The sequence below is a fragment of the Sodalis sp. RH24 genome, from assembly GCF_047324145.1.
Taxonomy (GTDB): Bacteria; Pseudomonadota; Gammaproteobacteria; order Enterobacterales; family Enterobacteriaceae; genus Acerihabitans.
This window is the reverse complement of sequence record NZ_CP178729.1, coordinates 2,413,090-2,528,432: the sequence shown is the minus strand read 5'-3', so window position 1 is coordinate 2,528,432 and position 115,343 is coordinate 2,413,090. Positions and strand designations below refer to the sequence as shown.

The window sequence follows — 115,343 nt, the reverse complement described above, 5'->3', positions numbered from 1 at the left end:
GAGGGTAATATTGACCGCGCGGCCAAAACCCTGGTATTTCAGTACCGGCAGGCCCTGGTCGTGGTACATCGCCAGCACCGCGTCGGCATGTTGCAGGTATTTGGGCTGAAACAGCGTGTCGGCCGGCAACGGCCCGACCAGGTCATAGCCTTCCCCGCGCAGGGCGTCCAGCGTGGGGATGATGATATCGATCTCTTCCCGGCCCATATGCCCGCCTTCGCCCGCATGAGGGTTCAGGCCGCAGACGTAGATACGTGGACGGGGAATGCCGAACTGCGCGCGTAAATCACCATCGAGAATGGCGATCACTTCCCGCAGGGTTTGCGCCGTGATGGCCGCCGGCACCGCCGATAACGGCAGGTGGGTGGTCGCCAGCGCCACGCGCAGCGATTCGGTGGCCAACATCATGACCACCCGTTCGCGCCGGCTGCGCCCGGCGAAAAATTCGGTATGGCCGGTAAAGGCCAGACCGCCGTCGTTAATAATGCCCTTGTGCACCGGGCCGGTAAGCAGGGCGGCAAACTCGCCGTCCAGGCATCCGTCGCAGGCGCGCGCCAGGGTGTCCACAACATAGCCGCTGTTGGCGACATCCAGCGCGCCGGGCCTAACCGGGGCGGGGGCGGTAATGGCCAGTACGCTGACGCTGCCGGCAGGCCTCGGCGCCGCCGGCTGCTGCGGCTGATAAGGGTAAAGCCGCAGCGGCAGCCCGAGCCGGCGCGCGCGGGCGAGCAGGACATCCGGATCGGCGCAGACCACCAGTTCCACCGGCCAGGCCTGCTGCGCCAGCATGGCGATCAGATCGGGACCAATCCCGGCGGGTTCGCCGGGAGTGATCGCCAGCCGCGCTTTATTGCGCATCGCCATCCATAATTTTGACGTAGGCGCCGGCACGCTGTTCCTGCATCCAGGTCTGCGATTCTTCGGCGAATTTGCGGTTGAACAGCAGGCGATAGGCCTGATCTTTTTTGGTGGCGTCGGTACGGTCAACCTGGCGCGTGTCGAGCAACTGGATCAGATGCCAGCCGAAAGAAGAATGCACCGGCTGGCTGATTTCGCCTTTCTTCAGGCGCATAAGCGCGTCCTGGAACGCGGGATCGTAAGCCTGCGGAGCGGCCCAGCCCAGATCGCCGCCCTGGTTGGCGGAGCCGGGGTCCTGTGACAGCAGTTTGGCCTGGGCGGCGAAATCGGTCTTGCCGCTTTTAATCAGCGCCAGCACCTCGTTAAGCTTGGCTTCGGCCTGCTGGTCGGTCAAGACCACCGACGGGCGCAGCAGGATATGCCGGGCATGGACTTCCGTGACCGAGACCTTTTCATCGCCGCCGCGGATATCGTTGACCTTCAGGATGTGGAAGCCGACGCCGGAGCGGATCGGACCGACAACCGCCCCTTTGGGCGCTCCCTGCAGGCGTTCAGCGAACAGACTCGGTAATTCTTCCAGCTTGCCCCAGCCCATTTGGCCGCCTTTCAAAGCCTGCGGATCCGCTGAGTAGCTGATGGCCAGCTTGCCGAAATCGGCGCCGCCCTTGATTTGCTGCACCAGCGAGCCGGCCATGGCTTCCGCTTTATCCACCTGCTCCTGCGTCGGATTTTCCGGCAGCGGGATCAGGATATGGCTTAAATTGTATTGCGCGCCGTTGCCGGTTTGCGCCGCAATCTGCTGGGCCAGGGAATCCACTTCCTGCGGCAGGATGGTCACGCGGCGGCGTACTTCGCCGTTGCGCACTTCGGCAATCAGCATCTCCTTGCGGATTTGCTTACGATAAGTGTCGTAGCTGATGCCGTCATAGGCCAGGCGGCTGCGCAACTGATCCAGCGTCATTTTATTTTGCGCGGCAATGTTGGTAATGGATTGGGTCAGCTGTTCGTCCGTGACGGTAACGTTATTGCGCTGGGCGATGGACAGGATGATATTGTCCATGATCAAACGTTCGATAATCTGACGACGCAGCGTCGCGTCATCGGGCAACTGCTGTTTTGCATCCTGGGCATTGCGTTTCACCGATTGCAGCAGTCCGTCCACATCACTTTCGAGAACGACACTGTTATCGACCACGGCAGCAACTTTGTCCACCACTTGGGGCGCTGCGAACGCGGTTCCGGCGCACATCGCCATGCAGAGAATAAGCGTTCTCCAGTTTTTCATAACTTTTCCATTTATATCAGCCGCATTCGCGGATTCTAGATTAACGTTCGCTGGTCTGAAACGGCCTTAAAACGCCCGTTGGTACGGCAGTATGCCGGAACCCAGCAACTTGTCGGTACCGAGACCGTAATCGCTGCTCAGACCGCGCAGTTGTATATTAAACGTCACGGCATTGTCGTAATTACTGGTGTTACTGTTGTAGTTCCAACTGGTGATCTTGCGATCGTAGCCCACCGTCGCCGCCCAGCAACAGGTGTTGTACTGCACGCCAATCAGCTGTTCGGCGGGCTGGCTTGCCTTGGTATCATAATAATACGCGCCGACAAGCGACCACCGGTCGCGGATTGGCCAGCTGGCGATGGTGCCAATCTGCGCGATCCCCTGCTGATAGCCCGGATGCGAAATGTTGGGCAACATGGCCTGGATATATTCGGGACTGGCATAACGGTAGTTCAATTGAACCATCCGGTTATCGTCGCGACGGTATTCCAAGACCGCGTCGCCCAGCGCCACGCTGTTCAGCCGGGTATCATACTGTACGCCGCCGCGCGCGGCCCACTGGTTATTGATCTGCCAAAAGGTGTCGCCGGCCCAGACGACGCTGCCCGTTTCGGCATCCTGATCCAGGCTGCTGTTGGTCGAACCGGTGCGCGGACGGGTAAAGTAATAGATTTGACCCAGCGAAGCGTTAAAACGTTCAACCAGGGCGTCATCATAAAGCCGGGTGGTTACGCCGCCCGATACCTGGTTGGCGGAGGCGATGCGATCGAGGCCGCTGTAGCTGCGGTCGCGGAACAGGCCCGTATAGTCGGTCTGCAGCAGCGTGGAATCGTACACGTTGATATTGCTCTGGTCGCGGTAGGGCACATACAGGTATTGCACCCGCGGTTCCAGGGTCTGGGTATAATCCTGCGCCCAGTCCATATTCCGTTCAAAAATCATTTTGCCGTCGGTCTTGAACTGCGGCATCACCCGGTTGACCGTGCCATCCAGCCGGCTGTTGGGATTATTGGTATTGTAAGTATCGAGATTGTCCTGCTGATAATGGGTGGCCATCAGCTTGGTTTCGGTGTTCAGGCTGCCCCAGCGGTTGGCCAGCGGCAGGCTGATGGTCGGTTCGACATGCAGCCGCGTGGCCTCGGGGTTATTGCTGCTGACGCTGGTAAACTTGGCGGCCTGGCTGACGATGCGGGTATCAAACGGGCCGACATCGTTCTTGTAATAGGTGACGTCAAGCTGCGGCGCCGCGCGGTAGGCGCTGCTGTCGCCGAAATTAGAGAATATCTGGAACTGCTTGCTGGCCAGGGTGACGTCCCAGTTCTCGTCGGAATAACCGACGCTGAATTTCTGCGTGGCGTAGCCGTCGGTAGTGGAACCGTACTGCGAGGTCAGATCGGTAAAATAATAGGGATCGCTGACCCGGGTATAATCGACGTTGAAACGCCAGACGTCATCCATCACGCCGTTGTGCCGCCAGTACAGCATCCAGCGGTCGGTATTGCTGTCGGAGGGATGATCGGTGGCGTATTCCGAATCGCTGGGCAACCAGTCGAACTGCACCAGGCCCATCCCCGGCGCGGTCAGGTAGCGGAATTCGTTTTGCAACTGGGTGCCGCGTTTACTCATATAATGCGGCGTAATGGTGGCGTCGTAGTTTGGCGCCAGGTTCAGGTAATAGGGGGCGGAAAATTCAAAACCGCTCTTGGTGCCGTATTTGGCATTGGGGATCAGGAAGCCGGAACGGCGCTTATCGCCCACCGGCAGCTGAAGGTAAGGGCTGTAGAACACCGGCACCTTGCCGATCCTGAAGCGGGCGTTATAGATTTCCGCCACCTGTTCTTCACGGTCGTGGATGACTTCCGAGCCTTGTACGCTCCAGCTGTCGTCCCCGGGCAGGCATGAGGTAAAGGTGCCGTTTTCCAAGACCGTGTAGCGGTTTTGGCCGCGCATTTTCATGGTATCGGCATCGCCGCGTCCCTGGCGTCCCACCATCTGGTAGTCGCCCTGGTAAACGTCGGTGTCCTTGGTATTCAGGTTTGACCAGGCCTTAGGTCCATTGAGTTTGATCTGGTTATCGCTGTAATGGACGTCGCCGGTGGCCGTGGCGGTACGCACCGGGTCTTGCTGGCCGGACTGTGTCTGCTGTAGCTCCACCTGTTTGGCATTGAGCGTGCTGTTGCCCTGTTCCACGTCCACGTTGCCGGTAAACAGCGCGTTATCCGGGTAATTGGCCGTCGTATGGTCCGCCTGGATATGCACCGGCAGTTGATTCGGGTCGCCCGTGACCAGCGGCTTGGTATAGGCAGGCACGCCCAGCATGCATTGATCGGCAAAATCCGCCAACGCATGATGGCTATAAAGCGCCGACCAGATCAGGCTGGCCAGCAATGTAGGGAAACGTTTCTTCATATGCTTTTCGGGTGTTCCGTCATCTTGGGCTTCATGCCGTCAAACGGTCAGAGACTATCTCACTCACCGGAGTTGCGCCAGTGTTAAATCCTGCCGTTTATCCGCGCACCGTTAGGCACAGCGATAAATGACAGGTATGATAAAGCAAATTTGCAGTGACGGCATGATGAATTGAGGAGTATATGCGGTATTGGGGTAAGGTGTTGGGCGTTATTCTGGGTTTTCTATCCGGAGCAGGGTTTTGGGGCGTGGTGTTAGGCTTCCTGATTGGCCATATGATTGATAAGGCGCGCGGTGCACGCGGCGGCGGCGGCGGTTTTTTCGCCGATCAGCAGACCCGGCAGAATGTCTTTTTCCGCACCACCTTTCAGGTCATGGGGCATCTTACCAAATCAAAGGGGCGCGTTACCGAGGCGGATATCCAAAACGCCAGCCTGATGATGGATCGCCTGCGGCTTGACGGCGCCGCGCGCACCGCGGCGCAGCAGGCCTTCCGTGAAGGCAAGGAAAGCCAGTTTCCGCTGCGCGCGTCGCTGCGCGAGTTTCGCCAGGTCTGCTTCGGGCGTTTTGATCTCGTCAGGATGTTCCTGGAAATCCAAATCCAGGCCGCGTTCGCCGATGGATCGTTACATCCCAACGAGCGGCAGGTGCTGTATGTGATTGCCGAGGAACTGGGCATCTCGCGGGTGCAATTCGATCAGTTCCTCAGCATGATGGAGGGCGGCCAGCAGTTTGGCGGCGGCGATTACGCGCAGGGCGGCTACCGGCCCGGCGGCGAGCGCGGTCCCACGCTTGAGGACGCCTGCAAGGTGCTCGGCGTCAACAGTACCGACGACGCCATCGTTATCAAGCGCGCCTATCGCAAGCTGATGAGCGAACATCATCCGGATAAGCTGGTGGCGAAAGGGCTGCCGCCGGAAATGATGGAAATGGCCAAGCAGAAAACGCAGGCCATTCAGGCGGCCTACGATCTGATTAAGCGCGAGAAAGGGTTTCACTGATCGTCCGCCGCATGCATTACGGCGGGCCGCTCAGAAATCCGCTTCGCAGCGGAAATGAATGGGCGAGTGGAAGGCCGGGTGGGTAATGGCCAGCTCCTGGGCATGCAACAGCAGCCGGCCGGCCATGGCCTTGGCCTGCGGCGTGGCGTAAAAACCATCGCCCAGGATCGGATGACCGATAGCCTGCATATGCACCCGCAGCTGGTGCGAGCGCCCGGTGACCGGCATCAGCAGCACCCGCGCGGTGAGATCGGCGTCATAAGACAATACCCGGTATTGCGTTTGCGCCGCCTTGCCGGTGGCAAAGCACACCTTTTGCAGCGGCCGGTTGGGCCAGTCGCATATCAACGGTAAATCAATCAATCCCTCTTCCTGGGCGGGGTGTCCCCATACCCTGGCAATATAGGACTTGCGCGGCTCGCGTTCGCGGAACTGGCGTTTCAACTCCCGCTCCGCCGCCTTGGACAAGGCCACGACCATTACGCCGCTGGTGGCCATGTCCAGCCGGTGCACGGACTGCGCCAGCGGGAATTGCGCCAGGACCCGGGTCATCACGCTGTCGTTATGCTCAGGCAGGCGGCCGGGAACCGACAGCAGGCCGCTGGGTTTGTTGACCGCCATAATATGCGCGTCCTGGTACAGGATATGCAGCCAGGGTTCGGTGGGCGGATTATAGGGTTCCATGCTGCTCCGGTTTGCCCGGGGCGTCGCCCCGGGTGCGTCATGCTTACTGATGGGTCACCACGATCAGGCGAATGGCATCCAGCCGCCAGTTTGCCTGGTCCAACTGCTCGAGCACCTGCTGGCGGTTGGACGCCAGCGTCTCCAGCTCGTCCTCGCGAATCGCCGGATTGACGGCCTTTAGCGCCTCCAGGCGATGCAGTTCGGCGCTCAGGCTTTCGTCCGCCTGCCGCCGGGCGTTGTCTATCAATACCTGGGCCTGTTTCGCCACCAGCGCTTCGCTGCTTTGCAACAGCTTATGCACCTCCGGCTGCACCGCGCTGACCAGTTTACCGGCGGTATGACGCTTCACCGCGTTGAGCTGGCGATTAAACTGCTCGAATTCAACCTGGCCGGCCAAATCATTGCCGTTCTGATCAAGCAGCAACCGGACCGGCGTGGCGGGCAGGAAGCGGCTCAACTGCAGTTTTTTCGGCGCGGGCGCCTCCACCACATACACCAGTTCCACCAGCAGGGTGCCCGCCGGCAGCGCTTTATTGCGCAGCAACGATACCGCGCTGGTGCCGCTGTCACCCGATAATACCAGATCCAAACCGTTGCGGATGATCGGATGCTCCCAACTGATAAACTGGGTATCTTCCCGGGACAGCGCCTGCTCGCGGTTAAAGGTAATGGTGCATCCTTCCTCGGGCAGGCCCGGGAAATCAGGCACCAGCATATGCTCCGAGGGTGTCAGCACGATCAGGCTGTCGCTGCGATCTTCCTGGTTGATGCCCACGATATCAAATAAGTTAAGCGCGAAATTCACCAACTGGGCGTCGCTGTCCTGGCCGGCTATGGCATCGGCCAGCGCCTGCGCCTGTTCACCGCCGTTGGAATGCTGCTCCAGCAGACGGTCGCGTCCCTGTTCCAGTTGCAGTTTCAACAGGTCGTGCTGGCGGCGGCAGGCGTGGATAAAGTCATCCAGGCCGTCGAGTTTGGCGGGTTCGCCCAGGTAGCCGATCAACTGCTGGTAGTATTGATCGTACAACGTCCGGCCGGTGGGACAGGTATGTTCAAACGCGTCCAGGCCTTCATGATACCAGCGGATCAGCACCGCTTGGGCCGTTTGCTCCAGATAAGGCACGAAGATCAGAATATCGTGGTTCTGGCCGATGCGATCCAGGCGGCCGATGCGTTGTTCCAGCAGGTCCGGATTGAATGGCAGATCGAACATCACCATCCGGCTGGCGAACTGGAAGTTACGGCCCTCGGAGCCGATTTCCGAACAGAGCAGCACCTGGGCGCCGTCATCTTCCGCGGCGAAATAGGCGGCGGCGCGGTCGCGGTCGAGCAGCGACAGACCTTCGTGGAACACCGCGGCGCGGATCCCTTCGCGCTCGCGCAATACCTGTTCAAGCTGCAGCGCGGTGGCGGCATGGGCGCAGATCACCAGCACTTTCTCCTGACGGTTTTGCAGCAGGAAATCCATCAGCCATTCGACGCGGGGATCGAAGTTCCACCAGGTGGCGTTCTGGCCTTCGAACTGCTGATAAATCTGTTCGGGATACAGCATGTTGCGCGCCCGATCGTCCAGCGTCAGTTTACCGCCCATGATGCCGGCCACTTTAATGGCGGTCTGGTATTGCGCGGGCAGCGGCAGCCTGATTTGATGCAGCAGCCGGCGCGGGAAGCCTTTCACCCCCTGGCGGGTATTGCGAAACAGCACCCGGCTGGTGCCGTGGCGATCCATCAACATGGCGATCAGTTCATGACGCGCCGCCTGGGCGCGCTCATCCTCGCCATTGGCGACGGAAAGCAGGGGTTCGATGCTTTGCTCGCCTATCATATCGGCCAGCAGGTTCTTGGCGTCCTTGTCCAGCGCCTTGCCGTTCAGCAGCAGGGTCACCGCGTCGGCTACCGGGCGGTAACGCTGTTGCTCCGCCACGAACTCCTGGTAGTCATGGAACCGATCGGGATCCAGCAGCCGCAGCCGGGCGAAATGGCTTTGCAGCCCCAGCTGCTCCGGGGTGGCGGTCAGCAATAAGATCCCGGGAATACTGCGCGCCAGCTGTTCGATGACCTGATATTCGCGGCTGGGGGCCTCCTCGCTCCAGGAAAGATGATGGGCTTCATCCACCACCATCAGGTCAAAATCGGCGTCGGCCAGCTTTTCCAGCCGCTCGTGGTTACGGCGGACAAAATCCAGCGAGCACAGCACCAGTTGTTCGGTTTCAAACGGATTATCGCTGTCCTGCATGGCCTCGGAGTAGCGCTCGTCATCGAACAGCGAGAACAGCAGGTTGAAACGGCGCAGCATTTCCACCAGCCATTGATGCATCAACGACTCGGGAACGATGATCAGCACCCGCTCGGCGCGGCCGGTGAGCAACTGCTGATGGATAATCATGCCGGCCTCGATGGTCTTGCCCAGGCCCACTTCGTCCGCCAGCAAAACCCGGGGAGCGTAGCGCTGTCCCACTTCGGAGGCGATATGCAACTGGTGGGGAATCAGGTTGGCGCGGATGCCGCGCAGTCCGTTCCAGGCCTGGCGGAACTGTTCACTGTGAAACTTGCGCGCCCGATAACGCAGGGCAAAACGGTCCATGCGATCAATCTGGCCGGCGAACAGTCGGTCCTGGGGTTTGCTGAAGGTCAGCTTGCTGTCGAGCAGGACTTCCCGCAGGGCCGTATCGGCCTGGCCGTTATCCAATCGGGTGCCGATGTAGGTCAGCAGGCCGTCTTCTTCACGCACGGATTCCACGCTGAGCTGCCAGCCCTCGTGGCTGGTGATGGTATCGCCGGGATTAAATATCACGCGGGTGATAGGCGCATCCGCGCGGGCATAAAGACGGTTTTCACCGATAGCGGAAAACAGCAGGGTGACCATGCGGGCATCCTGTGCCACCACGGTTCCCAGTCCTAATTCACTTTCCGTATCGCTGATCCAGCGTTGACCTAAGGTAAAAGGCATAAATTCTCGGCTCGGTGTTATGTTAGGCAAAAATACCGGCAATAGCGCGGCTTACCGCGGCCTGGTGCCACGGCGGTGAAAAATGCGGCAAGAGTGATGCTGAGGTCTGAAAAGGCGCTATGTTAATGGATGAGTGTCGCTTCGTCACCTACCAATCCATCACTTTCGCATCAAAACAGTCCCATCTGACCTGATATAAGCGTAGCAAAGTCATCGCGCAGGAAGGGGAGGATGGCATCCGCCACCGGCTGGAGCTGTTTGGTCAGGTAGTGATTATAGTCCGGCACGCTTTGCCGGATTTCCAGGGGCTCGGGACCATGGGCGGTCATGATATAGCTTATCCACCCGCCGTTTTGGTACTGCTGCTGCCGGCCGTGACGGGCATTATACTCATCGGCGATAAGCGCCGCGCGGGCCTGGGGCGGCACGTTTTTCTGGTATTCGCTTAACCTGCGCCGCAGGCGTTTGCGATACACCAGCAGGGCGTCCAGCTCGCCGGACAGGGTGCGGCGGACATAATCGCGGACAAAATCCTGATACGGCTGGCGACGGAAGATGCGCTCATACAATTGTTGCTGGAACTGCTGGGCCAGGGGCGTCCAGTCGCTGCGCACGGTTTCCAGGCCTTTAAATACCATGCGTTCGCCCTTGTCGTCCTGTACCAGGCCGGCATAACGTTTTTTGCTGCCCAGCTCCGCGCCGCGAATCGTAGGCATAAGGAAACGGGTGAAGTGTGTCTCGTACTCAAGTTCCAGCGCGCTTTCCAGCCCCATGGTGTCGCGCAGGTGCGTTTGCCACCATTGATTGATATCGCTGACCAGGCGTTGACCGATGGCATTGGCCGCTTCGCTATCGTGGGCGTGTTTCAGCCAGACAAACGTGGAGTCGGTATCGCCGTAGATTACCGGATAACCCCGGGCTTCGATAAGCTCGCGGGTGCGGTGCATAATGTCATGGCCGCGCAGGGTAATGGAGGAGGCCAGCCGGGCGTCGAAAAAACGGCAGCCGGGCGCGCCCAGCACGCCGTAGAAAGCGTTCATGATAATTTTCAACGCCTGCGATAAGGGCCGGTTATTTTCCCGTTTCGCCCGCTCGCGCCCGAGCCAAAGCTCCCGAACGATGTCCGGCAGGCAGTGATGGGTGCGGGAGAAGCGCGCGCCGATAAAACCCGCGACCGTCCCGTCCGGCGCGTCCCCGGCCATGCCTTCGATCAGCCCCACCGGATCAATGAGAAAGGTGCGGATAATAGAGGGATAAAGGCTTTTATAATCCAGCACCAGCACCGAGTCGTACAGGCCGGGGCGGGAATCCATGACATAACCGCCGGGGCTGGCCTGCATCGGTACATCGCCAAGATTGGGCGCCACAAAACCCGCCCGGTGCATTCTGGGCAGGTAGAGCCAGGTAAACGCGGCCACCGATCCGCCGCTGCGATCGGCGGCCAGCCCGGTGACGGTGGCGCGTTCCAGCAGAAACGCCAGCAGGCGGGTATGGTCAAAAATACGCGTCACCAGCTCACAGTCCTTGAGATTGTAGCGGGCCAGCGCCGGCTTATCTTCCTGGTACAACCGGTCGATTTCGTCCATGCGCTGGTAGGGCGTCGAGATATCCTTTCCCTCGCCCAGCAGCGTCTGCGCCACGTTTTCCAGGCTAAACGAGGAAAACTGCCAGAAGGCGGATTTCAGCGCCTCGATGCCGTCGATAATCAGGCGGCCGGCGGCGCTGGCGAAATAATGTCCCGCCTTGGCGCCATGTTCGCGCCATTCCAGCGCCGCGCCGCCGCGCCCGAGCAGCAAAGGCTGATGGTAGCGTTCCGCCTGTTTTTGCAGGATACGTAAATCGAACTGCACCAGGTTCCAGCCGATAACGGCATCGGGGTCATGGTCGGCGAACCACTGGTTCAGGCACTGGATCAACGCCGCGCGGGTGGGTACGTATTCAAGGAATCCGGACGACCCGGCGCCGGCGGCCGGGGGCTCGCCCAGCATATAAACCCGCCGCTGCCCGCAGCCTTGCAGACCGATGCAATAGAGTTCGCCAAAACGGTTGGTTTCAATATCCAGCGAAACCAGTTTCAGCGCGGGCCGGTAATCAGGCGACGGCTTAAGCCGAGCGTGGGTGATAACGCCGTTTTCCTGCACATGGCCGTCAAACCAGACCGGGGCGGTGATAAAACGCTCCATCAGATAACGCTCCGGTGGGCGAATGTCGGCTTCATACAGCGGTATGCCGGACTCGTGGCACCGTTTTTCCAGCCGGCCTAAATCGCGATAGTGCCGGCAGTAAACGCCGACCACCGGGCGACGATGAAAGTCACGCAGCGCCAGCGGACGCAGCTCGCAGCCGGGGATGGCGGCCGCCAGGGTTTGCGCGCGCGGCAGGCACTCCGCGGGCATAAACGCCACCGCTTGCTGCGGCGGCAGGCTGATTTTCCGCGCGCCGCCATCGGTCGCCAGCCAGAAATCGATGACGGCGCCGTCGGGAGTATCCCGCCAGTGGCGGGTAAGGACAAAACCCTGGCCGGGCAGGGATTGGTCTGGCATGGCGTCTGGATATCCGGTTAAAGTAAATGAAGCGTCGCCTTATCTCGGGCAACCTGATAATTATGATTATTTATACAGTATTTGTCCAGTTGCGCCGCGTCCGGACAAGCGCAGCCAAATCTTCATACAATTGTTACGTTGACCGGCGGGCCTTCTAACCCTGACAATCCATCGGCTTATAGAAACCTGAGGGGGTTATGCTGGCTTTTTTCGAACACTGGGTTACGCAGTCATTGGCTTTTTCGCTTTTTGCCGTCTCGTTGGTGGCATTTCTTGAATCCCTGGCTTTTGTCGGGCTGTTATTACCGGGTACGGTGATGATGGCGACGCTGGGCGCGCTTATCGGCAGCGGCGCGATGGGATTTTATCCCGCCTGGGCGGCCGGCATTATCGGATGCTTTCTTGGCGATTGGATTTCCTATGTTATCGGCCATGGCTGTAAAAAATCGCTGAAACGCTGGTCTTTCCTGAAAAAAAACCGCGCCACGTTGAATAAAATCGAACATGCCCTGCACCGGCATAGCGTGTTGACGATCCTGGCCGGCCGGTTTATCGGCCCTACCCGGCCGTTGGTGCCGATGGTGGCCGGGATGCTGGACCTGCCGCCCCTGAAATTCGCCTTGCCCAATGTTATCGGCTGCCTCACCTGGCCACCTGCGTATTTTATGCCCGGCATCCTGGCCGGGGTGGCTATTAATATCCCAGACGGACAGCACTCCGGGCAATTCCGTGGCCTGCTGTTAGGCGTGGCCCTGTTGGGCTGGCTGGCCGGCTGGCTTGGATGGCGCTGGTTGCGAACCGATAAACGCCAGGCCGATCGCCTCACCCGCTGGCTGCCGCTGTCGCGATTGCGCTGGCTGGCCCCCCTTTGCCTCCTGGCGATGGCGGCGGCGCTGGTTGCGCTTATCCAGCATCCGCTGATGCCGATCTACGCGGCTCAATTCTGGAAAGTAGTCAGGGTGTGACCGACGGCTTCAGTATTTGGAGAATAAGGTATATATCGCCTTACCTAAATCCGGCTGCGTTCCTATAATCGAGGAAAAATTCTCCGCCAGCACCGTTCCGGTACTGGTGAGTAATTCACGGAACTGCGGGGCGGTAAGGTTTTTTTTATTGGCGATGGCAATACTTGACAGGCATGCCGCCACACCCGCCACGATGGGATTGGCCGGCGAATTGCCGGAAAAATTATTGATGTACCAGGCATTGGTTTTATTGAGCAGCGTGGCATAACCGTATGAGGTCGTTACCACAAAATCACCCCAGCTCGAACTGTCTATGCGCGAACCAAAATTACTGTAGGCGGCCCTTAGTCCCGTCCTTGGGTCGAGGGCTCCGACAATAATAGCGCCTGAATCCCTTTGATGACGATTGAATTTGCCGTTAAGTATCGGATGGTCTAAATTAATCGCGCCATTCCCCGCCGCCTCAATAACGTGGATACCTTTGGATGTTAACGCGGAGATCATATCAAACCAGGCAGGTTCAAATTCGACCGGAAGATAACATTCCTGATTATAATAAGATCTATTTCCTCCTTGATGCTGCATACCTATTTGGATAACGTCTCCCGCCTTAAGACGGTGATAAAGGTTATAGAGATATTGCAGGCCCCGGGCGGCATAACCCACCTTAGCCCGGCTGGCGATCCCCATAATGCCATACCCCAGCTCCAGCCCCGCCATCACTCCCACGGACGCGGTATTGTCGCAGCCGACGGTGACGGCGCCTTCGACAATAGCGCGCTCCGGAGGAAGGTTATTATGACCGGTGAACCAGGCATCAGGCTCGTTGGTAATGATGGTGACATTTTCGCCCCTGCCCCCGGCGTAACTTAGACCGGCGGTGCCGTCGACACCGCCGAGCCTGAAGCTATTGAAACAATGCCGGGCAGGCCAAAGATAATATTGTAAAGGGACGAAGTTATAATTTTCCACGCCGTTAAGCGTTTTGGGCTCATCATCAAGGGTGGGTTGCTCGGTGTGAAGAGCGTTATAACTTCTTGCGCCCCGTAGCGATACGGGTTCGGTAGTGGGATAAACCGTCTCGACTGAGCTGAATAGCGCAATGGCATGAAGTATTTCATTAATATATTCAACAGCGTTGACATTCTCATTAAAAAATTTGATTTTGAAATAGCGATCCAAGCCAAATGTTTTATTCATTTCTTTGGCCGCATCATCACGGGGACTGCCGGATATGTCAAATAAAGGGGAAACTCCCATGGTTTCAAAGTTAAATTTGAGCTCGTGCTCAATTTTTTGCGCTTCTGAAAAGTAATACGCGCCGGCATTGTTTCGTTTAAGTTGAAACACGATGTTAGTGTATTTGACGCCCTGCTGGGCAAAGAAGTCAATTTTTTTAAGAATTTTGTCACTCATTATAGTTAACCCCCGATAATAAAATCGTATTTGACGGTTGACGAATCATCCCGTCATTTATGATGTTTGGTCTGATAAGAAGTAAAATTTGCACAAAGGCATTGCTGCCGCGGTGATTCAGTTTCTCCTGATGTTTAAATTAATGGTTTGCATAAATTTTTAATGAGAAAAAGATGACAGTCACTATTGTCCCTTCTTGCGCAGGGTGCATGACCTACTGTCGCGTAAAGTTAAATTCAGCTGTGTTAAATAAGATTCTTTAAAACTTAATGCAGATTGTACTCAATATACAATAATCGAAGTGGATGTTTAATAAGTGATTTTTATATATGATTTTTATTTAATATAAACTCTAATTGCAATAAATCAAACAACATTCTCAAATAATAGTGTGAAGCAAGTCAATATTTATTCTAATGTTAAATTATCTTAACTTTAAAATGCTATTTATAAGTAATTTCTTATTTTTCATTAAATTCAAAGAAAAAAACATGGATAATAATAAAAAAAAGCTTATGTGTGGCGAAAAAACGGCGACCAGCAAAAGCGCAGGCCGGTTTTTCTTCCGCCGCGGAGGGACGTAACAGCAGTGGTTGTAAAACGTAATGGGGGGTGGTGTAATATGTTTGACAATATAATCATGATGTTGTGCGCGGGGTATTCAGTGGGGTGATACCGGGATGGGGCCGGATGGCGGCTTTTTGGCGTGAAAGGCCAGCATCCCAACTCCCTTATAGGCGGGCTGAAACGCTGGCGATAAAAATCACTACTCGTAAATTGCGGGCATTACCAGGCGGCATGCGAAAACGCATGACGCTTTTCTGCCGTATCTTGATTATTTTATATATGAGTTTCCCCAGCATTGACGATAAGCTGTTTACAAATACGTTCATTAGTACAACATAATTAAAATGCTATTACTGCCGATGCCTGTAACCACTGGGGTGCAACAATAAGCCCTTACCAATGGATGCTCTGCGGCATTTCCAGGCGGCATTTAATTCTATCTCATAATAGTAACAATTTATTTGGCAAAATGTGAATCGGCTCAAGAATGCTATTTTTGGCTATTTGCCGCGATCTTATTCCAGCACGAGAAGCCATCGCGTCATTATGCGGCGCCGGGCATCGGTGATGTTAATCCTCTCCGGCCAACCGCGGGCTCGGGTCCGGCGCGTGCGGCGCAATACCCAGGACGGCGGCTTCGCCGGCTTCGCCGCTCGCCAGGCGCGCGGTCGGGCCGTCGTAATAAATGCGGCCATCGACAATCAGCAGGGTGCGCGGCGCGATGCGCACGGCGTCATCCAGGTTGTGCGATACCATTAACAGGGTCAGGCCGCGGCTGGCGCACACGTCGTCCACCCGTTGCAGCATATCGACACGCAAGGCGGGGTCGAGCGCGGAAAACGGCTCATCAAGCAGCAGGATGGGGCGGTCGCGCACCAGACAACGCGCCAGGGCCGCCCGCTGCCGTTGCCCGCCGGACAGTTGCCCCGGCAGGCGGTCCAGCAGTTTCTCCAGCCCTACCTGTGCCGCCACCGCATTTAACGCTTCCCGTTGCGCCGGAGTCAACGCCAACCCCGGATGCAGCCCAAGGCCGATGTTTTCCGCCACCGTCAGGTGAGCGAACAGGTTATGCTCCTGGAACAGCATGGAGACGGGGCGCCGGGCGGGCGGGGTGGCACTGTGATCCTGGCCGTTTAACCACAGGCTGCCGCTGTGCAGGGGCAGAAAACCGGCTATCAGGTTGAGCAGGGTGCTTTTGCCGGCGCCGCTGGGGCCCAGGACGGCGACCTTTTCTCCCGCCGCCAGCCGCAGGTCAAAACGCATCGGCAAATGTTGGTAAAGATAGGTCGCTTTATCCAGTCTTATCATGCAGCCCCGTGAGTTTCTCGATTAGCGTAAATAGTAAAAAGCACAGCGCCAATAGGAACAGCGCGGTAACGGCCCCGTCCTCGCTGCGATAAGCGCCGATTTGCTGGTAAAGATAGAGCGGCAGGGTCCGGAAATGTTCATTGCCGAACAACGCTACCACGCCAAAATCACCCAGCGACAGGATAGAGGCGAATGCCATGGCGCGGCCAATCGGCTGGCGCAGCGCGCGCCATTCCACCCAATGTAGCCGCGTCAGGCCGCGCATATCCAGGGACAGGCATAAACGATAATACCTTTCCGCCAGGTCCAGCATCGGCGTTTCCAGAATTTTCAGGGCGTAGGGAATGGCCATCAGCGCATTGGTCAGTATGACCAATGCATAGGGGGAACGGGGCAATCCCAGGGTATGGGTGGCGATCAGGAAGAAACCCGTGGCCAGCACAATGCCCGGCATCGCCAGGATCAGCATGCCGCTAAGATCGAGCAGCTGCGCGGACCAGGGACGTTGACGCAGCCTCAGCTCGCGGCTGCTCCATAGCAGCATCAGCGTTAGCGCCACGCACAGCAGGCCCGCGCCCAGGGCAATGCGCAGCGACGTCAGTAATGCCGACCACAGCGCCGGCTGCGACAGGACCCGCGCCATGCCCGTATTGACACCGCCGGCCACCACGGCCAGCAGGGGCGGCGCCAGCAGCGCCAGCGCCAGGACAATAACCAGCGCGTCGGTCAAACGGCGCGCCAGATTATCGCCGGGATTGCGCCACTGGGAAAAATGCGTCGCGCCGACGGGAAACGCGCGGGTCAGCCCTTGGCTGGACAAGACCAGCCCCAGGCAACAGATCATTTGCACCAGGGCCAGCAGCGCCGCGCGGCCGGGATCGTAGTCATAGCTTAAGGCCTGGTAAATCGCCAGCTCAATGGTGGTCGCCCGCGGTCCGCCGCCCAGCGACAGCACCGTGGCAAAACTGGCGAAACACAGCATAAATATCAGCGCCGCCGCAGGCAGCAGTTGACGGCGCAGATAAGGCCACTCAAGAATGCGGAAGAAATGCCAGCCCGCCATGTCCAGCTGCGCGGCCAGCTGGCGCTGCTCCACCGGAATGCCTTCCAGCGCCTGCAACAACAGGCGGGTGGCCAACGGCAGGTTAAAAAATACATGGGCCAGCAGGATCCCCCGCAGGCCGTAGGGTGAAAAACCGTAGGGAATATGCAGCCAGAGGCATAGCTGCGCCAGCCAGCCGTGGCGACCATACACGCTCAGGATGCCGAACACGGCCACCAGCACCGGCAGCACCAGCGTCATGGCGCAAAAGCGCAGCAACAGCAGGCGTCCCGGAAACCGCCGGCGGTAAAGCGCCCGCGCCAAAAAAACGGCGGGCAGCACCGATAGCAGCGCCGACAGCAGCGCCTGCCAAAAGGTAAAACGCAGGACATGCCACAGATAGCTGTCCGACAGCACGTCGCGCCATTGGAGCGTCGGCGCGTTCAGCCACAAGGCGCCGACCGCCGTCAGGGCCACGGCCGTCAGCATCAGCGCGGCCAGCAGTCCCGGCCATAACCAGCGCGGTATCATCGGCCAGGCATCATTGGCTGACGGAACGCAACCAATCCTGGGTCCACGCGCCGCGTTTGGCCGCCACGTCATCCGCGCTGAAATTCAGCGTCTTGGCCGGCAATACGTCAAAGCCGGCCGGCAGCGCGGTTTTGATCACCGGATACATCCAGTTGCCTGTGGGAATGGTCTGCTGGAAAGCCGGGGAAACGACAAAACGCATAAACTGCTGCGCCAACTGCGGATTTTTACTGGCGGCTAATTGTCCGGCCACCTCGACCTGGAGATAGTGGCCTTCGCTGAAGGTCGCCGCCGCATAGTTATCCTTCTTTTCCTCGTTGATATGATAGGCCGGCGACGTGGTATAGCTGAGCACCATGTCCGCTTCTCCTTTCAGGAATAAGCCATAGGCTTCGCTCCAGCCCTTGGGCACGGTAACGGTTTTTTTCGCCAGCCGTTGCCAGGCCTGGGGCGCTTTATCGCCATATACCTGCTGCACCCAGAGCAATAAGCCCAGTCCCGGGGTACTGGTGCGCGGATCTTCGTAAATGATTTTCAGCGCCTGCGGCCCGTCTATCAGCTCATGCAGGCTTTTGGGCGGATTTTTCAGCTTGTTCTTGTCATAGACAAACGCAAAATACCCGTAATCAAAAGGCAGGAAGATGGGATCATGCCACGCCTGCGGCAAGATCAGATGAGCGGTATCGACGTTATGCGCCGTAAAGAGATGCGTATCCTGCGCGGGCTTAAGCAGGTTGTTATCCAGGCCCAGCACCACATCCGCGTCGCTGTTCTTGCCTTCGATGCGCAGACGGTTGAGCAGGGCGACGCCATCTTCCTGCACGACATATTTCAGCTCGCAGCCACAGTCTTTTTCAAAGGCGGTTTTTATCGCCGGCCCCGGGCCCCATTCGGAGGCAAAGGAATCATAGGTATAAACCGTCAGGACGGGTTTTGCCAACGCCGGGGCGGCGGCGAGCAATAGCAGGCAGGGTAACCATTTTTTCAACACTTTGCGCTCCTGGAAAAAAAAGGCGGCAAAGGCGTTTGAGGCGGCAGCGGGACGCACTCTCAAATCCCTTCGCCGGTATTAGCCGGATCAGGTTCGACGGGTATACTCTCAGCTTGCGCGCCGGCTAACGCTATGCCGGACGCTTCGCACCCCGTTGAGAACAGATGCAAGTGTAATGGTTTTATCCCTGGCTTAACAGCCTGTCTTACGTGTCTTATGTGTCTTGCGGGTCTTGCGGGTCCGGCGGGGCGAACCAGGCGGATTTGAAATCAAACCATCCCAGCGTATTCATCCTGACCCCGCGCATGCTGCGCTGGCCCTGTAGAATCAGCCAATGATGGAACAGCGGGTGCAGGCGATGGCCGGTGATAAGCGATTGGCACCATTGCGCCATGGACAGGCCCTTGCCGCGCCATTTCTCCAGCGCGTCGTTAAGGTCGGCCGGCAGGCAATGATGCATCAGCGGCATCTCGTAAAAGCTGGCGAACAGGGAATAATCCAGCGGCAGGTAAAAATTAGCGCTGCCGAGCCATAAATCGCTCTCGGCCTCACCGTTATGCCAGGCGGCATAATCCACGGTATTGATCACCAGCGCGATGTCCTGCCGGGCCAGCACCGCACCGAGCGCGCGGCAAAGATCATCGAATTCCGAATGGGCGCGATAAACCGTCAGGGTGATGCTGCGCAGCTCCGCGGGCCTTGGCCGCGGTTGCGCGACCCGGCTATGGCGCCAGCGCGGCAGGATACCGTAGGCCGGCGACCAGTAATGCTGGTAGGCCGATCCCGCCTCGGTCAGCATGGCGATGGGATCGATATTTTCACTCAGCCAGCGGCGGGTATCATCGTTTTGCATCAGCGGCGAACGGGCATCAAACAGCAGGAAATAGCAGCCTTCCTCCAGCCGGGTTTCCAATTGACCCGGGGTGCTGTTATCCGCCTGGAGCTGGACGCCGGAATAGCTCAGCTCGGCGGTGAGTTCCGGCAAGATCCAGATATTCACTTCATCAATCAGTGCGCGATAGCCGAAATAATCATCAAAGGCGCGAATCTTCAATAAGCTTTCCCGGTTGTCGATCACCGCATAGGGTCCGGTGCCGACGGGACGGCGGACGAAGTCCGGCATCGTCTCCCATTCCTGCGGCAAAATCATGGCCGGCACGCTGCCCAATAGCCAGGGCAGCCAGTCGTCCGCGGCGGTCAGGGCGACATCAACGGTATTGGGGATGGCGGACGAGACAGCTTTTATATGGCAAAACAGCGGATTTCCCCGCAGGCGCAGCAGCGAGCTGCACACATCCTGCGGCGTCAGTTCCCGCCCATGATGAAAATGGATCGCCGGACGCAGGTAAAAGCGCCATAACAACGGCGAAATTTGCTGCCAATGATGGGCGAGGTCCGCTTCCAGTTCCCCATTTTCCTCATTTATTTTGGTCAGGCCGCTGAAAATCTGCCGCACGATGTGGTTCTCAGAACGCCGCAAAGGGCTGCCGGGCAGCAGGTTCAGCAGCGGGCGATAATACAGTACCCGCAATATGTGCTTGCCCTGGCGGAAGCTGCGGCCCAGATGGGAAAGCAGCATCTGGCGTACCCTGTCCTTATCGCCCACCAGTTGGACCAACTGCTCGATGCGATCCTGCTCCAGCAGATCCTCCGCCCGCTGCTGTTGCAACGCCAGGCCGGTATAGTGAAAGGTCAGCTGCGAGCGCTTGCCGCGCCCGGCTGTCGCCTGCCACTGCAGCCAGCCCATTTCCTGCATGGTTTTCAGCAGCGTACGCACATGCCGGCGCGTACAGCTCAGCGCCTGCGCCAGTTCGTTCAGGGTGGTTTCCTGTGTCTTGCCCTGGCAGCTTTGCCACAGGCGGATAAATTGTTGCTGCAGGCGTGGCGAGGACATAAAAGAGGAACACTCCTTAAAAAGTCATCTGTTTTTCTTCCGGTATCTTAAGCCGATACTGGTCGTGTCGAAAGGGCAGAATAGGGATTGTAACGATGAAAATAGCCAATTTGCGCCGGTTTTATCAGCATTATTTTACCGCCATTTGCGGGCGCGGCGTGATCCGTCCCGACAGGGGCCGCAGCGGACAGCGTATGGCGCTGTTGTTACAGGTAACCCAATGGCATATAGACTCCCAGTCCGAGGAAGAATACCGGGAGTGGATGTGATGTCTCGTGGCGGGGGGTGATATAAAAGTCCTGCGGTATTTTCGCTTGCCGTAAGTTTGGTTTTATATGTTGAGCCGGGCGCTGGCAAGCGACAAGGGGATGGCAGTCGCGCCATCCCCTTGACCCCGCGCTCCCGGCAGATCGCGCGCCGCAAGCGGTACCTTCCTGCGCCGGATCCACCTTTTCGCACCGGCCCGTACGCGCTCCCGGCGCGAACGGGCCTCTCGCCGCGTCCTGCGGCTCGTGCCGGTGGAACCGGCTCCGTCAGCGCGCTCAATGCCGGCCAAAGGGCCGCTCCCCTTATCACCGGCGTTCACATTCCAGGCATTTAAGTTACCGGCGTACAAATTCCCGGCATTTAAGTTACCGGCGTACAAATTCCCGGCGTTCAAATAAAGACTTTTTAATTACAGACGTTGGTTTTGACGTTGTACCGGCATAAAGTGCGCTGGCGGCACAATGCCCGGCTGGATGAGCCGCCGGGAGCGGCGAAAGCTAAGGGTCGCGCCGGGAGCGCGTCCCGTGCGGTCCATAAGACGGGATATTGTGACGTTAGGGACCGCGCAGCGGCGCACGATCTGCCGGAAGCCCGGGAGTCAAGAGGGATGGGCTAGCATCCCTCTTGTCGCTTGCCTGCACTAGGCAACAGGGAACGCCGCTGCTAGCGGCAAGAGAAACCTGCTCCCAGCGTACCCACGCCGTCGCCAGCAATCGACACTTAGTGCAAAAACGCCGGCTGGCTCGCCTCATAATCCGCAATCGCGCCTTCATGCTGCAACGTCAGTCCGATACTGTCCAGCCCGTTGATCATGCAATGCTTGCGAAACGCATCGATCTCGAACGGATAGCTCTTCTCGCCGGCAATGACCCGCTGGTGTTCCAAATCCACCGTGAAGGTGATGCCTTCATTGGCCGCGACCAGGAGGAACAGTTCATCCACCTGCTGCGGCGACAACGTAATGGGCAGCAGTTGGCTGTTAAAGCTGTTGCCGTAAAAAATATCGGCAAAGCTTGGCGCGATGATCGCCTGAAAGCCGTAATCGGCCAACGCCCAAGGCGCATGTTCACGCGACGAGCCGCAGCCGAAGTTTTCCCGCGCCAGTAAAATGCTGGCGCCGCGAAAGCGCGGTTTATTCAGCACAAAGTCGGGATTGGGCACCTTGCCGGCGTCGTCGAGAAAACGCCAGTCGTTAAACAGATGCTGGCCGAAACCGGTGCGGGTGACCTTTTGTAAAAACTGTTTCGGAATAATGGCGTCGGTATCCACGTTAGCGGCATCCAACGGCGCCACCAGCCCGGTATGTTGGGTAAATTTTGCCATAAAACTGTCTCCTTAATTCAATTCGCGAATGTCGGCAAAATGACCGGTAACCGCCGCCGCCGCCGCCATGGCCGGACTGACCAGATGAGTTCTGCCGCCGCGACCCTGGCGCCCTTCGAAATTACGATTGCTGGTGGATGCGCAACGCTCGCCTGGGTTAAGACGATCGTTATTCATGGCCAGGCACATGGAGCAGCCGGGTAAACGCCATTCAAAGCCGGCGTCCAAAAAGATTTTGTCCAGGCCTTCGGCTTCCGCCTGGGCCTTGACCGGTCCGGAACCCGGCACCACGATGGCCTGTACGCCGGTGGCGACGCGGCGCCCCTTGGCTACGGCGGCGGCCGCGCGTAAATCCTCGATGCGCGAGTTGGTGCAGGAACCGATAAACACTTTATCGATAGCCACGTCGGTCAGGCGGATGCCGGGCTGCAAATCCATATAAGCCAGCGCCTTGGCGGCGGAGTTGCGTTCCGCCGGATCGCTGAACGAGTCGGGCGACGGGATTATCTGGTTAATGGCAATCACCTGACCCGGATTGGTACCCCAGGTGACCTGCGGAGCGATATCGTCGGCGCGCAGGGTGACCACGCTATCGAAGACCGCGTCGTCGTCGGACTTCAGGGTATTCCAGTAGGCGACCGCCTGCAGCCAGTTATCGCTTTTCGGCGCGAACTGGCGGCCCTGCAGATAGGCGTAAGTCGTGTCGTCCGGCGCCACCAGACCGGCCTTGGCGCCCATTTCTATCGCCATATTGCACAGCGTCATGCGGCCTTCCATGCTCAGGGAGGTGATCGCCTCGCCGCAGAATTCCACCACATGGCCGGTACCGCCGGCGGAGCCGGTTTTACCGATGACCGCCAGCACGATATCCTTGGCGGTAATGCCGGGGGCGGCGCGGCCGGTAACCTCAATCTTCATGGTCTTGGCCCGGCCCTGTTTCAGGGTCTGGGTGGCCAGCACGTGCTCCACTTCCGAGGTGCCGATGCCGAAGGCCAGCGCGCCGAAGGCGCCGTGGGTGGCGGTATGGGAATCGCCGCAGACGATGGTCATGCCCGGCAGCGTCATGCCCTGCTCGGGACCGATCACATGTACGATGCCCTGGTAGGGATGGTTCAGGTCATACAGCTGGACGCCGAATTCCGCGCAGTTTTTTATCAGTTCCTGCATCTGGATACGGGCCATCTCGCCGCTGGCGTTAATGTCCCTGGTTTGGGTGGAGACATTATGGTCCATGGTGGCAAAGGTTTTTGACGGCTGGCGCACGGGACGGCCCATGGCGCGCAGGCCGTCGAACGCCTGCGGCGACGTCACCTCATGCACCAGGTGACGATCGATATACAATAAAGGCGTTTCTTCCGGCGCTTCGTAGACGACGTGCGCATCATATAATTTTTGATATAACGACTTGCCCATACTCTTCATGCCCCCTGGGTAATATAACCGGCGATAATACTGCCCATCTCATCGGTGCCGACCGCGGCGCCGCTGCCTGCCAGATCGGCGGTACGGTGTCCGGCTTCCAGCGCCTGGTTGACCGCCCGTTCAACGGCGGCGGCGGCTTCATCCAGGCCCAGGCTGTAGCGCAGCAACAGCGCGGTGGACAGGATTTGCGCCACCGGGTTGGCCAGGTTCTTGCCGGCGATATCCGGCGCCGAACCGCCCGCGGGCTCGTAGAGACCGAAGCCTTGTTCATTGAGGCTGGCGGAGGGCAGCATGCCCATCGAGCCGGTGATCATGGCGCATTCATCGGACAGGATGTCGCCGAACAGATTGGAGCACAGCAGCACGTCAAACTGGGACGGGTCCTTGATCAACTGCATGGTGGCGTTATCGATATATAAATGCGCCAACGCCACGTCCGGATAATCCTGGGCGATTTCAGTGACGATTTCGCGCCACATAATCGAGCTTTGCAGCACGTTGGCTTTATCGATCGAGGTCACTTTGCCGCGGCGCTTGCGGGCGGATTCAAAGGCGATGCGGGCGATGCGCTCGATTTCAAAGCGGTGATAGACCTCGGTATCGAACGCGCGCTCATGCATGCCGCTGCCTTCCCTGCCTTTCGGCTGGCCGAAATAGATGCCGCCGGTCAGCTCGCGTACGCACAGGATATCAAACCCGCGGGCGGCGATATCGGCGCGCAGCGGACAGAAATCCTCCAGACCCGGATACAGCCGCGCCGGACGCAGGTTGCTGAACAGTTTGAAGTGTTTACGCAGCGGCAACAGCGCGCCGCGCTCGGGCTGCTGGGCCGGCGGCAAGTGTTCCCATTTCGGGCCGCCCACCGAGCCGAACAGAATGGCGTCGGCCTGCTCGCAGCCGTTGACCGTGGCGGCGGGCAGCGGGCTGCCGTGGCGATCGATGGCGGCGCCGCCGACGTCGTATTCGCTGGTGGTGATGCGTACGTCGAAACGCTGGCGCACGGCGGTTAAAATTTTGTAGGCCTGCGCCATGACTTCAGGGCCAATGCCGTCGCCCGGCAAAACCGCTATATGATATGTCTTGCTCATGTTCACACCGTTTCCTGGTAATCCCGTTTATTGTTTTGCCCTTGCAGACGCTGCAGTTCGATTTCGACCTGCCGCGCGCGCCAGATATTGTTCATTACGTGTATCATTGCCTTGGCCGAGGATTCGATGATATCGGTAGTCAGGCCGACCCCGTGGAAGCGGCGGCCGTGATAATCCACCACAATATCCACCTGGCCCAGCGCGTCGCGGCCGTGGCCTTTTGCGGTCAGCTGATATTTCTGCAGCGTGATGGGATAGTCGGTGATCCGGTTCAGCGCCTGGTAGACCGCGTCCACCGGACCATTGCCGGTTGCCGCTTCGGATTTGGTTTCCTCGCCGCACACCAGCTTAACCGACGCCGTGGCCATATCGTTGGAGCCGGACTGGACGCTGAAATAGTCCAGGCGGAAATGTTCGGGTTCTTCCTGCTGCTTGCTGATAAACGCCAGCGCTTCGAGGTCGTAATCGAATACCTGGCCTTTTTTGTCCGCCAGCTTGACGAAGGCGGCATACAGTTCGTCCAGATTATAATCCTGTTCCTGATAGCCCATTTCCTGCATGCGATGCTTCACCGCCGCCCGGCCGGAACGCGAGGTCAGGTTTAACTGCACTTCCTTCAGACCGATGGTTTCCGGCGTCATGATTTCGTAGTTCTGGCGGTTCTTCAGCACGCCGTCCTGATGGATGCCGGAGGAGTGGGCAAAGGCGTTGGACCCCACCACCGCCTTGTTGGCCGGGATGGGCATATTGCACAGCTGGCTGACAATCTGGCTGGTACGGTAGATTTCCTGATGATTGATATTGGTGTGCACGCCCAGGATATCGGCGCGCACTTTAATCGCCATGATCACTTCTTCCAGCGCGGTGTTGCCGGCGCGCTCGCCGATGCCGTTCAGGGTGCCTTCGACCTGACGGGCGCCGGCCTGCACCGCGGCGATGGAATTGCCGGTCGCCATGCCCAGATCGTCGTGGCAATGCACCGAGATAATGGCTTTATCAATATTGGGCACGCGTTCATACAGGGAGGTGATGATGCCGCCGAACTGTACCGGGGTGGTGTAGCCGACGGTATCGGGAATATTGATGGTGCGGGCGCCGGCGTTAATCGCCGCTTCGACGATACGGCACAGGTTATCGATCGGGGTCCTGCCGGCGTCTTCGCAAGAGAATTCCACATCGTCGGTGTAGTTGCGCGCGCGTTTGACCGACTGCACCGCCATCTCCATCACCTGTTCGAAGCTGCGCTTGAGCTTGGATTCAATATGCAGCGTGGAGGTCGCCAGAAACACATGGATGCGGAACGCCTCGGCGACGCGCAAGGCTTCGGCGGCCACATCGATATCTTTTTCCACGCAGCGGGCCAGGCCGCAAACCCGGCTGTTCTTGATTTGACGGGCAATGGTCTGGACCGACTCAAAGTCGCCGGGAGAGGACACCGGGAAACCCACTTCCATTACATCGATGCCCATTCTTTCCAGAGCCAGGGCGATTTGCAGTTTCTCTTTCACACTCAGGCTGGCCTGCAATGCTTGTTCACCGTCGCGCAGCGTGGTATCAAAAATTATAACTTGTTGGCTCATGATTAATCCTATCTTCGTTTTTGGACGCGGTTTCTGGGCACGTTGCGCGGGCAAAAAAAAACCCGCGCCATGCGCGGGTTCTTTATCTGGGACGTATGAGTCAGCTCTGAACTCCGTGTACCAGCGTACCGCGCATCGACAGTGCGAGTAGTAGTAGGCCTAGTAGACGGAAAGAAGCGAACATGTTAGAGCGGCGTCCCAGTTCATGAATGAGTCATTGTATTTATTGGTACAGGAATCATTGGCGGGTGTCAACCATTCATACGCAATGCTTATCACCGCGCGCATTTCGCGGTTAATCCATGCAAATGTTAAGATGCTGTAATTATCCCGTCCAGCAGCGCGGTGGGTTTTGTGCCGCGTTAAAAGCAGTGTTTTATAGCGTCAATCTCGAGAACGGTAGCGTAAAAATTATTAGCGCCGCCGCGGTGCTGATTTTTGCTATTTGCCTGCCTTATCATCTGGCGTTATCGTTACCGGTCATAAATTAATAACAAAAATATTTCAGGGGCAGCTTTTCCCATCCCTGTGCCAAGCGACAGCGGCCTGTTGCTGCTGCGAAGAACCTACGTAAGCCTGGAGGCAAACCCATGGAGATGTTGTCAGGAGCCGAGATGGTCGTCCGATCGTTAATCGACCAGGGCGTGAAGCATATATTCGGTTATCCCGGCGGGGCCGTGCTGGACATCTACGATGCGCTGCATACGGTAGGCGGGATCGATCATATCCTGGTGCGTCACGAGCAGGGCGCGGTGCATATGGCCGACGGCTATGCGCGCGCCACCGGCAAGGTGGGCGTGGTGCTGGTGACCTCCGGCCCGGGCGCCACCAATGCCGTGACCGGCATTGCCACCGCCTATATGGATTCCATTCCCCTGGTGGTGATTTCCGGCCAGGTGGCCAGTTCGCTTATCGGTTTCGACGCTTTTCAGGAATGCGATATGGTGGGCATTTCCCGCCCGGTGGTGAAACACAGCTTTTTGGTGAAGAAAACCGAAGATATCCCCGGTATCCTGAAAAAAGCCTTTTACCTTGCCGCCACCGGCCGTCCCGGCCCGGTGGTGATTGACGTGCCCAAGGATATCGTTAATCCGGCCAATAAATTTCCCTATCTTTACCCGGACTCGGTATCGCTGCGTTCCTATAATCCGACGGTACAGGGCCATAAAGGGCAAATACGCCGCGCGCTGCAAACCCTGCTGGCCGCCGAGCGTCCGGTTATCTATACCGGCGGCGGGGCGATAACCGCCGGTTGCCATCAGGAGCTGCGTCTGCTGGCCGAAAAACTCAATATACCGGTGACCAGTTCTTTGATGGGATTGGGCAGTTTCCCGGGTACGCATCGCCAGAGCCTGGGCATGCTGGGGATGCACGGCACTTATGAAGCCAATATGGCGATGCATCGCGCCGATGTGATTTTTGCAGTCGGGGTGCGTTTTGACGATCGCACCACGAATAATTTATTAAAATACTGTCCGGATGCCACGGTGCTGCATATCGATATCGATCCGGCCTCGATTTCCAAAACCGTTACGGCGGACGTGCCCATCGTCGGCGACGCCCGCCAGGTGCTGGTGCAAATGCTGGATCAGTTGGAGCAGGGCGAGAATACGCAGCAGTTCGACGCGTTGCGCGACTGGTGGCAGGATATCGAACAGTGGCGCGCCCGCCATTGCCTGGACTACGATCACCGCAGCGGCAAGATCAAGCCGCAGGCGGTGATCGAAACCTTGTTCCGCCTGACCGGCGGCGAGGCGTATGTGACTTCGGATGTCGGCCAGCATCAGATGTTCGCCGCGCTCTATTATCAATTTGACCAGCCGCGCCACTGGATTAACTCCGGCGGCCTGGGCACCATGGGCTTCGGGTTGCCCGCCGCGCTTGGCGTGAAGTTGGCGCTGCCCGACGAAACGGTGATTTGTATTACCGGCGACGGGAGTATCCAGATGAATATTCAGGAGCTGTCCACGGCGCTGCAATATGATCTGCCGGTGGTGGTGGTGAGTCTGAACAATCGTTATCTGGGTATGGTGAAGCAGTGGCAGGATATGATCTATTCCGGCCGTCATTCCCAGTCCTATATGGAATCGCTGCCGGATTTCGTCAAGCTGGCGGAAGCCTATGGCCATGTGGGCATTTCCATCCAGTCGCCGGATGAGCTGGAAAGCAAGCTGGCCCAGGCGCTGGCGCAAAAGAATCGTCTGGTGTTCGTGGATGTGATGGTTGACGGTACGGAACATGTCTATCCCATGCAGATTCGGGGCGGCGGCATGGACGAAATGTGGTTAAGCAAAACGGAGAGGACCTGATCATGCGCCGGATTTTATCAGTATTGCTGGAAAACGAGTCGGGCGCGTTATCGCGGGTGATCGGGTTGTTTGCCCAGCGCGGTTACAATATCGAGAGCCTGACCGTGGCGCCGACCGACGATCCCACGTTGTCGCGCATGACCATCCAGACCATGGGCGACGCCAAGGTGCTGGAGCAAATCGAGAAACAGCTGCATAAGCTGGTGGATGTGCTGCGCGTGAGCGAGCTTGGGCAAGGGCAGGGTACTCATGTCGAGCGGGAAATCATGTTGGTGAAGGTGCAGGCCGAGGGCGGCGCGCGCGAGGAAGTGAAGCGCTGCGCCGATATTTTCCGCGGGCAGATCGTGGATGTGACCTCGTCGCTGTATACCGTTCAGCTGGCGGGGACCAGCGATAAGCTGGATGCTTTTTTGTCCACTATTCGCGATGTGGGCAGTATCGTCGAAGTGGCCCGGTCAGGGATCGTCGGGCTGGCGCGCGGCGATAAGGTGATGCGCTGAGCATCGAGTCGTAGGGGCGCTCTCCCTTTAACACGCTTTATGCGGCATCGGTGATGGCGGGCATAGCCTGCCATGGGGCCCCGGTCGGGCGGGCACACCACGCCCGATTCAACCCCATCGGCATGCTCTCCCTTTAACAGGTTTTATGCGGCATCGGTGATGGCGGGCATAGCCTGCCATGGGGCCTCGGTCGGGCGGGAACACCACGCCCGATTCAACCCCATCGGCATGCTCTCCCTTTAACAGGTTTTATGCGGCATCGGTGATGGCGGACATAGCCTGCCATGGGGCCTCGGTCGGGCGGGAACACCACGCCCGATTCAACCCCATCGGCATGCTCTCCCTTTAACAGGTTTTATGCGGCATCGGTGATGGCGGACATAGCCTGCCATGGGGCCTCGGTCGGGCGGGAACACCACGCCCGATTCAACCCCATCGGCATGCTCTCCCTTTAACAGGTTTTATGCGGCATCGGTGATGGCGGGCATAGCCTGCCATGGGGCCTCGGTCGGGCGGGAACACCACGCCCGATTCGACCCCATTGGTACGCTCTCCCTTGAACACGTCTGCTTTACGTTTGGTGTTGGCACGCTCTTCCTTGAACAAAACGGTTTATGCTTTGTGTACCGCCATTTCCCCGCCTTACTCGTGCGTCTATTCGCTTCTTGGCGTTTTATGCTGATAAAAGTTGTAGCATAATGATATACCCCGATGAGAATATGGATATATTGGGTCACTGTTAAATCTTTCAGCGCAAAGGAGTCTCTGTGAAACTGGATGAAATCGCGCGCCTGGCAGGCGTTTCGCGCACAACCGCCAGTTATGTGATCAACGGTAAAGCGAAACAATACCGCGTTAGCGATAAAACCGTGGAAAAGGTGATGGCGGTGGTTCGGGAACATAACTACCATCCCAACGCGGTTGCCGCCGGTCTCAGGGCAGGGAGGACGCGTTCCATCGGCCTGGTGATACCCGATCTGGAGAATACCAGTTATACCCGCATCGCCAACTATCTGGAGCGCCAGGCGCGCCAGCGCGGCTATCAGTTGCTGATCGCCTGTTCCGAGGATCAGCCGGATAATGAAATGCGCTGCATTGAACATCTGCTGCAACGGCAGGTGGACGCCATTATCGTTTCCACGGCCTTGCCGCCGGAACATCCATTTTACCAGCGCTGGGCCACCGATCCTTTTCCTATTATCGCCCTCGATCGCGCGCTTGATCCCGATCATTTTATCAGCGTGGTGGGCGCGGATCAGGATGATGCGGAAATGTTGTCACGGGAACTGCGCAGCTTTCACGGCGCGTCGGTTTTGTATTTAGGCGCTTTGCCCGAGCTGTCGGTGAGTTTCCTGCGCGAGCAGGGCTTCAGGCGCGGATGGGAAGGCGACGCCAGGCAGCCTGATTTCCTGTATGCCAATAGTTATGAGCGCTCGTCTTCGGCGGCGTTGTTCAGCCAGTATCTGGAGAGCCATGACATGCCGCAGGCGATTTTTACCACGTCGTTTTCCCTGCTGCAGGGCGTGATGGACGTGACATTAAAGCGTAGCGGCAGGCTGCCGCCCGATTTGGCGATCGCCACTTTCGGCGATAATGAACTGCTGGATTTCCTGGAGTGTCCGGTGCTGGCGGTGGCGCAGCGTCATCGTGAGGTGGCGGAGCGGGTGCTGGAACTGGTGCTGGCAAGCCTGGACGAGCCGCACAGGCCGAAACCGGGATTGACCCGTATCAGGCGCAGCCTGTTTCGCCGCGGCTCGCTCAGCCGCGCCTGAGGGCCTTGCCCGCCCTCGCCCGCAAGGTGGTTAAGCCCGGTGACGCCGGGCTGTCGGGTTCCGGCCCGGCGCCAATGCTGCCGGACCGGGTTTGCGGGGTAAATCAGTTAACGTAGCCTTTCACGTGGAACAGCCGGCGGCAATACTCAAGAAAATAGCCATATGCCACGCCCAGAATCATCGACCCTACCGCATTGGACGTGACCGCCGTCAAAATCTGTTGTGAATCCGCGCCGACCGCCAGCAGGATCAGGACATACACCGGCGATTGAAAACTGACATAGGCCAGCAAATCGGCAATGTTACGCGCCCAGAACCGGTTCGGGCCGTGACGGCGCGCCAATCTCAGCACCGCATCGCGATACTGGCCGAACGGCCAGGCAATGACAATGTTGACCGGAACGGAAAGCAATCTGGAGGATAAGGATTGTTGAAGTGTCATGCCGGACAGCAACACCTCAATAAACATCCCCGCGATAAAGCAATACACCACCAAAGCAAATGTGTCAGCCGCAGCCATGCGCAGACGAGATGAGCGCGAAAACATAACGGGTAGCTCCAAAGGAAAAAGGTCGCCGGGTGATGCGTTTACGCATCGGTGATAGTGTTTTGTGGTGTGTATTCTATGTGGCATAGAGTACATCACTGGATGTAAGTAGTTAACTAGCTAATAGTTTTTATTTCAATCATATGAGCAGCTCCTTATGCTTAATTTCCAGCGTTGATGTTCACGTTAAGCTATTTCATTCGGCCTGGAAACTTTAATGATTTATTTTCAATAAGTTATGTAGCGGTCGTTGGCGGAAGGTTTGGATTTGGCGGCAACTGTTCGCGAAATAAATGACAGTGAGCCAATTTTTACAGGCAAAATTTGTGTTAGGAATATTCTGGATTGGCTAATTAAGCTGGACATTCATAAATAAAATTGCGGATAAAATCGCCAGTTTTATCGGTAAATAAAAGTAAAGACCACATTATTAATGTCGGCGCATCTTTATATTTCAAAGCCTGTTTAGGGTGGCTTGCGCGACGGCAATTATAAAAAAATTGCGCTAAAACAAATGCACCGCCGTCCAGGCCGATCTGGCGATTGAGCGAGGCGCCGCGGTAAGCGTATAATCGGCGCCGGCGACCCGACGCTCCCTCAGGCGGCTTGGTCTGGGTTTATATCAAAAAATTGCTAATTTTTAATCGAAACACCGCATTTATGAATATCATGATGTTATTAGTGTACTTTTTTGCCCCTCTGCAACTAATTCCCGTCAGAGTTTCTTAATTGATGCATAAATAATCCCATTCTTGCTCGTTAGTAGCTTGACAATGTTTTAATACCATTCGTACACTCTTTTGCGTGGGAATAAGTGGGGTTTCGTGGTGAAAAGGGTTTTTCGGGGGTAAATCGACATATGTTCCGTGGGGCAACGTTGGTTAATCTCGACAGTAAAGGCAGGCTAGCCGTGCCAACCCGCTACAGGGAAAAGCTGATCGAGGAAACGGATGGATTGATGGTGTGTACCATCGACCTCCACCAACCATGCCTGTTGCTTTATCCCCTGCCGGAATGGGAAGTGATTGAACAGAAGCTTTCCCGTCTGTCGAGCATGAACCCCGCCGAACGCCGAGTGCAGCGCCTGTTGTTGGGACATGCCAGCGAATGCCAGATGGATGGCGCCGGGCGGCTGCTTATTGCGCAAACATTACGGCTCCACGCCGGACTTACCAAAGAAGTGATGCTGGTTGGACAATTCAATAAATTTGAATTGTGGGATGAACAGACCTGGTATCAACAAGTCAAGGATGATATCGACGCTGAACTGTCGGCGCAGGAACCACTCTCTGTGCGACTACAAGACTTGTCACTATAGCTATGGCAGAAACTTATCAACATACCACCGTCTTGCTGGATGAAGCGGTTAACGGCCTGAACCTGCGCCCCAATGGCATTTACATTGACGGCACGTTCGGTCGCGGTGGTCATTCGCGCCTGATCCTGTCCCAATTGGGGGCGGAGGGACAACTGCTGGCTATTGATCGCGATCCCCAGGCCATTGAAGCCGCCCGCGCCATAGACGACCCCCGGTTCAGCGTTATCCACGGCCCGTTTTCCGCCATCGCGGACTATATGTCCGAGCGCGGGCTGACCGGCCGCGTGGACGGCATCCTGCTTGATTTGGGCGTGTCGTCGCCGCAGCTTGACGATCCGCTGCGCGGGTTTTCCTTTATGCGCGACGGTCCGCTGGATATGCGCATGGATACCTCCCGCGGGCTGTCTGCCGCCGAGTGGCTGGCCAAGGCCGGCGCCGACGATATCGCCTGGGTGTTAAAGACCTTCGGCGAAGAGCGCTTTGCCAAACGCATTGCCGAGGCCATCGTGGAAAAAAGTAAGCAGTCGCCGATGACGCGCACCCATGAACTGGCCGAGCTTATCGTTAACGCCAGCCCGTTTCGTGAAAAGCATAAGCATCCGGCGACCCGCAGCTTCCAGGCGATCCGCATTTATATCAATAGCGAGCTGGAAGAACTCGAACGGGCGCTGGATAGCGCCCTTGGCGTATTGGCGCCCGGCGGGCGCCTGTCGGTCATCAGCTTTCACTCGCTGGAAGATCGGCTGGTCAAACGTTTTATCCGCGACCATAGCCGCGGACCCCGGGTGCCTGCGCGCATGCCGTTGACCGAAGCGCAGATCGCCGAGCAGGGCGGCCAGGCGCAGCTTAAGCCGGTGGGCAAAATGCAGCCGTCGGAGCGGGAAGTGGCGGATAACCCGCGCGCGCGCAGCTCGGTGTTACGTTTTGCCGAGAGGCTGCCGTCATGATCGGCGGCGAACGGCACGGCCTGGTCGGCATTATCGGCGGCGATCTGCTGCGCCAGGGGAAAATCCCGTTTATTTTGCTGGTCGCCGTACTGGTGTCCGCGATTCTGGTGGTGACGACCACCCATGAAACGCGGCGCCTGACCGCCCAGCGCGAGCAACTGGTCCTGGAACGGGACGCGCTGGATATCGAATGGCGCAACCTGATCCTGGAGGAAAACGCCCTGGGCGACCATAGCCGGGTCGAACGTTTCGCCACGGAAAAACTGATGATGCAGCATGTGGATCCTTCACAGGAAAATATTGTGGTTCAACCTTAACGCAACCGGATAACTAAACATTTAATGAAAGCCGCGCGAGCGATAAAATTGAAACGCTATGTAGATCAGGCCAGCTTTGTCAGCTGGCGTTTTGCGTTGTTGTGCGGCTGTATTTTACTTGCGTTGCTGGGTCTGGTTTTTCGCGTGGGCTACTTGCAGGTTATCAATCCGGACATGCTGGTGCGCGAGGGCGATATGCGGTCGCTGCGTGTGCAGGAAGTGCCCACCGCGCGCGGCATGATAAGCGACCGTGCCGGGCGCCCCCTGGCGGTCAGCGTGCCGGTCAACGCCATTTGGGCCGACCCGAAAGAAGTGAACGAACATGGCGGCATCACCGTCGACAGCCGCTGGAAGGCGCTGTCCGACGCGTTATCCATCCCCCTCGATCAGATGTCCTCGCGCATTAACGCCAATCCCAAGGGACGCTTTGTTTACCTGGCGCGTCAGGTCAATCCGGCCATTGGCGACTACATCCACAAGCTGAAGCTGCCCGGTATTTATTTGCGTCAGGAGTCGCGGCGTTACTATCCGGCGGGGCAAGTTACCGCCCACCTGATCGGTTTTACCAATATCGACAGCCAGGGCATCGAAGGGGTGGAAAAAAGCTTCGACCGCTGGCTGACCGGCCAGCCCGGCGAGCGCACGGTGCGCAAAGACCGCTTCGGCAGGGTTATCGAGGATATCTCCACCGTCGATAGCCAGGCGGCGCATAACCTGGTCCTCAGTATCGACGAGCGGCTCCAGGCGGTGGTCTACCGGGAATTGAACAACGCGGTGGCCTTTAATAAAGCCGAATCGGGCACCGCGGTGCTGGTGGATGTCAACACCGGCGAGGTTCTGGCGATGGCCAACAGCCCTTCCTATAACCCTAATAACCTGAGCGGGACGACCAAGGACGTGATGCGCAACCGCGCCATCACCGATATTTTCGAACCGGGTTCCACGGTGAAGCCGATGGTGGTAATGACCGCCTTGCAGCGCGGCGTTATCAAGGAAAATAGCGTACTCAATACCGTGCCTTATTACATCAACGGCCATGAGATCAAAGACGTGGCCCGTTATGCCGAGCTGACCCTGACCGGGGTTTTGCAAAAATCGAGTAACGTCGGCGTTTCCAAGCTGGCGTTAGCGATGCCCTCCTCGGCGCTGGTAGATACCTACTCGCGTTTTGGCCTGGGTAAGGCGACCAATTTGGGGTTGGTCGGAGAAAGCAGTGGCTTATTTCCCCATAAACAACGGTGGTCTGACATAGAGAGGGCCACCTTCTCTTTCGGCTACGGGCTAATGGTAACGCCGTTACAGTTAGCGCGGGTCTATGCCACGGTCGGCAGCCTGGGCATTTTGCGCCCGCTGTCGATTACCAAGGTCGATCCGCCGGTGGCGGGCGAGCGTGTATTCCCCGAGACCCTGGTGCGCACCGTGGTGCATATGATGGAAAGCGTCGCGCTGCCCGGCGGCGGCGGCACCAAGGCCGCCATCAAAGGCTATCGCATCGCTATCAAGACCGGCACCGCGAAAAAGGTCGGTCCCGACGGACAATACATCAATAAATATATCGCCTATACCGCGGGCGTGGCGCCGGCCAGCCAGCCCCGCTTCGCGCTGGTGGTGGTCATCAACGATCCGCAGGCCGGCAAATACTACGGCGGCGCCGTATCCGCGCCGGTGTTCGGCGCCATTATGGGCGGCGTGTTGCGAACGATGAACGTGGAACCGGATGCACTTCAGACCGGAGATAAAAATGACATGGTAACTAATCGAAAAGAGGGATCAGGTGACCGATCGTAATTTGCGCGAATTGCTCGCTCCGTGGGTGCCCCAGGCGCCGGAGCGCGCGCTCAGGGAAATGACGCTGGACAGCCGCACGGCGGCTGCCGGGGATCTGTTTGTGGCCGTAGCCGGCCATAAAGCGGACGGGCGCAGCTATATTTCCCAGGCTATTGCGCAAGGTGTTGCCGCCGTGGTGGCGGAAGCCGACGGCGAGGCCGCGGATGGCGAGCTGCGCGAGCAGCATGGCGTCCCGGTTATCTACCTTGCCGGACTGAACGCGCGGTTATCGGCCCTGGCCGGCCGTTTTTACGGCCAGCCGTCGCAGGCGCTACGGCTGGCCGGCGTCACCGGCACCAACGGTAAAACCACCACCACCCACCTGCTGGCGCAATGGGCGCAGCTGATGGGTGACACGAGCGCCGTCATGGGCACCGTGGGCAACGGTTTATTCGGCCAGGTCGTCCCGGCGGAAAATACCACCGGCTCGGCCGTTGATGTGCAGCAGACGCTGTATCAGCTACATCAGCAGGGCGCGGAGTTCGCCGCCATGGAAGTCTCTTCCCATGGCCTGGTGCAGCACCGGGTGGCCGATGTGCATTTCGCCGCCGCCGCGTTTACCAACCTGAGCCGCGATCACCTGGATTACCATGGCGATATGGCCCATTACGAAGCGGCTAAATGGCAGCTGTTCGCCAGCCCTAATGTGGCGCAGCGCATTATCAACGCCGACGACGAGGTGGGCCGGCGCTGGCTGGCCCGGCTGCCTGAGGCGGTGGCGGTATCCGTCAGCCAGCGCCTGCCGTCGCCCTTGCCCGCCCGTTGGCTGCAGGCCACCCGGGTGCAGTATCACGCCACCGGCGTGGAAATCCAGTTTGATTCCAGCTGGGGCGGCGGGCAAATCCGCAGCCGGCTGATTGGCGAGTTTAATGTCAGCAACCTGCTGTTGGCCTTTGCCACCCTGCTGGCGCTGGGCTATCCGCTGGCTGAACTGGCCCGCAAAGCGGGGCAGTTACAGTCGGTAAACGGCCGTATGGAAGTATTTCATGCCGCCGGCAAACCTACGGTGGTGGTGGACTACGCCCATACGCCGGATGCGCTGGAAAAGGCGCTGGCGGCGGCCAGGCAGCACTGCCACGGTAAACTGTGGTGCGTGTTCGGCTGCGGCGGCGATCGTGATAAAGGTAAGCGCCCGCTGATGGGCGGCATCGCCGAACAATACGCCGATCGGGTGGTGATCACCGATGACAATCCACGCGGCGAGGCGCCGATGGCCATCATCAACGATATCCTGGCGGGGCTGCTGAATGCGGGCGGCGCCACGGTGATCCCGGGCCGGGCCGAAGCGGTAACCAGCGCCGTGATGCAGGCCGGCGAGCAGGACGTGGTGCTGGTGGCGGGCAAGGGCCATGAGGATTACCAACTGATCGGCAAGCAACGCCTGGATTACTCCGATCGTACTACCGTGGCGCGTTTATTGGGGGCGCTCGCATGATTAGCGTATCCCTCGCAACGCTGGCCCCGGTGCTGAACGCGGAATTTATCGGCGCGGACAGCGCGTTGGACAGCGTTATCAGCGCCGTATCCACCGATTCGCGCGCCGTGGCGCCGTCCGGTTTATTCGTGGCGCTCAAGGGCGAGACGTTCGATGCCCATGATTTTGCGCGGCAGGCTATTGCCGGCGGGGCTATCGCCCTGCTGGTGAGTAAGCGCTTACCGGTGGACGTGCCCCAACTGCTGGTGGCCGATACCCGCCGCGCCCTGGGATTGCTGGGCGCCTGGGTGCGCAGCCAGGTGCCCGCGCGGGTCGTGGCCCTGACCGGCTCGTCCGGCAAGACGTCGGTCAAGGAAATGACCGCCGCCATCCTGCGCCAGTGCGGACGGGTGTTATATACCGACGGCAATTTCAACAATGACATCGGCGTGCCGCTGACGCTGCTGCGCCTGACGCCCGCGGATGATTTTGCGGTTATCGAGCTTGGCGCCAACCATATCGGCGAAATCGCCTATACCACCGATCTGGTCAGGCCGGAAACGGCGCTGGTAAACAACCTGTCCGCCGCGCATCTGGCGGGTTTCGGTTCGCTGAGCGGCGTGGCGCAGGCCAAAGGCGAAATTTTCGGCAGCCTGCCGCCCCAGGGCCGGGCCATTATCAATGCCGATAGCCACGATTGGCCGCACTGGCAGGCGCTGCTGCAGCATAAGCAGGTATGGCGCTTCTCGCCGCAGGCGGGCGACGCGGTGGATTTTTACGCCAGCGACGTTTGCGCTACCCAGGGCGGAGTCGATTTTACGCTGCATTGCCCGTTGGGCGAATGCCGGGTGAAACTCCCCTTGCCGGGGCGCCATAACGTGGCGAACGCGCTGGCGGCCAGCGCGCTGGCGCTGTCGGTCGGCGCCACCCTTGAAGCCGTGGTTCTCGGCCTGGCGCAGCTGAGCGCCGTGCCGGGCCGGCTGTTTCCCATTACGTTGGGCCAGGGCCGGTTGTTGCTCGACGACAGCTATAACGCTAACGTCGGCTCGATGACCGCCGCGGCGCAGGTTTTGGCCGACATGCCGGGTTACCGGGTGATGGTGGTGGGCGATATGGCCGAGCTGGGCGACGGGGAAGAAGAATGCCATCGCCAGGTGGGCGACGCCATACGTATGGCGGGCATTGACAAAGTGTTAAGCGTCGGCAGGCTGAGCCAGGCAATAAGCGAAGCCAGCGGCCGTGGCGAACATTTCCAGGATAAAGCGTCGCTGACTTCCCGTCTGACGCAGTTACTGTCTGAACATGCGGTAATTACCCTATTAGTCAAAGGTTCACGTAGTTCCGCAATGGAGCAGGTAGTGCGCGCGTTACAGGAGAAAGCAACATGTTAGTTTGGCTGGCCGAACATTTGGTCCAATTTTATTCGGGCTTTAACGTCTTTTCGTATTTGACGTTCCGCGCCATCGTCAGCCTGCTGACCGCGTTATTTATTTCGCTGTGGATGGGACCGCATCTGATCGCCTGGCTGCAAAAATTGCAAATCGGCCAGGTGGTGCGCAGCGACGGACCGGAGTCGCATTTCAGCAAACGCGGCACTCCCACCATGGGCGGGCTGATGATTTTAACCTCCATCACCATTTCGGTGCTGATGTGGGCTTACCCGTCGAATCCGTATGTATGGTGCGTGCTGTTTGTGCTGCTGGGTTACGGCGTGGTCGGATTTATCGATGACTACCGCAAGGTGGTGCGCAAGGATACCAAGGGACTGATTGCCCGCTGGAAGTATTTCTGGCAGTCGATCATCGCCATTGCGGTGGCGTTTACCATGTACCAGGTGGGCAAAGGGACGCCGGCCACCCAACTGGTGGTGCCGTTTTTCAAGGACATCATGCCCCAGCTCGGGCTGCTGTATGTCCTGCTGGCCTACTTCGTCATCGTCGGCACCAGCAACGCGGTAAACCTGACCGACGGGCTGGACGGCCTGGCGATCATGCCGACGGTGTTTGTCGCCGCCGGGCTGGCGCTGGTGGCCTGGGCCACCGGGAATATGAATTTCGCCAACTATCTGCATATCCCCTATATCCGTTACGCGGGGGAACTGGTGATAGTCTGTACCGCCATCGTCGGCGCCGGGTTGGGTTTTTTATGGTTTAACACCTACCCGGCCCAGGTATTTATGGGCGATGTCGGCTCACTGGCGCTGGGCGGGGCGCTTGGCACCATTGCGGTACTGTTGCGCCAGGAGTTCCTGCTGGTGATCATGGGCGGCGTGTTTGTCATGGAGACCATGTCGGTAATCCTGCAGGTGGGGTCGTTTAAACTGCGCGGCCAGCGGATTTTCCGCATGGCGCCGATTCATCATCATTATGAGCTGAAAGGCTGGCCGGAACCGCGCGTGATCGTGCGCTTTTGGATAATCTCGCTGATGCTGGTCCTGATTGGACTGGCGACGCTGAAGGTGCGGTAACTATGATGACCGACTATCGGGGTAAAAATGTTGTCATTATCGGGTTGGGACTGACCGGTCTCTCCTGCGTTGATTTTTTTATCAGCCGAAACGTCACGCCCCGGGTGATGGACACCCGTTTTACACCGCCAGGGCTGGATAAGCTTGCCGATAAGGTGGAACGGCACCTGGGCGGCCTGAATGAAGACTGGCTGCTGGAGGCGGATCTGATCGTCGCCAGCCCCGGCATCGCCCTGGCGCATCCGGCCCTGGCCGCCGCCGCCGCCGCGGGCGTGGAAATCGTCGGCGATATTGAACTGTTTTGCCGCGAGGCCCGGGCGCCAATCGTGGCGATTACCGGTTCCAACGGCAAAAGCACCGTCACTATGCTGGTGGGCGAGATGGCGAAAAGCGCCGGCTGGCACGTGGGCGTGGGCGGTAATATCGGCTGGCCGGCGCTGATGCTGCTCAACGAGCCTTATCAGCTGTACGTGCTGGAACTGTCGAGCTTCCAATTGGAAACGACCTCCAGCCTGCGTGCCGCCGCCGCCACCATCCTCAATGTTACCGAGGATCATATGAACCGTTATCCGCTGGGTATGCAGCAGTACCGCGCGGCCAAATTAAAGATTTACGAACAGGCGCGGGTCTGCGTGGTGAATGCCGATGACGCCCTGACCATGCCGGTGCGCGGCAATGACCCGCGCTGCGTCAGTTTTGGCGTCGGCGCCGGGGATTACCGGCTCGATTTGCGTCCGGACGGCCAATGGCTGAGCGTCCGGGGCGAGGATGTGCTCAATACCGCCGCGATGAAGCTGACCGGACGCCATAACCATACCAACGCCCTGGCGGCGCTGGCCCTGGCCGATGCCGTATCCGTCCCGCGCGCGGCGAGCCTGAAGGCGCTGGAGACGTTTACCGGCCTGGCCCATCGTTTCCAACTGGCCTATGAACACCGCGGCGTGCGCTGGATCAATGACTCCAAGGCCACCAATGTCGGCAGTACCGAGGCGGCGCTGAATGGCCTGGCGGTCGACGGCACGCTGCATTTATTGCTGGGCGGCGACGGCAAATCGGCGAACTTTAGCCCGCTGCTGCCGCTGCTGCAGGGCGAACGGATACGACTGTACTGCTTTGGCCGCGACGGCGCGCAGCTGGCCGGCCTGCGTCCGGAAGTCTCGACGCTCACCGAGACCCTGGAACAGGCGATGAAACTGATTGCCGGCCAATGTGGGGCAGGGGACATGGTCCTGCTGTCGCCGGCGTGCGCCAGCCTCGATCAATTCCGTAGTTTTGAACATCGCGGCGATGAATTCGTGCGGCTGGCAAAGGAGTTAGGCTGATGCATATGCCGGGGCTGAGCCGTTTTGGCGGACTGAAAGATTGGATTATGGGCGTGCGCGATGTCGAGGCGCCCACCAACGTGCTCTACGATCGCACTTTGCTTTGGCTGACGCTGGGTCTTGCCTGCCTCGGTTTTATCATGGTCACCTCGGCGTCGATGCCCATCGGCCAGCGGCTGTCCGACGACCCGTTTTATTTTGCCAAGCGCGATGCCTTTTACCTGGCGCTGGCGTTCGGCCTGTCGCTGGTGACGTTGCGCATACCGATGGAAGTCTGGCAGCGCTACAGCTCGGGCATGCTGCTGATCACCATGGTGATGCTGCTGGTGGTGTTGGTGGTGGGCAGTTCGGTCAACGGCGCCTCGCGCTGGATAGCGCTGGGACCGCTGCGTATCCAGCCGGCGGAATTATCCAAACTGTCGCTGTTTTGCTATCTCGCCAGTTACCTGGTGCGCAAAGTGGAAGAAGTCCGTACCAACTTCTGGGGCTTTTGCAAACCGATGGGCGTGATGGTGGTTCTGGCGGTGCTGCTGCTGGCGCAGCCCGACCTGGGCACCGTGGTGGTGCTGTTCGTGACCACGCTGGCGATGCTGTTTTTGGCCGGCGCGAAGCTGTGGCAGTTCCTGTCGATTATCGGCTCGGGCATTTTTGCCGTGGTGCTGTTGGTTATCGCCGAACCCTACCGTATGCGCCGCGTCACCTCGTTCTGGGATCCCTGGCAGGACCCCTTCGGCAGTGGTTACCAGCTGACCCAATCGCTGATGGCGTTCGGCCGCGGCGAATTCTGGGGACAGGGGCTGGGGAACTCGGTACAGAAACTGGAATATCTGCCCGAGGCGCATACCGACTTCATCTTTGCGATTTTAGGTGAGGAACTGGGGTATTTCGGTGTGGTTTTGGCGCTGTTGATGGTATTCTTCGTCGCTTTTCGCGCCATGTCCATCGGGCGCAAGGCGCTGGAGATCGATCAGCGCTTCTCCGGATTCCTGGCCTGCGCCATCGGGATCTGGTTCAGTTTCCAGGCGTTGGTCAACGTGGGGGCGGCCGCGGGCATGCTGCCCACCAAGGGGCTGACGTTGCCGCTTATCAGTTATGGTGGGTCGAGTTTGCTGATTATGTCTACCGCCATCGTATTATTATTGCGTATCGATTATGAAACGCGCCTGACCAAGGCGCAGGCGTTTGCAAGGGGGCCCCGATGACCGGCAAAACCAGGCGTTTAATGGTGATGGCCGGTGGTACCGGCGGCCATGTATTCCCGGGGCTGGCGGTGGCGCATTATCTGATGGCGCAGGGCTGGCAGGTACGCTGGCTGGGCACCGCCGATCGCATGGAAGCCGATCTGGTGCCGAAAAACGGTATCGACATTGATTTTATCCGCATCAGCGGATTACGCGGCAAAGGATGGCGGGCACAGCTGTATGCGCCGGTGCGCATCTGGCGGGCGGTGCGGCAGGCGAAAGCCATTATGCGCGCCTACCGGCCGGATGTGGTGCTGGGCATGGGCGGTTATGTTTCCGGTCCCGGCGGCCTGGCGGCGTGGCTGTGCGGGGTGCCGGTCGTCCTGCATGAGCAAAACGGCATCGCCGGCCTGACCAACCGCTGGCTGGCGAAGATAGCGACAAAAGTATTGCAGGCGTTTCCCGGCGCGTTTGCCAACGCCGACGTGGTGGGCAACCCGGTGCGCACCGATGTGCTGGCGCTGCCGTTGCCCGCGGAACGCCTGCGGGACCGGCAGGGACCGGTGCGGGTGCTGGTGATTGGCGGCAGCCAGGGCGCGCGCGTTTTGAACCAGACCATGCCCGGCGTGGCCGCCCGGCTGGGCGAGCGCATCACGCTTTGGCACCAGGTGGGCAAAGGCGCGCTGGACGAAGTTAACCAGGCTTATGCCGCGCTGGGACAGACCGGGCATAACGTGACCGAATTCATCGACGACATGGCGGCAGCTTACGGTTGGGCGGATGTGGTGGTTTGCCGCTCCGGCGCCCTGACGGTAAGTGAAATCGCCGCCGCCGGCCTGCCCGCGATTTTTGTGCCGTTTTTGCATAAAGACCGGCAGCAGTACTGGAACGCCCGTCCGCTGGAACAGGCGGGCGCGGCGCGGATTATCGAACAGCCGCAGTTCTCGGTGGACAGCGTGAGCGAGACGCTGGCCGGATGGGATCGATTGACGCTGCTGGCGATGGCGCAGAATGCCCGCAAAGCGGCGATTCCGGACGCGACGGAGCGGGTGGCGCGGGAAGTGGCGGCGGCGGTGAAGGCGGATAACCGCTACGCGCCGGCAATGTGACATTAACCGGACGGGGCCATGGCGCCGTCTGTTGAGAAATCATAATACTTTAAGTGGTTAAAACGTGAATACACAACAACTGGCGAAACTGCGAACTTTTGTACCCGAGATGCGGCGTGTGCGGCAAATCCATTTTGTCGGCATCGGCGGCGCGGGTATGGGCGGTATCGCGGAAGTGCTGGCGAACGAAGGCTATCAAATCAGCGGCTCCGATCTGGCGCCGAATGCCGTGACGCAGCAATTGACGGAACTGGGGGCCACGATCTTTTTTAACCACCGCCCGGAAAATATCAGCGAGGCAAGCGTCGTCGTCGTCTCCAGCGCCATCGCCAGCGACAATCCGGAAATCGTGGCGGCCAAAGAGGCCCGGATCCCGGTTATCCAGCGCGCGGAAATGCTGGCGGAGCTGATGCGTTTTCGCCATGGCATCGCCATCGCCGGCACCCATGGCAAGACCACCACCACCGCCATGGTGGCCAGTATTTACGCCCAGGCCGGGCTGGACCCGACCTTTGTCAACGGCGGGCTGGTAAAGGCGGCCGGCGTGCACGCCCGGTTGGGGTGCAGCCGCTACCTGATTGCCGAAGCGGATGAAAGCGACGCCTCGTTCCTGCACCTGCAGCCGATGGTGGCGATTATCACCAATATCGAAGCCGACCATATGGATACCTACCAGGGCGATTTCGAACTGCTGAAACAGACGTTTATTACGTTTTTACATAATTTGCCGTTTTATGGACGCGCGGTGATGTGCATGGACGATCCGGTTATTCGCGAGCTGCTGCCGAAAGTGGGCCGTCATATCACTACCTACGGCTTCAGCGATGACGCGGATGTGCGCATCACCGATTACCGCCAGCAGGGGGCCCAGGGCAGCTTTAATCTCCATCGGCAGGATAAGCCGGTGCTGGCGGTAACCCTTAACGCGCCGGGCCGCCACAACGCGCTCAACGCGGCGGCGGCGGTGGCGGTGGCTACCGAGGAAGGCATTGAGGACGACAGTATTTTGCAGGCGTTGTTCCAATTCCAGGGTACGGGGCGCCGTTTTGATTTCCTCGGCAGCTATCCCCTGGATAATGTGAACGGCAAGACGGGCGAGGTGATGCTGGTGGATGACTATGGCCACCATCCGACCGAGGTGGACGCCACCATCAAGGCGGCGCGCGCCGGCTGGCCGGATAAACGCCTGGTCATGGTGTTCCAGCCGCACCGGTATACCCGCACCCGCGATTTATATGAGGATTTCGCCAACGTGCTGTCCGGGGTGGATGTGTTGCTGATGCTGGATGTCTATCCCGCCGGCGAGTCGCCAATCCCGGGCGCCGACAGCCGCTCATTGTGCCGGACCATCCGTGGACGGGGAAAGATCGACCCCATCATGGTGCCGGACATGGAGTCGCTGCCGGAAATGCTGGCGCTGGCGTTGCAGGATAATGATCTGGTGCTGATGCAGGGCGCCGGAACCGTAGGCAAAATCGCGCGCAAAGTGGCCGATAACCATTTGCAGCCCCGACCAATCGCAGAGGGACGACATGCCTGATAACAACCATCCGCCGGGCGGCGTTTTCGTCAACCACCGCGTGCCGTTGCGGCCCGCAGATAGCGTGGCGGGCTGATATATGTCCCAGGCAGCGATAAACATCCGCAGCCGCGAGGCTGAAAGCGCCGCCACAGGGCGCAGCAACGGCGGCCAGCTGGCGGGGCTGATATTCCTGATGATGGTGCTCGCCACCATCGTCTGGGGCGGCTGGATGGTGGTCGGCTGGATGAAAGACGCGCATCGTCTGCCGCTTTCCCGGCTGGTGGTTACCGGACAACGTTATTACACCACCAACGATGATATCCGCCAGGCGATACTGGCGCTGGGCGCGCCGGGCACGTTTATGACCCAGGACGTCAATGTCATCCAGCAGCAGATAGAACGGCTGCCGTGGATCAAGCAGGCCAGCGTGCGCAAGCAGTGGCCCGATGAACTCAAAATCCACCTGGTGGAATATGTACCGGTGGCGCGCTGGAACGATTTGCATATGCTGGACGCCAGCGGCAAGGCCTTCAGCGTTCCCGCCGAGCGTATCGGCAACCAGCCCATGCCGATGCTGTACGGACCGGAAGGCAGCGAACAGGATGTGCTGACGGGTTACCGCACCATGAATGACGTGATGACCGCCCATAAATTTCAGTTAAAAACGGTCAGTATGAGCGCACGGCACTCCTGGCAGCTGACGCTTGCGGATGATATCCGGCTGGAATTGGGCCGCGACGACCGGGCCCGGCGTTTGCAGCGCTTTATCGGGATTTATCCGGTTCTACTCCAGCAGGCCCGGACCGATAACAAACGCATCAGCTATGTGGATTTGCGCTATGACGCGGGAGTCGCGGTAGGCTGGGCGCCGGCGTTTATCGATCAGCAGCAAAATAGTATTTCGCAACAGAATCAGGTACAGGCTAAATAATAATGATCAAGTCGACGGACAGAAAACTGGTAGTTGGACTGGAGATCGGTACGGCAAAGGTCGCCGCATTGGTAGGGGAAGTTCTGCCCGATGGCATGGTCAATATTATCGGGGTGGGCAGCTGCCCTTCCCGGGGTATGGATAAAGGCGGCGTAAACGATCTCGAATCGGTGGTGAAATGCGTCCAGCGCGCCATCGATCAGGCCGAGCTGATGGCGGATTGCCAAATCTCCTCGGTTTACCTGGCATTATCCGGCAAGCATATAAGTTGCCAGAACGAAATAGGGATGGTTCCTATTTCAGAAGAAGAAGTTACGCAGGAAGATGTGGAGAATGTGGTGCATACCGCCAAATCCGTGCGGGTGCGCGACGAACACCGGATTTTGCATGTGATACCTCAGGATTATGCCATCGACTACCAGGAAGGCATCAAAAATCCGGTCGGTTTATCCGGCGTGCGCATGCAGGCTAAGGTTCATCTGATAACCTGCCATAATGATATGGCGAAGAACATTGTTAAAGCCGTCGAGCGCTGCGGCCTGAAAGTGGATCAGCTGATTTTCGCCGGCCTGGCGTCCAGCTACGCGGTACTGACCGAGGACGAGCGCGAACTTGGCGTCTGCGTGGTGGATATCGGCGGCGGCACCATGGATATCGCGGTCTATACCGCGGGCGCCCTGCGGCATACCAAGGTGATACCGTACGCCGGCAACGTGGTGACCAGCGATATCGCCTATGCCTTCGGTACGCCGCCGGCCGACGCTGAGGCCATCAAGGTGCGCCACGGCTGCGCCCTGGGCTCGGCGGTCAGCAAAGACGAAACCGTCGAAGTCCCAAGCGTTGGCGGCCGTCCGCCGCGCAGTCTGCAACGGCAGACCCTGGCGGAAGTGATTGAGCCGCGTTATACGGAATTATTGAACCTGGTGAACGACGAAATCCTGCAACTGCAGGAGCAGCTTCGCCAGCAAGGGGTTAAGCATCATCTGGCCGCCGGCATCGTGTTAACCGGCGGCGCGGCGCAAATCGACGGCCTGGCGGCCTGCGCCCAACGGGTGTTCCATACGCAGGTGCGTATTGGACAACCGCTGAATATTACCGGTCTGACGGATTATGCGCAGGCACCGTACTATTCTACCGCTGTCGGGTTATTGCATTACGGTAAAGAGTCTCATTTGAGCGGTGAGATTGAAGTGGAAAAACGTACCTCGGTAAGCAACTGGGTCAAACGCATCAGCAGCTGGCTGAGGAAAGAGTTTTAATTGTTTACTTGCGGGGTCATGCTGTGCAGGCGGCTGGCTCCGATGCGACAGGCACAAAACGGAGAGAAACTATGTTTGAACCTATGGAATTAACCAACGACGCGGTGATTAAAGTCATCGGCGTCGGCGGCGGCGGCGGCAACGCCGTTGAGCATATGGTGCGCGAACGCATCGAAGGCGTGGAATTTTTTGCGGTCAACACCGATGCCCAGGCATTGCGTAAAACCGCGGTCGGCCAGACCATCCAGATTGGCGGCGGCATCACCAAAGGTCTGGGAGCGGGCGCCAATCCCGAGGTGGGTCGCAATTCCGCCGAGGAAGATCGCGAAGCGCTGCGCGCGGCGCTGGAAGGCGCGGATATGGTGTTTATCGCGGCCGGCATGGGCGGCGGCACCGGCACCGGGGCTGCGCCCGTGGTGGCGGAAGTGGCCAAGGAATTGGGCATTTTGACCGTGGCCGTGGTGACCAAGCCGTTTAATTTCGAAGGCAAGAAGCGCATGGCGTTTGCCGAGCAGGGGATCGCCGAGCTGTCCAAGCACGTGGACTCGCTTATCACCATCCCCAACGACAAATTGCTCAAGGTGCTCGGACGCGGTATTTCGCTGCTGGACGCCTTCGGCGCCGCCAACGACGTACTGAAAGGCGCGGTGCAGGGTATCGCGGAATTGATCACCCGTCCCGGTCTGATGAACGTCGACTTCGCCGACGTGCGCACCGTCATGTCCGAAATGGGCTATGCCATGATGGGCTCGGGCGTTGCCTGCGGCGAAGATCGCGCGGAAGAAGCGGCTGAAATGGCGATATCCAGCCCGCTGCTGGAAGATATCGATTTGTCCGGCGCGCGCGGCGTACTGGTCAATATCACCGCCGGCTTCGACCTGCGTCTGGACGAGTTCGAAACCGTGGGTAACACTATCCGCGCGTTCGCCTCCGACAACGCGACCGTGGTCATCGGCACCTCCCTTGACCCGGATATGAACGACGAGCTGCGTGTGACGGTCGTGGCCACCGGTATCGGCATGGACAAGCGTCCTGAAATTACCCTGGTGACCAATAAGCAAAACAGCCAGCCGATAATGGAAAACCGCTATCAGCAGCATAATCACGGCATGTCGCCCATACAGCAAGAGCAGAAAATTGCGGCCAAGGCGGTCAACGAGCAAAACTCGCAGGCCGGCAAGGAACCCGATTACCTGGATATCCCGGCGTTTTTGCGCAAGCAGGCCGACTAAATCAGACGAAATTGGGAATCTCCGCTCTTTGTGCTAAACTGCCCCACCGACGTTAGCCTATAATGTGTCGGTGGTATGGATAACATTGCGAGATAAACTGATGATCAAACAGCGGACACTGAAACGTATTGTGCAGGCCACAGGCGTTGGTTTACATACCGGTAAAAAGGTAAAACTGACCCTGCGCCCTGCATCGGCTAACACCGGGGTCATCTATCGCCGCACGGATTTGAATCCTCCGGTGGACTTCCCGGCGGATGCTAAATCGGTGCGGGATACCATGCTTTGCACGTGTCTGGTCAATGAGCATGATGTTCGTATCTCCACCGTCGAACATCTTAACGCCGCATTGGCAGGTTTGGGCATCGACAACATCATCGTTGAAGTCAATGCGCCTGAAATTCCTATTATGGACGGCAGCGCCAGCCCCTTTGTCTATCTGCTGATGGACGCCGGAATCGAGGAGCTTAACTGCGCCAAGAAATTCCTGCGCATCAAGGACAAGGTTCGCGTTGAAGATGGCGATAAATGGGCTGAACTGACGCCGTTTAATGGTTTCAAGCTCGATTTTACCATTGATTTCAAACATCCTGCGATCGATGCAAGCTCGCAACGTTATTGCCTGAATTTTTCCGCCGAGTCTTTCGTGCGGCAAATCAGCCGCGCGCGCACCTTCGGGTTTATGCGCGACATCGAATACCTCCAGTCCCGGGGCCTGTGCCTGGGCGGTAGTTTCGATTGCGCCATCGTGGTTGATGATTATAAAGTGCTGAACGAAGATGGGCTGCGTTTTGAGGATGAGTTTGTCCGCCACAAAATGCTCGACGGTATCGGCGATCTGTATATGTGCGGCCACAATATCATTGGTTCGTTTACGGCGTTCAAGCCGGGCCATGCATTAAATAACAAATTGCTGCAGACCGTCCTGGCCCGCCAGGAAGCCTGGGAAATGGTGACCTTCGAAGACGAAGCCGAAATGCCGCTGGCATTTGCCGCGCCCTCGTTTGTGATTGCCTGACGCACGGGTATTTAGCGCTCTAACGGACTGTTATTTCCCACGACGGGTGGGGTTGGCACCTTCTCCGGCCAGCCCTGCCAGCCGTTCGAGCAGCTTTTGCAGCTTCTCGGGGCTGCGGGCCGCCAGGTGGCGAATCGCCTCGGCGCTCTGCGGGCTTAGCCTGCGTCTTTTTATGTCCTCCCCCTGATCCTTTATCTGCCGCTCGCTGCTGTTTTGCGTGATCAAATGCCCTTTTGTTGCCAGTGTCGGGTTAATCCTGATGTCGATGGATGACAATGATGGTAGAATCTGCGCTCGTAAAGCGGATAATAACCGTGATTGTTCATAGCGTAACCTCATCATCCAACTGGCATTGGCGGTTTCAAGCACCAATACCCCTTGCCTGAAATTGGCTACGCGACACCAGGGTTTCATCGGCGCGGGAAGCAGCGCGGCCACTGCCTGGTTCAGCTTTAACAGCGCCACGGCGCGTTGCTGGATTTGCTGCAGGGTCTGGCGCTCCGGCGTCGCAAGAACAGTAAACAGGGTATCAATGGATTGTGGACGACTGTCGCGCATAACAACTCCGGCGGAATGCATTAAGTAATGGGTATTTTAAATTGTTGGCGACAATTTGGCAGACGTTATTTCTGGCCGCATCTCCTGTTGGGGATGGTCGCGGCCGGCTTTGGCGTGCCTTATGCCCTCAACAGCGGGCAGGAGCAGGCGCAGCTGGCCAATACCCTGCCAAGCCTGAGCCGGCAAAACGCCTGTCACGCCGGCTTTACCCACCTGGCCCTGCTGAAGGACGCCCAGCGCCGTCCGTCGTTTACGGTGGATTATTGGCATCAGCATGCCATTCGCACGGTCATCCGCCATTTGTCCATTGCCTGGGTGGCGCAGCACGCCGGCGTTCCTGCATTGACGGCGGACAATGCCGCCCCGTTAAACCTACAGCGCCAGGTCCTGTTAAGCTCCCTTAGCGCCCTGCTGACCCACGAGCCCAAGCTGCCGGCCGTCATTCGTCATATCGCCCGGGCGGACTACCGGCCCGTTATCGATCATCGTACAGGAATTCGCCTGGCGCAGGTACAGGGAATTCGCGCCGGACCCCTCCGCCTCAGCTAACCGTATATCACGGACTTTTTATACCCCTTACGCATCTATTGGCCGCTGCCTGATAATCAGCGCCGGCCGTGACGAGATTTAAATAATTATGTTATCTAAACTGCTTACAAAAGTTTTTGGTAGTCGCAACGATCGTACCCTGCGCCGCATGAGCAAAACCGTTGAACTGATTAACCGGATGGAGCCGGAGCTGGAAAAGCTGAGCGACGCGCAGCTGGCCGCCAAGACCGTGGAGTTCCGCGCCCGTCTGGAGAAGGGCGAAAGCGTCGACAGCTTACTGCCGGAATCCTTTGCCGTGGTGCGCGAGGCCAGTAAACGCGTCTTCGGCATGCGCCACTTCGATGTCCAGCTACAGGGCGGCATGGTGCTTAACGACCGCTGCATCGCGGAAATGCGCACCGGTGAAGGTAAAACGCTGACCGCCACCCTGCCGGCGTACCTGAACGCCCTGAGCGGCAGGGGCGTCCATGTGGTCACGGTCAATGACTACCTGGCCCAGCGCGATGCCGAAAACAACCGTCCGCTGTTTGAATTCCTCGGGCTGACCGTCGGCATCAACCTGCCGAATATGCCGGCTCCGGCCAAACGCGCCGCCTATGCCGCCGATATTACCTATGGCACCAATAACGAATACGGTTTCGATTACCTGCGCGACAACATGGCGTTCAGTCCGGAAGAGCGCGTACAGCGCAAACTGCACTACGCGCTGGTGGATGAGGTCGACTCCATCCTTATCGATGAAGCCCGTACGCCGCTGATTATCTCAGGCCCGGCGGAAGACAGCTCCGAAATGTATATCCGGGTGGATAAACTCATTCCCCACCTGATCCGCCAGGATAAAGAAGACTCCGACTCGTTCCAGGGCGAGGGGCATTTTTCGGTGGATGAAAAATCACGCCAGGTCAATCTCACCGAGCGCGGCCTGGTGCTGATTGAAGAACTGATGGTCCAGGCCGGTATTATGGAAGAGGGCGAGTCGCTCTATTCCCCGGCCAATATCATGCTGATGCATCACGTCACCGCCGCGCTGCGCGCCCACGTGCTGTTCTCGCGCGATGTGGACTATATCGTCAAGGACGGCGAGGTGATCATCGTCGACGAACATACCGGCCGCACCATGCCGGGACGCCGCTGGTCCGACGGGCTGCACCAGGCGGTGGAGGCCAAGGAGCATGTGGCGATCCAGAACGAAAACCAGACGCTGGCCTCCATCACGTTCCAGAATTACTTCCGCCTGTATGAAAAACTGGCCGGCATGACCGGTACCGCCGATACCGAGGCCTTTGAATTCAGCTCGATCTATAAGCTCGATACTATCGTGGTGCCGACCAACCGGCCGATGATCCGCAAGGATTTACCGGATCTGGTCTATATGACCGAAAAAGAAAAGATCGACGCCATCATCGATGATATCAAGGCCTGCTCCGCCAAAGGGCAGCCGGTGCTGGTGGGGACCATCTCCATCGAAAAATCCGAAGTGGTGTCGCGCGAGCTGGAAAAAGCCGGCATCGAGCATAAGGTGCTGAACGCTAAATTCCATGCCATGGAAGCGGATATCGTGGCCCAGGCCGGTTCGCCCTTTGCCGTGACCATCGCCACCAACATGGCCGGTCGCGGTACGGATATCGTGCTCGGCGGCAGCTGGCAGGCGGAGATTTCCCACCTGGAGAACCCGAGCGAAGAGGACATCGCCGCAATCAAAGCCGCCTGGCAGATTCGCCACGACGCGGTGCTGGCCTCCGGCGGCCTGCATATCATCGGTACCGAACGCCATGAATCGCGCCGTATCGATAACCAGCTGCGCGGCCGTTCCGGCCGTCAGGGCGACGCCGGCTCCTCGCGTTTCTACCTGTCGATGGAAGATGCCCTGATGCGTATCTTCGCGTCCGACCGCGTCACCGGCATGATGCGCAAGCTGGGCATGAAACCGGGCGAGGCCATCGAGCATCCTTGGGTGACCAAGGCTATCGCCAATGCGCAGCGCAAGGTGGAAAGCCGCAACTTCGACATCCGTAAACAGCTGCTGGAATACGATGACGTCGCCAACGACCAGCGCCGGGCTATCTATAGCCAGCGCAACGAACTGCTGGATGTGGCCGATATCAGCGAGACCATTATCAGCATCCGCGAGGACGTGCTGAAAACCGTGCTCGACAATCATATCCCGCCGCAGTCCCTGGAAGAAATGTGGGACGTGCCGGGACTGGAAAAACGGCTGAAGGACGATTTCGATCTGGATATGCCGATTGCGGAATGGCTGGATAAAGAGCCCGGCCTGCACGAGGAAACCCTGCGCGAGCGCATCCTGGAACAAACGCTGGAACAGTATAAGCGTAAAGAGGAGGTGGTCGGCACCGAGATGATGCGCAGCTTTGAAAAAGGCGTGATGCTGCAAACGCTTGATTCCTTATGGAAAGAACATCTGGCTGCGATGGACTATCTGCGCCAGGGTATCCATCTGCGTGGTTACGCCCAGAAAGATCCCAAGCAGGAATACAAGCGTGAATCTTTCGCCATGTTTGCCGCCATGCTGGAATCGCTGAAATATGAAGTCATCAGCACCCTAAGCAAGGTCCAGGTGCGCATGCCCGAGGAAGTGGAAGCCCTGGAGCAGCAGCGTCGTGAAGAGGCGGAGCGCCTGGCGCGCCAGCAGCAGCTTAGCCACCAGCCCGAGCCGATGCTTGCCGACGTGGGTGCCTTGGCCAACACGCCGGTGCATGAGGGACGCAAGGTCGGGCGCAACGATCCGTGCCCCTGCGGTTCCGGTAAAAAATATAAGCAATGCCACGGCAAATTACAGCAATAATATAATAGTGATAGGCTAGGGACGCTGTCGCCTTAGGGTGACGGCGTTGAGCCGTGCTGAGATGATTTTATCGGAGTACCTGTGACAATAACTATTCGCACCATTGCCGTAGGCATTATCCGTAATGCGCAACAGCAGATCTTTATCGCCCAGCGGCCGGCGGACTCGCATATGGGCGGTTTCTGGGAATTCCCCGGCGGCAAAATGGAAGAGGGCGAAACCCCCGAGCAGGCGTTAAAACGGGAACTGCTGGAAGAGACCGGCATCAGGGTCGAACGGGCCGAACTGCTGGCCACCAGCCAGCACCAGTTTGCCGATCGGGATATGGCCTTCTATTTTTTCCTGGTCGAGGACTGGCAAGGCACGCCGTACGGCAAAGAGGGACAGCCGGTGCGCTGGTGCCCCCAGGCGGAACTGCGGGCCGATGAATTCCCGCCCGCCAATGCGTCAATCATCCGCCAGCTTATCGCCGCGACCTGACCTGCATCCGGCCCCGCCCCGGGGCCATATCACTTTCAGCGCTGATCTTCGCTCCAGTCTTCGCTATCGGTAAGCTGCGTATCGCTGGGGATAACTTTTTCCTCATCGGCCCATTCGCCGAGATCAATCAGCTGGCAGCGTTTACTGCAAAAAGGCCGGAACTTGCTCTGCGCAGTCCACTCAACGTCCGCGCCGCAGGTGGGGCAGTTTACTACCATGATATCGTCACTCAATGTTAACTCCTGAAACCTTGCAAATCGGGTCGGCTGTCACGCCAACCGATGCTCGACCCGTTATCTTAACGCAATTGATCAACAGCAGGCCAATTCAAAGGACAAACGGTTCGGCACCACGCCGTTTTCGCTGTCCAGGGATAAGAACCGGATGGCGTAGCGGGTTTTATGGCCGGAAACCTGCGGGTAAAGCTGGGACACCAGCGGGATGCGCATACGCAGCAAATCGGCGTCCTCGGCGTTATCCTGGAAAAAGCCGTTCAGGCTGATCTGGTTTTTAAAGGGTTCCGAATGCCGGACCAAATCCAGCGTAATGGTTAACGCGCTGTGCAGCGGGTCAAATGTTTTCAGCCACAGATTCACCTGCTGATCGCGCACGGTCTGCGGCAGATGAAGCCAGATATGCAGGCCGGGCAAATCAAAGCTGCAGCAGCCGCCGGGAATGGACAGGCGCTGGCGCACCGAGCCGATTAAACGGTCCTCGCGTACCGCCTGTCCCAGGCGCGGCGCGGCCATCAATACTGCGGCGCACTGTTTGAGTTCGCTGCGCAGCGCCCTGACGCGCTCACTGTCGACGCCGGGCACGCCGTCCCACTGCAGCATTTTCTGCTGCTGGCGGTCCAGTTCCTTGAGCATTTCAGTGCGTACATCGCCACGCTCAAGCACATCCAGCAAATCGGAGACGCTGCGAAAAAACGGCAACGCGCTTGAGATGTCAGTCAACGTCGGATAGTTATACAGTTGCTGCAGTAAAAATTCCAAACGCAGCCAGGTGCGCATTTTTTCATTTAACGGATGCTCAAACAGCACCGTGGTCGAGTAGACGTCACTCATTTTAATTCATCCTGTCGGGTTGCTGATGCCGCAAGCTGAAGGTAACGGCGGTGCAGTTTTGCCACCTCGGCCGTTAGCGCTTCGGGACGCCCGCTATTATCTATAATATCGTCGGCACAGGCCAGACGCTGTTGGCGTGAAACCTGCGCGGCAAGAATGCTTTTGACCTGGTCGGGGCTGATGCCGTCGCGGCTTAGGGTGCGGGCAATCTGGATCTCTGTCGGCACATCGACCACCAGTACCCGGTCCGCCTGGGACTGCAATTGGTTTTCAATTAACAGCGGCACCACCCATAATACGTAATGTCCATCGGCGCGGGCCAGTTGTTGCCGGGTTTCTTGTTGGATAAGCGGATGCAGCAAACGGTTAAGCCAGTCCTTGTCGGCGGGTGAACTGAACACGCGCTGGCGCAGCAATGCGCGGTCAAGTCGTCCGTCGGGCAGCAGGATCCCGGCGCCAAAACGGGCCTGTATGGCACGCAGCGCGTCGCTGCCCGGTTCTACAACCTGGCGGGCGATAACATCGGCGTCGACAATCGTGGCACCCAGTGCGGCGAAGGCATTGGCCACGGTACTTTTGCCACTGCCGATTCCCCCTGTTAATGCAACAATATAACGCATACAGTCTACTGACTCCTTACTGTATTCCTTTCTGCCCGTTTGCAGGTAAATTGCTACGATTGTAGCGTATATCGGGCGGTTTTCGCAGTCTTGCCGTAAGAATAATCCGGCGTATGATACCGTCACTGGAATTGGCATTCTGTACCCGAAACTTATAAGCGACCCGTCGCCATTGACCAGGAAAAACCGTTATGCGTATTGAAGAAGATATCAAGTTAGGTTTTAAAGACGTCTTGATCCGCCCCAAGCGTTCTACCCTCAAGAGCCGCTCCGACGTCGAACTGCAGCGTGACTTTACCTTTAAGCACCCCGGGTGCTCCTGGTCGGGCGTGCCCATCATCGCCGCTAATATGGACACCGTCGGCACCTTTCGCATGGCGGAAGCCCTGGCATCCTTTGATGTCGTGACCGCGGTGCATAAACATTATAGCGTGGAGCAATGGCGCGCTTTTGTTGCGCGGGCCCCTGAATCGGTATTGCGGCATGTCATGGTCTCGACCGGCACCTCGGAAGCGGACTTCGTGAAAATGAAGCATATCCTGGCCCTGTCGCCGTTATTGACCTTTATCTGCATCGACGTGGCGAACGGCTATTCCGAGCATTTCGTTAATTTTGTGCAAAAAGCGCGCGCGGCCTGTCCCAATAATGTCATCTGCGCCGGCAACGTGGTCACCGGTGAAATGGTGGAGGAATTGATCCTGTCTGGCGCCGATATCGTCAAGGTGGGTATAGGACCGGGCTCGGTATGCACCACCCGCGTCAAGACCGGCGTAGGGTACCCGCAATTGTCGGCGGTGATTGAATGCGCGGACGCCGCCCATGGCTTAAGCGGCCAGATTGTCAGCGACGGCGGCTGCTCGGTGCCGGGCGACGTGGCGAAAGCCTTCGGCGGCGGGGCGGACTTTGTCATGCTGGGCGGCATGCTGGCCGGCCATGACGAATGCGAGGGCACGCTGGTGGAGGAAAACGGCGAAAAATTCATGCTGTTTTACGGCATGAGCTCCGAGTCGGCCATGAACCGCCATGTGGGCGGCGTGGCGCAGTACCGGGCGGCGGAAGGTAAAACCGTCAAGCTGCCGCTGCGCGGGCCGGTCGAACACTCCATACGCGATATCCTGGGCGGATTGCGCTCGGCCTGTACCTATGTCGGCGCGTCCCGCTTGAAAGAACTGACCAAACGCACCACCTTTATCCGCGTGGCCGAGCAGGAAAACCAGGTGTTTACCCAGCTGTAGCCTGTTGCGGTCCCATAGATGGCTATCATGCGAATGATAGCCATCCTGCGGCCCCACGCCTGAAGTCTGCATCCGCCTGCCTCAGATCCGGTCCGGCGTGTTCCTGCGTATTACCATCCCATCACCGGGACGGCGTCAGCCGTGGCCAAACAGATCGCCCATTTGCAGCAGCGGCAGATAAAGCGCCATCACCAGCGCGCACACCAGAGCGCCCATGATCAACAGCAGCAGGGGTTCGGCCAGCTGCGCCAGCGCGTCGGCGCGCCGTTGCGCCTGTTCCTCATGCATGCTGGCCAGCCGGCGGAATACCTCGTCCAGCGTGCCGGAAAACTCGCCGGTCTTGATAAGCTGGTGGCAATGGCGCGGGAACAGGCGATGGCGATAAAACGCCTGATGCAGCGCATATCCCCGCTGTATATGCCGCCGTAATTGCAGCGCCGCCTCGCGGTACAAGGGATGGCCGAGGGTGCGCGCGGCAATCTCCAGGCCATTATCCAGCGGCACGCCGGCAGGGTGGGTCATGGCCAATGTCTGGAACAACTGGTAAAGCGCGTGATGACGCAGCAGCGTCCCCACCGCGGGCAAATATAACACCCCCGCCTGGAGGCGCCGCCGCCATCGGTCATGGTAATGGCAGAACCGCCGGTAAACCAGGGACAGCAGCGCTACCCCGGTAAACAATGCCGGCGCATGCTCTTCCACGCCTGCCGCTGCGGCCAGCAGGCAGCGGGTCGGCCAGGGCAGGGGCAGATTGATGGCGGCATAGAGCCGGGAGAATTCCGGCAGAATCCATGCCAGGAGCAACCCCATGACCATCGTTGCCATCAGCAGGATAAACGCCGGATAGCGCAGCGCGCCCGTCACTTTTTTTGTTAACCTGCCGAGCCGTTCCTCATGGTCGGCGAGCGCCAGGCAGCAGCGATCCAGCCGGCCGGTCAGCTCGCCGAGCGCCATCATGGCGCAATAAACCGGTGGGAAGACCTGGGGAAAGTCGGCCAGGGCCTGGGACAGGGTGTGGCCCTGCTCGATCTTTTCGCCCAGCAGGCGCAGCAGGCACCGCCAGCCGGCGCGCGGGTGATCTTCCGCCAGCAGCTCCAGACTCTCCCGCAGCGGCAGCCCCGCGCCGAGCAGCGTCGCCAATTGGGCGGTCAGCGCGGCAAGCTGATGCCTGCGCCAATAGCCGGCCCCCAGATAGCCGGCGGTACGCAGGTGAAACGGTTGCAGATCCCGGCGGATCAACTGCCGGCGCGCCGAGGTTTTATCCCGCCCGAGGATCTGCCCGGCACAGGCTTCCCCGGCGGAGGTAACGCCGCGCCAGGAGTAAAGCCAGAAGCCGGTCATGCCGGTTCACCCAGTACCCGCGCCAGCTCATCAAGGGAGGTCACTCCCCGCGCCGCCAATACCAGGCCCGCGCGCCAAAGTCCCGAGGGACCTGGCCGGCCTTTGCGGTTGAACGCCGCGTCGTTCATGGTACGCCCTGCCGCCTGTGCGGCATTGCATGGGCCGCTTTGGCGACTTTCCTCGGGGTACGCACCGTCATGGGGGGAGGGCTGCGCCGGCAACAAATGAAAAATGCCGCGCCGGCCGGCATAACCCTGGTGGCACTGTTCGCAACCCACGGCATGCCATTGACGGCGAGGCGCCCAGCCCGGCGGCAGCCGCAGCGCCGTTTGTTCCGGCGCGCCTGCCTCGCGGCGGCATAGCGGGCAGAGCTGCCTGACCAGCCGCTGCGCCATCACCAGCAGCAGGGCGGAGCGCGCCAGCTCGGCGTCCAGCCCGAACTGGCTAAGACGGGCCACGGCATCCGCGGCGGAGCGGGTATGCAGGGTTGCCAGTACCAAATGACCGGTCTGGGCGGCGTTAACCGCCATGGCGGCGGTCGCGCGATCGCGGATTTCACCCACCATGACCACATCGGGATCCTGGCGGAGCAGGGCGCGCAGCAACGCCGGAAAATCCAGCCTGGCCTTGGCGTTGACCTGGCATTGGGTCATGCCCGGCAGCGACATTTCCACCGGATCCTCCACGCTGCAAATATTCAGCCTGTCGCGCGCCAGGGTATTCAGCGCGCTGTAAAGCGTCATGGTTTTACCGCTGCCGGTCGGCCCCGTGAGCAGAATCAATCCCTGGGGACGGTGCAGCAGGCGCAGGAACCGCCGGCGCAGGGCCGCCGGCATGCCCAGTCGCTCCAGGGCGAGATCTTCCGGCGCCCCGCGCAACAGACGCAGCACCAGCTTCTCGCCGCGCAGCGTCGGCAGTGTGGAGAGCCGGCACGAGCAGTGCCTGTCAGGCGGTCCGAAGACAAATTGCCCGTCCTGGGGCAGGCGCCGCTCGGCGATATCCAGCCGGGCCATCATCTTTAAGCACACCAGCAGGCGCGCAGCAAGTATTGGCATGCAATTGGCGCTTTCCCGCAGCAGGCCGTCTACGCGCAACCGGATGCGATACTCGGCCGCGCCCGTGGGTTCGATATGGATATCCGACGCCTTGAGCGCTTGTGCCTGGTTGAGCAGCGCGTCGATATAATCCCGCAGCGCCGTGTCATCGTAGGTTGCCGTCACCCGCTACTCCTCCGCGCCATCCATGTGAAACAGCGCCTGGCAAGGCCCGAGCAGATGCCGGGCGTTCTCCATGGCGCGGCAGTCGCTGCCCCAGCGCAGCCCGTCGCCGTGCCGTTTGGGCGTCAAGGCCAGGGTCAGGCCCTTCAGCGCCTGTCTGCCGGTCAGGCTGATGACGCCGTCCTGCACCGTGACCCGGTCGACATAACGCGAGGCCATGCCCTCGGGTATGCCGTCCTGGCCCGCCTGGCACTCCCGGACCTCGCCGCGCTGCAACGCGCACAGCTCCACCGCCGATTTATAGGGGGCCAGCATCTGCAGCATATCCGTCATGGCGGCTTTATCCAGATAGCGCTGGTAGCCGGGCAGGCCGATAGCGCTGAGCATGGCGATAATGGCGATTACCACCATTAATTCCACCAAGGTAAATCCCTGTTGATTAAACATGCGTTTCCCTCGCAGCCGATCCTGCCCCGACCTTACCGGCAACGCCTTCGGCCGGCCAGCGGCGGGTCGCCATACGGGATAATGGTTGGCAAAAAAAACGCGATGAGTGACCTGATGTTTAGGAATTTTGCGTAGGATGCCGCAAAATTAAGGATAAGGAGGGGGGAAAGGCCTTCGGAGATGACCGAAGGCCTGTGGTATGGGATGCCCGGCTACTGGAACCGCATCGACAAGTCCAGCGCGCGGATATGTTTGGTCAGCGCGCCCACGGAGATATAGTCCACCCCGGTTTGGGCAAATTCACGGAGCGTGTCCAGCGTGACATTGCCCGAGACTTCCAGCAGGGCGCGCTTTTGTGTGGCCGCCACCGCCCGCTGCATATCGGCCGGCGTAAAATTATCCAGCATGATGATATCGGCGCCGGCGTCCAGCGCCTGGCGCAGCTCGTCCAGGGTTTCCACTTCCACCTCCACCGGCACATCGTCGCGCAGGGCCAGTGCGTTGGCCACCGCGTTGGCGATAGAGCCGGCGGCGATGATATGGTTTTCCTTGATCAGGAAGGCGTCCGCCAGCCCCAGGCGGTGATTGCCGCCGCCGCCGCACAGCACGGCGTATTTCAGCGCGGTGCGCAGGCCGGGCAGCGTCTTGCGGGTATCGAGCAGTTGGGTCCCGGTGCCGGCCAGAAGATCAACGTAACGTTTGACCTCGCTGGCCACCCCGGACAGCGTCTGCACAAAATTCAGCGCGGTGCGCTCGCCGGTGAGCAGCAGATGCGCGGGGCCGCTTAAACGGCACAGCGGCTGGTTGACGCGGATCGCATCGCCGTCCTGTACCTGCCACGCGACGGAAACACCGCCGCCGAGCTGGGCAAAGACTTCCTCCAACCAGCGCTGGCCGCAGAAAATACCGTTTTCCCGGGTGATGATCACCGCGCTGGCCTCGCTCTCCTGCCCAAGCAAACGGGCGGTGATATCGGCTTTGGCGTCGGTGGTGCCGCCCAGGTCTTCGCGCAGGGCCTGGGTGACGGATAAGGGGATATCATGCTGAATACGCTCAAGCAATTCGGCCCGGCGGCGTTCGACGTTATAACGGCGTGTCGGCATAAAAAACTCCGAAATAGCGGATAAAGGGAATCGGAGAAACATGCTACTCTGTTGCTGGGATAAGTACCACCGCCGGTCTGCGCGAGGTGAATAATGCGGTTGGAAAATGGCTGGGTGCCGGGGGTCAGGCACGTGTTGTCGCCGCATTGCGATGAGCGGCCCGCGCACGAGGCGCCATCGCTATTGGTCGTGCATAATATCAGCCTGCCGCCGGGCCGCTTCGGCGGCGGGGATATCGACCGGCTCTTTACCGGCACGCTCGATCCCGCGGCGCATCCCTTTTTCCGCCAGGTTTATCAGTTGCGGGTTTCCGCGCACTGCCTGATTCGCCGCGACGGCGAAATTGTCCAGTACGTGCCGTTTGATAAACGCGCCTGGCATGCGGGCGTATCGACGTTCGACGGCCGGGAACGCTGCAATGATTTTTCCATTGGTATCGAGCTTGAAGGCACCGATAATATCCCTTACACCGACGCGCAGTACCACCGGCTGGCCGCGCTGACCGCCTTGTTGATGCGGCATTATCCGATTACGCCGGCGCGCATTACCGGCCATAGCGCTATCGCCCCGGCGCGTAAAACCGATCCCGGGCCGTCGTTTCGGTGGCAACATTACCTGCGGCTGGTTGCTGCGCGCTGCGGGGACATAAAGAAGGAGAGTCAGGGTTCATGACGCTGTTTACGCTACTATTGGTTTTGGCCTGGGAACGCCTGTTCAAGCAGGGCGAGCACTGGCAGCTGGATCACCATCTGGAACGGGTGTTTGTCCGCATCCGTCATGCCTCCCTGGCCCTGACCGTTTTAATGGCCCTGGGCTGGATGATTATCGTGGCGCTGTGCCTGCGGCTGCTGGCTAACTGGTTTTTTGGCGTGCCGTTGCTGGTGCTGTGGATCATCATTTCCCTGTTATGCATCGGCGCCGGCGGCATCCGTAAGCACTATCGGGCCTATTTGCGGGCCGCGGCCGCCAGCGACGGCCACGCCTGCGACGCCATGAGCGAAGAACTGGCCTTGATCCACGGCCTGCCGGTGGATTGCGATAAAGAGGAGCGTCTGCGCGAACTGCAGAACGCCCTGTTGTGGATAAACTTCCGTTTTTACCTGGCGCCGCTGTTCTGGCTGGTGGTCGGCGGCCCGTACGGTCCGGTGGCGCTGGCCGGCTATGCTTTCCTGCGCGCGTACCAAACCTGGATGGCGCGCCGCTCCACGCCACTCAAGCGCGCGCGTTCCGGCATCGATATGCTGTTGCACTGGCTGGACTGGATTCCGGTGCGTCTGGCGGGGGTGGCCTACGCGCTGCTGGGACACGGTGAAAAAGCGCTGCCCGCATGGTTTGCGTCCCTGGCGGATGTGCATACCGGCCAATATCAGGTATTAACCCGGCTGGCACAGTTCTCGCTGGCGCGGGAACCGCATCTGGACGACGTGCTGACGCCGCGCGCGGCGGTATCGCTGGCGAAAAAAATCACCCAGGTGATTGTGGTGGTGGTGGCGCTGCTGACCATCTACGGCGCGCTGGTTTAACGCCGTCAGCGCCACCGCCCGGCGTGGTTATCCGCCCGGCTAACCCGCGGTGTCCGCCGGTGGTTCGCCAAAGCGGGGCATGCCGTCCTCATCCCAGTCAAAGGCTTTAACCCGGGTATGCCGGTTGGGGTCGTACAACGGATCGCCGGTAATTTCCGTATACGGGCGGGCGTGATAGACCAGCACATCCTCGCCCCGTTCCCCAATGGTAAAGCTGTTATGGCCCGGCCCGAACTGCCGGTGTCGCCTATGGGTGCGGAACACCGGCTGCGGCAGCTTATGCCACTGCGCCGGGTCGGTAATATCGGCGTCAGCGTCGGCCCACAGCAAACCGATACAATAATTCTCGTCGGTGGCGCTGGCCGAATAGGTAATAAACAGCCGTCGCCCGTGGCGGATAAACGCCGGCCCCTCGTTAACCCAAAAACCGATGGTTTCCCACGGCAGTTCAGGACGGCTAATCATCACCGGCGCGGTGTTAAGCGAGGTGGGCGTCGCCAGTTCGGCCAGGTAAAGATTGGAGTTGCCCCGAATAGCCGGATCTTTCTGCGCCCACAGGTAATAATGCTTGTCCCGGTGGACAAAATGCGTCGCATCCAGCGAAAAGGTATCGAGCGGCGTTATGATGCGGCCTTTTTCACGCCATCGCCCGGTTAATGGATTGTCATCGGCGCACTCCAGCGCAAACATACGATGCTGGAACAGCCCGTCGACAATGTCAGGCGTTTTGGCGGCGGCAAAATAAATAATCCATTTCCCGTCGATAACATGCAGTTCAGGCGCCCAGATCAACGCGCTCATTTCGCCGGTGGCCGGCTTGCGCCATATCACCGCCGGCTCGGCCCGCGCCAGGCCGGCAAGCGTGGTCGCGCGGCGGATCTCCAGCCGGTCGTATTCCGGCACCGAGGCGATAAAATAGTAGTACCCGTCGTGATGGCGGTAGATAAAGGGGTCGGCGCGCTGCTCTATCAGTGGGTTCGGCCAATGTCCTTCGGTCATGATAGCGTCTCCTGTTTATTCTGCGGTTTACGGATGTTTGGTTTCCAGCAGGGAGTCCTCGCGCCAGGCGCCCAGTTCATGATAATTCTCCCGGCGTTTTTCCAGATCGTCCTGGATTTGCCGCATCAGTTGCCGATCCACTTTCAGCAGCCTGACCACGCCCGCGGTGATAAGATAACCGACGCCCGGGATCACGGTAAACAGCAGCACGATGCCCTGGACGGCGCCGGGACTTTGCGTGATGGCGTCACCGCGATAGCCATAGGCGGACAGGATAAAACCGACAAAGGCGCCGGCCACCGCCAGTCCGACCTTCAGGAAAAACAAATTGCCGGAAAAGCTGATGCCGGTAATGCGTTTGCCGGTTTTCCACTCGCCGTAGTCATCGACGTCCGCCATGAGCGACCAGTGCAACGGCGAGGGGATCTGGTGCAGGATATTGAGCAGGAAATACATCACCAGGATAAGCGTGGTCAGATGCGGATCAAGGAAATAGAAACCGCAGGAAAACAGCGCCAGGATAATATTGGTCCAGAAAAATACCTTCAGCTTGCAAAAGCGGTCGGTCAACGGTTTGGCCAGCCAACTGCCGATCATCATGCCCACGACCCCCAGGCTGATAAACATACTGGCGAACCCGGAGGTTTTATCCATGGCATAGGTCACGTAGTACATGGTGGCCGCCATGCGGATAAAACCGGGACAAACGTTAAAGAAGGTCAGCAGCAGAATGCGTACCCATTGGTCGTTTTTCCAGATATCGCGCAGATCGGCCTTCAGCGCGTCATGGGTCGGGATCGCCGGTTTAACGCGTTCGCGCACGGTGGCGAAGCAGAATAAAAACATCAGGCAACCGATAATCGATAACACCGTCATCGCCCATTGAAACCCCTTGGCCCGGTTGCCGCCGCCAAACCAATCCACCATCGGCAGCAGGGTGAGCGAAATAATCAACGTCGCCACGCCGACCAGGATAAAACGCCAGGACTGGCAGGAGACCCGCTCCTGCGGATCGCTGGAAATCACTCCGCCGAGTGAACAGTAGGGAATATTAATGGCGGTGTAAATCAGCGACATCAGGAAATAGGTGGCGAAGGCATACACCACTTTGGCGCCGTAGCTCCAGTCCGGCGTGGTGTACATTAAAATGCTGAACACCGCGAACGGCACCGACAGCCACAGCAGATAAGGCCGGAACCGGCCCCATTTGGAGCGCGTGCGATCGGCGATGGCGCCCATGATCGGGTCGGTGACCGCGTCTATAATGCGCACCGACAGCAGCAATACGCCCACCAGGGCCGGCGCCAGGCCGAAAACGTCGGTGTAAAAATAGGCCAGGAACATGGTAATGGAACCCCATACCATATTGCAGCCGGCATCTCCCATGCCGAAACCAATTTTTTCCGTTAATGACAAAGCCTGTGTTTTCATGGATCTACTCTCCGTTGTAAACAAGACATGAAGTACAACAGGCAGTATTGGCCTATTCGGCGTGAAAGGATCGGCAGGATCGGGTTGATGAAATGGACAAACGGGTCATAACGGGAAATTTGTGAAGGCGCCGGCATTTTGTCGCGCAGGCCGGCGGAAAGAACTTTGCGCGGCCAGCCAGGCCGCGCAGAAGGCGGCTTAACGGCTCAGTTCGCCGGACGCGCGCTGATTTTTCTGTTTAAAATAAAAGCCGATGCCGAGCAGGCAAAGCCACACCGGGATCAGGTAGACCGAAATTTCCATGCCGGGGGTCATCAGCATCACCACCAGGATCGCCGCCATAAACAGCAGGCACAGATAGTTGCCGAACGGGTACCACAGCGCCTGGAATTTCGTCACCCTGGCCTGGCGGGCCATGGCGCGGCGAAACTTCAGGTGCGCCAGGCTTATCATGCCCCAGTTGATGACCAGGGCGGAAACCACCAGCGCCATCAACAGGCCGAAGGCTTTTCCGGGCATCAGATAGTTGATCAGCACGCAAACGGCGGTCGCCAGGGCCGACACGCCGATCGCCATGACCGGTACGCCACGACGATCGACCGCCGCCAGCAGCCTTGGGCCGTTGCCCTGGCGCGCCAGGCCGTACAGCATACGGCTGTTGCTGTAGACGCAGCTGTTGTATACCGATAGCGCAGCGGTCAGCACCACCAGGTTAAGGATGGTCGCCACCCAGTCGCTGTTGAGCGCATGGAAAATCAGCACAAAGGGACTGCCGCCTTCCACCACTTTGCTCCAGGGATACAACGACAGCAGAATAGCCAGCGAGCCGATATAAAACAGCAGGATGCGATAGATGACCTGGTTGGTGGCTTTGGGTATGCTTTGCTCCGGGTTATCGGCTTCGGCGGCGGTAATGCCCACCAGCTCCAGGCCGCCGAACGAAAACATGATGACCGCCATCGCCATAATCAGGCCGCTGACGCCATTGGGGAAGAACCCGCCCTGGGCCCAGAGGTTGGTCACGCTGGCGTCCGGGCCGCCGTGGCCGCTTATCAGCAACCAGGCGCCAAACACAATCATCGCGATAATGGCGACGACTTTGATAATGGCAAACCAAAATTCCATCTCGCCGTACACCTTGACGTTGGCGAGGTTGATGACGTTAATGACGATAAAAAATAGTGCCGCTGAGATCCAGGTCGGCAGGCCCGGCCACCAGTAATTCATATAAATGCCCACGGCGGTCAGTTCCGCCATGGCGACCAGTACGTACAGCACCCAGTAATTCCAGCCGGAAGCAAAGCCGGCAAAATCGCCCCAGTATTTATAGGCAAAATGGCTGAACGAACCGGCTACCGGTTCCTCGACCACCATTTCCCCTAATTGACGCATAATGAGAAAGGCGATAAAGCCGCCGATGGCATAGCCCAGGATCACCGACGGACCGGCCATTTTAATCGTTTGGGCAATCCCCAGGAACAAGCCCGTGCCGATCGCGCCACCTAAGGCAATAAGCTGAATATGGCGGTTTTTTAGCCCGCGTTTCAGCGTCTCTCCGCGCTGTTTACCATCCATCGAAAATCCTCTTTTAGTACGGTCTGCGGACCATCCCAGTGTAAAATTGCGGTCTGTAATCCCTGCATTACGTTTTATGTACGTTATATTTTACGTTAGCCGTCGAGCTATTTTTTGTCGCGGGCTGTCGTTGGCACAAGAATAGTGGTATGCAAAAAAGTTTGCACCTGATTTATGGGGTCGGACGGGAAAATACAAAACCCGCATGATCTGACGCATTTTCCAGGAGAGGCGGTAAAAAAAGGATGTTGTAAAAAAAGATGTAGCAACAATGTTATTGTTACACTTTGCCAGGCAATATTTGCTTATTATTTAATCTAAAATATTGGCTCAAACGGTTCAGCTTGGAGGATTGAACGTTGCAAAATGGTTAAATATGTCATTTCTCAAATTCAGTGGATGGAACTGGATAGTTATCAAATTGCAGCACAAGCTTAGTGCAATTGTTTAAATGTGCGGTGTTTCATGATTTAGGTCAAAGCCGTCATGGACAGGAGGTGAATACTTTGTTACTTTAGCGTCACGTTTATGAAATTGGTATTACCAATTGACTCCGCGCCAATCGCAAAGATGATTATAAATGGCCTATAGTAAAATCCGCCAGGCAAAACTTTCGGATGTCATCGAGCAGCAACTGGAATATTTGATTCTGGAAGGGACGTTGCGTCCCGGTGAAAAGCTGCCGCCGGAGCGCGAACTCGCCAAACAGTTCGACGTTTCCCGTCCCTCCCTAAGGGAAGCCATCCAGCGTCTCGAAGGCAAAGGCCTGCTCCTGCGCCGCCAGGGCGGCGGGACATTTGTTCAAAGCAATCTTTGGCAAAGCTTCAGCGACCCACTGGCTGAACTGCTGGCCGAACACCCGGAATCACAATACGATCTGCTGGAAACGCGCCATGCCCTCGAGGGGATTGCCGCTTATTACGCCGCGCTGCGCGGTACGGAAGAGGACCTCGACCGCATTCGCGATTGCCACCAGATTATCCAGCAGGCCCAGGAAAACGGCGATCTCGACGCCGAAGCCGATGCCGTACTGCAGTATCAAATCGCCGTCACCGAAGCCGCCCATAATGCGGTTTTATTGCATTTGGTGCGCTGTATGGGGCCGATGCTGGAAAAAAACGTACGTCAGAATTTTGAATTGCTCTACTCGCGCCGGGAAATGCTGGCGCAGGTGAGCAGTCACCGCGCCGGGATCTTCGCGGCGATAGTGGCACGCGAGCCGGAAAAAGCGCGCGAAGCTTCTCACCGCCATCTGGCGTTTATTGAGGAAATTTTGCTGGACCTCAGTCGGGAACACAGCAGGCGCGAACGATCGCTGCGCCGGCTCCAGCAACGCAAGGACTAAGCCTCCGGCGACGGGAGCTATGCCCTAAATAATTCGAGTTGCAGGAAGGCGGCGACACAGCGAATCCCCGGGAGCTTACTCAAGTAAGCGACCGGGGTGAGTGAGGAATGCCAACGCACCTGCAACTTGAAGTATGACGGGGATAAAACGGCAACGAAATAATGAGCCTGTCTTCGTGTGTTCTAACGCATCGGCGCCAACGAGCACAGGAAGACAGGCTCCAACTAAATCAATTTAATAGCGATAGATAAGGAACACCACCATGTCAGAACGTTTATACAATGACGTGGATCCGATCGAAACACGCGACTGGCTACAGGCGATCGAATCGGTTATCCGTGAAGAGGGTATTGAGCGCGCACAGTTCCTGATTGATCAGGTACTTGATGGCGCGCGTAAAGGTGGCGTCAGCATCGCTGCCGGTGCCTCGGGCCGTAATTATATCAACAGCATTCCGGTTGAAGACGAGCCTGAGTATCCCGGCAATCTGGAATTGGAGCGCCGCATTCGCTCCGCTATCCGCTGGAACGCCGTTATGGCGGTACTGCACGCATCGAAGAAAGATTTGGATTTGGGCGGCCACATGGCGTCGTTCCAGTCGTCCGCCACCATTTATGAAGTCTGCTTCAACCACTTCTTCCGTGCGCGCAACGATCAGGACGGCGGCGATCTGGTGTACTTCCAGGGCCATATTTCCCCCGGGATCTACGCCCGCGCCTTTATCGAAGGCCGCCTGACCGAAGACCAGATGAATAATTTCCGCCAGGAAGTCCACGGCAAAGGCCTGCCTTCCTATCCGCATCCCAAGCTGCTGCCTGAGTTCTGGCAGTTCCCGACCGTTTCCATGGGCCTGGGGCCGATCAGCGCCATCTATCAGGCTAAATTCCTCAAATACCTCAACCACCGCGGCCTGAAAAACACCACCGCGCAGACGGTATACGCTTTCCTGGGCGACGGTGAAATGGACGAACCGGAATCCAAGGGCGCGATCACCATCGCCACCCGCGAAAAGCTGGACAACCTGGTCTTTATCATCAACTGTAACCTGCAGCGCCTGGACGGCCCGGTTACCGGCAACGGCAAAATCATCAACGAGCTGGAAGGTATCTTCGGCGGCGCCGGCTGGGAAGTCATTAAGGTCATCTGGGGCAGCCGTTGGGATGAACTGTTGCGCAAGGATACCAGCGGCAAGCTTATCCAACTGATGAACGAAACCGTCGACGGCGACTACCAGACCTTTAAATCGAAGAACGGCGCCTATGTGCGCGAGCATTTCTTTGGTAAGTATCCGGAAACCGCCGCGCTGGTCAAGGATATGAGCGACGACGAAGTCTGGGCATTGAACCGCGGCGGACACGATCCGAAAAAAGTTTTCGCCGCGCTGCAAAAAGCGCAGAAGACCACCGGCAAGCCTATCGTCATCCTGGCCCATACCATTAAAGGCTACGGCATGGGCGAGACCGCGGAAGGCATGAACATTGCCCACCAGGTCAAGAAAATGAACATCGACGGCGTGCGCTATTTCCGCGATCGTTTCAATCTGTCCCCGGTGGTGTCCGATGAGACCATCGAGCAACTGCCCTATATCACCTTCAAGGAAGGTTCGGAAGAGTATGAATACCTGCATGCCCGCCGCAAGGCGCTGCACGGTTACCTGCCGACCCGCCTGAAGAACTTTACCAAGCCGCTGGAGCTGCCGACCCTGGCGGACTTCGGCGCGCTGCTGGAAGAACAGAAAAAAGAAATCTCCACCACCATCGCTTTTGTCCGTGTACTGAACGTGATGCTGAAGAACCCGTCGATCAAGGATCGCCTGGTGCCGATTATCGCCGATGAAGCGCGTACCTTCGGTATGGAAGGGTTGTTCCGCCAGATCGGCATCTACAGCCCGAACGGCCAGCAGTACACCCCGCAGGACCGTGAGCAGGTCGCTTATTACCGTGAAGACGAGAAAGGCCAGATTCTGCAGGAAGGGATTAATGAACTGGGCGCGGCGTCGTCCTGGCTGGCGGCGGCAACGTCCTACAGCACCAACGACTTGCCGATGATCCCGTTTTATATCTACTACTCCATGTTCGGCTTCCAGCGTATCGGCGATTTGTGCTGGGCGGCGGGCGACCAGCAGGCGCGCGGCTTCCTGATCGGCGGCACGTCGGGGCGCACCACCCTGAACGGCGAAGGTCTGCAGCACGAGGACGGCCATAGCCATATCCAGTCGCTGACCATCCCGAACTGTATCTCCTACGATCCGGCGTACGCCTATGAAGTGGCGGTCATCATGCATGACGGCCTGACCCGTATGTACGGCGAGGCGCAGGAAAACGTCTATTACTACCTGACCACGCTGAACGAAAACTACCATATGCCGGCCATGCCCGAAGGCGCGGAAGAGGGGATCCGCAAGGGTATCTATAAACTGGAAACCCTTGACGGCGCCAAAGGCAAGGTTCAGCTGATGGGCTCCGGCGCCATCCTGCGCCACGTGCGCGAAGCCGCCGGGATCCTTTCCCGGGACTACGGCGTCGGCTCCGATGTCTATAGCGTGACCTCCTTTACCGAACTGGCGCGCGACGGGCAGGATTGTGAACGCTGGAACATGCTGCACCCGGCTGAAAAACCGCGTGTGCCTTATGTCGCCCAGATCATGAGCGATGCGCCGGCGGTGGCCTCCACCGACTATATGAAACTGTTTGCCGAACAAATCCGCAACTTTATCCCGGCCAGCGAATTCCGGGTATTGGGTACGGATGGCTTCGGTCGTTCCGACAGCCGCGAAAACCTGCGTCATCATTTTGAAGTGGATGCGTCTTACGTGGTCGTGGCGGCGCTGGGCGAACTGGCCAAGCGTGGCGAAATCGACGCCGATGTGGTCGCCAAGGCGATCGCCAAGTTCGGCATCGACGCGGACAAAGTTAACCCGCGTTTGGCATAAGAGGTAGAGAAATCAATGGCTATTGAAATTAACGTACCGGATATCGGTACCGATGAAGTTGAAGTCACCGAAGTGCTGGTCAGCGTGGGCGACAAGGTTGACGCCGAACAATCGCTTATCACCGTCGAAGGCGACAAGGCCTCTATGGAAGTACCCTCGCCGCAGGCGGGGGTGGTCAAAGAGCTGAAAGTGGCGGTGGGCGATAAAGTCACCACCGGCAAGCTTATCATGGTCTTTGAAGACCAGGGCGGCGCGACGGAAGACAGCGCGCCGGCCAAGGCCGAGGCGTCAAACGATGCCAAGCCCGCCGAGGCGAAACCGCAGTCGGGCGGCGCAGCGGAAAGTAAAAATGTCGAGGTGCCGGATATCGGCGGCGACGAAGTGGAAGTGACCGAAGTGCTGGTCAAGGTCGGCGATACCGTGGCGGCCGAACAGTCGCTGATCACTGTCGAAGGCGACAAAGCCTCGATGGAAGTCCCGGCGCCGTTTGCCGGTAAAGTCACTGAAATCAAGGTCAATACCGGCGATAAAGTCAGCACCGGTTCGTTGATTATGGTGTTTGAAGTGGCGGGCGCGGGTGGCGCATCCGCCGCGCCGGCCCAGGACAGCAAGCCGGCCGCTGCCGCGCCGGCTCAATCCGGCGGCACGAAAGACGTCAATGTGCCGGATATCGGCGGCGACGAAGTGGAAGTGACCGAAGTGATGGTTAAGGTCGGCGACAAGGTCAGCGCCGAGCAGTCGCTGATTACCGTTGAAGGCGATAAAGCCTCGATGGAAGTCCCGGCACCGTTCGCCGGCACGGTTAAAGAGATCAAAATCAGCACCGGCGACAAGGTTAGCACCGGTACCCTGATCATGGTCTTTGAGGTGGAAGGCGCGGCTCCGGCCGCGGAGAAGACCGAGACCGCCGCCGCCGCGGCGCCGGCGCCCGCATCGCAGGCCAATAAAAACGCCGCGGCGGCGGCCCAGCCTAAAACCGAGGGCAAGAGCGAGTTTGCCGAAAACGACGCCTATGTGCACGCCACGCCGGTTATCCGTCGTTTGGCGCGTGAGTTCGGCGTTAATCTCGGCAAGGTGAAGGGGACCGGACGTAAAGGCCGTATCCTGCGCGAAGATATCCAGGCCTACGTCAAGGATGCGGTAAAACGCGCCGAGGCCGCTCCCGCAGCCGGCGCCGGCGGCTCTCTGCCGGGCCTGCTGCCGTGGCCGAAGGTGGATTTCAGCAAATTCGGCGATACGGAAGAAGTCGAACTGGGCCGCATCCAGAAAATTTCCGGCGCCAACCTGCATCGCAACTGGGTCATGATCCCGCACGTCACGCAATTCGACGAGGCGGATATCACTGAAGTGGAAAACTTCCGTAAACAGCAGAACGCCGAAGCGGAAAAGAAAAAGCTGGATGTGAAAATCACCCCGCTGGTGTTTATCATGAAGGCCGTGGCCAAGGCGCTGGAGGAACTGCCGCGCTTTAACAGCTCGCTGTCCGAGGATGCGCAGAAGCTGACGCTGAAGAAATACATCAATATCGGCGTGGCGGTGGATACGCCGAATGGCCTGGTGGTGCCGGTGTTCCGCGACGTGAATAAGAAGGGTATCTTTGAGCTGTCGCGCGAACTGGCGGAGATCTCGAAAAAGGCGCGTGACGGTAAACTGACGTCCTCCGATATGCAGGGCGGATGTTTCACCATCTCAAGCCTTGGCGGCATCGGCGGCACGGCGTTTACGCCTATCGTCAACGCGCCGGAAGTAGCGATCCTCGGCGTGTCCAAATCGGCGATGAAACCGGTATGGAACGGTAAGGAATTTACGCCGCGCCTGATGCTGCCGCTGTCCCTGTCCTATGACCATCGCGTCATCGACGGCGCGGCGGGTGCCCGGTTTATCAGTTTCATCAACAACGTAATGTCCGATATTCGTCGTCTGGTGATGTAAGCCCGAGGCCGGCCCCAGGGCCGGCCTGATTGTTTAATGTGACGCTGCCGGTTGGGCGCATTTTCCCCCGGCAGGGCAAACAGGTCACGCGCCGTCCGAACCCGCTTTGCAGATTATTAACATTTCTGTAAACTGGTTTTGATGGAGGCGTCCCGGTGGTATCGGCGCGTTATGCCTTTAATTCGTCAGAAAATTAACGCCTTACCGCTGGTCAAACAACTAAGAGGTCATGATGAGTACTGAAATCAAAACCCAGGTCGTGGTACTTGGGGCGGGCCCGGGGGGATATTCCGCCGCCTTCCGTTGCGCCGATTTAGGTCTGGAGACCGTGCTGGTCGAACGTTACGCGACACTGGGCGGTGTTTGCCTGAACGTGGGCTGTATTCCTTCCAAGGCGCTGCTGCATGTCGCCAAGGTGATTGAAGAAGCAAAAGCGCTAAGCGAAAACGGCATCACTTTTGGTGAACCGAAAACCGATATCGATAAAGTACGTACCTGGAAAGAACGGGTTGTCAACCAGTTGACCGGCGGACTGACCGGTATGGCCAAAGCCCGTAAAGTGAATGTCGTGCACGGAGTGGGTAAATTTACCGGCGCCAACACCCTGGTGGTGGAGGGCGAAAAAGGCACCACCACCATCAATTTCGACAATGCGATCATCGCCGCCGGCTCGCGGCCGATCACCTTGCCGTTTATTCCCCATGACGACCCGCGCGTATGGGATTCCACCGACGCGCTGGCGCTGCGCACCGTGCCGGAAAAGCTGCTGGTCATGGGCGGCGGCATTATCGGCCTGGAAATGGCCACGGTGTATTATGCGCTCGGCTCCAAAATCGACGTGGTCGAAATGTTCGATCAGGTGATCCCGGTGGCGGATAAGGATATCGTCAAGGTCTACACCAAACGCATCAGCAAGCAGTTCAACCTGATGCTGGAAACCAAGGTGACCACGGTGGAAGCCAAGGAAGACGGCATTTACGTCACCATGGAAGGCAAGAAGGCGCCCGCCGAGCCGCAGCGCTACGATGCGGTGCTGGTGGCTATCGGCCGCGTGCCGAACGGCAAGCTGCTTGACGCCGGCAAGGCCGGGGTGGAAGTGGACGATCGCGGTTTTATCCGCGTCGATAAACAGCTGCGCACCAATGTGCCGCATATCTATGCCATCGGCGATATCGTCGGCCAGCCGATGCTGGCGCACAAAGGCACTCACGAGGGCCACGTGGCGGCGGAAGTTATCGCCGGCAAGAAACATTACTTCGATCCCAAGGTCATCCCCTCGATTGCCTATACCGAGCCGGAAGTGGCCTGGGTCGGCGTGACCGAGAAAGAAGCGAAGGAAAAAGGCATCAGCTACGAAGTGGCCACCTTCCCCTGGGCGGCGTCCGGCCGCGCCATCGCTTCCGACTGCCAGGACGGCGTCACCAAGCTGATATTCGATAAAGAAAGCCATCGGGTGATCGGCGGCGCGGTGGTCGGCGTCAACGGCGGCGAGCTGCTGGGCGAAATCGGCCTGGCCATCGAGATGGGTTGCGACGCTGAGGATATTGCGCTGACCATCCATGCCCATCCGACGCTGCACGAATCGGTCGGCCTGGCGGCGGAAGTGTATGAAGGCAGCATTACCGACCTGCCGAACGCCAAGGCCAAGAAAAAGAAATAATCAAGTCTGATTAAGATTGGCTGATGGCTCCCTCAGCTCAGGAGCCGCGCCGGAAATCTAGAAAAATTTTTATACTGTGCAAAAATCCGGGAAAGTTTGCGTTCCTGGATTTTTTTACGCCTATTTTGCCTGGTCCTGCTCTTATCCCCCTTGGAAGCTACCCGAAATCCTCTCTTTGATTAAAGGTTTTCAAGATTATTAAAGATCGGGCAGCGGGCCTTGGAACATACATTTCAATAAACCAGGCATCCGTGGCATAACAGCACATCACGCCCGGCAAGCGTGGCCTGACATTGCATGACATAGCCATGCAGGTTTTACCACTACCCGACGCATCTGCAAATACTGTTATTTTTCAGTGGAATCGCAGCGCAGATATATTAAGAGAAGTCGAAATCCATAATCAGGCTGGATGCCGGTTATACTTGGCCTCCGGGTAATAAAGGTCCGAGCGCCACTAATTTAGCTAACGCATTCCGGAGAAGCGTCCAATCTGAATACAGAATAGTTTTGTCTCTGATCACAAATTTAAGCATGATCGTCTCGAATTGCATATATTAGCAGAGGATAACATAGAGATACTAAATTTTGAAATTGATTAGAATGCAACCAAATGCCATACTCACTGAATATAAACACTTAATATAGCCATGGAATATAAGCATTGTCATATGCCTTTATCCATCTATTTAATTAGAGATGTTATATGAGGTAAGCATAATGGAAATATTAAATAACTTTGCATTTGATGAATTACCGGCAACAAGTGATCTCACTGGTAATTTTGAAGCCAGAATATGTTATGCGCAAAATATTACGTTGTATCAAAGAGCAACCCCGCATGATATCCGTCCGCGTTTGGTGGCCCAACGAGATACCCTATTACTGGTACAGCCCCGAGTAACGCTTCCGCCATCGATTTCCGTAACTGGAACGCGTGCTGATGGCGTTAGACTCGGTGTTTTGGACCTGGTACCCCCTGCTCAGTTGCCGACGGTTGATTCACCTGCTATCACAAATATAATTTATGCTCGCAATATGTGGTCGGTTATATTACCCGCGACTTGGATAAACCCTGGTCTAAGGCTTTTATTTGAAGCCGGCAATCAATCTGGTAGTCTAAATAATATTGTTATTGGTGCTCCCAATGAAGTGATTATCCAAACAATCGATATCGGAATGTTGGTAACCCCCCGCGATCGTTTTGATTTTGCTAATCAGCCCAGTTTACATCGAGATTATTATCAAAAAATTCCCGTTAGCCGTCTTATTGTTGGAGAATACGAACCCATCCATCTTACACGTGTAGTCATGCCAAATGGTGTCATCTATACAAGCCAATCGGCGGACAATGGTAGTTGGCATACAGGGGATATGCGTGAATATATTGGTAAGTTTCTGATATCCCAAGGTATCAATTGCGCAAATTATGGTATTAATAGCTCTGATGGGTCTATTGAAATACCGGATAATTATGTTGCATTTCAAATTACTGCGCATAATTCACGTGGGCGCTATCAGAATGGAATTATAGTACATGGTGGAAGCGGTGGAAATGGAATGCTTACTATCGAAGATTCTTCAGGAGAAGAATGGAGTCATGAAGCAGGCCACGCATATAGCCTCGGTCATTATCCTGGACAATGGCGAGGTTCATCCCATCAACGCCCTAGTGTTAATGGTGTTAACGCCGCATGGGGTTGGGATCGCGATCTTAACCGATTTATCGCCAACTTTTTCTGGGATAAAGGAGGAAACCAAAATTGTTGCGGCGGTAGTATTCCCCCCTTCCAAGGCAACCGTTTTAATACTGATGTGATGGCATCAGGACATGCAAGTTCTCCTTTATCTTATTATGCGTTACATACGCCATATGTCCTTAATGTCATACAAAATTTTATTGAGCGGCACGCTGTTTTCTCAAGCAGTTCACCGACTGGTTTTAAAATTTGGGATCCACAAAGTCTGAGATATATTAATTACGTTAACTATGTCAGGCCACCTAGTGTTATTATTTCCCATCAAGCGCAGTTTAATGCTATAGCCAATGATACCAGTGGCAACTTTATCAGAACACAGCTTATACGCATGGGCATTGTGCAACTAATACCCAGTAACGGTAATTGGATTCGTAATGTTCATCTCCCTACGGCAGACGCACAACTCGAGGGTAGCATCGTTTGGGTAGATAGTGATGCACAATCAGATATGTTTATTATTATTGGTAATCAATCTCATCGAGTCTCATACAGGAATAGTAGTATTTTTATAGTAAGAAATAGGAATTGGATAATACTCGCTGACAATTTACCCTTTAACTCGAATACTCTTGAGATTATTTTACAACAAGAAGAAAAGAGAGCGTGCCCCCATCGTAATAAAAATAATTGTGAAGATAAATGCGATTGTGAGCGTGGCTGCGGTTCAGTGTCAAATAAAAATGAAGGAGATTTTGAAAATGCCAATTGTGGCGTTAAAACTGTAAATGGCTTAATTGATCCAAATGTCATGTTGCCCTTTTATCCACCTATTTACACAGATGATACTATTTATCGCATCGACACTCAACAACAATTGACGCGGCTGGGGAATGATCCTTCTGGTGCTGAACTAAGCACTATTTTACAAAGATTTCAAGAAGTTGAAATTATAGTTCGTGATGGTGCATGGACCAGTAATATTAGCTTTCCTGCTGCAAGAGCGATTAGCCTTGGTCGGATTATTTCTTTCACTAACCGGGCAACATGGGACGTGACGGTGATGGTTAATAATACTCCCATTATCTATAGAACTGGGGATTCGACACGCTATGTGGCTGAAAATAATCTTTGGCACTCGCGTGAAAAAAATGATGCGTTAGGAACGCGGGTACCTCGCCAATTTGGCGTTCCGGTAACGACGGTAGTGGGTTATTATGACCCCGAGAGAATTCTACCTACAACTATTTATCCTGCATTGCATGGTGGTTATGGTTTTATTTATTCTTCCTCCCAAAATGTCAGTCCGCTTGAATGCTATTTGCGGGTGACTACGTCAACAGATATTATTCATTATCAATTAGCAAGAGGCCGTATTAACCCTGCTGGAATGAATAAATTCCATATCAATATCAGGCAGATAGACCGGGCCGCCAGAGCGGATATTATTATAAGAAATGTTATTGTTACCTCGTTAACGCTCAACCCTCCAACAACCAGATTGGGTTACACAGTCAATGGATTATCCTCTCGTTCAATGAAGTTTATAAATGGCAAGGCTAATATTAATGAATTAAATAATTTCCCGGAGAAATTATTTGGTTACTTAGCGGAAAATTTTACTGTCAATATCCAGCTCACTAAGACCGATCGGTTGGATATGTTGAAATTGCCTCCTTTCGCGTACAATGGTCAACGTGTGGAGATCGCAGGAAATTCGGGTTCTCCAACAAACGTGATTTTAGACGATAAACAGCAATATATTATTGCGCGTGGTGAAGTCGCAAAATTTATTTTTATAGAGGATGCCTGGCAAAAGGAGATAGATAGCCCAATGAGTTCTCAGGAAAACGCCGCTCTGAATACTGAAAATGATTTATCGTCAGATACCTAAAATCGGCACTCATAGCCGACAACTTCGGGTATATTGGCTGCGATGAGTGCATTTTAATTCAGGTCAAGACTTTTTAAAAACGAACTGAGGTAAATTTTGAATTAACGCACTTATCCATTTATTGTGGCATCCAAAAATTCGATGCTGCCTATGTCGCTTTCGGGTAGGCGTCCACATCGTATTTTTGGCAACGGTCTGTAGTTGTAACTATAAAATAGTGTTAATTTAACACAGTAAAATCAGCGCCATAGCCTTAACGTTTCAGCTAAAAATTATGTTGCTTAGTTGTAAACAAATTAACAGTACGGTCAAATTCTGTTAGACTGCCGAGAGCAATAAAAGTGAGCAATGACTTATTAAAGCGAGGAGATCGTCGTGCTAGAAGACTACCGTAAGCACGTGGCCGAACGTGCTGCCCAGGGGATTGTGCCAAAACCTCTTGACGCTGCGCAAATGGCGGCGCTGGTGACACTGCTGAAAAATCCGCCGACCGGCGAAGAAAATTTTTTACTGGATCTGTTAACTAACCGTGTTCCCCCAGGCGTAGACGAAGCGGCCTATGTCAAGGCCGGTTTCCTGGCCGCCGTCGCCAAAGGCGACGCGCACTCTCCGCTGCTTACGCCCGCCCGGGCGGTTGAATTGCTCGGCACCATGCAGGGCGGATACAATATCCAGCCGTTGGTTGACGCGCTGGATAGCGAGACCCTGGCGCCGATTGCCGCCGATGCGTTGAAACACATGCTGCTGATGTTTGACAGCTTTTTTGATGTTGAAGCCAAGGCCAGGGCCGGCAATGTCCACGCTCAGCGGGTGATGCGGGCCTGGGCCGACGCCGAATGGTTCCTGTCGCGCCCTGCGCTCGCGGAAAAAATCACCGTGACGGTATTTAAAGTCACCGGTGAAACCAATACCGATGACCTGTCGCCGGCGCCCGATGCCTGGTCCCGGCCGGATATTCCGCTGCACGCCCTGGCGATGCTGAAAAATGCCCGCGACGGTATCGATCCCGATCAGCCCGGCAGCGTCGGACCTATCAAACAAATTGAAGCGCTGAACCAGAAAGGCTTCCCGCTGGCCTATGTGGGCGATGTGGTCGGCACCGGCTCCTCGCGCAAATCCGCCACCAACTCGGTGCTGTGGTATATGGGCGACGACCTGCCTTACGTGCCGAATAAGCGGGGCGGCGGCGTGGTGCTGGGCAGCAAGATTGCGCCGATTTTCTTTAATACCATGGAAGACTCGGGCGCGCTGCCCATCGAGGTTGATGTCTCCGAGCTGAATATGGGCGACGTGATTGATATCTATCCGTTCAAGGGGGAGATTCGCGCCCATGATACCGACCGGCTGCTGGCCACCTTCGCGCTCAATACCGAGGTGCTGGTGGACGAAGTGCGCGCCGGCGGCCGCATTCCGCTTATCATCGGCCGTGGATTGACCGCGCGCGCCCGTGAATCCCTGGGCCTGCCGCCCAGCGAAATATTCCGCCATGCCCGGGCCGTGGTCGCCAGCGACAAGGGATTTACCCTGGCGCAGAAAATGGTCGGCCGCGCCTGCGGCGTGGAGGGCATCCGCCCCGGCCAGTATTGCGAGCCTAAAATGACCTCCGTCGGCTCGCAGGATACCACCGGCCCGATGACCCGCGATGAGCTGAAGGATCTGGCCTGCCTGGGCTTCTCCGCCGATCTGGTTATGCAGTCGTTTTGCCATACCGCCGCCTATCCGAAACCGGTGGATGTGGAGACCCACCATACCCTGCCGGACTTTATCATGAACCGCGGCGGCGTTTCGCTGCGCCCCGGCGACGGTATTATCCACTCCTGGCTGAACCGTATGCTATTGCCCGACACCGTCGGCACCGGCGGCGATTCCCATACCCGCTTCCCCATCGGCATTTCGTTCCCGGCGGGTTCCGGCCTGGTGGCGTTTGCCGCCGCCACCGGCGTCATGCCGCTGGATATGCCGGAATCGGTCCTGGTGCGTTTCAAGGGGAAGATGCAGCCCGGCATCACGCTGCGCGATCTGGTGCACGCCATTCCGTATTATGCCATCCAGCAGGGACTGCTGACGGTGGAAAAGAAGGGTAAGAAGAACATCTTCTCCGGCCGTATTTTGGAAATCGAGGGCCTGCCGGAGCTGAAGGTGGAACAGGCGTTTGAACTGGCGGACGCCTCGGCGGAACGTTCGGCGGCGGGTTGTACCATCAAATTGGATCAGGCGCCGATCGTCGAATACCTCAGTTCCAATATTGTGCTGCTGAAGTGGATGATAACCGAAGGCTACGGCGATCGCCGCACCCTGGAGCGCCGCATCAAGGGCATGGAAAGCTGGCTGGCCGATCCTCATCTGCTGGCGGCGGATGCCGACGCGGAATATGCCGCCGTGATTGAAATCGATCTGGCGGATATCAACCAACCGATCCTGTGCGCGCCGAACGACCCGGACGATGCCCGTCTGCTTTCCGAGGTGGCCGGCAATAAAATCGACGAAGTGTTTATCGGCTCCTGCATGACCAACATCGGCCACTTCCGCGCGGCGGGTAAATTGCTTGACCAGCACAAAGGCCAGCTGCCGACCCGTCTGTGGGTGGCGCCGCCGACCAAAATGGATGCCGCCCAGTTAACGGAAGAAGGCTATTACAGCATTTTCGGTAAAAGCGGGGCGCGCGTCGAGATCCCCGGCTGCTCATTGTGCATGGGCAACCAGGCGCGTGTGGCCGAAGGCGCGACGGTGGTTTCCACCTCTACCCGCAACTTCCCCAACCGATTGGGCAACGGCGCGGATGTCTACCTGGCTTCGGCGGAACTGGCGGCGGTAACCGCGCTGCTGGGACGTTTACCAACGGTGGAGGAATATTTGCAGGCCATTGCTCTGGTGGATAAAACCGCTGCCGATACGTATCGCTACCTGAACTTTGACCGGTTGACGGAGTATACCGACAAAGCCGACGAGGTGATTTTCCAGACGGCGGTGTAACTGGGTAATGCCTGGGATACGCAAACGTAACCCCCGGCGCTTCGATCCCACGGCCAGCCATTGCGGCTGGCCGTTTTTTTAGGGTTGAAAAGCAGAAGCGACTTTAAATTTTCAACGTAAGCTATGTGAAACAACCACCGCAATTCTAAAGTGGGCAAATAGGGTTTATATTTTATGTCACTTTTGATTTACCCGATAAAGTGCAAGGCACGGAGGTCTCTCTATGAATGCAGGCGTTTATCCTTGTTTATTAGCGAACGGCGCAAATTGCGCGCCGGGCGATAATTCCGCACAAAGTTATACCGGCGTTAATCGAATAGGGAATATTTTGAAAAATGTTTCCCATTCTGCAATTTCCTTGCAAAACCTGCCGGTCTCTTTTCCTTTTACTCTGCCGGACGCGCCACCTTGCGCGACGCCCGGAAATGATCACCATGAAGCGACCTCCGCTATGCCGCTGGATCCTGACGCGATGGCGGAAATAGTATTAGCCCGCAAAGATAAAATTATGTATGCCGGGCATTATGCCGCAAGAGGGCGTAAGCAGAAAAGAGAAACCGAGTTGGAAGCAGCCCTGGCGCTCGCCAATAATAATCCGTACGGAGAAGTACCGTTAATTTATGCGGCCAGCGTGGGCATGGGCGAAGTGGTCAAAACGTTTATATCGCAAGGGGTAAGCGTTGAAATAGCCGCAATCAGATGGCCGCATAAAGGGATGTTGCCGATACATGTCGCCACGGTTAATAACCAAAGTGCAGTGGTGGAAATATTACTGGATGCCGGCGCTCAGATCAATGCATGCTGGGTGGGGATGACGGCGTTAATGCTTTCTGAAGAATTCGCCGAGAGTGATATTTCAGTCACCCGGCTGCTTCTGGACAGAGGCATCGATTATGACGCCAGGGATTTTAAGGGCAACACCGCCCTGATGTATGCCGCGCGCTTGAATCTTTATGATCATTTTATGGCGATATTCGCTGCAGGCGCGGACCTTTGGTTGCTGAATAACCGTGGCGAGAGCGTATTTTTGGTGGCTTCACGCGCCTGTGATATGCGCATTGCCGCTTTTTTGCTGGCGCAAGGCGCGGATGTCAATGAAACCGACAATACCGGTTCGACGGCCATGGATTCCGCAAGGGCCATGCATCAGCTGGATATGATTACGCTATTGACGCAAGCGTATCAGAGTAATGACGCGGCGCCGGCGACGGCCGCTGTCGAGACCACCCGTCGCAAGCCGCCGACCACCAGCGCGCCTGCGCCGCCGCAGACTATCCTGCGCCCGCGCGGACGCTCCCCCGGCATTGTACCGCAAACCGGGCTGCCCCATACCCCGGCCAGGCCCGGCATAAGCGACGATATTCCAGACCGGCCCGCGGAACCGCTGACCCCTTTTATGATGGCGGCGAAAAAAGACGATTTGAAATTGATCGATGCCCTGCTGGCAAACCGGACGGATATTAACGAAGTTAACGCCATTGGCCGTACGGCGCTGATGCAAAGCGCCGAACGCGGCGCCAAGGTGACGGTCAATGCGCTATTGCTACGCGGCGCGAACGCTACGCTCGTTGATAATAACGGCCGGGACGCACTATTTTACGCCGCGCGGCGCGGTCATACGCCGGTTATGGCGTTGCTGCAACATCATAGTGCCGCGACGTCCGGCGCCGCGGGTCCCTCCGGCATTAACGGCATAAGGTTTGCTAATTTAATCAATAAAATAAAGCGTTTGAGCCAGTTATTTTTCCAGTAGCTGTGGCTTTTTTCAGGGATAGGTTTTTGTTCGCGGCCAAACGGGTTATACCAATGGTTTATACCTGACGATGTGGCTGAAGGGCGGGCCGGCGCGTCATTCTCCCCCCTTTAACGCTCACGAGCGCGGTAAAACACAACATAGCTAACGATCTTATGCCGGTAAACGGGTAAAATAACCGTTACTGTACGGGCCTGCGCAGAAATTATCTGCCATCTCCCGCAATTGGCTGAGTATGGGCGGACGGCTATGGATTACGCGTTTCAACGGGATATCACCGGTCAGGTAAGAGTGACCTTTTCCATGGGGCATGAAGCCGTGGGACATTGGCTTAACGAAGAGGTCAAGGGCAATCTCGTGTTATTGGACGAGGTGGAGGGGCATATCAAGCGGTTGGCCGGCGGCCAGGACAGTTGGCAATGCGTCGGGCATGAGTACACTTTCTGGACCGATGGCGATGAGGTGATAATCCGCGCCAATGAACTTGCCTTTGTGAACGACGAACTGGAGGAAGGCATGAATTATTATGATGAAGAAAGCCTGTCGTTATGCGGGACCGATGATTTTTTGCAGGTTTTACGGCATTATCGCGATTTTAGTCTGTCCCGCTAACCCGCTGGGTATCATCCGATCCGGCTGCGACGTCGTTTGTTTTATTTCTAAATAAGAACGTAACGATAAAAGTTATTCCCAGATTATCCGCCATGGCAACGAGTAGTGAAATTCAAAAAATAGTGTGCCTATGACATGATGGCGATGAAAAAATGATCATCAGGTGTCGCTATGAATTCTAACTCAATTAATTCAGGTGAAATTAATCAAGCTCACTTGGAAGGAACATATCATTCTGCTGATGGCGAAAAGCCAGAAAAAGCATATTGGACAAAATTAAAGAAGCTTTCCGCCTGTGTTAATTTGTCTGTCAACGTACACACAGTAACAAACCCTCCTGCCGGTAATGATGGCGCACATCCGCTTAACCTTTGCCACGACGGCGGTCTAAAACGTCCCGCCGTCGTGGCGCCGGCGGCGCCCGCCGTTTCTTGCGCCGTGACGGCGCAAACGCCATGCGTGCCTGACCACTCGCCCGCCAAAAAAAACAGGCTTGGCCAACCCACGGCGCCGCCCGGTGTGCAGCACCGCGGCCATCAGGTCAATATTGCCCGCATAACGCCGTTGACCGGCCAACCCTCTCCCCTATTCCCGCCTGTGGAGGGGACCTTGCCGGCCTTGAGGGGGGAGCATCGCCAGGAAAAAAGCCTGAGTGTGCTCGTGGCGGCGGCCTATCTGGGCAGGGCGGATATTATCGCGGACATGGATAACCATGGCGTCAACCCCGAGATTTGGCATGGTCTGTTAAGGCGGGCGTTGTGTCATGCCTGCCTCTGCGGCGATGAGGCCTTGGTCCGCTTGTTCCTGAGTCATGCCAGTGCGGAAATCATCAATAGACCTGACTGCGAGGGTATAACGCCGCTGATGTATGCGATTTCTCACAATCAAATACCGGTGGTACGCCTGTTGCTGGCAAACGGGGCCAATCCAGATGCTAAAACCAAACAGGGGTTGACGGCCATGATGTTGGCCACCATGACCGGCAACGATAAGATAGTAGGTTATTTATTGGATTATCACGCCGACATCAACGCCGTTAATTTGATGGGCGCCTCGGCGCTGATGATATCTATTCAATATAATACTGAGCAACTTTTTTATTTATTACTGTCACAGGGTGCCGACCCTTTGCAAAGCGATTACCTGGGCCACGACGCTATGATATATGCCGCCATTTATGGTCGGCCAAGCATAATGATTCATTTGCTTAATAAAAATATCCGCCCTGACATGACGGATAGGAGGGGGTTTACACCTTTAATGCATGCCATTGGACAGCATCAGGAAACAATAGTAAAAATATTGATAAGCAATGGCGCCAATGTGAATGCGCAGGATATTTTAGGCACCACGCCTTTGATGTTGGCGGCTCATGCCTCCTGTGAAGATATCATCAAAAGACTTATCGAACACCAGGCCGATGTTTCCCTGACGGATTGTCTAAATCGCACGGCGCTGATGTATGCCGCCGTCAATGTCAATGACGTCATTTTAGCTACCCTTTCGCGTCAACCCTGCAATATCAATGCCGGCGATATCTATGGTGACACGGCGCTGGCATTTGCTTTGCAGCGCGGCGATGCCGCGATCATTAATGTCTTGTTGGAACGCGGCGCCGACCCCTTTATCAAAAACGCTTTCGGCTATACCAGCCTGATGTATGCGGCGCGCTATGGTGATAGCGACATTGTCAGGTCACTGCTGGACCGGAATCTTAACGTCAATGATATCGGCTGTGATGGCAGGACGGCGCTTAGCATTGCCGCTGCGCGGGGACATGTCGATATTGTCCGGCTGCTGATTGCGCACGGCGCCAACGGCGCAATAGCCGATAGCCATTGCCAGACCGCCATGGATTATGCCCGCTGTTATGGCCATAGGGCGGTGATTAAATTGCTGGCGGCAGGGGCTCCGGAGAGCGCAGGTAGGGAGGAATATTCCGGCTACGAAGCCTGAGCCGGTCCGAACACCTACCGGCGGGTCATACCACCGGCAGGTTGCGTCCGTAATAAATTTCCCGCATTTCTTTATACAGCAGGTCCGTGATCTCCTTGCGTTCGCTGGGGCTCAGATCTTCCGGCCTGGCATTGAACAGATAATGCTTTAAATCAAAATCCTTCAGCATCATCTTGGTATGGAAAATATTTTCCTGATAGATATTGACGTCCATCATGTGATACTGCGCCTTCATATCTTTCGATAGAAAGTTCTGTATTGAATTGATTTCATGATCAATATAATGTTTTATGCCATTGATATCCCGGGTAAAGCCTCTCACCCGATAATCCATGGTAACGATATCCGATTCTAATTGATGTATCAGGTAATTGAGCGCCTTCAACGGCGAAATCACGCCACAGGTTGAAACTTCAATATCGGCGCGGAACGTGCAAAGGCCGCCTTCCGGATGGCTTTCCGGATAGGTATGCACGCAGATATGGCTTTTATCCAGGTGCGCCACCACCGATTCCGGCAACGGCCCCGGGTGCTCCGATTTATCGATGCTGAGCGGATCGATAGGATCTTCGCTGACCAAAATGGTGACGCTTGCGCCTTGGGGTTCATAGTCCTGCCGCGCGATATGCAGGATGTTGGCGCCGATCATCGCGCAGGTATCGCTCAGGATCTCAGTCAGGCGATTGGCATTATATTGTTCGTCAATGTAAGCGATATATCCATCACGGTCGTCCGCCGTTTTGGCATAACAAATATCGTAAATACAAAAACCCAGGCTCTTGGTTAAATTATTAAAGCCGTGTAGTTTTAACTTCTGCAATTGAGTTCACCCCCTTATGGCTTGCGTCTCAGCGTGCTGACGACAAGGCATTGAGTAAATACTGCGGCAGGGCAAAGCTGCCGTGATGAATAGCTGCATTATAATAGCGGCATTCCAATTTCGCAGCGGAGAAGCGCGCCTTCAGCGTGACGGCGTCCAGCTGGCGCAGCGCCGGGTCCTGACTGGCCCAGGCGAAGGTCATCAAACCGCCGTAGTAGGTCGGTATCGCCGCCTGGTAGAAGCTGACATCGCTGAAGTAATGGCTGAGTTTGCGGTGGCTGTGTACCGCCTCGTCCTGCTGTAAAAAACACACCCCGTTTTGGGCGACAAAAATGCCGCCTTCATTCAGGCACCGCGCGCAGCCCTGATAAAAATCAGACGTAAACAGGCTCGATCCCGGCCCGATAGGATCGGTACAGTCGGAGATGATCACATCAAAGGTGTCGTCGGTGGCGCCGACAAAATTCACGCCGTCGTCGATAACCAGATGAAAACGCGGATCGTCGAACGAGCCGGCGTTGTGCCCCGGCAGATATTGCCGGCAGAAGGTGACGACGCCGGCGTCGATTTCCACCATGGTCACGCTTTCTACGCCGGGGTGCCGGCAGACTTCACGCAGCATGCCGCCGTCGCCGCCGCCGATAATCAGCACCTTGCGGGCGTTGCCGTGGGCGATAAGCGGTACGTGGGCCATCATTTCGTGATAGATAAATTCATCGCGTTCGGTGGTTTGCACCACGCCGTCCAGCGCCATAACGCGGCCAAACGCGGCGTTGGCGAAAATCACCAGATCCTGATGCGCGGTTTTTTCCCGGTACAAGATAGCGTCCACGTGAAAATACTGCCCGAAATTATCATGCAGCGTTTCGTACCAGATGTCGTGTTGTGGCATGTTGGGATGTGACATGTTGAGCTAACCCTCGGCGAAAACCGCCATGAGAAAACGGCGCAACATAATAGCTAACTCCGCCCCACCTTGCACGGATGATTTTCACACAAACAGGATTTAAAACTCTTTATTTTGCGTAGGCGAGCAAACTAAGGGAATTTGTCGCCAGGCTTTCGCATTTCTTCGGCGTGGGAATGGCGATGCCGCTAAGATCGCGATAGCTGTCTTCTCCCAGGGCGCGCATGTCGAAACTGGCATAGTTGCTGAGGTCCCAACGGTTTTGTTGGGCAAAAATCAGGATGGCACGCCGGATTTGTTCATTGGGCATGTCGGTATAACCACAGTTGTTCTTCAGATAAACAAACACGGCGGTTAAATCGGCCATGTCTTCGGCTTCGGGTTCGGATAAGGCTTGTGACGCGGTTGAAAAACCCAGCAGCCCGAGCAACAGCGTCACCAATAGGGTGTATTTCATGTGAAAACCTGAATCATTCGTTATAGGTTGACGTTATCATATTTAATGATTTTCGCCCTAAGTTTTATTCTGCAGCCGCATTTTTGGCGGTGAAAACCGCTTGATGAAAGTATGGAGCAAACCTGGCGGATTGTCCCGCGCGCGGTGGGTAAAACCGCTAAGATTGCTGATACGCGCGGTGGGCTTGAGCGGGAAGGGCGGGCACGAAGAGCCGTGCAAACCTTGTGTCCGCGCATCGCATGCGCCTGGCGGTTATGCTAAAATTCGCCTCTTTTCAACTTTCTGTAATGTGATCCCGCTATGAAACACACCGTGGACGTCATGATTTCCGCCGGGGAAATCGCTGACCGGGTCGCGCAGCTTGGCCATGATATCAGCCTGCATTACCGCGACAGCGGCAGTGAGATGGTCCTGGTCGGCCTGTTGCGTGGCTCTTTTATGTTTATGGCCGACCTTTGCCGCGCCGTGACGGTGCCGCATGAAGTGGATTTCATGACCGCCTCCAGCTATGGCAGCGGCATGAGCAGCACGCGCGACGTTAAGATTTTGAAGGATCTTGATGAGGATATCCGCGGCAAGGATGTGCTGATCGTGGAAGATATCATTGATTCCGGCAACACGCTAAGTAAAGTGCGCGAGATCCTGCAACTGCGCCAGCCGAAATCCCTGGCTATCTGCACCTTGCTTGATAAGCCGGATCGCCGCGAGGTGCAGGTGCCGGTGGAGTGGGTGGGCTTTGCCATCCCCGACGAGTTTGTGGTGGGATACGGTATCGATTACGCGCAGCGCTACCGGCATTTGCCTTTTGTCGGCAAGGTCGTGCGTCAGGATTGACCGCCAGGCGGCGGTCCTTGGCGGTCTCAGGGATGACGCACGGGTAGCCGGCTATTTGCCGTGCTGTTGCAAAAGCGTGGCGATGCCCTGGCGGTAGCGCTGTTCCAGCGTCTCCCGGCTGGTGGCGGAGACGTCCATATTACGCAGCAGGCCGTCGTGTATGCTGTATACCCAGCCGTGCAGCTGCACCTTCTGGCCGCGTTTCCAGGCCGAGCGCATAATGGTGGAGTGCCCCAGGTTGTAGACCTGCTCGATAACGTTGATTTCACATAAGGTGTTGAGGCGATCCTCGGGATGAAGCTCCCCCAGCATTGAGCTATGCTTGTACCACAAATCGCGGATATGCAGCAGCCAGTTGTCGATCAATCCCAGTTCCGGATTGTCGATGGCGGCCTGTACGCCGCCGCATCCGTAATGGCCGCAGATAATAATATGCTCGACTTCCAGTACGTCCACGGCGTACTGCACCACCGACAGGCAGTTGAGATCGGTATGGATAACCAGGTTGGCCACGTTGCGGTGCACAAACAGCTCCCCCGGCTCCAGGCCGGTCAGCCTCTCCGCCGGCACCCGGCTATCGGAACAGCCTATCCAAAGGAATCGCGGCTTCTGGGCCAGCGCCAGACGCTCGAAGAAACCCGGGTCTTCTTCTTTGAGATGCTTAGACCAAGTTTGGTTGTTGCTGATAAGGTCCGTGATGTCTTTCATTGTGGTTTTTAGCCCGTAACGACGTAGTGCGATGCGTTAATATAGGTCAACCGTGCGTTTTTTTAAATCAGTTCGTCACATCCATTGAGAATAAGGTAAGTCGTTATCTATGACATATGCATTGGAGTTGGAGAAGTTGACCAAGACCTACGCAGGAGGCGTACAGGCGCTAAAAGGGATAGACCTTAATGTGGAAGCGGGGGATTTTTATGCGTTGCTGGGACCCAATGGCGCGGGTAAGTCCACCACCATCGGCATCATCAGCGCGCTGGTCAATAAAACCTCCGGCAAGGCGCGCGTATTCGGCTACGACATCGATAAAGATATTGTGAATGCCAAACGCCAGCTGGGCCTGGTACCGCAGGAATTTAATTTTAATCCGTTTGAAACCGTCTGGCAGATTGTGGTTCACCAGGCCGGTTATTACGGCGTGGAACGCAAAGTGGCGGAGAAGCGCGCCGAGAAATACCTCAACCAGCTGGATTTATGGACCAAGCGCGACGAGCGCGCGCGCATGCTTTCCGGCGGGATGAAACGCCGCCTGATGATCGCCCGCGCCCTGATGCACGAGCCTAAGCTGCTCATCCTCGATGAACCCACCGCCGGCGTGGATATCGAGCTCAGGCGTTCGATGTGGGGTTTCCTGCGCGATTTGAACGGCAGCGGCACCACCATCATCCTGACCACCCATTATCTGGAAGAAGCGGAAATGCTGTGTCGCAATATCGGCATTATCCAAAGCGGCGAACTGGTGGAAAATACGTCTATGCGGCTGCTGCTGTCCAAGCTGAAATCAGAAACCTTTATTCTCGATCTGGCGGCCAAGAGCCCGTTGCCGCAATTACAGGGGTATCGCCATCAACTGCTGGACACCAGCACCCTGGAAGTGGAGGTGATGCGGGAACAGGGGCTGAACAGTTTGTTCGGCCAGCTCAGCTCCCAGGGGGTGCAGGTGTTGAGTATGCGTAATAAAGCCAACCGGCTGGAAGAGCTGTTTGTCACGCTGGTAAAAGACGACCGGGCCAGCAGGAGGGCCAAATTATGATGCATCTTTATTGGATCGCCTTAAAGAGTATCTGGCGTAAGGAAATAAACCGCTTCGGCCGGATCTGGATCCAGACGCTGGTACCGCCGGTGATTACCATGGCATTGTATTTTATTATTTTCGGCAATCTTATCGGATCGCGCATCGGCGAAATGCATGGCTTTTCGTATATGCAGTTTATCGTGCCGGGCCTGATTATGATGGCGGTGATTACCAATGCCTATACCAATGTGGCCTCCTCGTTCTTCAGCGCCAAGTTCCAGCGCAATATAGAGGAACTGCTGGTGGCGCCGGTGCCCACGCATATCATCATCGCCGGCTATGTGGGCGGCGGGGTGGCGCGCGGCATTTGCGTCGGCATTTTGGTTACCGCGATTTCGTTGTTTTTCGTGCCTTTCCATGTGCATTCATGGTGGGTGGTGGCGGTGACGCTTATTTTGACGGCGGTGCTGTTCTCGCTGGCCGGCCTGCTGAACGCGGTGTTTGCCAAAAGCTTTGACGATATCAGCCTGATCCCGACCTTTGTGCTGACGCCGCTGACCTACCTGGGCGGGGTGTTTTATTCCCTGACGCTGTTGCCGCCCATATGGCAGGCCATATCCAAGCTCAACCCCGTCGTCTATATGATAAGCGGCTTTCGTTTCGGTTTTCTGGGCATCAGCGACGTGCCGCTGGCGTTTACGCTGTCGGTGCTGGTGGTGTTTATCGTGGTGTTTTATGCCTGGTGCTGGTATTTGATCCAGCGCGGCAGCGGGCTGCGGACATAGGTAAAGGACGGCGGCGCATTTTTGCCAGAGGATGCGCCGCCGGGCGGCGTCAGGCCACCTGTACCGGTACCGCCTTGGCGGTGCGTTTCAGCTGGTTCTGGTCGTCGAAATAGGCCACCAGAGGCCGATGGCCGCGCGCCTCTTCATCCGGCATCTGCACGTAGGCGCAAATGATCAGCAAATCGCCGACGCAGGCGCAGCGGGCGGCCGCGCCGTTGACGGAAATAATGCGCGAGCCGCGCTCGGCGGCGATGGCGTAGGTGGAAAACCGCTGGCCGTTGTCGACGTTGTAGATATCGATAGCCTCATACTCCAGGATACCCGCCGCTTCCAGAAAGTCCTGATCGATGGCGCAGGAGCCTTCATAGTGCAAATCCGCCTGGGTCACGTGGACCCGGTGCAGCTTACCTCTTAGCATGGTGCGTTGCATAACGTTAAACCTTTGTACTTTCCCCGCCGGGGAGTGAAAACGCAAAATCGCCTTGGGACATCCACGCCAGTATTGACGATAGCCTCCCGGCTGTCCACAGGCCTGAGTGCTGCCCCATTACAACGTTAAATCCACCTGGGCGTTGTCAATTAAACGCGCCTTGCCCAGCCAGGCGGAAAACAGCACCACCGCGCGCGCGCTGTCCACCGTGAGCGGCTGCAAGGTATCGGCGTCGCGAATATCCAGGGCATCCGGCTGCAGGCCGGCCTGGCGCAGCCGTTCCGCCGCCTGTTGCAGCAGGGTATCGGTTTGGCGTTCGCCGTTTTTCATCTGCCCGATAAGCTGTTCCAGCACGCTGTGCAACCGGGGCGCTATCTGGCGCTCCCCGGCGGTGAGATAGCCGTTGCGCGAGCTTAGCGCCAGGCCGTCGGCGGCGCGCACCGTCGGTACGCCGACTATCTCGATGTCATAGCCCATATCCTTCACCATTTGGCGTATCAGCGCCAGCTGCTGGTAATCCTTCTGGCCGAAACAGGCGATATCCGGCTGCACCAGGTTAAACAGCTTACTGACAATGGTGGCTACGCCGCGGAAATGGCCCGGGCGGATGGCGCCTTCCAGAATAGCGGAAAAACGCGGCACATCCACAAACGTCTGGCTGGCGAGTCCGTCCGGATATATAACCGCCGCTGCCGGCGCAAACACCGTATCAACGCCGCGCCGGGTCAGCTTTTCGCAATCTTCCTGCAGCGTGCGCGGGTACGCCGTGAGATCTTCGGGGCGATCGAATTGCATCGGATTGACGAAGATACTGACGATAACAATATCGGCACGGGCGCGGGCTTCATCCACCAGGGACATATGCCCATCGTGCAGATTCCCCATGGTCGGCACCAACGCAATACGTTTACCTTCCTGCCGCCACTGCTTAACAGCCTGACGCAGTTTCGGCGGGGTTTCGATAATCAACACGCCTATCTCCTGTCGTTATTGAAAACTGTGTTCCAGGCCGGGGAAAATACCCTGCTCGACCTCTTCGATATATAAACGCACCGCCGGGCGGATATCACCTGCCTGGGCCAGGAAATTCTTGACGAATTTTGGCGTCCCTTGGCCGGTAATGCCCAACGCGTCCTGCATCACCAGGATTTGCCCGTCGGTGACATTGCCCGCGCCGATGCCGATCACCGGTATGGCCAGCGCCTCGGTGACCCGCTGCGCGAGCGCCACGGGCACGCATTCCAGCACCAGCAGCTGCGCGCCGGCCTGCTCAAGCGTCAGCGCGTCCTGTAATAACCGTTCCGCGCTGTCGCTGTCGCGGCCCTGCACTTTATACCCGCCGAAGATATTCACCGATTGCGGCGTCAATCCCAGGTGGCCGCACACCGGCACCGCCCGTTCGGTCAAACCGCGCACGGCGTCAGCCAGCCAGCCGCCGCCCTCCAGCTTGACCATATTGGCGCCGGCACGCATCAGCACGGCGGCGCTGTCAAAGGCCTGCGCCGCCGTCGCATAGGACATGAACGGCAAATCCGCGAGCAGCAGGCACTGGGGCGCGCCGCGGCGCACGCACCGGGTATGGTAGGCAATCTCTTCCACCGTCACCGGCAGCGTGGAAGTCTGGCCCTGCATGGTCATGCCCAGAGAGTCGCCCACCAGCATGACCTGAATGCCTTCTTGCTCAAACAGGCGGGCAAAGCTGGCGTCATAGGCGGTCAGGGTGGCGAACTTGCGTTGCTGCTGTTTCCAGGCGCGCAGATGCGAAATGGTGGTCGGTTTCATCATAACCTCGGTCAGGCCGGTAACGCATAATTGAAATGAAGTGGCGCGTTATTCTAAATGAAGGCGGGGACAGGAGATAGTATTGTCTGAGCAAAACGTGCGGCAATGGAGGGGATGCGCGGAGAAGGGGAGCTTACCAGCGGCGCGCCCGGTGTTCATTATCCCAGAATTCCAGGCCGTTGCGCCCGGTGCGCGCCAGCAGGTCCGCCAGCGCCTCGCCGTCGGGCAATACCAGGTCGGGGGCGAGCTCCGCCAGGGGATAAAGCACGAATTCACGGTGCTTCATATCATAGTGCGGCACCGTCAGCCGGGCGGTATGAAGCCGCAGGCCGCCGAACAGCAGGATATCCAGATCGAGCGTGCGCGGCCCCCAGCGGTCGGCTTTGCGCACCCGCCCCTGCCGCCGTTCGATGCGCTGGGTGTGATCGAGCAGCTGTTCCGGCGTGAGCGCGGTGTCAAGGGCGACGACGGCGTTGAGGTAATCGGGCTGGTCCTGCGGTCCCAGCGGCCGGCTGCGGTAAAAAGAGGAGCAGGCGTTCAGCCGGGTTTGCGGCAATTGGGCGAGGGCGTCCAGCGCGGCGTTAACCTGGTCAAGCGGATCCGCCAGGTTGCTGCCGATAGCCAGCCAGACTCGCGTCATCGGCACGCCGGACAGCGGCGCTGCGCCAGCCATGGTTAAGCCGGATCGCGATGCGGCGTACGGCGGCGCGGACGGCGCGGACGCGGACGGGCGGTGGCGTCGTCGTCAAGGGTGGTGAGCAGGGACTTCTGCCGCGGCGGCGCGGCTTCCTGGAACTCGCGCCACCATTGGGTCAGCCGTTGCAATTCGGCGCTGTTTTCGACGTCGGCGCGCAGCGCCAGCAGATCGAAAGCCGCGCGGAATTTTGGATGCTCCATCAGCTTGAAGGCGCGTTTGCCCTGGCGGCGCGACAGGCGCAGCTGCAGCTGCCAGATATCGCGCATCAGCGTGGTCAGGCGTTTGGGAATGGCGAGCGAGCGGCACTGTTCGTCAAGAATATCGTTCAGCGCCAGCGAAAACGCGTCGAAATAGGCCAGGCCGCCTTCCTGCGTCAGCTTCTGCGCCTGTTCGAGCAGGGGGTACCACAGCATGGCGGAGAACAGGAATGCCGGATTGACCCGCATGTCGTTCTGGATGCGATGATCGGTGTTTTTCAGTACCTGGGTGACCATCTGCTCCATAAAACTGTCACCCTGTTCGGTGAAGTTGCGGCTGATGAGCGGAAACATGGGCTGGAACAGCTGATATTCGCACAGCAGGCGGTAGGTCGGTTCGCCGTAACCGGCCTGCAGCAGTTTAAGCGATTCCTCGAACAGCCTGGCCGCCGGGATATCGCGCAGCAACGACGCCAGGCGCGGGATCGGCTCGGCGGTGGCCGCATCGACGGTCATGTTCAGCTTGGCGGCAAAACGCACCGCCCGCAGCATGCGCACCGGATCCTCGCGGTAGCGGGTTTCCGGATCGCCAATCAGGCGCACCACGCCTTCCTGCAAATCGCGCAGGCCGCCGGTATAGTCGCGCAGCGTAAAGTCGGCCACGCTGTAATAGAGGCTGTTGATGGTGAAATCGCGGCGCTGGGCGTCTTCCTCGATGGAGCCGAAGATATTGTCGCGCAGCAGCATGCCGTTTTGTCCTTGCAGCGCGGCGGCGGGGGCCTGCACCGCCGACCCGGCATCAACGTCATCGGGCACGTGGGTCAGATGATGGCCGCGAAAGGTCGCCACTTCGATGATTTCCGGTCCGAACATGACATGGGCGAGGCGAAAACGCCGGCCCACCAGACGGCAGTTGCGAAATAACTTGCGCATCTGTTCGGGGGTGGCATCGGTGGTAATGTCGAAATCCTTCGGTTTTCTACCCAACAGCAGGTCGCGCACGCCGCCGCCGACCAGATAGGCCTCGTATCCCGCTTTATTCAAGCGGTAAAGCACTTTCAGTGCATTTTCACTGATCTCTTTACGGGAGATGGTGTGCTGGTCGCGCGGGATAATCGTCAAAGGGCGTCTATCCTCTGGTGCCGCCGCCACGGTTTCCCGGCTCAGCACCTTACGGCAGAAGTTGGCTACTCGGGTAAAAATAGTACACCTCAATAGTAACAAATAAACGGGAGCAACAAAAAACAGCGGCTAATCATAGCTCACCCCGGGTGTTTTGAGAACGTCTGGGGCGCATGTCGTGCCCGATGGCGAAATCGGTATGGATGCCAGGGACCAATGCATAATAGCCCAGTCTAACATACTCTCAAGGGTCAAATCCCGCCACCCTTGTGCTACCGGTTGATTTAAAAAAACTAATGCGTCGGCAAGCGTTGGCCGGGGGTCCCCCTGCGGCAACGGCGGCGCATGATTCTGCTTGGATAATTTGGCGCCCGTGGGCGTCAACGCCAGCGGTAAATGAATATATTCCGGTTCTTTATAACCTAATTGACGGTAGAGTGCCAATTGCCGCACGGTAGGCTCGATTAAATCGGCCCCGCGCACGATTTCGGTCACGCCGAGCGCCGCGTCGTCCACCACGACCGCCAGATTGTAGGCAAACAGACCGTCGCGGCGGCGGATAATAAAATCTTCCCGGGCCAGATCGGGGTCGGGGTAGATATCACCGCGCAAACGGTCATGGAAATGTGACACGGGGGCTATCTGGCGTAGGCGGATGGCGGCATTTTGCGCCGGCAGGCCGAGCGTGCGGCAATGACCGTCGTAAATGCCGCCCAGTTCCTGAATGCGGGCGCGGGTGCAGCGGCAATGATAGCTTAGCCCGCGCGCGCGCAAATCCGCCAGGACGTCAAGGTAAGCCGCGTGGCGTTGGGATTGGAAGCATACGGGGCCGTCCCAGTGCAGGCCGTAATGGGCCAACTGGCGTAAAATGGTATCGGCGGCGCCGGGGACTTCGCGGGGAGGATCGATATCTTCGATACGCACTCGCCACTGCCCATGCGAGGCGCGGGCCTGGAGAAAACTCCCCAGGGCCGCGACAAGCGAGCCAAAATGCAAGGCGCCTGAAGGCGAGGGGGCAAAACGCCCCATGTAGGTGCTGTGCGCAGCCATAACTCAGGAAAGGCGAATCCGTACAGTTACCGCGATGCCGTGGTCCGTTCCATGGGCGACATCGCGGCAATCTGGATTGATTTTACCCTGCCATCTGCTTTTCGCGGATTTCAGCCAAGGTCTTGCAATCAATGCATAAATCAGCGGTCGGCCGCGCTTCCAGGCGGCGAATGCCGATTTCCACGCCGCATGAGTCGCAGAAGCCGAAATCTTTGTCTTCTACTTTCTTCAGCGTTTTTTCGATCTTCTTGATCAATTTTCGTTCCCGATCGCGGTTACGCAGTTCAAGGCTGAATTCCTCTTCCTGCGCGGCCCGGTCCACGGGATCCGGAAAGTTGGCCGCTTCATCCTGCATATGCGAAACGGTACGACCCACTTCATCTCTGAGCTGGTTGCGCCATGCGTCGAGGATGCGCTTGAAATGCAGCAACTGGGCCGCATTCATATACTCCTCGCCCGGTTTCTGCTGGTACGGTTCCACCCCGGCGATGGCGAGAATGCTCAAGGAGGATGTCTTACGGTCTTGCCCTTCTTGCATGTTGCTTCTCCTTCATAACACGCACTATCGATCCCCAACGTGGGGAAAAAAACAGGCCGCTATAAATAACAGATGACGTTGAGGTTGGCAATTATTCCTGACGCCTACTTGACAAGAGTGTGAAGAAAGGCGTATCTGGCGGGCGGTTAAACTAAGGAAAAACGGGATGATTTATCCTTTTTTTCCAGAAAAGCCGCCTACGAAATAAATAACGGTAAAGCATTTTTCAGCACAATACCGTCCGGGGATAACTGCGCGCCATAGCAAAATACTTCCACGCCATGTTGCTGCGCCTGCAATACTAAATCGGCATAATGGGGGTCGATGTGCCGGGCGGGCGCCACCCGGGTGATTCCGGAGTGCAACACCGCAAAAAACAGTACGGCACGGTGACCCATTTCTGCCATTGCTTGTAGTTCTCGTAAATGTTTTTGTCCGCGTATCGTTACCGCATCGGGAAAATACCCCCACTCCTGTTGCAGTAATGTGACGGATTTCACCTCAATATAGCAGTTTGCGCGATTTTCCGCTGCTAATAACCAATCAATCCGACTATTTTCTACGCCATAACGCACTTCGGCAGTAAGTGTAGTATAGCCCGACAATTCGGGAACGGCGTCGGCGCGCACCGCCTCCGCCAGCAGGGCGTTGGCGCGCAGAGTATTCACTCCTATCCATTGACCACCGGCGGTTTCAGTTAGTTCCCAGCTATGCGGATATTGACGTTTACGGTTGTCTGAAGTCGAATACCACACTGTATCCCCGGGCACGGCGCAGCCGGTCATGGCGCCGGTGTTGGCGCAATGGATAGTCAGCTCCTCGCCCTCCGGGGTGACCACATCCGCCAGGAAACGTTTATAGCGCCGCACCAGGCGGGCGGATTTTAATTCTGGACTGAATCGCATGACATTTCCGTATAAGAGTTTTGCCGTCTCCCCCTCTCGCCAGGTCAGGCGAGCGGCCAGCTATCGAGCAGCATATAGCGGGCGCGCCCGTTGTCAAATAGCGAGGCGTACAGGCCGAAACTCCCGACCGCCATTTCCCATCCCGGCGTGCCGGACGGCAGCGCCACCGCCTGATGGGCCTGGCGCAGCAGCGTGACATGGGGATGGTACGGCAGCGGGCTTTGATAGCAGCCGTTGCGGGCCGCCTGCGCGCGCAGCCACTGCGCCAACTGCAATAACCCGCGCGGCGCGCGCTTCATGCCGAGCCACACCACGCCGGAGCCGGGCCAATGTCCGCAATCGTCCAGGGTCAGGGTAAAGGGCTTTTGTTGCAATCTCATGGCGGCGGCGCGCAGGGCCTGTTCTTTGCCGGCGCCCACGTCGCCCAGGAACGCCAGGGTGATATGCAGGTTGGCCGCCGCCACCGGCCTGCCGGCCTCATAGGGAAAACGGGCGGCGCGCCAGTCGATAACCGCCTGGCGGACGCTATCGGGCAGGGCAATGGCAAAAAACAGGCGACGGGTGGAGGTCATGGCGGTCCCGGCTGGTGTCGTGGATGATTGACCGTTTCCCCTGGCCGGCCTCGGTCGCCGATACCAGGGAAACGCGGCGAAGATTCTGTTCTTCAATCAAGCGATGCTACAATGCCCGGCCCAGAATGTTAATCTTTAACGGAGATGTCGTGACGTTATTACCGGTCGCCGCCGTAGTCGATGAGTTGCTGCAAGCGTTGCAAGGCGCCGCGCAGGTTCTGCTGCACGCGCCCACCGGCGCCGGCAAATCCACCTGGCTGCCGCTGGAAATCCTGCGGCGCGCCGGCCTGCCGGGGCGTATCCTGATGCTGGAGCCCCGGCGGCTGGCCGCCAAAAACGTGGCGCTGCGCCTGGCCGAACAACTGGACGAAACGCCCGGCCAGACCGTCGGCTACCGTATGCGCGCTGAAAGCCGCGTGGGGCCGCATACCCGGCTGGAGGTGGTGACCGAAGGCATCCTGACGCGCATGTTGCAGCAGGATCCGGAGCTGTCCGGCGTCGCCCTGGTTATCCTGGATGAATTCCATGAACGCAGCCTGCAGGCCGATCTGGCGCTGGCGCTGCTGCTGGATGTGCAGCAGGGACTGCGCGCCGATCTGCGGCTGCTTATCATGTCCGCCACCCTGGATGACCGGCGCCTGCTGGCGCTTCTGCCCGCCGCGCCGGTTATCCGTTCCGTCGGCCGCAGTTTTCCGGTGGAGCGGGTTTTTCATCCGCTGCCCTCACAGTCCATCCCCGTCCAGGCGATTGCCGCGGCGGTCAGCGAGATGCTGTCATCCCATACCGGCTCGCTGCTGTTGTTTTTACCCGGCGTGGGGGAGATCAACCGCGTGCAGGCTTTGCTGTCTCCCCGGATCGGGGCGGAGGTCGATCTTTGCCCGCTGTATGGCGCCCTGACCCTGGACGAACAGCAGCGGGCCATCCGGCCGGCCCCGGCGGGGCGGCGCAAGGTGGTGCTGGCCACCAATATCGCCGAGACCAGCCTGACGATCGAGGGCATTCGCCTGGTGGTGGACAGCGGGCTGGAGCGGGTCAGCGAATTCGATGCCAGGAACGGGCTCAGCCGCCTGGTCACCCAGCGCGTCAGCCAGGCGTCCATGGTGCAGCGCGCCGGCCGTGCCGGCCGCCTGTCCCCCGGCGTGTGCTGGCACCTCTTTAGTCAATCGCAGGCGGAACGCGCGCCGGAACACGGCCGGCCGGAAATTCTGCAAAGCGATCTCAGCGGTTTTTATCTCGAATTACTGCAATGGGGCTGTACCGACCTGCTGACGCTCTGCTGGCTCGACCTGCCGCCAGAACCCAACCTGGCCGCGGCCCGCCGCACCCTGCGCCAGTTGGATGCCGTCGATGGGGCGGAACGCCTGACGTCCCTGGGGCGCAAAATGGCGCAAGCAGGCTGCGAACCGCGCCTGGCGGCCATGCTGTGCCATGCGCGCGACGATGACGATAGCCTGGCGACGGCCGCGCTGCTGGCGGCCATTATCGAGGAACCGCCGCGCGCGGGGTCGCCCGATATGCGCGATGCGCTCGCGCGCCCGCAGTCCCACTGGCTGCGACGCGCCAGGCAACTGGCCAAACGGCTGTCGCCCCGCTGGGGCCGGCCGGACGCGGCGCTGGCGCCCGCGCTGCTGGCCTGGGGATTTCGCGATCGCATCGCCCGCCGGCGCGACGCCACCGGCCGGTATCAACTGGCCAACGGCCTGGGCGCGGCGCTGGCTCCCGACGAGGCGCTGTCGGCGATTGAATGGCTGATCGTGCCGGGGCTGATGCAACTGGGGCAAAATGCCGACGCGGCCATCCGGCTGGCGCTGCCGGTGGATATCGCCGCGCTGGTGGCCGCCCGTCCCGACTGGCTGACGGTCACCACCGCCATGCGCTGGGATGAGGAAAAGGGCAGCCTGCGCGTGCTCAGGCGTGAACAGATCGGACAATTGATGTTACGCGAGCAGCCGCAGGCCAGGCCTTCCGGCGAGGTGATGCGGCAGGCGCTGCTCAACTGGATTGGCGAGCAGGGCCTGTCGGTGCTCAACTGGGACGGCCCGGCGCAGCAGCTGCGCCAGCGCCTGCTGTGCGCCCGCGACTGGCTGCCGGAGGCGGACTGGCCTGTGGTGGACGACGACGCGCTGCTGGCGGCCCTGCCGCTATGGCTGCAGCCGTCCCTGCAGGGCGTGCATGACGTGCGCGCCCTGCGCCAGGTGAATCTCGGCGAGGCGTTATTGCGCCTGCTGGACTGGCGATTGCGTCAACGACTGGATACTGTGCTGCCCAGCCACTACACTGTGCCCACCGGCAGCCGGCTGCCGGTGCGTTACCAGCACGGCGAGCCGCCGGTGCTGGCCGTGAGGATGCAGGAAATGTTCGGCGAGCAGGCCAGTCCGCTGCTGGCCGAAGGCCGTGTGGCGCTGGTGCTGGAGTTGTTATCGCCCGCCGGGCATCCGTTGCAGATTACCCGCGATCTGGCGGCGTTCTGGCAGGGGGCCTACCGCGAGGTGCAAAAAGAAATGAAGGGGCGTTACCCCAAGCATGTCTGGCCGGATAATCCGGCCATTGCGGTACCCACCCGGCGCACCAAAAAGTATCAGCAGGGTTGATTTCAGAGGTTTCCTCTTCCGGATAAGATGGTGGAGGAACAGAGTAGGCGGGGAATCCGTCGGAAGTATGGAGAATCATAACGATGTCTGGGGATGATCGCGAACCTATTGGACGTCATGGAAGACCGTCCGGCCGTAAAGTGACAAATAAACCGCCAGTGCGACGTCACCGGGACGACGACTACGAAGAAAATGACGATGCTCAGGACGACTATGACGATCAAGAGGAATACGTAATGCCGCCGCGCAAGCCGCCTGCGAAAGGCAAAGCGCGCCCGCCGCGCAAAAGCGGCAAGCGGCGCCTGCTGGGATTGCTTATCAAGATTTTCCTGGTGGTGGTGATTTTACTGGTGATCTACGGCGTCTACCTGGATGCGCAGATCCGCAGCCGCATCGACGGCAAGGTCTGGCAACTGCCGGCGGCGGTCTATGGCCGCATGGTGAACCTGGAGCCGGGCATGCCCTACAGCAAAAGCGAGATGGTCAACCTGCTGGAAGGGATGCAGTACCGCCAGGTGACCCGCATAACCCGCCCGGGCGAATTCAGCGTGCGCGCCAACAGCATCGATATGCTGCGCCGTCCCTTTGATTTCCCCGACAGCAAGGAAGGGCAGATCCATGCGGTGCTGACGTTTGATCGCGATCATCTGCTGCAAATTCAAAACCAGGATACGCAGCGGAACTTCGGCTTTTTCCGCCTCGATCCGCGCCTGATCACCATGCTGCAATCGCCCAACGGCGAGCAGCGGTTGTTTGTGCCCCGCGCCGGATTCCCCGATCTGCTGGTGGATACCCTGATAGCCACCGAAGATCGTCATTTTTACCAGCATGACGGCATCAGCATCAGCTCCATCGGCCGCGCCTTCCTGGCGAATATTACCGCCGGGCGCGCGGTGCAGGGGGGCAGTACGCTGACCCAGCAGTTGGTCAAGAATTTGTTCCTGACCAATGAGCGTTCCCTGTGGCGCAAGATCAACGAAGCCTATATGGCCGTGATCCTCGATTACCGCTACAGCAAGGATCGCATCCTTGAGCTGTATCTGAACGAAGTCTACCTCGGCCAGAGCGGCAGCGAACAGATCCGCGGATTCCCGTTGGCAAGCCTCTATTATTTCGGCCGGCCGGTGGATGAACTCAGCCTGGATCAGCAGGCCATGCTGGTGGGCATGGTCAAGGGCGCATCGCTGTACAATCCCTGGCGTAATCCGCAAATGGCGCTGGAGCGGCGTAACCTGGTGCTGAAGCTGTTGCAAAACCAACAGGTTATCGACGCGGATTTGTATAATATGCTGAGCGCGCGTCCGCTGGGGGTGCAGCCGCGAGGCGGGGTGATTACGCCGCAGCCGGCCTTTATGCAAATGGTGCGTCAGGAGCTGCAGGCGAAGCTGGGCGACAAGATTAACGATTTGTCCGGCGTGAAAATATTCACCACCCTTGATCCGATTTCGCAGGACGCGGCGGAAAGAGCTGTGGAGGCCGGTGTGCCGGCCCTGCGCGCCGGGCGCGGCGTCAGCGACCTTGAGAGCGCTATGGTGGTGGTGGACCGCTTTAGCGGCGAAGTGCGCGCCATGGTCGGCGGTTCCCAGCCGCAATTCGCCGGATTTAACCGCGCCATGCAGGCGCGGCGTCCGGTAGGGTCGCTGGCAAAACCGGCCACCTACCTGACCGCGCTGAGCCAGCCGGATAAGTACCGCCTGAACACCTGGATCGCCGATGAGCCCATTTCACTCAAGCAGCCGAACGGGCAGCTGTGGGCGCCGAAAAACTACGATCGTCAATTTCGCGGCAAGGTGATGCTGGTAGACGCGCTGGCCAATTCGCTTAACGTGCCGACGGTTAACCTGGGGCTGGCGGTGGGCCTGCCGGATATCGTCGCCACCCTGCAAAAATTGGGCATCCCGAAAGAGGTGATTAACCCGGTGCCGGCCATGCTGCTGGGGGCCATCAGCCTCACACCGATGGAAGTGGCGCAGGAATACCAGACCATTGCCAGCGGCGGCAACCGTGCGCCGCTGTCGGCGGTGCGCTCGGTGATAAGCGAGGACGGCAAGGTGCTTTACCAGAGCTTCCCGCAGGCGGAGCGCGTGGTGCCGGCCCAGGCGGCGTATCTGACGTTATACGGTATGCAGCAGGTGGTGGCGCGCGGCACGTCGCGTTCGCTGGCGGTGAAATTCCCCAATTTCCATCTGGCCGGGAAAACCGGTACCACCAACGATTTGCGCGATAGCTGGTTTGCCGGCGTGGACGGTAAAGAGGTGACCATCAGCTGGGTAGGGCGCGACAACAACGGCCCGGCCAAGCTGACCGGCGCCAACGGCGCGCTGACGATTTACCGCCGCTATCTGGAAAACCAGCCGCCGCTGACGCTTAACGTGATACCGCCCGAGGAGATCAACCAGATGTCCATCGACTATGCCGGCAATTTCGTCTGCAACAGCGACAGCAGCATGCGCGTGATCCCGGTCTGGACCGACAGTCCGCAGGCGCTGTGCCAGGCCAGCCAGGCGGTGGCCCAGCAGCCGGCGCAAACGCCGCCTGACCAGCAGCAGTCGGGCCAGCAGCCGCCGCAACAGGAGCAGCAGGAGGGCAGCGACGGCGTCGCCGGCTGGATCAAGGATATGTTCGGCAAATAGCTCGCCACCCCGGCTTGCCGGGGTGGGTTTGTTGACCAGGCGAAGGAACGCCGGCGATAGGTATTCTGTCGCCGCGCGATGCCTGGCGGCGACCTGCGAGGAAAAATCAGTTGCGATGCTGCTAATTATTGAGGGAAACTGCTATTATTGCTTCTTTGAATAATTATCATTTGCTTTATTGGGCTTATGCAAGATATCGCCACACCTTTAGCCAACGCCGCCGCCAGGAACGCTACTTTTGCCCTGGATCAGGTGAGTTTCTCGGTACCCGGACGGGTACTACTCCAGCCGCTGTCCTTCACTTTTCCCCAGGGCAAGGTCTGTGGCCTGATAGGTCATAACGGCTCCGGAAAATCCACCCTGCTGAAGATCCTGGGCCGTCATCATGAGGCCAGCGGCGGCGTGGCGCGCCTGAATGATAAACCGCTGGCGGACTGGGAAAGCAAGGCTTTCGCCCGGCAGGTGGCGTATCTGCCGCAGCAACTGCCGGCGGCGGAAGGCATGACGGTGCGCGAGCTGGTGGCCCTGGGGCGTTATCCCTGGCACGGCGCGCTCGGCCGCTTCGGCAGCGCCGATCGCCGGCATGTGGAGGACGCCATCGAGGTGGTCGGCCTGCCCTCGCTCGCCCACCGTCTGGTGGACAGCCTTTCCGGCGGCGAGCGTCAGCGCGCCTGGCTGGCGATGACCCTGGCGCAGGATAGCCGCTGCCTGCTGCTGGATGAACCCACCTCGGCCCTGGATATCGCCCATCAGGTGGACGTGCTGGCCTTGATTAAGCGCATGAGCCAGGAGCGCGGCCTGACGGTTATCGCGGTATTGCATGATATCAATATGGCGGCGCGCTACTGCGATTACCTGACGGCGCTGCGCGGCGGCGCAATGATTGCCCAGGGATCGCCGCTGGAGCTGATGCGCGGCGACGTGCTGGAAACCATTTACGGTATTCCTATGGGCATCCTGCCACATCCGGGCGGCGGCGCGCCGGTGAGTTTCGTGTTTTAATGCGCCGGCGTGATCAGACCCTGGGACGTCTGCGCCCCCAGCGCGCGCCCGGCGCCATTGCGACGGATGAGAGTCCGGGTATTGACGGCGGCCGCCGACGGCTGCTGGCCGCCCTGCTGCTGTCGCCCTTGTGCTGCGGTCTCGCGTCCTGGGGGACCGCGGCCCGGGGTGCGACCGATCGGACGGCAACGGGCGGATCCGTCCCGTCGCTGCCCTATCAGCGCATTATCGCCCTTGAATGGCTGCCGGTGGAGCTGCTGTTCGCCCTCGGCGTTACGCCGCTGGCCGTCGCCGGCACCCGGGATTACCGCTTATGGGTACAGGAGCCGGTGCTTCCGGCCTCGATTGTCGATGTCGGCCAGCGCACCGAACCTAATTTCGAACTGATCACCGCGCTCAAGCCGGACTTGATCCTGTATTCCCAGGGCTACGGGCCGCGCCCGGAACAATTGCGCGCCATTGCCCCCGCCATGGGGTTTAGTTTCACCGACGGGCAGGGGCGGCCGCTGACCACCGCGCGCGCCGGGCTGCTGGCCCTGGCGCAGCGCCTGGACAGGATGCCCGCCGCCCTGGCCCATCTGGCGTCTTTCGACCGCGAACTGGCCGAAGCCTGGCCGCAGCTGGCGTCATATCGCCGCCAGCCCCTGCTGATATTTTCCCTGATGGACGATCGTCACGCCCTGATCATCGGCGGCACCAGTTTATTCGGCCAGGTCATGGACCAACTGGCGCTAGCCAACGTCTGGCAGGGAGAAAATAATTTCTGGGGCACGGCGGTGGTGGGAATTGAACAACTGGCGACGCTGCCCCTGGCGCGGGCCATATGCCTGGATCACGGCGACGCCGCGCTGACGGCGCGCGTGGCCGCCACGCCGCTGTGGCAGGCCATGCCGTTTGTGCGCCGGAATATGTTGCGCACCGTGCCGGCCATCTGGATTTATGGCGCCACCCTTGCGGCCCTGCGTTTTTGCCGCATGCTGCAGCAGATGGAAAAACAATGGTGAGGCCATGAACCGTCGTAGCGCGCTTTTCCCGTTTTGTCTGCTGACGCTGCTGGCCCTGGGCGCGCTGGCGCTCAGCGCCTATAACGCCCAGCAGGTGCTGCCGGGCCAGCTATGGGCCGGGGCGCTGTGGCGGCCCGATATGCTGGATATCCGCCAGGTTATCTTCCACTACAGCACCTTGCCGCGCCTGGCGGTAGCGCCGCTGGTGGGCGCCGGCCTGGCGCTGGCCGGCGTGCTGTTCCAGCAGGTGCTGCGCAATCCGCTGGCCGAACCCTCGACCCTGGGCGTCGCCAGCGGCGCGCAATTGGGGGTCACCGTCACCACGCTGTGGCTGCTGCCCGGCGGAGCGCTGACCCAGCAACTGGCGGCCCTGCTCGGCGCGCTGGTCATCGGCGCGTTGGTCTTCGGCGTGGCCTGGGGAAAACGCATGTCGCCCGTGACCCTGATCCTGGCGGGCCTGGTGCTGAGCCTGTACTGCAGCGCCGTTAACAGCCTGCTGGCCATCTTCCATTACCAGCAGCTGGAAAATCTGTTTTTATGGAGCAGCGGGGCGCTTAACCAGCAGGACTGGGGCCAGGTAAGGTTCCTGCTGCCGCGTCTGGGGCTGGGGCTGCTGCTGGCCCTGCTGCTGATTCGCCCCATGACCTTGCTGGGCGTGGACGACGCCGTGGCGCGCAATCTCGGCCTGGGGCTGTCAACCGCCCGGCTGGCGGCGTTGGTATTGGCTATCGTGCTCAGCGCGTTGTTGGTGAACGCGGTGGGCGTGGTGGGGTTTATCGGCCTGTTCGCGCCGCTGCTGGCGAAACTGCTCGGCGCCCGGCGCCTGCTGCCGCGCCTGCTGCTGGCGCCGCTTATCGGCGCGCTGCTGCTGTGGTTTACCGATCAGGTCATGGTCTGGCTGGCGCGCGCGTGGCGTGACGTGCCCACCGGCGCGGCCACCGCGCTGATTGGCGCGCCGATCCTGCTCTGGCTGCTGCCCCGGCTGCGCCATGCCGTGGCGCCGGCGCAGCCGGGGCATGACGACGCGCCCCGCCCGGAGCGCGCCAATCCCGCGCTGTGGGCCGCGGGCGGATTGGCGTTGCTGCTGGCGCTGTTGTGCGTGGCGCTGATGCTGGGCCGTAACAGCCTGGGATGGAACTGGGCCGGCGGCGACGAGCTGCTGCGCCTGCTGCCCTGGCGCTGGCCGCGTACGCTGGCGGCATTAAGCGCCGGCGTGATGCTGGCCGCCGCCGGCACCCTGATCCAGAAACTGACCGCCAATCCCATGGGCAGCCCGGAAGTACTGGGTATCAGCGCCGGCGCCGCGTCGGCGGTGGTGTTGATGATGTTTTGGCTGCCCGGCGATGTCTTTATTTGGTTATTGCCTGCGGGTAGCCTGGGCGCCGCGCTGACGTTGGCGGCCATTTTGCTGGTGGCGGGACGGCGGCATTTTTCCACCCAGCGCATGCTGCTGGCGGGCATAGCCCTGGGTACTGCGTTCACCACGCTGGTGACCCTGCTGCTGGCCAGCGGCGATCCCCGCCTCGGCGGCCTGCTGACCTGGATTTCCGGATCGACCTATGGCGTGCAGGCGCCGCAGGCGGTAACCAGCGCGGTGACGGCGCTGGTACTGTTGCTGCTGGCGCCCTGCTGCCGCCGCTGGCTTAACGTGCTGCCGCTGGGCGGCGCAACCGCCCGGGCCCTGGGCCTGCCGCTGGCACGCGCCAGGCTGGCTATCCTGTTGCTGGCGGCGGTGCTGACCGCCGGCGCCACGCTGACCGTCGGTCCCTTGAGTTTTATCGGTTTGATGGCGCCGCATATGGCGCGGATGCTCGGCTTTCGCCGGGCGATGCCGCAGCTGGTTATGGCTGCGCTGCTGGGCGCGATGCTGATGCTGCTGGCCGACTGGGCCGGGCGCATGGCGATGTTTCCCGACCAGATCCCGGCGGGCCTGCTGGCGACCTTTATCGGCGCGCCGTATTTTATCTTTCTGCTGCGCCGCCAGGGTCGCTGAAGGGACGGGGGCTTACAGCCGGGCAAAACTGCGGCGGGCGGCGCCGATGGTTTGCGTCAGATCCTCGTCGCTGTGCGCCAGCGACATAAAACCGGCTTCAAACGCCGACGGCGCCAGGTAGACCCCTTCCTCCAGCATCATATGGAAAAAGCGTTTAAACCGTTCCACATCGCAGGCCATGACATCCTGATAGCCGGTCACCGCGGGCGCGTCGGTAAAGAAGATGCCGAACATGCCGCCGACGTGGTTTACCACCAGGGGAATGTTTTCCGCCCGCGCCGCCTCCAGCAATCCCCGCGCCAGGCGATCGGTCAGATCGGTCAGCGCCGGATAAATGCCGGGACGTGAAATCTCGGTCAGGCAGGCATAGCCCGCGGCCATGGCAATCGGATTGCCCGATAGCGTGCCGGCCTGGTAAACCGGGCCGGTGGGCGCCAGCGCCTGCATCACCTCGCGCCGCCCGCCAAACGCCCCCACCGGCATGCCGCCGCCGATGATTTTGCCCAGGCAGGTCAGGTCCGGCACCACGCCGTAATAGGACTGGGCGCCCGCCAGGGCCACCCGAAAACCGGTCATGACCTCGTCGATAATCAGCAGCGCGCCGAATTCATCGCACAGGGCGCGCAGGCCGGGCAGGAACGCCGGCAGCGGCGGCACGCAGTTCATATTGCCGGCCACCGGCTCGACGATAATGCAGGCGATCTCGCGCGGATAGAGTTCAAATACCTGCCGCACCGAATCCAGATCGTTAAAGGCGCAGGTGAGGGTGTGTTTGGCGAAATCGGCCGGCACGCCGGGAGAACTGGGCTGGCCGAGGGTCAGCGCGCCGGAGCCGGCCTTGACCAGCAGGCCGTCGGCATGGCCGTGATAACAGCCTTCGAATTTGATGATTTTATCGCGGCCGGTATAGCCGCGCGCCAGGCGAATGGCGCTCATGGTGGCCTCGGTGCCGGAGTTCACCATGCGCACCATATCCATGGACGGCACCAGTTCGGTCACCAGGGCGGCCATTTTCACCTCGATTTCGGTGGGCGCGCCGAAGCTCAGGCCGCGCCCGGCCGCCTCGATAACCGCCTCGCGTATCGCCGGATGGTTATGGCCCAATACCATCGGCCCCCAGGAACCGACATAATCGATATAGTCCTTTCCGTCCACATCATACAGCCTGGCGCCGTCCGCCCGCGCGATGAACAGCGGCGTGCCGCCGACGCCGTTAAACGCGCGCACCGGTGAATTAACCCCGCCGGGGATAAGCTTTTGCGCCTGGGCGTACAGATTTTCGGAATGGCTCATGAAACGGCTCCTGAAGAAAGAATAAAACGTTAACCCCGATAGTGTAATAAACTGGCAGGCAATAAGACATCTTTGTTGGGTGCAAAAACGCAAAACCGCCAGCGGCCTTGTCAGCACGGATTGACAAGCATTTTTGTAATACAATTATGCCTGACAGACAGTGTGATAGCGTAAAGTCCGTCGAATACTATGCCAAATAAGGTAGATTGCTCCGATGCCAGAACCCTTTCCTGCCGCGACCTCAGTGCCGGCCGGACGCCTTGCCCGCGTCCAGATGTTCAGCCGGCTCCTGTATCAAGATAAAACCCCGGTAACCGTACTCGCCATGGCCGCTCTCGTCGGTACCCTGGTGGGCGGGGTGGGCGTGGCATTTGAAAAAACGGTTGACTGGATGCTCGCCTGCCGTATCGCCGCCCTGGCCGACTTGCCGCAGCGCTGGCTGGTGCTGGTGCCGGCTGCGTTTTTTGCCTCAGGGGCGTTGGCCATGATCGGCTATTACCTGGTGCGAAAATATGCGCCCGAGGCGGGAGGCTCAGGTATTCCGGAAATTGAAGGCGCGCTGGAGGAACTGCGTCCGGTGCGGTGGTGGCGGGTGATCCCGGTTAAGTTTTTCGGCGGCATGGGTACGCTCGGCGCGGGCATGGTGCTGGGGCGCGAGGGACCGACGGTCCAATTGGGGGGAAATATCGGTCGCATGGTGCTGGATATGGTTGGCATGCGCAGCGCCGAGGCCCGGCATTCCCTGCTGGCAGCCGGCGCGGCGGCGGGATTAACGGCGGCGTTTAACGCGCCCCTGGCGGGGATCCTGTTTATCCTGGAAGAGATGCGGCCGCAGTTTCGCTATAACCTGATTTCAGTCAAGGCGGTATTTATCGGCGTTATCATGTCGAGCATCGTATTTCGCCTGTGCAACGGCGATCGTTCGGTCATCGACGTCGGCAGGCTGGCCGGCGCGCCGGTCGGTACTCTCTGGCTTTACCTGGTGCTGGGAATGCTGTTCGGCGTGGTGGGCGTGGTATTCAATACATTGATATTCCGCGCGCAAGATATGTTTTTACGCCTGCATGGCGGCAAATGCGCCAGATTTGTGATCATCGGCGGCATACTCGGCGGCCTGTGCGGTATTTTGGGTCTGATGCATCCCGAGGCTGCCGGCGGTGGTTTTGCCCTGATTCCCCTGGCAGCGGCGGGGCATTTTACCGCCGGCACCTTGTTGTTTATCTTTCTGGCCCGTATGTTGACGACCCTGTTGTGTTTCGGTTCCGGTGCGCCGGGCGGCATTTTTGCGCCCATGCTGGCGCTGGGAACCTTATTGGGCACGGCTTTCGGCATGATCGGCTGCCAATTATTTCCTGAGTATGCCTTGCAGCCCGGCACTTTTGCGATTGCGGGCATGGGAGCCTTATTTGCCGCCTCGGTGCGCGCGCCCTTGACCGGGATCGTGCTGGTGCTGGAAATGACCGACAATTATCAATTAATATTGCCGATGATTATCACCTGTCTGGGCGCAACGCTGCTGGCTCAGTTTTTAGGCGGCAAACCGCTCTATTCAGCAATCCTTGCCCGTACCTTGCAACGACAAACGCCCCCGCTGCCGGCGGATGCGCGATCGCACGCAGCGATAAACAAAATATCCTGAATGCGCAATACTTGAACGTAATTGACAGGTAGCGGATAATGAACATCCACATCGGGTTGTTATGCCTTCAGCCTGATGATTCTGGTTGGCGCGTTGGGAGTAGAGTAATGAGTGAAACTGCGGTACTGCCTTTACAATTTACCGATTCAGCGGCGAAAAAAGTGAAGCATCTGATAGCGGATGAAGAGAACCCGAACCTGAAATTGCGGGTTTATATCACCGGCGGTGGCTGTAGCGGCTTCCAGTATGGTTTTACTTTTGACGATAAAATCAACGAAGACGATTTGACCATTGAAAAACAAGGCGTTGCGCTGGTGGTAGACCCCATGAGCCTGCAATACCTGATCGGCGGTTCGGTGGATTATACCGAAGGGCTGGAAGGATCACGTTTTATCGTGACCAACCCGAACGCCAAGACCACCTGCGGCTGCGGATCGTCGTTCAGTATCTAAACCCCCGTCGGCACGCGTTCGATGATACCGGTACGGCGCGCCGCACCGGTTTTTTTATGTCCGCGTTTCGAGCGCGCGGGTCGGGCCGTTTATTTCCGGTCCTCAAGCGCAAAGGTCGGCAGCTTCAGATGCCAGCGGATTGCCGCCAGCCGGATGCCGAGCGTTATCGCCATGCCCAATACCGACGCGTGCTGGGCGCTGAGGTGGAAAACATGGAAAGCGGTGGTGTGGGCGATGCCGCCGATAATGCAGGCGGTGGCGTAAACCTCGGTACGCAGTATCATCGGGATTTCCCGCGCCAGCACATCCCGGATAATGCCGCCGCCCACGCCGGTGATAACGCCCATGCATACCGCGATCAGCGGGCCGGTGCCGCTGGCGAACGCCTTGTTGACGCCGATGCCGACAAATACCGCCAGGCCGATGGCGTCCAGCACCGGCAGGATCCATGTCGGCAGTTGGCGGGGTTGCCTTATCACCAGTATGGCGACAAAACAGGTGACCATCGCCACCACCAGATCGGTGGGATCCCGCACCCAAAACACCGGGCCATTATTCAGCGCCATATCCCGGATGGTGCCGCCGCCCACCGCGGTGACCACCCCCAGCACCAGCACCCCGAACGGGTCCATGCGTAATTTGCCGGCCAGCAGCACCCCGGACACGGCGAATACCGCCGTGCCGAGCACATCAAGAAAACCGAGCATCAGCGCGCTCCCGTGGCGGCGGCATCCGCCAGTTGCCGGCACAGCGCCTGCGCCGCCAGCAAAATGCGTGGCCCGCTGCGGTTAAACCAATCCTCGTTCAGCGCTATCACCGGCACGTCCAGCTGCGGCTGCCAAAAGTTCCTGATGGCGGTGACGCGCTCCTCGCCGCCGGCGACGACAATCACCTGCGGTTTACGGCCCAAGACCTGTTCGCGGCCCACCTGCGGCCAGGGAACCGGGCTGTCGGCAAAGATATTGCGCGCGCCGCACAGCGCCAGAATCTGGCTTTGCAGCGTCTGCTTGCCGGCGGTAAACAACGGCTGGGTGCCGAACTGCATGAACACCCGCGCCGGCGGATTGCCGGCGTAGCGGCGTTTCAGGTCCGCCGCCTGCTGGCGCACGGCGCGGGCGGCCTGGTGAGCCTGTTCGGGATGGGGGCTGTAGCGCGCCAGTCCATCAAGCGCGCGCGCCATATCTTCCACGCTCAGCGGATCGAGATAGACAATCGGGATACCGAAGGCGGCCAATTGATCCAGTTCACGCTGCGGATTGCCGCCGCGCCAGGCCAGGATAAGATCCGGCTTTAGCGCCAGCACCCGCTCCACGTTGATGCCCTGCCAGGAGGCGACCTGCTCGAGCTTTTGCGCGGCGGGAGGATAATCGGACCAACTGCTTACCGCCACCAGGACTTCTCCCATGCCGGCGGCATACGCCATTTCGGTGGCGTGGGGCGCCAGGCTGACGACCCGATGCGCCGCCCAGGCCGGCGGGGCGGCCAACAGCGCCAGCAGCAACGCGGCCAGGCCGCGCGCGCGGCTATCGCGCCGGGCCCGCGATCCCAGGGCCGATGCGTGCTTACGGATAGCAAACCAGGCCGGCAGCAGCATGGCCAGCGCATGCCTGCGGATAATAAACCAAGTCGGCGCCGGCATGGCCAGGGCGCGCGTAGGGATAGCCGGGCGCGTCACCCGGATGGGCGACATTACTGCCGCTGTCCGGCCAGGGTCTGCAGCATGGCCGCCACCAGGCGGCTGGACTGTTTGGCCGCCACCGCCAGGAATTCGTCAAAGCTCAGGTGGGACGCCTTGTCCGCCACATCGGAAATGGCGCGCACCACCACGAACGGCACCGCGAACTGGTGGCATACGTGGGCAATGGCCGTGGCTTCCATTTCCACCGCGATAGCCTGGGGAAAGGTGGCGCGGATACGGCTCAGGGGCTCGGCGCCGTTGATAAACGCGTCGCCGCTGACCACCAGGCCGCGCACGGCGTGCTGATCCAGCCGGGCAATGCAGCTCTCCGCCAGCGCGATCAGCGACGCGTCCGCGGCGAAGGCCGCCGGGCATTGCGCCATTTGCCCCGGTGCGTAACCAAAGGCGGTGACATCCACATCGTGATAACGCACCTCGTCGGACACGACGATGTCCCCGACATTCAGGGATGCGTCCAGACCGCCGGCGGAACCGGTGTTGATAACATAATCCGGCTGGAAATGATCCAGCAGCAGCGTGGTGCCGAGCGCGGCCGAGACCTTGCCGATACCGGATTTCACCAAGGCCACGTCGACGCCATGGAGCCGGCCGCTGTAAATATCGCATCCCGCCTGCTGCCAGGTGGTGCGGCCTTCCATCTGATCGCGCAGCAGGGCCACTTCCTGTTCCATCGCGCCGATAATGCCTACTCTCATCTGGTTGTCCTTCTGGTTAAGAAACAGTGGATAATAAATAGTGAATAGTAATGTAACCGTTTAATCGGCGCCGCCATTCTATCACGGCCGCGGCCGGGAAATAATTGTCGCCGCTGTTGCATTTAGCGGCGGGTATGGGTATCACGGTATAAGAAATCATCCCGGGGAACATGATGTCCGCAATCGACTTTAGCAAGAAACTCAGTTTTCAGCGCCCGTTCAGCCATCCCATCGTCGCCGAGGATGAATATAGCGTCATCCGCCAGTTTGAAAGCGATCGGGGGCGGATTATCAATTCCGCCGCCATTCGCCGCCTGCAGCAGAAAACCCAGGTCTTTCCCCTGGAACGCAACGCGGCGGTGCGCTCCAGGCTGACCCACTCCATGGAGGTGCAACAGGTCGGACGGCATATCGTCAAAGAAATCTTCCACCAGCTCAAACGCGAGCGGCGCATCGCGCCGCTGGGGCTGGAGCAGTTGGAGGCGCCGTTTGAAAGCATCGTGGAAATGGCGTGCCTGATGCATGATATCGGCAATCCCCCGTTCGGTCATTTCGGCGAGGCGGCCATCAACGACTGGTTCAGCCAGCGCCTGGACATCGCCGGCCTGGGCAACGAGGCCCAGGGTAACGATCGTTGCCGGGTCGAGGTATTGCGCCTGCGCGCCGGCGAGGATGACGACAACGCGCTGCGCAGCCGTATCCGGCTCGATTTGTGTCATTTCGAAGGCAATGCCCAGGCCATCCGCATGGTGCACAGCCTGCTGAAGCTGAACCTGACCTATGCCCAGGTGGGCTGTATTTTAAAATATACCCGTCCGGCCTATTGGCGCGGCGCGATACCGGCCGAATTCAGCTATCTGATGAAAAAACCGGGCTACTATCTTGCCGAGGAAGAGTATGTCAAAGCGTTGCGCGAACAGCTGGGGCTGGGGGAATTTCATCGCTTCCCGCTGACGTATATCATGGAAGCCGCCGACGATATTTCTTATTGCATCGCCGATCTCGAAGATGCGGTGGAAAAAAAGATCTTTACCGTCGAACAGCTTTATAACTACCTGCAACAAGAATGGGGCGGCGTGGAGAAAGGCGATTTATTTGAAAAGGTGGTCGGCCAGGCATTCGATAAGATAATGCGCAACCAGGGGCTGCGCAGCGGCGATCAGTTTTTTATGTATTTGCGGGTAAATACCGTGGCACGGCTGGTGCCCCATGCGGCAAAACGGTTTCTCGATAATTTGTCGCCGATATTCGACGGATGCTTTAACCAGGCGCTGCTGGAAGATTCCAGTCCGGCTTACCGCTTATTGAAAATATTCAAAGGCGTGGCCTTCAAACATGTGTTCAACCATCCGGAAGTAGAACAGCTGGAATTACAGGGCTACCGGGTTATCAGCGGCCTGCTGGAAATCTACAACCCCCTGCTGGATATGCCGCTGGCGGCGTTTCGCGAGCTGGCGGCGCAGGATGACCACCGGGACTACATGATCCCCACCCGCCTGTTTCATAAATTATCCACCAAACATCGTCTGGCTTATGGTGAAGCGGTAGCCGGGTTAAATCGCTACCCGTCGCGCCAGCAGCCCATGATGGAATTTTATTATCGGGCGCGTTTAATTCAGGACTATATTAGCGGCATGACCGATCTTTATGCCTGGGATGAATACCGCCGCTTAATGGCCGCGGAGTAAGTCAGGGTTAGCGCAGTATTTGTAAATACGCCCAATACTTTTTTACCATTATGGTTTTTTTGCTACTGAACTTCGGGTTATTTGATTAATCTCACAGATACGACCACAGCAATGGGTCCGCATCATTACCTGATACTTACAGTTGAGACAATGTTAAATGAAAAAAACTTCTTTGGTCCTGAGTGCGCTGGCATTGTGTCTGGGTGTGGCGCTGGCGCCTGTTTCATTGTATGCGGCGGAAACCGCCTCGACCAATCAGCAGCTCCCAAGCCTGGCGCCGATGCTGGAAAAAGTCATGCCATCGGTGGTCAGCATCAGCGTCGAAGGCAGCACCGCCGTCAGTTCGGCGCGCGTGCCCGAGCAGTTCCAGCAGTTCTTTGGCCAGGATTCCCCGCTGTGCCAGGAAGGGTCGCCTTTCCAGGCGTCGCCCCTGTGCCAGGGCGGCGATGAGGACGGCGGCGGCGACGGCGAGGGCAATACCCCGCCGGCCAAGGAAAAATTCATGGCGCTGGGCGCGGGTGTGATTATCGATGCCCAGAAAGGCTACGTGGTGACCAACAATCATGTGGTCAACGACGCCACTAAAATCCAGGTGCAGCTGTATGACGGCCGCCGATTCGACGCCAAGATCATCGGCCGCGATCCCCGTTCCGATCTGGCGCTGGTGCAGCTGATCGACTTTAAAAACCTCACCGCCATCAAGATGGCCGATTCGGACCAGCTGCGGGTCGGCGATTATACCGTGGCCATCGGCAACCCTTACGGCCTGGGGGAAACCGCCACCTCGGGTATTGTGTCCGCGCTGGGGCGCAGCGGGCTGAATATTGAAAACTATGAAAACTTTATCCAGACCGATGCCGCCATCAACCGGGGCAACTCGGGCGGGGCGCTGGTTAACCTCAACGGTGAGCTTATCGGCATCAATACCGCCATACTGGCGCCGGACGGCGGCAATATCGGTATCGGCTTCGCCATTCCCAGCAACATGGTGAAAAACCTGAC

General features: G+C 58.3%; 92 protein-coding genes and 1 riboswitch (2 of these 93 only partly in view). Of the genes, 48 read left to right on the top strand and 44 right to left on the bottom strand.

Features of this window, described 5'->3' with window-relative positions:
* From pdxA to lptD, 3 genes are all read right to left on the bottom strand, one after another.
* Nucleotides 1-858 carry the 5' portion of a 4-hydroxythreonine-4-phosphate dehydrogenase PdxA gene (gene pdxA, locus ACL2XG_RS11575; RefSeq protein ID WP_413722124.1) on the bottom strand. 135 nt of this gene lie to the left of the window's left edge, so 858 of the gene's 993 nt are visible here — the first part of the coding sequence; it begins with the start codon at nt 856-858; its stop codon lies off the left edge, out of view.
* Nucleotides 848-2,143 (bottom strand): peptidylprolyl isomerase SurA, encoded by a 1,296-nt coding sequence (gene surA, locus ACL2XG_RS11570; protein ID WP_413722125.1) that lies wholly within the window; start codon nt 2,141-2,143, stop codon nt 848-850. The genes pdxA and surA overlap by 11 nt, the downstream gene beginning before the upstream one ends.
* A 66-nt stretch (nt 2,144-2,209) precedes the next feature.
* The gene (gene lptD / locus ACL2XG_RS11565) at nt 2,210-4,552 is read right to left on the bottom strand and encodes an LPS assembly protein LptD (protein WP_413722126.1); all 2,343 of its coding nucleotides are present in this window, start codon (nt 4,550-4,552) and stop codon (nt 2,210-2,212) included.
* Nucleotides 4,553-4,734: 182 nt separating this feature from the next.
* Here lptD and djlA point away from each other — a divergent pair, with 182 nt between their 5' ends.
* The gene (djlA, locus tag ACL2XG_RS11560; protein ID WP_413722127.1) at nt 4,735-5,553 is read left to right on the top strand and encodes a co-chaperone DjlA; all 819 of its coding nucleotides are present in this window, start codon (nt 4,735-4,737) and stop codon (nt 5,551-5,553) included.
* A gap of 30 nt (nt 5,554-5,583) precedes the next feature.
* Here the strand turns inward: djlA and rluA are convergent, their stop codons facing one another.
* The 3 genes from rluA to ACL2XG_RS11545 all read right to left on the bottom strand — a co-directional run bounded on the left by rluA (nt 5,584) and on the right by ACL2XG_RS11545 (nt 11,730).
* Nucleotides 5,584-6,237 (bottom strand): bifunctional tRNA pseudouridine(32) synthase/23S rRNA pseudouridine(746) synthase RluA, encoded by a 654-nt coding sequence (gene rluA / locus ACL2XG_RS11555; protein ID WP_410016441.1) that lies wholly within the window; start codon nt 6,235-6,237, stop codon nt 5,584-5,586.
* A gap of 43 nt (nt 6,238-6,280) precedes the next feature.
* Nucleotides 6,281-9,187, bottom strand: coding sequence for an RNA polymerase-associated protein RapA (rapA, locus tag ACL2XG_RS11550; protein WP_413722128.1), 2,907 nt, complete (start codon nt 9,185-9,187; stop codon nt 6,281-6,283).
* Nucleotides 9,188-9,357: 170 nt separating this feature from the next.
* Nucleotides 9,358-11,730, bottom strand: a complete 2,373-nt coding sequence (locus ACL2XG_RS11545; protein ID WP_413722129.1) for a DNA polymerase II — start codon at nt 11,728-11,730, stop codon at nt 9,358-9,360.
* 197 nt (nt 11,731-11,927) lie between these two features.
* Here ACL2XG_RS11545 and ACL2XG_RS11540 point away from each other — a divergent pair, with 197 nt between their 5' ends.
* Entirely contained in the window at nt 11,928-12,695 is a 768-nt protein-coding gene (locus ACL2XG_RS11540) for a DedA family protein (protein WP_410016438.1), read from the top strand.
* 9 nt (nt 12,696-12,704) lie between these two features.
* Here ACL2XG_RS11540 and ACL2XG_RS11535 read toward each other — a convergent pair whose 3' ends face one another.
* The 5 genes from ACL2XG_RS11535 to sgrR all read right to left on the bottom strand — a co-directional run bounded on the left by ACL2XG_RS11535 (nt 12,705) and on the right by sgrR (nt 20,444).
* Entirely contained in the window at nt 12,705-14,111 is a 1,407-nt protein-coding gene (locus tag ACL2XG_RS11535) for a S8 family serine peptidase (RefSeq protein ID WP_413722130.1), read from the bottom strand.
* Nucleotides 14,112-15,248: 1,137 nt separating this feature from the next.
* Nucleotides 15,249-15,986, bottom strand: a complete 738-nt coding sequence (thiQ, locus tag ACL2XG_RS11530; protein ID WP_413722131.1) for a thiamine ABC transporter ATP-binding protein ThiQ — start codon at nt 15,984-15,986, stop codon at nt 15,249-15,251.
* Entirely contained in the window at nt 15,970-17,559 is a 1,590-nt protein-coding gene (gene thiP, locus ACL2XG_RS11525) for a thiamine/thiamine pyrophosphate ABC transporter permease ThiP (RefSeq protein WP_413722132.1), read from the bottom strand. The genes thiQ and thiP overlap by 17 nt, the downstream gene beginning before the upstream one ends.
* 10 nt (nt 17,560-17,569) lie before the next feature.
* Nucleotides 17,570-18,550, bottom strand: a complete 981-nt coding sequence (gene thiB / locus ACL2XG_RS11520; RefSeq protein WP_413722133.1) for a thiamine ABC transporter substrate binding subunit — start codon at nt 18,548-18,550, stop codon at nt 17,570-17,572.
* A 46-nt stretch (nt 18,551-18,596) separates the two neighbouring features.
* A riboswitch (TPP riboswitch) is annotated at nt 18,597-18,714 on the bottom strand.
* A 50-nt stretch (nt 18,715-18,764) separates the two neighbouring features.
* Entirely contained in the window at nt 18,765-20,444 is a 1,680-nt protein-coding gene (gene sgrR / locus ACL2XG_RS11515; RefSeq protein WP_413722134.1) for an HTH-type transcriptional regulator SgrR, read from the bottom strand.
* A gap of 95 nt (nt 20,445-20,539) precedes the next feature.
* Here sgrR and sgrT point away from each other — a divergent pair, with 95 nt between their 5' ends.
* Nucleotides 20,540-20,713 carry a glucose uptake inhibitor SgrT gene (sgrT, locus tag ACL2XG_RS11510; protein WP_413722135.1) on the top strand — a complete coding sequence of 58 codons (174 nt, stop codon included), beginning with the start codon at nt 20,540-20,542 and terminating at the stop codon, nt 20,711-20,713.
* 718 nt (nt 20,714-21,431) lie between these two features.
* Here sgrT and leuD read toward each other — a convergent pair.
* Genes leuD through leuA form a run of 4 tightly spaced genes read right to left on the bottom strand, consistent with a single transcriptional unit; the run spans nt 21,432 to nt 26,124 of the window.
* Nucleotides 21,432-22,034 carry a 3-isopropylmalate dehydratase small subunit gene (gene leuD / locus ACL2XG_RS11505; RefSeq protein WP_413722136.1) on the bottom strand — a complete coding sequence of 201 codons (603 nt, stop codon included), beginning with the start codon at nt 22,032-22,034 and terminating at the stop codon, nt 21,432-21,434.
* A gap of 12 nt (nt 22,035-22,046) precedes the next feature.
* On the bottom strand, nt 22,047-23,447 hold the full coding sequence (gene leuC / locus ACL2XG_RS11500; RefSeq protein ID WP_413722137.1) for a 3-isopropylmalate dehydratase large subunit: 1,401 nt from the start codon (nt 23,445-23,447) through the stop codon (nt 22,047-22,049).
* Nucleotides 23,448-23,452: 5 nt separating this feature from the next.
* On the bottom strand, nt 23,453-24,544 hold the full coding sequence (gene leuB, locus ACL2XG_RS11495; RefSeq protein ID WP_410016429.1) for a 3-isopropylmalate dehydrogenase: 1,092 nt from the start codon (nt 24,542-24,544) through the stop codon (nt 23,453-23,455).
* Nucleotides 24,545-24,546: 2 nt separating this feature from the next.
* Nucleotides 24,547-26,124: a 2-isopropylmalate synthase gene (gene leuA, locus ACL2XG_RS11490; protein ID WP_410016428.1), complete on the bottom strand. Its 1,578-nt coding sequence runs from the start codon at nt 26,122-26,124 to the stop codon at nt 24,547-24,549.
* A gap of 590 nt (nt 26,125-26,714) precedes the next feature.
* On the opposite strand from leuA, the gene ilvI reads away from it, so the two are divergent.
* The 3 genes from ilvI (at nt 26,715) to cra (ending at nt 30,705) form a co-directional block, all read left to right on the top strand.
* Nucleotides 26,715-28,433 carry an acetolactate synthase 3 large subunit gene (ilvI, locus tag ACL2XG_RS11485; RefSeq protein ID WP_413722138.1) on the top strand — a complete coding sequence of 573 codons (1,719 nt, stop codon included), beginning with the start codon at nt 26,715-26,717 and terminating at the stop codon, nt 28,431-28,433.
* A gap of 2 nt (nt 28,434-28,435) precedes the next feature.
* A complete protein-coding gene (gene ilvN, locus ACL2XG_RS11480) occupies nt 28,436-28,933 on the top strand; it encodes an acetolactate synthase small subunit (protein ID WP_410016426.1) in 498 nt (165 codons plus the stop codon).
* Between the two features lie 767 nt (nt 28,934-29,700).
* Nucleotides 29,701-30,705: a catabolite repressor/activator gene (gene cra / locus ACL2XG_RS11475; RefSeq protein ID WP_410016424.1), complete on the top strand. Its 1,005-nt coding sequence runs from the start codon at nt 29,701-29,703 to the stop codon at nt 30,703-30,705.
* Nucleotides 30,706-30,808: 103 nt separating this feature from the next.
* Here cra and ACL2XG_RS11470 read toward each other — a convergent pair whose 3' ends face one another.
* The gene (locus tag ACL2XG_RS11470) at nt 30,809-31,252 is read right to left on the bottom strand and encodes an L-alanine exporter AlaE (protein WP_410016423.1); all 444 of its coding nucleotides are present in this window, start codon (nt 31,250-31,252) and stop codon (nt 30,809-30,811) included.
* Between the two features lie 859 nt (nt 31,253-32,111).
* On the opposite strand from ACL2XG_RS11470, the gene mraZ reads away from it, so the two are divergent.
* From mraZ to lpxC, 15 genes are all read left to right on the top strand, one after another.
* On the top strand, nt 32,112-32,570 hold the full coding sequence (gene mraZ, locus ACL2XG_RS11465; protein WP_413722139.1) for a division/cell wall cluster transcriptional repressor MraZ: 459 nt from the start codon (nt 32,112-32,114) through the stop codon (nt 32,568-32,570).
* A gap of 2 nt (nt 32,571-32,572) precedes the next feature.
* Complete coding sequence (gene rsmH / locus ACL2XG_RS11460) at nt 32,573-33,517, top strand: 16S rRNA (cytosine(1402)-N(4))-methyltransferase RsmH (protein ID WP_413722140.1); 945 nt, start codon at nt 32,573-32,575, stop codon at nt 33,515-33,517.
* Nucleotides 33,514-33,834, top strand: coding sequence for a cell division protein FtsL (gene ftsL / locus ACL2XG_RS11455; RefSeq protein ID WP_410016421.1), 321 nt, complete (start codon nt 33,514-33,516; stop codon nt 33,832-33,834). Before rsmH ends, ftsL begins: the two co-directional genes overlap by 4 nt.
* Nucleotides 33,835-33,858: 24 nt before the next feature.
* Nucleotides 33,859-35,622, top strand: coding sequence for a peptidoglycan glycosyltransferase FtsI (locus tag ACL2XG_RS11450; RefSeq protein WP_410016420.1), 1,764 nt, complete (start codon nt 33,859-33,861; stop codon nt 35,620-35,622).
* The gene (murE, locus tag ACL2XG_RS11445; RefSeq protein ID WP_413722141.1) at nt 35,609-37,096 is read left to right on the top strand and encodes a UDP-N-acetylmuramoyl-L-alanyl-D-glutamate--2,6-diaminopimelate ligase; all 1,488 of its coding nucleotides are present in this window, start codon (nt 35,609-35,611) and stop codon (nt 37,094-37,096) included. Before ACL2XG_RS11450 ends, murE begins: the two co-directional genes overlap by 14 nt.
* On the top strand, nt 37,093-38,466 hold the full coding sequence (gene murF / locus ACL2XG_RS11440) for a UDP-N-acetylmuramoyl-tripeptide--D-alanyl-D-alanine ligase (RefSeq protein WP_413722142.1): 1,374 nt from the start codon (nt 37,093-37,095) through the stop codon (nt 38,464-38,466). Before murE ends, murF begins: the two co-directional genes overlap by 4 nt.
* Nucleotides 38,460-39,542 (top strand): phospho-N-acetylmuramoyl-pentapeptide-transferase, encoded by a 1,083-nt coding sequence (gene mraY / locus ACL2XG_RS11435; RefSeq protein WP_410016417.1) that lies wholly within the window; start codon nt 38,460-38,462, stop codon nt 39,540-39,542. The genes murF and mraY overlap by 7 nt, the downstream gene beginning before the upstream one ends.
* Nucleotides 39,543-39,547: 5 nt before the next feature.
* A complete protein-coding gene (gene murD, locus ACL2XG_RS11430) occupies nt 39,548-40,864 on the top strand; it encodes a UDP-N-acetylmuramoyl-L-alanine--D-glutamate ligase (RefSeq protein WP_413723544.1) in 1,317 nt (438 codons plus the stop codon).
* Nucleotides 40,864-42,066 (top strand): cell division protein FtsW, encoded by a 1,203-nt coding sequence (gene ftsW, locus ACL2XG_RS11425; RefSeq protein WP_410016416.1) that lies wholly within the window; start codon nt 40,864-40,866, stop codon nt 42,064-42,066. Before murD ends, ftsW begins: the two co-directional genes overlap by 1 nt.
* Nucleotides 42,063-43,154, top strand: a complete 1,092-nt coding sequence (gene murG / locus ACL2XG_RS11420) for an undecaprenyldiphospho-muramoylpentapeptide beta-N-acetylglucosaminyltransferase (RefSeq protein WP_410016415.1) — start codon at nt 42,063-42,065, stop codon at nt 43,152-43,154. The genes ftsW and murG overlap by 4 nt, the downstream gene beginning before the upstream one ends.
* Before the next feature lie 64 nt (nt 43,155-43,218).
* A complete protein-coding gene (gene murC / locus ACL2XG_RS11415; protein WP_410016414.1) occupies nt 43,219-44,694 on the top strand; it encodes a UDP-N-acetylmuramate--L-alanine ligase in 1,476 nt (491 codons plus the stop codon).
* A 79-nt stretch (nt 44,695-44,773) separates the two neighbouring features.
* Nucleotides 44,774-45,607, top strand: coding sequence for a cell division protein FtsQ (gene ftsQ, locus ACL2XG_RS11410; protein WP_410016413.1), 834 nt, complete (start codon nt 44,774-44,776; stop codon nt 45,605-45,607).
* A gap of 2 nt (nt 45,608-45,609) precedes the next feature.
* The gene (gene ftsA, locus ACL2XG_RS11405; RefSeq protein ID WP_162363969.1) at nt 45,610-46,866 is read left to right on the top strand and encodes a cell division protein FtsA; all 1,257 of its coding nucleotides are present in this window, start codon (nt 45,610-45,612) and stop codon (nt 46,864-46,866) included.
* A gap of 71 nt (nt 46,867-46,937) precedes the next feature.
* A complete protein-coding gene (gene ftsZ / locus ACL2XG_RS11400; protein WP_410016412.1) occupies nt 46,938-48,098 on the top strand; it encodes a cell division protein FtsZ in 1,161 nt (386 codons plus the stop codon).
* A gap of 100 nt (nt 48,099-48,198) precedes the next feature.
* Nucleotides 48,199-49,116 (top strand): UDP-3-O-acyl-N-acetylglucosamine deacetylase, encoded by a 918-nt coding sequence (gene lpxC, locus ACL2XG_RS11395; protein WP_410016411.1) that lies wholly within the window; start codon nt 48,199-48,201, stop codon nt 49,114-49,116.
* A gap of 30 nt (nt 49,117-49,146) precedes the next feature.
* On the opposite strand, the gene ACL2XG_RS11390 is transcribed toward lpxC, so the two are convergent.
* A complete protein-coding gene (locus ACL2XG_RS11390; protein ID WP_410016410.1) occupies nt 49,147-49,674 on the bottom strand; it encodes a DUF721 domain-containing protein in 528 nt (175 codons plus the stop codon).
* A 27-nt stretch (nt 49,675-49,701) separates the two neighbouring features.
* On the opposite strand from ACL2XG_RS11390, the gene secM reads away from it, so the two are divergent.
* The 3 genes from secM (at nt 49,702) to mutT (ending at nt 53,509) form a co-directional block, all read left to right on the top strand.
* On the top strand, nt 49,702-50,223 hold the full coding sequence (gene secM / locus ACL2XG_RS11385) for a secA translation cis-regulator SecM (protein WP_413722143.1): 522 nt from the start codon (nt 49,702-49,704) through the stop codon (nt 50,221-50,223).
* Nucleotides 50,224-50,311: 88 nt separating this feature from the next.
* The gene (gene secA, locus ACL2XG_RS11380; protein WP_410016408.1) at nt 50,312-53,029 is read left to right on the top strand and encodes a preprotein translocase subunit SecA; all 2,718 of its coding nucleotides are present in this window, start codon (nt 50,312-50,314) and stop codon (nt 53,027-53,029) included.
* Nucleotides 53,030-53,116: 87 nt separating this feature from the next.
* Complete coding sequence (mutT, locus tag ACL2XG_RS11375) at nt 53,117-53,509, top strand: 8-oxo-dGTP diphosphatase MutT (protein ID WP_410016624.1); 393 nt, start codon at nt 53,117-53,119, stop codon at nt 53,507-53,509.
* A gap of 35 nt (nt 53,510-53,544) precedes the next feature.
* Here mutT and yacG read toward each other — a convergent pair whose 3' ends face one another.
* From yacG to coaE, 3 genes are all read right to left on the bottom strand, one after another.
* Nucleotides 53,545-53,727 carry a DNA gyrase inhibitor YacG gene (gene yacG / locus ACL2XG_RS11370; protein WP_410016623.1) on the bottom strand — a complete coding sequence of 61 codons (183 nt, stop codon included), beginning with the start codon at nt 53,725-53,727 and terminating at the stop codon, nt 53,545-53,547.
* Between the two features lie 93 nt (nt 53,728-53,820).
* Nucleotides 53,821-54,576 (bottom strand): cell division protein ZapD, encoded by a 756-nt coding sequence (gene zapD, locus ACL2XG_RS11365; protein WP_410016407.1) that lies wholly within the window; start codon nt 54,574-54,576, stop codon nt 53,821-53,823.
* On the bottom strand, nt 54,573-55,196 hold the full coding sequence (gene coaE, locus ACL2XG_RS11360) for a dephospho-CoA kinase (protein WP_410016406.1): 624 nt from the start codon (nt 55,194-55,196) through the stop codon (nt 54,573-54,575). The genes zapD and coaE overlap by 4 nt, the downstream gene beginning before the upstream one ends.
* 191 nt (nt 55,197-55,387) lie before the next feature.
* Here coaE and ACL2XG_RS11355 point away from each other — a divergent pair, with 191 nt between their 5' ends.
* On the top strand, nt 55,388-56,431 hold the full coding sequence (locus ACL2XG_RS11355) for a GMP reductase (protein WP_410016405.1): 1,044 nt from the start codon (nt 55,388-55,390) through the stop codon (nt 56,429-56,431).
* Between the two features lie 135 nt (nt 56,432-56,566).
* Here ACL2XG_RS11355 and hofC read toward each other — a convergent pair whose 3' ends face one another.
* The 4 genes from hofC to nadC form a co-directional block, all read right to left on the bottom strand.
* Nucleotides 56,567-57,772, bottom strand: a complete 1,206-nt coding sequence (gene hofC, locus ACL2XG_RS11350; protein ID WP_410016404.1) for a protein transport protein HofC — start codon at nt 57,770-57,772, stop codon at nt 56,567-56,569.
* A complete protein-coding gene (locus ACL2XG_RS11345; protein ID WP_413722144.1) occupies nt 57,769-58,992 on the bottom strand; it encodes an ATPase, T2SS/T4P/T4SS family in 1,224 nt (407 codons plus the stop codon). The genes hofC and ACL2XG_RS11345 overlap by 4 nt, the downstream gene beginning before the upstream one ends.
* 3 nt (nt 58,993-58,995) lie before the next feature.
* Nucleotides 58,996-59,436, bottom strand: coding sequence for a prepilin peptidase-dependent pilin (gene ppdD / locus ACL2XG_RS11340; RefSeq protein ID WP_410016402.1), 441 nt, complete (start codon nt 59,434-59,436; stop codon nt 58,996-58,998).
* Nucleotides 59,437-59,648: 212 nt separating this feature from the next.
* Nucleotides 59,649-60,539, bottom strand: coding sequence for a carboxylating nicotinate-nucleotide diphosphorylase (gene nadC / locus ACL2XG_RS11335; RefSeq protein WP_413722145.1), 891 nt, complete (start codon nt 60,537-60,539; stop codon nt 59,649-59,651).
* A 93-nt stretch (nt 60,540-60,632) separates the two neighbouring features.
* Here nadC and ampD point away from each other — a divergent pair, with 93 nt between their 5' ends.
* Complete coding sequence (ampD, locus tag ACL2XG_RS11330) at nt 60,633-61,211, top strand: 1,6-anhydro-N-acetylmuramyl-L-alanine amidase AmpD (protein ID WP_413722146.1); 579 nt, start codon at nt 60,633-60,635, stop codon at nt 61,209-61,211.
* Nucleotides 61,208-62,062 (top strand): beta-lactamase regulator AmpE, encoded by an 855-nt coding sequence (gene ampE, locus ACL2XG_RS11325; RefSeq protein WP_410016399.1) that lies wholly within the window; start codon nt 61,208-61,210, stop codon nt 62,060-62,062. The genes ampD and ampE overlap by 4 nt, the downstream gene beginning before the upstream one ends.
* A gap of 39 nt (nt 62,063-62,101) precedes the next feature.
* Here the strand turns inward: ampE and ACL2XG_RS11320 are convergent, their stop codons facing one another.
* The 3 genes from ACL2XG_RS11320 to ACL2XG_RS11310 form a co-directional block, all read right to left on the bottom strand.
* Nucleotides 62,102-63,061 (bottom strand): family 43 glycosylhydrolase, encoded by a 960-nt coding sequence (locus tag ACL2XG_RS11320; RefSeq protein ID WP_410016398.1) that lies wholly within the window; start codon nt 63,059-63,061, stop codon nt 62,102-62,104.
* Nucleotides 63,062-63,088: 27 nt separating this feature from the next.
* Nucleotides 63,089-64,492, bottom strand: a complete 1,404-nt coding sequence (locus ACL2XG_RS11315; protein WP_410016397.1) for a glycoside-pentoside-hexuronide (GPH):cation symporter — start codon at nt 64,490-64,492, stop codon at nt 63,089-63,091.
* Between the two features lie 198 nt (nt 64,493-64,690).
* Nucleotides 64,691-66,067 carry an amino acid permease gene (locus ACL2XG_RS11310; RefSeq protein WP_410016396.1) on the bottom strand — a complete coding sequence of 459 codons (1,377 nt, stop codon included), beginning with the start codon at nt 66,065-66,067 and terminating at the stop codon, nt 64,691-64,693.
* 580 nt (nt 66,068-66,647) lie between these two features.
* Between ACL2XG_RS11310 and pdhR the strand changes: the two genes are divergently transcribed.
* From pdhR to ACL2XG_RS11265, 9 genes are all read left to right on the top strand, one after another.
* Nucleotides 66,648-67,412: a pyruvate dehydrogenase complex transcriptional repressor PdhR gene (gene pdhR / locus ACL2XG_RS11305; RefSeq protein WP_162363949.1), complete on the top strand. Its 765-nt coding sequence runs from the start codon at nt 66,648-66,650 to the stop codon at nt 67,410-67,412.
* 262 nt (nt 67,413-67,674) lie between these two features.
* On the top strand, nt 67,675-70,344 hold the full coding sequence (gene aceE / locus ACL2XG_RS11300; RefSeq protein ID WP_410016395.1) for a pyruvate dehydrogenase (acetyl-transferring), homodimeric type: 2,670 nt from the start codon (nt 67,675-67,677) through the stop codon (nt 70,342-70,344).
* A gap of 15 nt (nt 70,345-70,359) precedes the next feature.
* The gene (gene aceF, locus ACL2XG_RS11295; protein ID WP_413722147.1) at nt 70,360-72,276 is read left to right on the top strand and encodes a pyruvate dehydrogenase complex dihydrolipoyllysine-residue acetyltransferase; all 1,917 of its coding nucleotides are present in this window, start codon (nt 70,360-70,362) and stop codon (nt 72,274-72,276) included.
* A 232-nt stretch (nt 72,277-72,508) separates the two neighbouring features.
* Nucleotides 72,509-73,936 carry a dihydrolipoyl dehydrogenase gene (lpdA, locus tag ACL2XG_RS11290; protein WP_413723545.1) on the top strand — a complete coding sequence of 476 codons (1,428 nt, stop codon included), beginning with the start codon at nt 72,509-72,511 and terminating at the stop codon, nt 73,934-73,936.
* 720 nt (nt 73,937-74,656) lie between these two features.
* Nucleotides 74,657-77,527: a M66 family metalloprotease gene (locus tag ACL2XG_RS11285; RefSeq protein ID WP_413722148.1), complete on the top strand. Its 2,871-nt coding sequence runs from the start codon at nt 74,657-74,659 to the stop codon at nt 77,525-77,527.
* Nucleotides 77,528-77,902: 375 nt separating this feature from the next.
* A complete protein-coding gene (gene acnB, locus ACL2XG_RS11280; RefSeq protein ID WP_410016392.1) occupies nt 77,903-80,500 on the top strand; it encodes a bifunctional aconitate hydratase 2/2-methylisocitrate dehydratase in 2,598 nt (865 codons plus the stop codon).
* Between the two features lie 451 nt (nt 80,501-80,951).
* Nucleotides 80,952-82,253 (top strand): ankyrin repeat domain-containing protein, encoded by a 1,302-nt coding sequence (locus ACL2XG_RS11275; RefSeq protein WP_413722149.1) that lies wholly within the window; start codon nt 80,952-80,954, stop codon nt 82,251-82,253.
* Between the two features lie 249 nt (nt 82,254-82,502).
* On the top strand, nt 82,503-82,865 hold the full coding sequence (locus ACL2XG_RS11270; RefSeq protein ID WP_410016390.1) for a YacL family protein: 363 nt from the start codon (nt 82,503-82,505) through the stop codon (nt 82,863-82,865).
* A gap of 171 nt (nt 82,866-83,036) precedes the next feature.
* Nucleotides 83,037-84,821, top strand: coding sequence for an ankyrin repeat domain-containing protein (locus tag ACL2XG_RS11265; RefSeq protein WP_413722150.1), 1,785 nt, complete (start codon nt 83,037-83,039; stop codon nt 84,819-84,821).
* Between the two features lie 25 nt (nt 84,822-84,846).
* Here ACL2XG_RS11265 and speD read toward each other — a convergent pair whose 3' ends face one another.
* The 3 genes from speD to ACL2XG_RS11250 form a co-directional block, all read right to left on the bottom strand.
* A complete protein-coding gene (speD, locus tag ACL2XG_RS11260; RefSeq protein WP_413722151.1) occupies nt 84,847-85,641 on the bottom strand; it encodes an adenosylmethionine decarboxylase in 795 nt (264 codons plus the stop codon).
* A gap of 28 nt (nt 85,642-85,669) precedes the next feature.
* Nucleotides 85,670-86,533, bottom strand: coding sequence for a polyamine aminopropyltransferase (speE, locus tag ACL2XG_RS11255; protein ID WP_413723546.1), 864 nt, complete (start codon nt 86,531-86,533; stop codon nt 85,670-85,672).
* 124 nt (nt 86,534-86,657) lie between these two features.
* The gene (locus ACL2XG_RS11250; RefSeq protein ID WP_410016387.1) at nt 86,658-87,005 is read right to left on the bottom strand and encodes a YacC family pilotin-like protein; all 348 of its coding nucleotides are present in this window, start codon (nt 87,003-87,005) and stop codon (nt 86,658-86,660) included.
* 300 nt (nt 87,006-87,305) lie between these two features.
* On the opposite strand from ACL2XG_RS11250, the gene hpt reads away from it, so the two are divergent.
* On the top strand, nt 87,306-87,839 hold the full coding sequence (gene hpt / locus ACL2XG_RS11245; RefSeq protein ID WP_410016386.1) for a hypoxanthine phosphoribosyltransferase: 534 nt from the start codon (nt 87,306-87,308) through the stop codon (nt 87,837-87,839).
* Nucleotides 87,840-87,890: 51 nt separating this feature from the next.
* On the opposite strand, the gene can is transcribed toward hpt, so the two are convergent.
* A complete protein-coding gene (can, locus tag ACL2XG_RS11240) occupies nt 87,891-88,547 on the bottom strand; it encodes a carbonate dehydratase (protein ID WP_410016385.1) in 657 nt (218 codons plus the stop codon).
* Nucleotides 88,548-88,656: 109 nt separating this feature from the next.
* Between can and ACL2XG_RS11235 the strand changes: the two genes are divergently transcribed.
* Entirely contained in the window at nt 88,657-89,592 is a 936-nt protein-coding gene (locus tag ACL2XG_RS11235) for an ABC transporter ATP-binding protein (protein WP_413722152.1), read from the top strand.
* On the top strand, nt 89,592-90,359 hold the full coding sequence (locus tag ACL2XG_RS11230; protein ID WP_410016621.1) for an ABC transporter permease: 768 nt from the start codon (nt 89,592-89,594) through the stop codon (nt 90,357-90,359). Before ACL2XG_RS11235 ends, ACL2XG_RS11230 begins: the two co-directional genes overlap by 1 nt.
* Nucleotides 90,360-90,408: 49 nt before the next feature.
* Here the strand turns inward: ACL2XG_RS11230 and panD are convergent, their stop codons facing one another.
* From panD to thpR, 9 genes are all read right to left on the bottom strand, one after another.
* Nucleotides 90,409-90,789: an aspartate 1-decarboxylase gene (panD, locus tag ACL2XG_RS11225; RefSeq protein WP_410016383.1), complete on the bottom strand. Its 381-nt coding sequence runs from the start codon at nt 90,787-90,789 to the stop codon at nt 90,409-90,411.
* Between the two features lie 117 nt (nt 90,790-90,906).
* Nucleotides 90,907-91,761 (bottom strand): pantoate--beta-alanine ligase, encoded by an 855-nt coding sequence (panC, locus tag ACL2XG_RS11220; protein ID WP_410016382.1) that lies wholly within the window; start codon nt 91,759-91,761, stop codon nt 90,907-90,909.
* Nucleotides 91,762-91,776: 15 nt separating this feature from the next.
* A complete protein-coding gene (gene panB, locus ACL2XG_RS11215; protein WP_410016620.1) occupies nt 91,777-92,571 on the bottom strand; it encodes a 3-methyl-2-oxobutanoate hydroxymethyltransferase in 795 nt (264 codons plus the stop codon).
* Between the two features lie 133 nt (nt 92,572-92,704).
* Nucleotides 92,705-93,211, bottom strand: a complete 507-nt coding sequence (gene folK / locus ACL2XG_RS11210; RefSeq protein ID WP_410016619.1) for a 2-amino-4-hydroxy-6-hydroxymethyldihydropteridine diphosphokinase — start codon at nt 93,209-93,211, stop codon at nt 92,705-92,707.
* Nucleotides 93,212-93,246: 35 nt separating this feature from the next.
* Nucleotides 93,247-94,668: a polynucleotide adenylyltransferase PcnB gene (gene pcnB, locus ACL2XG_RS11205; protein WP_410016618.1), complete on the bottom strand. Its 1,422-nt coding sequence runs from the start codon at nt 94,666-94,668 to the stop codon at nt 93,247-93,249.
* A 48-nt stretch (nt 94,669-94,716) separates the two neighbouring features.
* Nucleotides 94,717-95,637 carry a tRNA glutamyl-Q(34) synthetase GluQRS gene (gene gluQRS, locus ACL2XG_RS11200; RefSeq protein WP_413722153.1) on the bottom strand — a complete coding sequence of 307 codons (921 nt, stop codon included), beginning with the start codon at nt 95,635-95,637 and terminating at the stop codon, nt 94,717-94,719.
* Between the two features lie 82 nt (nt 95,638-95,719).
* A complete protein-coding gene (gene dksA, locus ACL2XG_RS11195; protein WP_162363932.1) occupies nt 95,720-96,175 on the bottom strand; it encodes an RNA polymerase-binding protein DksA in 456 nt (151 codons plus the stop codon).
* Between the two features lie 197 nt (nt 96,176-96,372).
* On the bottom strand, nt 96,373-97,080 hold the full coding sequence (sfsA, locus tag ACL2XG_RS11190) for a DNA/RNA nuclease SfsA (RefSeq protein ID WP_410016380.1): 708 nt from the start codon (nt 97,078-97,080) through the stop codon (nt 96,373-96,375).
* 44 nt (nt 97,081-97,124) lie between these two features.
* Nucleotides 97,125-97,652, bottom strand: coding sequence for an RNA 2',3'-cyclic phosphodiesterase (gene thpR, locus ACL2XG_RS11185; protein ID WP_413722154.1), 528 nt, complete (start codon nt 97,650-97,652; stop codon nt 97,125-97,127).
* A 125-nt stretch (nt 97,653-97,777) separates the two neighbouring features.
* Here thpR and hrpB point away from each other — a divergent pair, with 125 nt between their 5' ends.
* The 5 genes from hrpB to fhuB all read left to right on the top strand — a co-directional run bounded on the left by hrpB (nt 97,778) and on the right by fhuB (nt 106,875).
* The gene (hrpB, locus tag ACL2XG_RS11180) at nt 97,778-100,243 is read left to right on the top strand and encodes an ATP-dependent helicase HrpB (RefSeq protein WP_413722155.1); all 2,466 of its coding nucleotides are present in this window, start codon (nt 97,778-97,780) and stop codon (nt 100,241-100,243) included.
* An 83-nt stretch (nt 100,244-100,326) separates the two neighbouring features.
* Nucleotides 100,327-102,876 (top strand): bifunctional glycosyl transferase/transpeptidase, encoded by a 2,550-nt coding sequence (gene mrcB / locus ACL2XG_RS11175; protein WP_413722156.1) that lies wholly within the window; start codon nt 100,327-100,329, stop codon nt 102,874-102,876.
* A 186-nt stretch (nt 102,877-103,062) separates the two neighbouring features.
* Nucleotides 103,063-103,878, top strand: a complete 816-nt coding sequence (gene fhuC / locus ACL2XG_RS11170; protein WP_413722157.1) for a Fe3+-hydroxamate ABC transporter ATP-binding protein FhuC — start codon at nt 103,063-103,065, stop codon at nt 103,876-103,878.
* Nucleotides 103,878-104,882 carry a Fe(3+)-hydroxamate ABC transporter substrate-binding protein FhuD gene (gene fhuD, locus ACL2XG_RS11165; protein ID WP_413722158.1) on the top strand — a complete coding sequence of 335 codons (1,005 nt, stop codon included), beginning with the start codon at nt 103,878-103,880 and terminating at the stop codon, nt 104,880-104,882. Before fhuC ends, fhuD begins: the two co-directional genes overlap by 1 nt.
* A gap of 4 nt (nt 104,883-104,886) precedes the next feature.
* Nucleotides 104,887-106,875 (top strand): Fe(3+)-hydroxamate ABC transporter permease FhuB, encoded by a 1,989-nt coding sequence (gene fhuB / locus ACL2XG_RS11160; protein WP_413722159.1) that lies wholly within the window; start codon nt 104,887-104,889, stop codon nt 106,873-106,875.
* Nucleotides 106,876-106,887: 12 nt separating this feature from the next.
* Here the strand turns inward: fhuB and hemL are convergent, their stop codons facing one another.
* Complete coding sequence (gene hemL / locus ACL2XG_RS11155) at nt 106,888-108,168, bottom strand: glutamate-1-semialdehyde 2,1-aminomutase (protein WP_413722160.1); 1,281 nt, start codon at nt 108,166-108,168, stop codon at nt 106,888-106,890.
* A gap of 274 nt (nt 108,169-108,442) precedes the next feature.
* On the opposite strand from hemL, the gene clcA reads away from it, so the two are divergent.
* Nucleotides 108,443-109,807 carry a H(+)/Cl(-) exchange transporter ClcA gene (clcA, locus tag ACL2XG_RS11150; protein WP_410016617.1) on the top strand — a complete coding sequence of 455 codons (1,365 nt, stop codon included), beginning with the start codon at nt 108,443-108,445 and terminating at the stop codon, nt 109,805-109,807.
* A gap of 107 nt (nt 109,808-109,914) precedes the next feature.
* Complete coding sequence (gene erpA, locus ACL2XG_RS11145) at nt 109,915-110,259, top strand: iron-sulfur cluster insertion protein ErpA (protein ID WP_162363924.1); 345 nt, start codon at nt 109,915-109,917, stop codon at nt 110,257-110,259.
* Nucleotides 110,260-110,348: 89 nt separating this feature from the next.
* Here erpA and ACL2XG_RS11140 read toward each other — a convergent pair whose 3' ends face one another.
* The 3 genes from ACL2XG_RS11140 to mtnN are packed head-to-tail and all read right to left on the bottom strand — an operon-like array spanning nt 110,349 to nt 112,653.
* A complete protein-coding gene (locus ACL2XG_RS11140) occupies nt 110,349-110,966 on the bottom strand; it encodes a TRIC cation channel family protein (RefSeq protein ID WP_410016372.1) in 618 nt (205 codons plus the stop codon).
* Complete coding sequence (gene btuF / locus ACL2XG_RS11135) at nt 110,966-111,949, bottom strand: vitamin B12 ABC transporter substrate-binding protein BtuF (protein ID WP_410016371.1); 984 nt, start codon at nt 111,947-111,949, stop codon at nt 110,966-110,968. Before btuF ends, ACL2XG_RS11140 begins: the two co-directional genes overlap by 1 nt.
* Nucleotides 111,949-112,653 carry a 5'-methylthioadenosine/S-adenosylhomocysteine nucleosidase gene (mtnN, locus tag ACL2XG_RS11130; protein ID WP_413722161.1) on the bottom strand — a complete coding sequence of 235 codons (705 nt, stop codon included), beginning with the start codon at nt 112,651-112,653 and terminating at the stop codon, nt 111,949-111,951. The genes btuF and mtnN overlap by 1 nt, the downstream gene beginning before the upstream one ends.
* 173 nt (nt 112,654-112,826) lie before the next feature.
* Here mtnN and dgt point away from each other — a divergent pair, with 173 nt between their 5' ends.
* Both dgt and degP read left to right on the top strand, forming a co-directional pair.
* Nucleotides 112,827-114,341 carry a dGTPase gene (dgt, locus tag ACL2XG_RS11125; RefSeq protein WP_413723547.1) on the top strand — a complete coding sequence of 505 codons (1,515 nt, stop codon included), beginning with the start codon at nt 112,827-112,829 and terminating at the stop codon, nt 114,339-114,341.
* A 157-nt stretch (nt 114,342-114,498) separates the two neighbouring features.
* Nucleotides 114,499-115,343 carry the 5' portion of a serine endoprotease DegP gene (degP, locus tag ACL2XG_RS11120; RefSeq protein ID WP_410016369.1) on the top strand. The gene runs 601 nt beyond the window's last position, so 845 of the gene's 1,446 nt are visible here — the first part of the coding sequence; it begins with the start codon at nt 114,499-114,501; its stop codon lies beyond the right edge, outside the window.

What these genes read in the sequence shown, in the direction of transcription:
- surA (WP_413722125.1), bottom strand. Translation starts at nt 2,143, where the DNA reads ATGAAAAACTGGAGAACGCTTATTCTCTGCATGGCGATGTGCGCCGGA.
- lptD (WP_413722126.1), bottom strand. Translation starts at nt 4,552, where the DNA reads ATGAAGAAACGTTTCCCTACATTGCTGGCCAGCCTGATCTGGTCGGCG.
- djlA (WP_413722127.1), top strand. Translation starts at nt 4,735, where the DNA reads ATGCGGTATTGGGGTAAGGTGTTGGGCGTTATTCTGGGTTTTCTATCC.
- rluA (WP_410016441.1), bottom strand. Translation starts at nt 6,237, where the DNA reads ATGGAACCCTATAATCCGCCCACCGAACCCTGGCTGCATATCCTGTAC.
- rapA (WP_413722128.1), bottom strand. Translation starts at nt 9,187, where the DNA reads ATGCCTTTTACCTTAGGTCAACGCTGGATCAGCGATACGGAAAGTGAA.
- ACL2XG_RS11545 (WP_413722129.1), bottom strand. Translation starts at nt 11,730, where the DNA reads ATGCCAGACCAATCCCTGCCCGGCCAGGGTTTTGTCCTTACCCGCCAC.
- ACL2XG_RS11540 (WP_410016438.1), top strand. Translation starts at nt 11,928, where the DNA reads ATGCTGGCTTTTTTCGAACACTGGGTTACGCAGTCATTGGCTTTTTCG.
- ACL2XG_RS11535 (WP_413722130.1), bottom strand. Translation starts at nt 14,111, where the DNA reads ATGAGTGACAAAATTCTTAAAAAAATTGACTTCTTTGCCCAGCAGGGC.
- thiQ (WP_413722131.1), bottom strand. Translation starts at nt 15,986, where the DNA reads ATGATAAGACTGGATAAAGCGACCTATCTTTACCAACATTTGCCGATG.
- thiP (WP_413722132.1), bottom strand. Translation starts at nt 17,559, where the DNA reads ATGATACCGCGCTGGTTATGGCCGGGACTGCTGGCCGCGCTGATGCTG.
- sgrR (WP_413722134.1), bottom strand. Translation starts at nt 20,444, where the DNA reads ATGTCCTCGCCACGCCTGCAGCAACAATTTATCCGCCTGTGGCAAAGC.
- sgrT (WP_413722135.1), top strand. Translation starts at nt 20,540, where the DNA reads ATGAAAATAGCCAATTTGCGCCGGTTTTATCAGCATTATTTTACCGCC.
- leuD (WP_413722136.1), bottom strand. Translation starts at nt 22,034, where the DNA reads ATGGCAAAATTTACCCAACATACCGGGCTGGTGGCGCCGTTGGATGCC.
- leuC (WP_413722137.1), bottom strand. Translation starts at nt 23,447, where the DNA reads ATGGGCAAGTCGTTATATCAAAAATTATATGATGCGCACGTCGTCTAC.
- leuB (WP_410016429.1), bottom strand. Translation starts at nt 24,544, where the DNA reads ATGAGCAAGACATATCATATAGCGGTTTTGCCGGGCGACGGCATTGGC.
- leuA (WP_410016428.1), bottom strand. Translation starts at nt 26,124, where the DNA reads ATGAGCCAACAAGTTATAATTTTTGATACCACGCTGCGCGACGGTGAA.
- ilvI (WP_413722138.1), top strand. Translation starts at nt 26,715, where the DNA reads ATGGAGATGTTGTCAGGAGCCGAGATGGTCGTCCGATCGTTAATCGAC.
- ilvN (WP_410016426.1), top strand. Translation starts at nt 28,436, where the DNA reads ATGCGCCGGATTTTATCAGTATTGCTGGAAAACGAGTCGGGCGCGTTA.
- ACL2XG_RS11470 (WP_410016423.1), bottom strand. Translation starts at nt 31,252, where the DNA reads ATGTTTTCGCGCTCATCTCGTCTGCGCATGGCTGCGGCTGACACATTT.
- mraZ (WP_413722139.1), top strand. Translation starts at nt 32,112, where the DNA reads ATGTTCCGTGGGGCAACGTTGGTTAATCTCGACAGTAAAGGCAGGCTA.
- rsmH (WP_413722140.1), top strand. Translation starts at nt 32,573, where the DNA reads ATGGCAGAAACTTATCAACATACCACCGTCTTGCTGGATGAAGCGGTT.
- ftsL (WP_410016421.1), top strand. Translation starts at nt 33,514, where the DNA reads ATGATCGGCGGCGAACGGCACGGCCTGGTCGGCATTATCGGCGGCGAT.
- ACL2XG_RS11450 (WP_410016420.1), top strand. Translation starts at nt 33,859, where the DNA reads ATGAAAGCCGCGCGAGCGATAAAATTGAAACGCTATGTAGATCAGGCC.
- murF (WP_413722142.1), top strand. Translation starts at nt 37,093, where the DNA reads ATGATTAGCGTATCCCTCGCAACGCTGGCCCCGGTGCTGAACGCGGAA.
- mraY (WP_410016417.1), top strand. Translation starts at nt 38,460, where the DNA reads ATGTTAGTTTGGCTGGCCGAACATTTGGTCCAATTTTATTCGGGCTTT.
- murD (WP_413723544.1), top strand. Translation starts at nt 39,548, where the DNA reads ATGACCGACTATCGGGGTAAAAATGTTGTCATTATCGGGTTGGGACTG.
- ftsW (WP_410016416.1), top strand. Translation starts at nt 40,864, where the DNA reads ATGCATATGCCGGGGCTGAGCCGTTTTGGCGGACTGAAAGATTGGATT.
- murG (WP_410016415.1), top strand. Translation starts at nt 42,063, where the DNA reads ATGACCGGCAAAACCAGGCGTTTAATGGTGATGGCCGGTGGTACCGGC.
- ftsQ (WP_410016413.1), top strand. Translation starts at nt 44,774, where the DNA reads ATGTCCCAGGCAGCGATAAACATCCGCAGCCGCGAGGCTGAAAGCGCC.
- ftsA (WP_162363969.1), top strand. Translation starts at nt 45,610, where the DNA reads ATGATCAAGTCGACGGACAGAAAACTGGTAGTTGGACTGGAGATCGGT.
- ftsZ (WP_410016412.1), top strand. Translation starts at nt 46,938, where the DNA reads ATGTTTGAACCTATGGAATTAACCAACGACGCGGTGATTAAAGTCATC.
- lpxC (WP_410016411.1), top strand. Translation starts at nt 48,199, where the DNA reads ATGATCAAACAGCGGACACTGAAACGTATTGTGCAGGCCACAGGCGTT.
- ACL2XG_RS11390 (WP_410016410.1), bottom strand. Translation starts at nt 49,674, where the DNA reads ATGCGCGACAGTCGTCCACAATCCATTGATACCCTGTTTACTGTTCTT.
- secM (WP_413722143.1), top strand. Translation starts at nt 49,702, where the DNA reads ATGGGTATTTTAAATTGTTGGCGACAATTTGGCAGACGTTATTTCTGG.
- secA (WP_410016408.1), top strand. Translation starts at nt 50,312, where the DNA reads ATGTTATCTAAACTGCTTACAAAAGTTTTTGGTAGTCGCAACGATCGT.
- yacG (WP_410016623.1), bottom strand. Translation starts at nt 53,727, where the DNA reads ATGGTAGTAAACTGCCCCACCTGCGGCGCGGACGTTGAGTGGACTGCG.
- zapD (WP_410016407.1), bottom strand. Translation starts at nt 54,576, where the DNA reads ATGAGTGACGTCTACTCGACCACGGTGCTGTTTGAGCATCCGTTAAAT.
- coaE (WP_410016406.1), bottom strand. Translation starts at nt 55,196, where the DNA reads ATGCGTTATATTGTTGCATTAACAGGGGGAATCGGCAGTGGCAAAAGT.
- ACL2XG_RS11355 (WP_410016405.1), top strand. Translation starts at nt 55,388, where the DNA reads ATGCGTATTGAAGAAGATATCAAGTTAGGTTTTAAAGACGTCTTGATC.
- hofC (WP_410016404.1), bottom strand. Translation starts at nt 57,772, where the DNA reads ATGACCGGCTTCTGGCTTTACTCCTGGCGCGGCGTTACCTCCGCCGGG.
- ppdD (WP_410016402.1), bottom strand. Translation starts at nt 59,436, where the DNA reads ATGTTTAATCAACAGGGATTTACCTTGGTGGAATTAATGGTGGTAATC.
- nadC (WP_413722145.1), bottom strand. Translation starts at nt 60,539, where the DNA reads ATGCCGACACGCCGTTATAACGTCGAACGCCGCCGGGCCGAATTGCTT.
- ampD (WP_413722146.1), top strand. Translation starts at nt 60,633, where the DNA reads ATGCGGTTGGAAAATGGCTGGGTGCCGGGGGTCAGGCACGTGTTGTCG.
- ampE (WP_410016399.1), top strand. Translation starts at nt 61,208, where the DNA reads ATGACGCTGTTTACGCTACTATTGGTTTTGGCCTGGGAACGCCTGTTC.
- ACL2XG_RS11320 (WP_410016398.1), bottom strand. Translation starts at nt 63,061, where the DNA reads ATGACCGAAGGACATTGGCCGAACCCACTGATAGAGCAGCGCGCCGAC.
- ACL2XG_RS11315 (WP_410016397.1), bottom strand. Translation starts at nt 64,492, where the DNA reads ATGAAAACACAGGCTTTGTCATTAACGGAAAAAATTGGTTTCGGCATG.
- ACL2XG_RS11310 (WP_410016396.1), bottom strand. Translation starts at nt 66,067, where the DNA reads ATGGATGGTAAACAGCGCGGAGAGACGCTGAAACGCGGGCTAAAAAAC.
- pdhR (WP_162363949.1), top strand. Translation starts at nt 66,648, where the DNA reads ATGGCCTATAGTAAAATCCGCCAGGCAAAACTTTCGGATGTCATCGAG.
- aceE (WP_410016395.1), top strand. Translation starts at nt 67,675, where the DNA reads ATGTCAGAACGTTTATACAATGACGTGGATCCGATCGAAACACGCGAC.
- aceF (WP_413722147.1), top strand. Translation starts at nt 70,360, where the DNA reads ATGGCTATTGAAATTAACGTACCGGATATCGGTACCGATGAAGTTGAA.
- lpdA (WP_413723545.1), top strand. Translation starts at nt 72,509, where the DNA reads ATGAGTACTGAAATCAAAACCCAGGTCGTGGTACTTGGGGCGGGCCCG.
- ACL2XG_RS11285 (WP_413722148.1), top strand. Translation starts at nt 74,657, where the DNA reads ATGGAAATATTAAATAACTTTGCATTTGATGAATTACCGGCAACAAGT.
- ACL2XG_RS11275 (WP_413722149.1), top strand. Translation starts at nt 80,952, where the DNA reads ATGCCGCTGGATCCTGACGCGATGGCGGAAATAGTATTAGCCCGCAAA.
- ACL2XG_RS11270 (WP_410016390.1), top strand. Translation starts at nt 82,503, where the DNA reads ATGGATTACGCGTTTCAACGGGATATCACCGGTCAGGTAAGAGTGACC.
- ACL2XG_RS11265 (WP_413722150.1), top strand. Translation starts at nt 83,037, where the DNA reads ATGAATTCTAACTCAATTAATTCAGGTGAAATTAATCAAGCTCACTTG.
- speE (WP_413723546.1), bottom strand. Translation starts at nt 86,533, where the DNA reads ATGCCACAACACGACATCTGGTACGAAACGCTGCATGATAATTTCGGG.
- ACL2XG_RS11250 (WP_410016387.1), bottom strand. Translation starts at nt 87,005, where the DNA reads ATGAAATACACCCTATTGGTGACGCTGTTGCTCGGGCTGCTGGGTTTT.
- hpt (WP_410016386.1), top strand. Translation starts at nt 87,306, where the DNA reads ATGAAACACACCGTGGACGTCATGATTTCCGCCGGGGAAATCGCTGAC.
- can (WP_410016385.1), bottom strand. Translation starts at nt 88,547, where the DNA reads ATGAAAGACATCACGGACCTTATCAGCAACAACCAAACTTGGTCTAAG.
- ACL2XG_RS11235 (WP_413722152.1), top strand. Translation starts at nt 88,657, where the DNA reads ATGACATATGCATTGGAGTTGGAGAAGTTGACCAAGACCTACGCAGGA.
- ACL2XG_RS11230 (WP_410016621.1), top strand. Translation starts at nt 89,592, where the DNA reads ATGCATCTTTATTGGATCGCCTTAAAGAGTATCTGGCGTAAGGAAATA.
- panD (WP_410016383.1), bottom strand. Translation starts at nt 90,789, where the DNA reads ATGCAACGCACCATGCTAAGAGGTAAGCTGCACCGGGTCCACGTGACC.
- panB (WP_410016620.1), bottom strand. Translation starts at nt 92,571, where the DNA reads ATGAAACCGACCACCATTTCGCATCTGCGCGCCTGGAAACAGCAGCAA.
- folK (WP_410016619.1), bottom strand. Translation starts at nt 93,211, where the DNA reads ATGACGCGAGTCTGGCTGGCTATCGGCAGCAACCTGGCGGATCCGCTT.
- gluQRS (WP_413722153.1), bottom strand. Translation starts at nt 95,637, where the DNA reads ATGGCTGCGCACAGCACCTACATGGGGCGTTTTGCCCCCTCGCCTTCA.
- dksA (WP_162363932.1), bottom strand. Translation starts at nt 96,175, where the DNA reads ATGCAAGAAGGGCAAGACCGTAAGACATCCTCCTTGAGCATTCTCGCC.
- sfsA (WP_410016380.1), bottom strand. Translation starts at nt 97,080, where the DNA reads ATGCGATTCAGTCCAGAATTAAAATCCGCCCGCCTGGTGCGGCGCTAT.
- thpR (WP_413722154.1), bottom strand. Translation starts at nt 97,652, where the DNA reads ATGACCTCCACCCGTCGCCTGTTTTTTGCCATTGCCCTGCCCGATAGC.
- hrpB (WP_413722155.1), top strand. Translation starts at nt 97,778, where the DNA reads ATGTTAATCTTTAACGGAGATGTCGTGACGTTATTACCGGTCGCCGCC.
- mrcB (WP_413722156.1), top strand. Translation starts at nt 100,327, where the DNA reads ATGTCTGGGGATGATCGCGAACCTATTGGACGTCATGGAAGACCGTCC.
- fhuC (WP_413722157.1), top strand. Translation starts at nt 103,063, where the DNA reads ATGCAAGATATCGCCACACCTTTAGCCAACGCCGCCGCCAGGAACGCT.
- fhuD (WP_413722158.1), top strand. Translation starts at nt 103,878, where the DNA reads ATGCGCCGGCGTGATCAGACCCTGGGACGTCTGCGCCCCCAGCGCGCG.
- fhuB (WP_413722159.1), top strand. Translation starts at nt 104,887, where the DNA reads ATGAACCGTCGTAGCGCGCTTTTCCCGTTTTGTCTGCTGACGCTGCTG.
- hemL (WP_413722160.1), bottom strand. Translation starts at nt 108,168, where the DNA reads ATGAGCCATTCCGAAAATCTGTACGCCCAGGCGCAAAAGCTTATCCCC.
- clcA (WP_410016617.1), top strand. Translation starts at nt 108,443, where the DNA reads ATGTTCAGCCGGCTCCTGTATCAAGATAAAACCCCGGTAACCGTACTC.
- erpA (WP_162363924.1), top strand. Translation starts at nt 109,915, where the DNA reads ATGAGTGAAACTGCGGTACTGCCTTTACAATTTACCGATTCAGCGGCG.
- ACL2XG_RS11140 (WP_410016372.1), bottom strand. Translation starts at nt 110,966, where the DNA reads ATGCTCGGTTTTCTTGATGTGCTCGGCACGGCGGTATTCGCCGTGTCC.
- btuF (WP_410016371.1), bottom strand. Translation starts at nt 111,949, where the DNA reads ATGTCGCCCATCCGGGTGACGCGCCCGGCTATCCCTACGCGCGCCCTG.
- mtnN (WP_413722161.1), bottom strand. Translation starts at nt 112,653, where the DNA reads ATGAGAGTAGGCATTATCGGCGCGATGGAACAGGAAGTGGCCCTGCTG.
- dgt (WP_413723547.1), top strand. Translation starts at nt 112,827, where the DNA reads ATGTCCGCAATCGACTTTAGCAAGAAACTCAGTTTTCAGCGCCCGTTC.